104 protein-coding genes, 1 tRNA gene and 2 pseudogenes (2 of these 107 cut by a window edge) are annotated in these 115343 nt (G+C 64.9%); 40 read left to right on the top strand and 67 right to left on the bottom strand.

Annotated features, from left to right (window positions below; translation table 11 throughout):
- Together shn_RS14445 and shn_RS14450 are read left to right on the top strand one after the other, a co-directional pair.
- Positions 1-710: the 3' portion of an ABC transporter permease gene (locus shn_RS14445; protein ID WP_084438027.1), read on the top strand. It extends 85 nt beyond the left edge of the window; only the last 710 of its 795 coding nucleotides appear in the window; the start codon falls outside the window, past its left edge; the stop codon is at positions 708-710.
- A complete protein-coding gene (locus shn_RS14450; protein WP_064331028.1) occupies positions 707-1390 on the top strand; it encodes an ABC transporter ATP-binding protein in 684 nt (227 codons plus the stop codon). Before shn_RS14445 ends, shn_RS14450 begins: the two co-directional genes overlap by 4 nt.
- A gap of 81 nt (positions 1391-1471) precedes the next feature.
- Here the strand turns inward: shn_RS14450 and shn_RS14455 are convergent, their stop codons facing one another.
- From shn_RS14455 to shn_RS14465, 3 genes are all read right to left on the bottom strand, one after another.
- Positions 1472-2884, bottom strand: a complete 1413-nt coding sequence (locus shn_RS14455; RefSeq protein WP_064331029.1) for a capsule biosynthesis protein — start codon at positions 2882-2884, stop codon at positions 1472-1474.
- Between the two features lie 176 nt (positions 2885-3060).
- A complete protein-coding gene (locus shn_RS14460; RefSeq protein ID WP_168168914.1) occupies positions 3061-5088 on the bottom strand; it encodes a capsular polysaccharide biosynthesis protein in 2028 nt (675 codons plus the stop codon).
- A 157-nt stretch (positions 5089-5245) separates the two neighbouring features.
- Positions 5246-6463, bottom strand: coding sequence for a polysaccharide biosynthesis/export family protein (locus shn_RS14465; RefSeq protein WP_084438031.1), 1218 nt, complete (start codon positions 6461-6463; stop codon positions 5246-5248).
- A gap of 174 nt (positions 6464-6637) precedes the next feature.
- Between shn_RS14465 and shn_RS35845 the strand changes: the two genes are divergently transcribed.
- The gene (locus shn_RS35845; protein ID WP_145925939.1) at positions 6638-6880 is read left to right on the top strand and encodes a hypothetical protein; all 243 of its coding nucleotides are present in this window, start codon (positions 6638-6640) and stop codon (positions 6878-6880) included.
- A 51-nt stretch (positions 6881-6931) separates the two neighbouring features.
- Here the strand turns inward: shn_RS35845 and shn_RS14470 are convergent, their stop codons facing one another.
- From shn_RS14470 to shn_RS14485, 4 genes are all read right to left on the bottom strand, one after another.
- Positions 6932-10009, bottom strand: a complete 3078-nt coding sequence (locus shn_RS14470) for an efflux RND transporter permease subunit (RefSeq protein WP_064331030.1) — start codon at positions 10007-10009, stop codon at positions 6932-6934.
- Positions 10006-11079, bottom strand: coding sequence for an efflux RND transporter periplasmic adaptor subunit (locus shn_RS14475; RefSeq protein WP_064331031.1), 1074 nt, complete (start codon positions 11077-11079; stop codon positions 10006-10008). The genes shn_RS14470 and shn_RS14475 overlap by 4 nt, the downstream gene beginning before the upstream one ends.
- The gene (locus tag shn_RS14480; protein ID WP_064331032.1) at positions 11076-12161 is read right to left on the bottom strand and encodes an efflux RND transporter periplasmic adaptor subunit; all 1086 of its coding nucleotides are present in this window, start codon (positions 12159-12161) and stop codon (positions 11076-11078) included. The genes shn_RS14475 and shn_RS14480 overlap by 4 nt, the downstream gene beginning before the upstream one ends.
- A 540-nt stretch (positions 12162-12701) precedes the next feature.
- Entirely contained in the window at positions 12702-15020 is a 2319-nt protein-coding gene (locus shn_RS14485) for a methyl-accepting chemotaxis protein (protein WP_064331033.1), read from the bottom strand.
- 362 nt (positions 15021-15382) lie between these two features.
- Between shn_RS14485 and shn_RS14490 the strand changes: the two genes are divergently transcribed.
- Both shn_RS14490 and shn_RS14495 read left to right on the top strand, forming a co-directional pair.
- Entirely contained in the window at positions 15383-16336 is a 954-nt protein-coding gene (locus shn_RS14490) for a ring-cleaving dioxygenase (protein WP_064331034.1), read from the top strand.
- A gap of 74 nt (positions 16337-16410) precedes the next feature.
- Entirely contained in the window at positions 16411-16968 is a 558-nt protein-coding gene (locus shn_RS14495; RefSeq protein WP_064331035.1) for an NADPH-dependent FMN reductase, read from the top strand.
- A 48-nt stretch (positions 16969-17016) separates the two neighbouring features.
- Here shn_RS14495 and shn_RS14500 read toward each other — a convergent pair whose 3' ends face one another.
- A complete protein-coding gene (locus tag shn_RS14500; protein ID WP_064331036.1) occupies positions 17017-18573 on the bottom strand; it encodes a VOC family protein in 1557 nt (518 codons plus the stop codon).
- A 155-nt stretch (positions 18574-18728) separates the two neighbouring features.
- Positions 18729-18947 carry a hypothetical protein gene (locus tag shn_RS14505; RefSeq protein WP_064331037.1) on the bottom strand — a complete coding sequence of 73 codons (219 nt, stop codon included), beginning with the start codon at positions 18945-18947 and terminating at the stop codon, positions 18729-18731.
- 693 nt (positions 18948-19640) lie between these two features.
- On the opposite strand from shn_RS14505, the gene shn_RS14510 reads away from it, so the two are divergent.
- The gene (locus shn_RS14510; RefSeq protein WP_245337411.1) at positions 19641-21032 is read left to right on the top strand and encodes an efflux transporter outer membrane subunit; all 1392 of its coding nucleotides are present in this window, start codon (positions 19641-19643) and stop codon (positions 21030-21032) included.
- 134 nt (positions 21033-21166) lie between these two features.
- Here shn_RS14510 and shn_RS14515 read toward each other — a convergent pair whose 3' ends face one another.
- Positions 21167-21841 (bottom strand): GntR family transcriptional regulator, encoded by a 675-nt coding sequence (locus shn_RS14515; RefSeq protein WP_064331039.1) that lies wholly within the window; start codon positions 21839-21841, stop codon positions 21167-21169.
- A gap of 112 nt (positions 21842-21953) precedes the next feature.
- Here shn_RS14515 and shn_RS14520 point away from each other — a divergent pair, with 112 nt between their 5' ends.
- Entirely contained in the window at positions 21954-22793 is an 840-nt protein-coding gene (locus tag shn_RS14520) for a fumarylacetoacetate hydrolase family protein (protein WP_064331040.1), read from the top strand.
- 63 nt (positions 22794-22856) lie between these two features.
- On the opposite strand, the gene shn_RS36430 is transcribed toward shn_RS14520, so the two are convergent.
- The 5 genes and pseudogenes from shn_RS36430 to shn_RS14540 form a co-directional block, all read right to left on the bottom strand.
- Positions 22857-23018 (bottom strand): hypothetical protein, encoded by a 162-nt coding sequence (locus tag shn_RS36430; protein WP_162853132.1) that lies wholly within the window; start codon positions 23016-23018, stop codon positions 22857-22859.
- A 109-nt stretch (positions 23019-23127) separates the two neighbouring features.
- Positions 23128-23769 carry a thermonuclease family protein gene (locus tag shn_RS14525; RefSeq protein ID WP_064331041.1) on the bottom strand — a complete coding sequence of 214 codons (642 nt, stop codon included), beginning with the start codon at positions 23767-23769 and terminating at the stop codon, positions 23128-23130.
- Positions 23770-23918: 149 nt separating this feature from the next.
- Entirely contained in the window at positions 23919-25328 is a 1410-nt protein-coding gene (locus shn_RS14530; protein ID WP_064331042.1) for an adenylate/guanylate cyclase domain-containing protein, read from the bottom strand.
- A 247-nt stretch (positions 25329-25575) separates the two neighbouring features.
- A pseudogene (locus shn_RS14535) lies at positions 25576-28025 on the bottom strand (FAD-dependent oxidoreductase).
- A gap of 88 nt (positions 28026-28113) precedes the next feature.
- Complete coding sequence (locus shn_RS14540; protein WP_064332617.1) at positions 28114-28896, bottom strand: DeoR/GlpR family DNA-binding transcription regulator; 783 nt, start codon at positions 28894-28896, stop codon at positions 28114-28116.
- 200 nt (positions 28897-29096) lie between these two features.
- On the opposite strand from shn_RS14540, the gene shn_RS14545 reads away from it, so the two are divergent.
- Positions 29097-30146 carry a GlxA family transcriptional regulator gene (locus tag shn_RS14545; RefSeq protein ID WP_064331043.1) on the top strand — a complete coding sequence of 350 codons (1050 nt, stop codon included), beginning with the start codon at positions 29097-29099 and terminating at the stop codon, positions 30144-30146.
- A 76-nt stretch (positions 30147-30222) separates the two neighbouring features.
- Here shn_RS14545 and shn_RS14550 read toward each other — a convergent pair whose 3' ends face one another.
- From shn_RS14550 to shn_RS14580, 7 genes are all read right to left on the bottom strand, one after another.
- Positions 30223-32238 (bottom strand): putative 2-aminoethylphosphonate ABC transporter permease subunit, encoded by a 2016-nt coding sequence (locus shn_RS14550; RefSeq protein ID WP_245337412.1) that lies wholly within the window; start codon positions 32236-32238, stop codon positions 30223-30225.
- 2 nt (positions 32239-32240) lie between these two features.
- Positions 32241-33416 carry a putative 2-aminoethylphosphonate ABC transporter ATP-binding protein gene (locus tag shn_RS14555; RefSeq protein ID WP_064331044.1) on the bottom strand — a complete coding sequence of 392 codons (1176 nt, stop codon included), beginning with the start codon at positions 33414-33416 and terminating at the stop codon, positions 32241-32243.
- Positions 33417-33493: 77 nt separating this feature from the next.
- Complete coding sequence (locus shn_RS14560; RefSeq protein WP_064331045.1) at positions 33494-34516, bottom strand: putative 2-aminoethylphosphonate ABC transporter substrate-binding protein; 1023 nt, start codon at positions 34514-34516, stop codon at positions 33494-33496.
- Positions 34517-34777: 261 nt separating this feature from the next.
- A complete protein-coding gene (phnY, locus tag shn_RS14565) occupies positions 34778-36232 on the bottom strand; it encodes a phosphonoacetaldehyde dehydrogenase (protein ID WP_064331046.1) in 1455 nt (484 codons plus the stop codon).
- 9 nt (positions 36233-36241) lie between these two features.
- On the bottom strand, positions 36242-37504 hold the full coding sequence (gene phnA / locus shn_RS14570) for a phosphonoacetate hydrolase (protein ID WP_064332619.1): 1263 nt from the start codon (positions 37502-37504) through the stop codon (positions 36242-36244).
- A gap of 20 nt (positions 37505-37524) precedes the next feature.
- Positions 37525-38715 carry a 2-aminoethylphosphonate--pyruvate transaminase gene (locus tag shn_RS14575; RefSeq protein ID WP_064331047.1) on the bottom strand — a complete coding sequence of 397 codons (1191 nt, stop codon included), beginning with the start codon at positions 38713-38715 and terminating at the stop codon, positions 37525-37527.
- Between the two features lie 102 nt (positions 38716-38817).
- The gene (locus shn_RS14580; protein ID WP_064331048.1) at positions 38818-40470 is read right to left on the bottom strand and encodes a Na/Pi cotransporter family protein; all 1653 of its coding nucleotides are present in this window, start codon (positions 40468-40470) and stop codon (positions 38818-38820) included.
- A gap of 115 nt (positions 40471-40585) precedes the next feature.
- On the opposite strand from shn_RS14580, the gene shn_RS14585 reads away from it, so the two are divergent.
- Positions 40586-41461: a LysR substrate-binding domain-containing protein gene (locus tag shn_RS14585; RefSeq protein WP_064331049.1), complete on the top strand. Its 876-nt coding sequence runs from the start codon at positions 40586-40588 to the stop codon at positions 41459-41461.
- A 31-nt stretch (positions 41462-41492) separates the two neighbouring features.
- Here the strand turns inward: shn_RS14585 and shn_RS14590 are convergent, their stop codons facing one another.
- The 11 genes from shn_RS14590 to shn_RS14640 form a co-directional block, all read right to left on the bottom strand.
- Entirely contained in the window at positions 41493-42140 is a 648-nt protein-coding gene (locus shn_RS14590; RefSeq protein WP_245337299.1) for an alpha/beta fold hydrolase, read from the bottom strand.
- Positions 42141-42274: 134 nt separating this feature from the next.
- Positions 42275-42970, bottom strand: a complete 696-nt coding sequence (locus shn_RS14595) for an RraA family protein (protein WP_064331051.1) — start codon at positions 42968-42970, stop codon at positions 42275-42277.
- Positions 42971-43065: 95 nt separating this feature from the next.
- Positions 43066-44037, bottom strand: coding sequence for a cupin domain-containing protein (locus shn_RS14600; RefSeq protein WP_064331052.1), 972 nt, complete (start codon positions 44035-44037; stop codon positions 43066-43068).
- A gap of 72 nt (positions 44038-44109) precedes the next feature.
- Positions 44110-45138 (bottom strand): LacI family DNA-binding transcriptional regulator, encoded by a 1029-nt coding sequence (locus tag shn_RS14605; protein WP_064331053.1) that lies wholly within the window; start codon positions 45136-45138, stop codon positions 44110-44112.
- Positions 45138-45362 carry a hypothetical protein gene (locus shn_RS14610; protein ID WP_064331054.1) on the bottom strand — a complete coding sequence of 75 codons (225 nt, stop codon included), beginning with the start codon at positions 45360-45362 and terminating at the stop codon, positions 45138-45140. Before shn_RS14610 ends, shn_RS14605 begins: the two co-directional genes overlap by 1 nt.
- Before the next feature lie 15 nt (positions 45363-45377).
- Positions 45378-46460, bottom strand: a complete 1083-nt coding sequence (locus tag shn_RS14615) for an ABC transporter ATP-binding protein (protein WP_064331055.1) — start codon at positions 46458-46460, stop codon at positions 45378-45380.
- A 3-nt stretch (positions 46461-46463) separates the two neighbouring features.
- A complete protein-coding gene (locus shn_RS14620; protein WP_084438034.1) occupies positions 46464-47558 on the bottom strand; it encodes an ester cyclase in 1095 nt (364 codons plus the stop codon).
- 8 nt (positions 47559-47566) lie between these two features.
- The gene (locus tag shn_RS14625; protein ID WP_064331057.1) at positions 47567-48394 is read right to left on the bottom strand and encodes a carbohydrate ABC transporter permease; all 828 of its coding nucleotides are present in this window, start codon (positions 48392-48394) and stop codon (positions 47567-47569) included.
- 1 nt (position 48395) lies between these two features.
- On the bottom strand, positions 48396-49475 hold the full coding sequence (locus shn_RS14630; protein ID WP_206362174.1) for a carbohydrate ABC transporter permease: 1080 nt from the start codon (positions 49473-49475) through the stop codon (positions 48396-48398).
- The gene (locus shn_RS14635) at positions 49417-50670 is read right to left on the bottom strand and encodes a sugar ABC transporter substrate-binding protein (protein WP_206362175.1); all 1254 of its coding nucleotides are present in this window, start codon (positions 50668-50670) and stop codon (positions 49417-49419) included. Before shn_RS14635 ends, shn_RS14630 begins: the two co-directional genes overlap by 59 nt.
- Before the next feature lie 169 nt (positions 50671-50839).
- On the bottom strand, positions 50840-51859 hold the full coding sequence (locus shn_RS14640) for a LacI family DNA-binding transcriptional regulator (protein ID WP_245337300.1): 1020 nt from the start codon (positions 51857-51859) through the stop codon (positions 50840-50842).
- A gap of 216 nt (positions 51860-52075) precedes the next feature.
- Between shn_RS14640 and shn_RS14645 the strand changes: the two genes are divergently transcribed.
- Both shn_RS14645 and shn_RS14650 read left to right on the top strand, forming a co-directional pair.
- A complete protein-coding gene (locus shn_RS14645) occupies positions 52076-53281 on the top strand; it encodes an ester cyclase (protein WP_168168916.1) in 1206 nt (401 codons plus the stop codon).
- 54 nt (positions 53282-53335) lie between these two features.
- The gene (locus tag shn_RS14650; RefSeq protein ID WP_064331059.1) at positions 53336-54523 is read left to right on the top strand and encodes a serine hydrolase; all 1188 of its coding nucleotides are present in this window, start codon (positions 53336-53338) and stop codon (positions 54521-54523) included.
- A 45-nt stretch (positions 54524-54568) separates the two neighbouring features.
- On the opposite strand, the gene shn_RS14655 is transcribed toward shn_RS14650, so the two are convergent.
- From shn_RS14655 to hisD, 4 genes are all read right to left on the bottom strand, one after another.
- Positions 54569-56002, bottom strand: coding sequence for an NAD(P)(+) transhydrogenase (Re/Si-specific) subunit beta (locus shn_RS14655; protein ID WP_064331060.1), 1434 nt, complete (start codon positions 56000-56002; stop codon positions 54569-54571).
- A 19-nt stretch (positions 56003-56021) separates the two neighbouring features.
- The gene (locus tag shn_RS14660) at positions 56022-57608 is read right to left on the bottom strand and encodes a Re/Si-specific NAD(P)(+) transhydrogenase subunit alpha (protein ID WP_064331061.1); all 1587 of its coding nucleotides are present in this window, start codon (positions 57606-57608) and stop codon (positions 56022-56024) included.
- Between the two features lie 26 nt (positions 57609-57634).
- Positions 57635-58399, bottom strand: coding sequence for an SDR family NAD(P)-dependent oxidoreductase (locus shn_RS14665; RefSeq protein WP_064331062.1), 765 nt, complete (start codon positions 58397-58399; stop codon positions 57635-57637).
- 108 nt (positions 58400-58507) lie between these two features.
- Positions 58508-59818: a histidinol dehydrogenase gene (gene hisD / locus shn_RS14670; protein WP_064331063.1), complete on the bottom strand. Its 1311-nt coding sequence runs from the start codon at positions 59816-59818 to the stop codon at positions 58508-58510.
- 96 nt (positions 59819-59914) lie between these two features.
- On the opposite strand from hisD, the gene shn_RS37040 reads away from it, so the two are divergent.
- Both shn_RS37040 and shn_RS37045 read left to right on the top strand, forming a co-directional pair.
- Positions 59915-60274: a LacI family DNA-binding transcriptional regulator gene (locus tag shn_RS37040; RefSeq protein ID WP_245337301.1), complete on the top strand. Its 360-nt coding sequence runs from the start codon at positions 59915-59917 to the stop codon at positions 60272-60274.
- Entirely contained in the window at positions 60271-60894 is a 624-nt protein-coding gene (locus tag shn_RS37045) for a substrate-binding domain-containing protein (protein WP_245337302.1), read from the top strand. The genes shn_RS37040 and shn_RS37045 overlap by 4 nt, the downstream gene beginning before the upstream one ends.
- Before the next feature lie 19 nt (positions 60895-60913).
- Here shn_RS37045 and shn_RS14680 read toward each other — a convergent pair whose 3' ends face one another.
- The 6 genes from shn_RS14680 to shn_RS14705 form a co-directional block, all read right to left on the bottom strand.
- Entirely contained in the window at positions 60914-61978 is a 1065-nt protein-coding gene (locus shn_RS14680) for an ABC transporter ATP-binding protein (protein ID WP_064331064.1), read from the bottom strand.
- A gap of 6 nt (positions 61979-61984) precedes the next feature.
- Positions 61985-62866 (bottom strand): carbohydrate ABC transporter permease, encoded by an 882-nt coding sequence (locus shn_RS14685; RefSeq protein ID WP_133033445.1) that lies wholly within the window; start codon positions 62864-62866, stop codon positions 61985-61987.
- 10 nt (positions 62867-62876) lie between these two features.
- On the bottom strand, positions 62877-63905 hold the full coding sequence (locus shn_RS14690) for a carbohydrate ABC transporter permease (protein ID WP_064331065.1): 1029 nt from the start codon (positions 63903-63905) through the stop codon (positions 62877-62879).
- A 106-nt stretch (positions 63906-64011) separates the two neighbouring features.
- A complete protein-coding gene (locus tag shn_RS14695) occupies positions 64012-65259 on the bottom strand; it encodes an ABC transporter substrate-binding protein (RefSeq protein ID WP_064331066.1) in 1248 nt (415 codons plus the stop codon).
- Between the two features lie 125 nt (positions 65260-65384).
- Positions 65385-66590 (bottom strand): ester cyclase, encoded by a 1206-nt coding sequence (locus shn_RS14700; RefSeq protein WP_084438038.1) that lies wholly within the window; start codon positions 66588-66590, stop codon positions 65385-65387.
- Between the two features lie 342 nt (positions 66591-66932).
- Complete coding sequence (locus shn_RS14705) at positions 66933-67703, bottom strand: DeoR/GlpR family DNA-binding transcription regulator (RefSeq protein ID WP_064332625.1); 771 nt, start codon at positions 67701-67703, stop codon at positions 66933-66935.
- Between the two features lie 262 nt (positions 67704-67965).
- On the opposite strand from shn_RS14705, the gene shn_RS14710 reads away from it, so the two are divergent.
- The 5 genes from shn_RS14710 to shn_RS14730 are packed head-to-tail and all read left to right on the top strand — an operon-like array spanning position 67966 to position 73941.
- Positions 67966-69369 carry an NAD(P)/FAD-dependent oxidoreductase gene (locus shn_RS14710; protein WP_245337303.1) on the top strand — a complete coding sequence of 468 codons (1404 nt, stop codon included), beginning with the start codon at positions 67966-67968 and terminating at the stop codon, positions 69367-69369.
- Entirely contained in the window at positions 69366-70586 is a 1221-nt protein-coding gene (locus tag shn_RS14715; protein ID WP_064331067.1) for an NAD(P)/FAD-dependent oxidoreductase, read from the top strand. The genes shn_RS14710 and shn_RS14715 overlap by 4 nt, the downstream gene beginning before the upstream one ends.
- A complete protein-coding gene (locus shn_RS14720; protein ID WP_064332627.1) occupies positions 70586-71980 on the top strand; it encodes an FGGY family carbohydrate kinase in 1395 nt (464 codons plus the stop codon). Before shn_RS14715 ends, shn_RS14720 begins: the two co-directional genes overlap by 1 nt.
- A 38-nt stretch (positions 71981-72018) precedes the next feature.
- A complete protein-coding gene (locus tag shn_RS14725; RefSeq protein WP_064332628.1) occupies positions 72019-72378 on the top strand; it encodes a DUF1937 family protein in 360 nt (119 codons plus the stop codon).
- 36 nt (positions 72379-72414) lie between these two features.
- Positions 72415-73941: an amino acid permease gene (locus shn_RS14730; RefSeq protein WP_064331068.1), complete on the top strand. Its 1527-nt coding sequence runs from the start codon at positions 72415-72417 to the stop codon at positions 73939-73941.
- A 196-nt stretch (positions 73942-74137) separates the two neighbouring features.
- On the opposite strand, the gene shn_RS14735 is transcribed toward shn_RS14730, so the two are convergent.
- The 9 genes from shn_RS14735 to shn_RS14775 form a co-directional block, all read right to left on the bottom strand.
- Positions 74138-74881, bottom strand: coding sequence for an amino acid ABC transporter ATP-binding protein (locus shn_RS14735; RefSeq protein WP_064331069.1), 744 nt, complete (start codon positions 74879-74881; stop codon positions 74138-74140).
- Positions 74878-75852: an amino acid ABC transporter permease gene (locus tag shn_RS14740; RefSeq protein ID WP_064331070.1), complete on the bottom strand. Its 975-nt coding sequence runs from the start codon at positions 75850-75852 to the stop codon at positions 74878-74880. Before shn_RS14740 ends, shn_RS14735 begins: the two co-directional genes overlap by 4 nt.
- A 58-nt stretch (positions 75853-75910) precedes the next feature.
- Positions 75911-76744, bottom strand: coding sequence for a transporter substrate-binding domain-containing protein (locus shn_RS14745; RefSeq protein ID WP_064331071.1), 834 nt, complete (start codon positions 76742-76744; stop codon positions 75911-75913).
- Positions 76745-76893: 149 nt separating this feature from the next.
- Entirely contained in the window at positions 76894-77283 is a 390-nt protein-coding gene (locus shn_RS14750; RefSeq protein WP_064331072.1) for a carboxymuconolactone decarboxylase family protein, read from the bottom strand.
- Positions 77276-78079: an alpha/beta fold hydrolase gene (locus shn_RS14755; protein ID WP_064332629.1), complete on the bottom strand. Its 804-nt coding sequence runs from the start codon at positions 78077-78079 to the stop codon at positions 77276-77278. The genes shn_RS14750 and shn_RS14755 overlap by 8 nt, the downstream gene beginning before the upstream one ends.
- A gap of 11 nt (positions 78080-78090) precedes the next feature.
- Positions 78091-79167, bottom strand: a complete 1077-nt coding sequence (locus shn_RS14760; RefSeq protein WP_064331073.1) for an LLM class flavin-dependent oxidoreductase — start codon at positions 79165-79167, stop codon at positions 78091-78093.
- A gap of 23 nt (positions 79168-79190) precedes the next feature.
- Positions 79191-80705 carry an aldehyde dehydrogenase gene (locus tag shn_RS14765; RefSeq protein ID WP_064331074.1) on the bottom strand — a complete coding sequence of 505 codons (1515 nt, stop codon included), beginning with the start codon at positions 80703-80705 and terminating at the stop codon, positions 79191-79193.
- A 1-nt stretch (position 80706) separates the two neighbouring features.
- Positions 80707-81699, bottom strand: coding sequence for a flavin reductase (locus shn_RS14770; RefSeq protein ID WP_064331075.1), 993 nt, complete (start codon positions 81697-81699; stop codon positions 80707-80709).
- Between the two features lie 130 nt (positions 81700-81829).
- Positions 81830-83635 (bottom strand): helix-turn-helix domain-containing protein, encoded by a 1806-nt coding sequence (locus shn_RS14775; RefSeq protein ID WP_064331076.1) that lies wholly within the window; start codon positions 83633-83635, stop codon positions 81830-81832.
- Positions 83636-83800: 165 nt separating this feature from the next.
- Between shn_RS14775 and shn_RS14780 the strand changes: the two genes are divergently transcribed.
- Positions 83801-84397, top strand: a complete 597-nt coding sequence (locus shn_RS14780) for an amino acid synthesis family protein (protein ID WP_064331077.1) — start codon at positions 83801-83803, stop codon at positions 84395-84397.
- Between the two features lie 45 nt (positions 84398-84442).
- Here the strand turns inward: shn_RS14780 and shn_RS14785 are convergent, their stop codons facing one another.
- From shn_RS14785 to araD, 3 genes are read right to left on the bottom strand one after another with little or no spacing between them, the layout of a single operon-like run.
- Positions 84443-85141 carry a FadR/GntR family transcriptional regulator gene (locus shn_RS14785; RefSeq protein ID WP_064331078.1) on the bottom strand — a complete coding sequence of 233 codons (699 nt, stop codon included), beginning with the start codon at positions 85139-85141 and terminating at the stop codon, positions 84443-84445.
- A 47-nt stretch (positions 85142-85188) separates the two neighbouring features.
- The gene (locus tag shn_RS14790) at positions 85189-86094 is read right to left on the bottom strand and encodes a dihydrodipicolinate synthase family protein (RefSeq protein WP_084438040.1); all 906 of its coding nucleotides are present in this window, start codon (positions 86092-86094) and stop codon (positions 85189-85191) included.
- Between the two features lie 10 nt (positions 86095-86104).
- On the bottom strand, positions 86105-87820 hold the full coding sequence (gene araD / locus shn_RS14795) for an L-arabinonate dehydratase (RefSeq protein ID WP_064331079.1): 1716 nt from the start codon (positions 87818-87820) through the stop codon (positions 86105-86107).
- Positions 87821-88099: 279 nt separating this feature from the next.
- Between araD and shn_RS14800 the strand changes: the two genes are divergently transcribed.
- The 11 genes and pseudogenes from shn_RS14800 to shn_RS37605 all read left to right on the top strand — a co-directional run.
- The gene (locus shn_RS14800) at positions 88100-88300 is read left to right on the top strand and encodes a hypothetical protein (protein WP_064331080.1); all 201 of its coding nucleotides are present in this window, start codon (positions 88100-88102) and stop codon (positions 88298-88300) included.
- Positions 88301-88513: 213 nt separating this feature from the next.
- Positions 88514-89392, top strand: coding sequence for a hypothetical protein (locus tag shn_RS14805; RefSeq protein WP_064331081.1), 879 nt, complete (start codon positions 88514-88516; stop codon positions 89390-89392).
- On the top strand, positions 89389-89700 hold the full coding sequence (locus shn_RS14810) for a hypothetical protein (RefSeq protein WP_064331082.1): 312 nt from the start codon (positions 89389-89391) through the stop codon (positions 89698-89700). The genes shn_RS14805 and shn_RS14810 overlap by 4 nt, the downstream gene beginning before the upstream one ends.
- Positions 89697-90419 (top strand): putative quorum-sensing-regulated virulence factor, encoded by a 723-nt coding sequence (locus shn_RS14815; RefSeq protein ID WP_064331083.1) that lies wholly within the window; start codon positions 89697-89699, stop codon positions 90417-90419. Before shn_RS14810 ends, shn_RS14815 begins: the two co-directional genes overlap by 4 nt.
- On the top strand, positions 90416-90748 hold the full coding sequence (locus shn_RS14820) for a hypothetical protein (protein WP_064331084.1): 333 nt from the start codon (positions 90416-90418) through the stop codon (positions 90746-90748). Before shn_RS14815 ends, shn_RS14820 begins: the two co-directional genes overlap by 4 nt.
- Entirely contained in the window at positions 90738-90986 is a 249-nt protein-coding gene (locus shn_RS14825) for a hypothetical protein (RefSeq protein ID WP_064331085.1), read from the top strand. The genes shn_RS14820 and shn_RS14825 overlap by 11 nt, the downstream gene beginning before the upstream one ends.
- A complete protein-coding gene (locus tag shn_RS14830; protein WP_064331086.1) occupies positions 90968-91222 on the top strand; it encodes a helix-turn-helix domain-containing protein in 255 nt (84 codons plus the stop codon). Before shn_RS14825 ends, shn_RS14830 begins: the two co-directional genes overlap by 19 nt.
- Before the next feature lie 50 nt (positions 91223-91272).
- Positions 91273-91830, top strand: a complete 558-nt coding sequence (locus shn_RS14835) for a hypothetical protein (protein WP_145925941.1) — start codon at positions 91273-91275, stop codon at positions 91828-91830.
- Positions 91831-91965: 135 nt separating this feature from the next.
- Positions 91966-92094 carry a hypothetical protein gene (locus shn_RS37440; protein WP_256388469.1) on the top strand — a complete coding sequence of 43 codons (129 nt, stop codon included), beginning with the start codon at positions 91966-91968 and terminating at the stop codon, positions 92092-92094.
- Positions 92094-92339: a hypothetical protein gene (locus tag shn_RS14840; protein ID WP_064331088.1), complete on the top strand. Its 246-nt coding sequence runs from the start codon at positions 92094-92096 to the stop codon at positions 92337-92339. Before shn_RS37440 ends, shn_RS14840 begins: the two co-directional genes overlap by 1 nt.
- 105 nt (positions 92340-92444) lie before the next feature.
- Positions 92445-93467, top strand: a pseudogene (locus shn_RS37605) (recombinase family protein); the annotation flags it as partial.
- 578 nt (positions 93468-94045) lie between these two features.
- Here the strand turns inward: shn_RS37605 and shn_RS14855 are convergent.
- The 3 genes from shn_RS14855 to shn_RS14865 all read right to left on the bottom strand — a co-directional run bounded on the left by shn_RS14855 (position 94046) and on the right by shn_RS14865 (position 96423).
- Positions 94046-94122: transfer RNA gene (locus tag shn_RS14855), tRNA-Met, on the bottom strand.
- Positions 94123-94254: 132 nt separating this feature from the next.
- Positions 94255-95451, bottom strand: coding sequence for a tRNA 2-thiouridine(34) synthase MnmA (mnmA, locus tag shn_RS14860; protein WP_064331091.1), 1197 nt, complete (start codon positions 95449-95451; stop codon positions 94255-94257).
- Positions 95452-95673: 222 nt separating this feature from the next.
- Positions 95674-96423 carry a LuxR family transcriptional regulator gene (locus shn_RS14865; RefSeq protein WP_064331092.1) on the bottom strand — a complete coding sequence of 250 codons (750 nt, stop codon included), beginning with the start codon at positions 96421-96423 and terminating at the stop codon, positions 95674-95676.
- 434 nt (positions 96424-96857) lie between these two features.
- Between shn_RS14865 and shn_RS14870 the strand changes: the two genes are divergently transcribed.
- The gene (locus shn_RS14870; protein WP_023515011.1) at positions 96858-97133 is read left to right on the top strand and encodes a DUF1153 domain-containing protein; all 276 of its coding nucleotides are present in this window, start codon (positions 96858-96860) and stop codon (positions 97131-97133) included.
- A gap of 74 nt (positions 97134-97207) precedes the next feature.
- Here the strand turns inward: shn_RS14870 and shn_RS14875 are convergent, their stop codons facing one another.
- Entirely contained in the window at positions 97208-97657 is a 450-nt protein-coding gene (locus shn_RS14875; RefSeq protein WP_084438044.1) for a paraquat-inducible protein A, read from the bottom strand.
- 140 nt (positions 97658-97797) lie between these two features.
- Here shn_RS14875 and shn_RS14880 point away from each other — a divergent pair, with 140 nt between their 5' ends.
- The gene (locus shn_RS14880; protein WP_064331094.1) at positions 97798-98079 is read left to right on the top strand and encodes a GNAT family N-acetyltransferase; all 282 of its coding nucleotides are present in this window, start codon (positions 97798-97800) and stop codon (positions 98077-98079) included.
- 79 nt (positions 98080-98158) lie between these two features.
- Here the strand turns inward: shn_RS14880 and shn_RS14885 are convergent, their stop codons facing one another.
- Positions 98159-98509 (bottom strand): hypothetical protein, encoded by a 351-nt coding sequence (locus tag shn_RS14885; RefSeq protein ID WP_064331095.1) that lies wholly within the window; start codon positions 98507-98509, stop codon positions 98159-98161.
- 527 nt (positions 98510-99036) lie between these two features.
- On the opposite strand from shn_RS14885, the gene ctrA reads away from it, so the two are divergent.
- Complete coding sequence (gene ctrA / locus shn_RS14890; RefSeq protein ID WP_064331096.1) at positions 99037-99735, top strand: response regulator transcription factor CtrA; 699 nt, start codon at positions 99037-99039, stop codon at positions 99733-99735.
- Positions 99736-99947: 212 nt separating this feature from the next.
- Here ctrA and shn_RS14895 read toward each other — a convergent pair whose 3' ends face one another.
- Positions 99948-100310, bottom strand: coding sequence for a PleD family two-component system response regulator (locus shn_RS14895; protein WP_024270821.1), 363 nt, complete (start codon positions 100308-100310; stop codon positions 99948-99950).
- A gap of 115 nt (positions 100311-100425) precedes the next feature.
- Positions 100426-101079 (bottom strand): histidine phosphotransferase ChpT, encoded by a 654-nt coding sequence (gene chpT / locus shn_RS14900; RefSeq protein WP_064331097.1) that lies wholly within the window; start codon positions 101077-101079, stop codon positions 100426-100428.
- Positions 101080-101322: 243 nt separating this feature from the next.
- Here chpT and shn_RS14905 point away from each other — a divergent pair, with 243 nt between their 5' ends.
- From shn_RS14905 to shn_RS14915, 3 genes are all read left to right on the top strand, one after another.
- Positions 101323-101877 carry a DUF1134 domain-containing protein gene (locus shn_RS14905; RefSeq protein WP_245337414.1) on the top strand — a complete coding sequence of 185 codons (555 nt, stop codon included), beginning with the start codon at positions 101323-101325 and terminating at the stop codon, positions 101875-101877.
- 137 nt (positions 101878-102014) lie between these two features.
- Entirely contained in the window at positions 102015-103163 is a 1149-nt protein-coding gene (locus tag shn_RS14910; RefSeq protein ID WP_064331098.1) for a hypothetical protein, read from the top strand.
- A gap of 25 nt (positions 103164-103188) precedes the next feature.
- Positions 103189-103572, top strand: a complete 384-nt coding sequence (locus tag shn_RS14915; protein ID WP_064331099.1) for a hypothetical protein — start codon at positions 103189-103191, stop codon at positions 103570-103572.
- Positions 103573-103671: 99 nt separating this feature from the next.
- On the opposite strand, the gene shn_RS14920 is transcribed toward shn_RS14915, so the two are convergent.
- Positions 103672-104502: an RNA methyltransferase gene (locus tag shn_RS14920; RefSeq protein WP_064331100.1), complete on the bottom strand. Its 831-nt coding sequence runs from the start codon at positions 104500-104502 to the stop codon at positions 103672-103674.
- A 6-nt stretch (positions 104503-104508) separates the two neighbouring features.
- Complete coding sequence (locus shn_RS14925; RefSeq protein WP_064331101.1) at positions 104509-104901, bottom strand: hypothetical protein; 393 nt, start codon at positions 104899-104901, stop codon at positions 104509-104511.
- A 35-nt stretch (positions 104902-104936) separates the two neighbouring features.
- Between shn_RS14925 and shn_RS14930 the strand changes: the two genes are divergently transcribed.
- Entirely contained in the window at positions 104937-105962 is a 1026-nt protein-coding gene (locus tag shn_RS14930) for an RluA family pseudouridine synthase (protein ID WP_064331102.1), read from the top strand.
- A gap of 258 nt (positions 105963-106220) precedes the next feature.
- Positions 106221-107126 (top strand): RNA polymerase sigma factor RpoH, encoded by a 906-nt coding sequence (gene rpoH / locus shn_RS14935; protein WP_064331103.1) that lies wholly within the window; start codon positions 106221-106223, stop codon positions 107124-107126.
- 152 nt (positions 107127-107278) lie between these two features.
- On the opposite strand, the gene shn_RS14940 is transcribed toward rpoH, so the two are convergent.
- Together shn_RS14940 and shn_RS14945 are read right to left on the bottom strand one after the other, a co-directional pair.
- Positions 107279-109489 carry a hypothetical protein gene (locus tag shn_RS14940; RefSeq protein WP_064331104.1) on the bottom strand — a complete coding sequence of 737 codons (2211 nt, stop codon included), beginning with the start codon at positions 109487-109489 and terminating at the stop codon, positions 107279-107281.
- A gap of 69 nt (positions 109490-109558) precedes the next feature.
- Positions 109559-110854: an adenylosuccinate synthase gene (locus shn_RS14945; RefSeq protein ID WP_064331105.1), complete on the bottom strand. Its 1296-nt coding sequence runs from the start codon at positions 110852-110854 to the stop codon at positions 109559-109561.
- 223 nt (positions 110855-111077) lie between these two features.
- Between shn_RS14945 and shn_RS14950 the strand changes: the two genes are divergently transcribed.
- A complete protein-coding gene (locus shn_RS14950) occupies positions 111078-111971 on the top strand; it encodes a DMT family transporter (protein WP_064331106.1) in 894 nt (297 codons plus the stop codon).
- Positions 111972-112106: 135 nt separating this feature from the next.
- The gene (locus tag shn_RS14955; RefSeq protein WP_064332632.1) at positions 112107-113918 is read left to right on the top strand and encodes a methyl-accepting chemotaxis protein; all 1812 of its coding nucleotides are present in this window, start codon (positions 112107-112109) and stop codon (positions 113916-113918) included.
- Between the two features lie 79 nt (positions 113919-113997).
- Here the strand turns inward: shn_RS14955 and serA are convergent, their stop codons facing one another.
- Positions 113998-115343, bottom strand: the 3' portion of a protein-coding gene (gene serA, locus shn_RS14960) for a phosphoglycerate dehydrogenase (RefSeq protein ID WP_064331107.1). It continues 250 nt past the right edge of the window; 1346 of the gene's 1596 nt are visible here — the last part of the coding sequence; its start codon lies off the right edge, out of view; the stop codon is at positions 113998-114000.

The following is a 115343-nucleotide window of genomic DNA, read 5'->3' on the forward strand; positions in this document are numbered from 1 at the left end:
TGACGCGTTTCGGGGAAAGCCGGCTGGGCTTCGTCTGGATCCTGATCGAGCCTGCCGCCTATATCGGCATCTTCCTCCTTATCCATACCGCGGCAAAGGCCCAGATTCCCTTTGGCGACAATGCCCTCCTGTTCATGCTGGCCGGGGTCTTCGGTTTCCGCATGACCCGCGGCATCGCGCGCAAGACCGAGAAGGCGATCGCCACCAATCAACCGATGTTGACCTATCCGCTGGTCCGTCCGCTGGATACGCTCATCGCGACCTTCCTGCTGGAAGCAACCATCTGGCTGATCATCTGCGCCTTGTTCATGACGGGTCTGGCGTTCACGCTGGATCGCGACATCATCGTCTATCCCGCGGAATTCGCGGAAGCCATATTCGCCATCCTCTATTTCGCGTTTTCCTTTGCGGCCTTCAACGCCACTGTCGGCTCGCTCGTGCCGCGCTATGATACCTTCTTGAGCATGATGAGCATGCCGCTCATGTTGTTGTCCGGCATCTTCTTCATGCCTGCCCAGATGCCACCGAGCTTCCAGGCTGTTTTGTGGTGGAACCCGTTCATGCATTGCGTCGAATGGTTCCGCACCTCGACCTATCTCGACTACAATGCCTTGCTCAGCAAGCCATACGTTCTCGGGATCGCCACTGCGCTGCTGACATCGGCACTTGTCCTTGAACGCACGTTCCGCCGAAAGATCATTGGCTCATGATCATCTTCGATAATGTCAGCAAGGCGTTCCCGCGCCCCGGCGGCGGCAAGAAGGTGATCCTCGACCGGTTCACGGCCGCCTTTCGTCCGGGCACCAATATCGGCATTCTCGGTCGCAACGGCGCCGGCAAGTCCACCCTGATGAACCTCATCTCCGGCGGCGACATGCCCGATTCGGGGCGCATCCTGCGCGAAGGCAAGATCTCCTGGCCGCTCGGCTTCAACGGCGGCGTGCACGGCAAGCTGACGGGCGCGCAGAACACCCGCTTCATCGCCGACATCTACGGCAAGAACCGCAACAAGGTTCTGGATTTCGTCGCCGATTTTTCAGAGCTCGGCCCCTATCTCGACATGCCGGTGAAGACCTATTCGGCGGGCATGAAGGCACGCCTTTCCTTCGGCATCTGCATGGCGATCGGCTTCGAATATTACCTGATCGACGAGGTGATCGCCGTCGGGGACTCCACCTTCAAGCAGAAGTGCAAGGACGTCTTCGACGAGCGGCGCGAGAACGCCACCCTGCTGCTCGTCTCGCACTCCTCCGGCCTGCTGCGCTCGTTCTGCGACATCGGCGGCGTCATGAACAACGGCCAGCTCACCTTCTACAACGACATCGAGGAAGCGATCGAGGTGCATGAAGAGATCCTTCGCACCTCCGCCAGCCAGCGCCGCTCCGCCTGAATCCCGAAACAGGCAAAAAGCGCCCCGCAACCGTGTCGGGGACCTTGGCCGTGCTGATAGCCGGAAGAGGGGTGCCGCCCCTTACTGCGATTGCGCCAGCAGGGGCATGACGTTGGACGCCTCCGGCAACGCCATCACCCGGCCTGCCGCATCCATGGCCCGCAGCTTTGCAAGCAGCGAATTCGCCGCGACCTCGATGCCCTCATAGGCATAGTAGTCGCCGGGATGCAGGCATTCCTGGGCGATCCAGTTCAGGTAGTCGCGCCGCTGCGCCAGCGGCGCCACATGGCCGGACGACCAGAAACTGTCGAGCTCGATGCCCTTGTTGACGCAGAAGGCGAGCGAAGGATGCCGGTAGAAGGCCTGGCCGAGCACGGCAAGCGGAATGCCGTGCTGGAGCGCCGAGAGGCCGGACGTGCTGTTGATCGTCACCATGCCGGCCGCATGTCGCGTCATCAGACCCAGCGAACCGCTGTCGAGGATGTGGATGCGCTCGGACACATTGTTGAGCACGCCGACCTGGCGAATGAACTGCTTGTCCTGGCTGTGCCCCCGCTCCATCGGATGGATCTTGAACACCAGCTGGTGTGTCGGCGGCGCATTTCGCGCAAAGGAGACGATGGACTTCAGAATGAGCTTCTGGTTGTTCCAGCCGCTTGCCGCCGCGCCGAGCTGGCTGTCATCGTGCACCTGCAGCGGCACGATGTAATATTTCTTATCATGGTGCTCGAGCAGCCGCTCCATGGTGCGGTAGTTGCTGCCGAGATTGCGGAACTTCCGATAATAGTTCTTGATCCAGTAGAAGGCTTCGGGGGCCAGAGACCGCTTGTGCTTGTGGAAGAGCTTTCGTTCGCTCAGCGTCGAGAAGATGCCGCGCACCGAAAAATAGGTGAAGGCATAGGTCGCCATGGCGCCGAAGGAAGACGGGAAATTCGTCCCGCGCATGCGCTCGCGCGGCTTTTCGTCATCCTTGTCGGACGGCAGGAGGCCCGCAATCGGCGAACGCCAGTTGTTGCCGCCGGTCTCCATCGTGACGAAGCCGGGGCGGATATACCCTTCCTCAAGGCTGAGAACGGGAATGTTGAGCGTGGCACATTGCTCGATGGCGATCTTGTGGATCTCGCGTTCGCAACCGAAGAGCACGACATGGTCGAAGCCGTGTTCGCCGACGATCTCGGTGAACCAGTCCCGCCAGACATCGGCCGTGCCGGAAAAATGCAGGATCTTGCCGCCGCGGGCAAACAGCCGGTCGCCGGCGTTGAAACAGATACGCCAGGCATCGAAACCGCTGTCGTTGAGCAGCGCCTGGGCCTTGCGGAAGAAGGGACCGACCGGCCCCTGCAGGAAAAGCACGCGCGGCGCGCTCTTCGAGGGGAAGCGCTTGGAAAGCTTGCGGCGCAACGCCAGATTGATCAGCCGCGATCCACGCGCGCCAATGACGCTTTCGGCGTCGGAGCGACCCGCCTTCAATTCGGTATCATGCTGTACGCTCATGACAGGTCGGCTCAACTCAGATTATGCTGCTGGGTGGAATGGTATTCGCATAAAGGCGCCGTATTAGCAACCATATCTGCCGTACTCCCCGATTTTGTCGCCGATCCCCCGGCACGAACGGGCCTGCTGCGCAAAAGACAGCGACTCGGATATGTTCCCGCTTTTCTGACCGTCTTTTACCGCAACCGCGAGTCGCGAAGCAACACCCCCACGCGGTTGATTTGTTGCGCCGCACACAAAAGGAGCTTCCGCCCGACTCCGGGCGTTTTCATGGCGGCGCCCGAAATTTCTTCAACCAAATCCTCCGGATGGCACGGCAAGCCACTGAGAGGATGGATATAAAGCGGGTAGCGGATGAGGCTTTCGGCCACCAGGGCCTCAAGATCGACGCGGCGCACGCGCCGGGCAATGGGCAGGCGGTCGTCGGTCAGGCCCCAGCCGGCATAGAACGGCGCGCCATGCACGCCCACCGCCTTGCCGCGCAAGAGCGCCTCGAAGCCTGCCAACGAGGTCATCGTCTCTATCCGGTCCGCCCAGCCGATCCATTGCAGGATATCGCCGCTTCGAACGACGAGATCGGCCTCCTGCGGCTCGCCGCCGCCGTCGCGCACGCCGGAAACCACGTCCGGATGCGCCTTGTAGACGATGAAGGCATCGGGAAAGAGCGCCCGCACGGCGCGCACGAGATCGGCATTGGAGCGCACCATGGGAGAACCGTAGCGGATGGACGCATCCTTCTCCACCTGCCCCGGCACCAGGATTTTCACACGCCCTTCGGCAACCGCCGGCAGGTCGGCAGCCGTGCCGAGATTGTACTTGGAGACGCCGCGCTGGACCAGAAGGCGTATGAGATCGCCCGCCCGCCGCCGCAGGTCCTCATCGACCGTGCCGTGCGCGATCAGCGCCTCCAGCCGGCTTTCGCCCCGCGCATCGTAATAGACGTGCTCGCCATCGAGTGCGATGGAGGACGGCATGGCGAGGTCTACGCCAAGCCCGCGGGACCGGATGAACCCGTCTTCGAGCCGCATGGCCGGCACGTCGGCCGGCAACGCCGCATCGCTTCCCCAAAGCGCGACGACGCCATCGGACGCTCTCGCCGCAGCGACCGCCGCTTCGAGCGAACGGGCATGGACCGGATCGCCCGCCATGCCCTTCAGGAAAGGCGTCATGGCCCTGCGCTTCCACGGCGAGAAACCGGCCGTGAAGACCTTGCGCGCAATACGGGCACGCTGATCGCGCACCGTGATCGCCTGTTCGACCGCCCGCTCCGGCGTGCAGGGCTGGCGCGTATGCAGGTCGAGATAGTGCGAATAGTCGATATAGGCCGCGTGGAAAACCTGTTCGAGCGAGGCCGGCGGGCGGGCGGGCGACAGTTGATCGTGATCGACCGTGAGACCACGGCCGGAATAATAGGTTGTGCCGAAACAATGGACGGGCCGCTCAGCCATCAGCGCCTCGAAGCCGAGCTGGCTCGACACCGTATAGACGCAGTCAGCCTCTTCCAGCAGCGGCCAGGGGTTCATGCGCGGGGGCACGACGATCTCGACACCGAGCGCGTTCGCCGCCTGCCGCAGGAGGCTGCGGTCGCCCGCCGCGGGATGGGTGCGCACGACCAGCGTCTTTCCCGGATGATGGCCGACCGCATGCTCCAGCATGGTGCGGAAACTCGCCGCGCTCGCCCCTGCCCCGGCAATGGAGGCATCGCCGGCCACCTGATCGACGAGCAGGACGAAAGGCCGGCCATGCGGCACGCCGGCGGCCGCCGGCGTCAGCACCGGGCTGTTGTTGTATTTCGACAGGCGCGCGTTGCGCAGCCGCGCCATCAACCCGCCGGCGCGCGCGAGCGCGGCGGCGTCGGTTACCGGCTGCGACAGCAGCCGGTCGAGGCCGCTCGGATGGCGCGCATCGAAATAGATACCCTCCCGGTCGATCACATAGGAATGGCTCGGTTCCCCTCGCCCCGCTGCAAAGCCGCGCAGGAAGCCGTCCTCAAGGGTGATGACCTCCTTGCCGGTGCGCGCCGCAAGTCGCACGGCCCGGCGGCCGGACGACCGGCGTCCCCAGCCGATGAACCCGTCGATGCGGCCGGGCAGCGCAAAGGGCCAGGCGACGATCTCGGCATCGAGCAGGCGCGCGACATCGGCCCGCTGCTGCCACAGCCCGAAGGAAAGAAGCGCATAGGTTTTGCGTGCCTGGCCGGCCATGCAGTCCTCGAAAGCCATTCCGGCTGGAGCAATTCCAGCAAAGTGCGAGGCCGTTTTGTGCCCGCAATTGCGCTTAAACAAAAGCGGAAACGCTTTCGTCTGCGCGCCGTCGGCCGCCGCGCAGGCATCGCCGCATCAGCGGGCCGAAGCCCGCCTGTCAGAGCAGGTCAGCCGTGCGCTGGATATTGTAGGCCGCGCTCGAACCGCTGGAAACGATCGTCAGGAACTTCGCAAGATCCGTTGCGACGTGGCGCGCCAGATAGACGACGTCCTTGTTCCGCACGGGGAAGTTCTGCGCGACGATGTAGCTCTGCGTCGCGCCGAGATCGAGGCGATAGACGATCGGATAGCGCCCTTCCGAATCCGCCACCATGCCGCGCGCGATGAGGTCCCGGAACCGGTCGTCGCCGACGACGCTGCGATAGACGTTCTCATCCTCGTAGCGGAAGACGAAATAGCCCTTCGGATCGGCCGTCGCGACATTGCCGCCGCCGGCGAGCGCCGCCGCCTCGACGAGGCTGAGCTTGGCCGCATCGAACCGGATCTTGCCGGGCTTCTTCGTCTGGCCGAGCGCCGCGAAGGTCTGCGGATCATAGGTCAGGTAGATCTGGTCGTCCGGCTTGACGTAGATGTCGTCCTTCGGATTGTCGATGACCGACTGGAGCAGCACGCTGCGCGACTTGCCGCCGCGCTTGAGGCTGACATAGGTGTCGTAGGGCGGCTTGGCGGCACCGCCGGCCATGGCGATCACTTCGCTGAGATGCTGGCCGCTGAGGCCGAGCGGCACGATGCCCGACTTGTTGACGTCGCCCTGGATGGAAACGGTACGCGAGGCATTGCCCGCCATGGAAACGATGACATCCGGCTCGACGGCCTTCGCCTTCAGTGCATCGACGATCGTGGCGCGCGCCGAATCGATCGTCATGCCGGCGAAACGCACGGAACCGACATAGGGAATCTGGCCGTGGCCATCCGGCTGCACGATGACCGGGATCGTCGTCGACTTGCGCTCGGTGGTGGAGAACAGGCCGTCCGGACCCGCTTCGAAGATCGTGACTTCCAGATGATCGCCGACGCCGATGACCGGCGTGCCGCCGCCACCGCCGAAGCCGAAGGCGCTGGACAGGCCATAGCGCTTGGCCGCGCTGACGCTGTTGGCGACGCGCTGGTCGACGTTCACGACGTCGAAAACCAGCTTGGTCTGGGGAATCTCGTAGGACTTGCCGTCCGCGCCGGCCGAAAGGACCTCATGGGTCAGCGGGCCGTCGCTCGGGACCACGCATCCGGCCAGCGTCAACAGGGCACCCGCCGCAAGAATCCGCGCAAATGCGCCCAAAAGCCTGCGCGGCGTGCCCACGTCTTCAATTGCGATCATCACTTAGCATTTCCCTTCGACCGTACCTCACAAGGCACGGGGCAAGAGCCAGCCGCTTGCCACGACAGGGTGCCATAGACATGCAGTTCCAATGTCTCGTCAAGTCCCATGACCAAACCTTAGTCCCACCACACAAATCCATGCGGCCCCCGCCGACACCATGGAGCAAATCCCTTGCACATTCGTTACGTCCTGAAAAGTCGGCTGGCGCTTTGGCGTTGGAAATCAACTTTTTCCACCAGCTTTTTCAGAGGGGGTGCGACAAAAAGAACGCAACTTTTCCTCCGCCCGTCCGACAATGAACGCGCCCCCGATTTCACAGTTTATATCCATGCCTTGCCCGGCTCTGACCTTCCGGAAGCGGCCTGTCGCCCAAAAGCAGTGACGGGGGAGATGGGCAAAAATATGGGGGCCTGATTTTCACGCCTGCGCGGGGTGCAATCGCCGCGCAGGCCCGACCGGATCGCCCTACGCCGCCTCGATGGGCGCGGGCGCCGGCTCCTCCGCCGCCTCCGGCTTGATGCGGAACCAGGCGACGTAGAGCGCCGGCAGGAAGAGCAGGGTCAGCACCGTGCCGACGATGATGCCGCCCATCATGGCATAGGCCATCGGCCCCCAGAACACCTCGCGCGAAATGGGGATGAGCGCGAGGCTGGCGGCCGCCGCCGTCAGCATGATCGGCCGCATGCGGTGTTCCGTCGCCTCGCGCACGGCATTCCAGGCATGCATGCCCTCGCGCCTCAGGTCCTCGATCTGCACGACGAGGATGACCGAGTTGCGGATGAGGATGCCGATCAGCGCCAGCACGCCGAGAATGGCGACGAAGCCGAGCGGCGCCCCGCTGCCGAGCAGCGCGATGACCACCCCGATGAGCGCCAGCGGCGCCACGGCGAAGACGAGGAAGAGCCGCGAGAAACTCTGGAGCTGGAGCATCAGGATCGTCGCCATGGCAAACAGCATGAGCGGCACGACAGCGACGATCGGCGCCTGGCTGTCGGCGCTTTCCTCCACCGTGCCGCCGACCGCGACCTCGTAACCGGAGGGCATCTGCGCCTGGAAGGCGGCAACGTCCTTTTCCATCTGCGAGACGATCGTCGCCGGCTGCACGCCGCCGGTGATGCTGGCCTTGACGGTGATGGTCGGCTGGCGCGAGCGGCGCCAGACGACCGGCTGCTCCATCTCGTAGCGGAAGTTCGCCACCGCGGCGAGCGGCACGGAGGTGCCGTTGGCCGTCGGCAGCTGGAGCTGGCGCAGTGTCTCGATGGATTCGCGCTCGGCGGCCCGCGCCCGGCCGATGACGTCGATCAGGTAGACGTCGTCGCGGATCTGGGTGACGGTCGTGCCGCCGACGACGCCGTTCAGGGCGGAGGCGATGTCCTGCGAGGTGACGCCGAGCTGGCGGGCCTTGTCCTGCAGCACGTCGACCTTCACCACGCGGGCCGGCTCGTTCCAGTCGTAGACGACATCCCCGAGCCGGGTATCCTTGCCGATGAGTTCGCCGAAGGCGAGCGCCTGCTTGCGCACCTCCTGGATATCCGGACCGCTGACGCGGTACTGGATCGGCCGGCCGACCGGCGGGCCGATGTCAAGCAGCTTCACCAGCGCATCCGTGCCGACGAAGGTCTCGCGCAGATAGGCCTGGAGATCGGCCCTGAGGCGGTCGCGTGCCTCCAGGTCCTTGCTGACGATGACCGTCTGGCCGAAGGCGGGCGACGGCGGCTGCACGTCGAAGGACAGGAGGAAGCGCACCGCGCCCTGCCCGACATAGGAGGACCAGCGTTCGATATCCGGGTTGCCCTTGAGCTTTTCCTCCTCCAGCCTGGCGATCTGCGCATTGGTCTCGGCGATCGAGGCATTCTGCGGCAGCGACCAGTCGATGATGAGCTCCGGCCGGTCGGAAGACGGGAAGAACTGTTCCTGCACGAAGCGCATGGCGAAGACCGACACGCCGAAGACCAGCACGGTCGCGACGATGGTCGTCCATTTCCAGTGCATGCAGATATCGAGCAGGCGGGCGAAGCTGCGGGCGAACCAGCCCTTTTCCTCGTGATGCTTCTTCATCGTCTTCGGCAGGATCGTCACGCCGAGCAGCGGCGCGAAGATGACCGCGACGACCCACGAGACGACGAGCGAGATGGCGATGACGACGAAGAGGCTGAAGGTGAACTCGCCAGCCGCGCTGTTGTTGAGGCCGATCGGGATGAAACCCGCCACCGTCACCAGCGTGCCGGTGAGCATGGGGAAGGCGGTGGACGTATAGACATAGGTCGCCGCTTTCCTGAGCGAATCCCCCATTTCCAGCCGCGCCACCATCATCTCGACGGCGATCATCGCATCGTCGACGAGCAGGCCGAGCGCGATGATGAGCGCGCCGAGCGAGATGCGCTGCAGCGATATGCCGTCGTAGTACATGAAGACGAAGGTGATCGCGAGCGTCAGCGGGATCGACAGCGCCACGACGAGGCCGGCGCGGATGCCGAGGCTGACGAAACTGACCGCGAGCACGATGACGACGGCCTCGAACAGCGCCCGCGTGAAGCCCGATACCGCCTCCTCGACCACCTTCGGCTGGTCGGAGACGAGGTGCACGTCGACGCCGACCGGCAGTTCATGGGAAAGCAGCTCGATCTCCCTTTCCACCGCCGCGCCGAATTCGAGAAGGTTCGAGCCCTGCTTCATGCCGATGGCAAGGCCGATGGCCTGTTCGCCGTTGAAGCGGAACAGCGCCGACGGCGGGTCCTCGTAGCCGCGGGTGATCGTGGCGATATCGCTGAGGCGGAAGAAGCGGTTGTTGACGCGCAGGTTGACGTCGCGAAGGCTCGCCTCCGAGCTGAACTGCCCGCCGACACGCACGCTGACGCGCTCGCCGCCGGCCTGCACCACGCCGGAGGGCGCCACGGCATTCTGCGCCTGCAGCGTGGACACCACCTCTTGGGTGGAAATGCCGAGCGCGGCGAGCTGGCGCGTCGAGAATTCGAGATAGATCACCTCGTCCTGCGCGCCGACGAGGTCGACCTTGCCGATATTGGGCACGGTGAGGATGCGCCGGCGGGCATCCTCGACATAATCGCGCAACTGACGCGGCGAGAGGCCATCGGCGGTGAAGGCGTAGATATTGCCGAAGACGTCGCCGAAACGGTCGTTGAAGGCCGGGCCGACGACGCCGGAGGGGAATTCGCCCCTGATGTCGTTGATCATGTTGCGCACGGTCACCCAGGTGGGGGCGACGTCGCGCGCGCGGGTCGTCGGCTTCAAGTTGACGAAGATCAGCGTCTGGCCGGGCGTCGTGATGCTGCGGGTGAAATCGAGCGATTCCAGCTCCTCCAGCTTGCGCTCGATGCGCTCGGTCACCTGCAGCGTCGTCTCCTCCACGGAAGCCCCCGGCCAGGCGGCACTGATCGTCATCGTCTTGATGGTGAAGGAGGGATCCTCCTCGCGGCCGAGATTCTGGTAGGTGAAGAAGCCGAGCAGCGCGAAGACGATCATGAAGTACCAGACGAGCGATGCATGATCGAGCGCCCAGTCCGAAAGATTGAACTTCTTCATAGGCCTGCCTCGTCTTCAACCTTGATTTTCTGGCCTTCTTCGAGGCTGTTCACCCCGGCGGTGGCGATGCGGTCGCCGGCTTTCAGCCCGTCCGCGACCTGAAGGGCGCGCCCGACAGCGGGACCGGTCTCGATCGGCACCAGATGCACCTCGCCCTTCTCCCCGTCAACCAGCCAGACATGCGGCTTGCCGTCCTTCTGAAGCACGGCGGTCTGCGGGATCATGATGGCGGTGAGGTCCGGCCCCTCGAGCTCGGCGGTGATGGTCGTGCCGAGGCGGACCGTATCCGGCGGGTTTTCCAGCGCGATCTTCACCCGCCGCGTGCGCGTGACGGCATCGGCCGACGGCGCGACCTCGCGCACCACGCCCTTCACCGTGACGTCGGGGTTGATCTGCAGGGACACGGTGAAGCGGCTGCCGAGCGCGATGGCCTCCGCCGTCTCCGGAATGTCGACCACGGCATCGCGCTCGTCGGGCCGCGCAACCGTGACGATCGCCTCGCCGGGCGAGACGGTCTGCCCCACCTCGGCACCGGTGGCCACGACGACACCGTCGAATTCGGCGAGGATGCGGGTATAGGAAAGCTGTTCCTCCGCCTTCACGAGCGCCGTCTTCGCCCGCGTCAGGCCGGCATCGGCCGCCTCGCGCGACTGTTCGGCGCTCTCGACGGCGGCCTGGGCCGCGGCGTTCGACTGGAGCAGCGTCTTCTGCCGCTCCTCGGTGGCGATCGCGCTCGAAAGCGTCGCCTCGGCGCTGGAAAGCTCGGCCCGCGCCGAGCGCACGGCCAGCTCATAGGCCGTCGCATCGAGCACGGCGAGCACGTCGCCCTTCTTCACGAGATCGCCGACATGGACGGTGCGCGAGACGAGGCGGCCGGAAACGCGCGAACCGAGCGCGGCCTGCACCTTCGCCTGAACCGTGCCGGCAAAGCGCGTGCCGGGCAGCGCGGTCGGGGCAACCACCATGGACAGGACCGGGCGCGGCGGCGCAGCGGCTTCCTCTTCCTTCTTGCAGCCGGCCAGCGCCGCGGTGGCGATGGCGACCGTTGCGAACAGGACAGATCTCCTCATCGGGCGGTTCCTTCGATCGCGCTGACGGTCTGGCCGGGCCGGAGCAGCTTCGTGCCGTCGGCGACGTAGGTCTCCCCCTCCTCGATGCCGCCCGAAAGCAGCGCGGCGCCCGTCTCGAAGGAGAGCACCTCGACCGGACGCAGGTCCACCGTGCTGTTCGCCTTGTCGACGATCCACAGCGCCGGCTTGCCATCAAGGCCCGCCGACAGCGCCTGCCAGGGCACCACCGCCACCCGGCGCGACGCCAGCGCACCGACGCCGACGACCGAGGAGCCGAGCGTCATTTCCGGCGGCGTGCGGTCCATGGCGATCTTGACGCGCACCGTGCCGGTCTGCGCATCGATCGTCGGCGAGACCTCGCGCACATTGCCGGTCGTGCGCACCCTGTCGTCGCTGAGCAGGGTGACGACCACGCCGTCCTCCGCCGGCTGGGCGAAGAACAGCGATTCGTAGACATCGAAGACCGCGTCGCGCGGGCCGGTATCGGCGATGGTGAACATGGTCTGCGCCGCCTGCGCCACCTGCCCCGTCTCGGCAAGGCGCGCGGTGACGATGCCGTCGGCGGGCGCGCGCAGTTCGGTATAGGACAGCACCTCCTTCGCCGTGTCGCGCTGGGCGATCGCCGCTTCGCGGGCGCTTTCCGCCGTGCGCAGGGCCGTTTCGGCGTCGTCGAAATCGCGGCGGGTGCTGATGCCGTCGCTCAGCAGGGATTTCTGGCGGTCGAAATTGGCGCGGGCGAGCTTGAGCTGCGCTTCCGCCGCGCGCACCCCGGCCTCCGCCGCCTCGACGTCGGCCCGTTGCTCCTCGGGGTCGAGCCGCGCCAGCACCTGACCTTCCTTGACCACGCCGCCGACATCGACGAACCAGCCGGTGATGCGCCCCCCGACGCGGAAGGAAAGATCCGTCTCCACCCGCGCGACCACTTCCCCCGTGACGGTGACGGTCTGCTCACGCTCTTCGAAATGCACGGCGGCGGTGTGCACCGGCCTTGGCGCCCCATCGGCCCATGCCGGCCAGGCGGCGGCGCAAAACGCCAACGCCGCCAGCAGCACCCTGCCCGCCCTGTTTCCCGCTGAGCTCATCGCCGTCTCCACCGTTGCAGAAAACCCATTTAATGTGGGTCCTCATTATATCGCGAAGATCTGACTGGCAAGCCACGGCCTGTGCGAGGCGCGATCTTGCCGCAGGCGAGTGTGGCGGAGTCCGCCCGAAAAGCCAACCGGGAAGATCATTCGATAGAGGAATATAATAAGTCATATTTTTCAGTGCGCTAACGGCAGCCGCATGCCGCGCGGACAAGAAAGCCGCCGGCGGCCGCGGAACCTTTCCGGTTCCCACTGGGCTGCACGGCGGCTTTATCGGAGCGTCATTCGTTGGACGCTTCTCTTCTGGCCCCCTCTGGACCTGCAGAAGAGGAAGCAGAAAGCGTGCCAGATTGAAGGCGCGCTAAATACAAAAATGATTTCATATTACTAAAGACACGTCTAATGAAAAGCTGGACCGGGCAGTCGCTTCACCTGGCCAATTTGTGTGCAACGCACAAACGTTGTGCGCCTTTTTCATCCAGCAAAAAGGCGGCCCATTTCACCGGGCCGCCTTTCGGGATGGTCCATCGGGAAGGCTCAGAACTCTTGCCAGTCCTGCGCCGCCGCATTGGCCGAAGCCGCCTGTCCGCCGCCGAAGGCGCGGGCCAGCGTGTTGCCGAGCGCCCGCGCGCCGGAGGCGGCCGGACGATGCTCGGCAGCCGAGGCGACCACCGGGCGGGCGATCGTGCCGGTGCCGAGGCGGAACTGCGCGATCAGGCTGTTGAGCGCGGCGGCCTCGGTCGCCAGCGCATGGCTTGCCGCCGTCTGCTCCTCCACCATGGCTGCGTTCTTCTGCGTGCCCTGGTCGATGGAATTCACCGCCGCGCTGATCTCGTTGAGGCCCGTCGACTGTTCACGCGCCGAACGCACGATCGCCGCGACGTTCTGGTCGATCTCCTGCACCTGATCGACGATCTCCGTCAACGCCGAGCCCGTCTCGCCGACCAGCGCCACGCCGAGATGCACCTGCTCGCCCGACTTGGTGATGAGCGCCTTGATCTCCTTGGCGGCATTGGCCGAGCGCTGCGCCAGTTCGCGCACTTCCTGCGCGACGACCGCAAAGCCCTTGCCCGCCTCGCCCGCCCGGGCCGCCTCGACGCCGGCATTCAGCGCCAGAAGGTTCGTCTGGAAGGCGATCTCGTCGATCACGCCGATGATGTTGGAGATTTCCCGCGAGGAATTCTCGATGCCGCTCATCGCGCTCACGGCGCGCCGCACCACTTCACCCGATTTTTCGGCGCCGAGGCGGGTGCGCTCGACGAGCTGGCCGGCATCCTCCGCCCGTTTCGTGGCATCCTTGAGCGAGGTCGTGATCTCCTCCAGCGCCGCCGCGGTTTCCTCGACGGAAGCCGCCTGCTGCTCGGTGCGCTTGGCAAGGTCGTCGGAGGCCGAGCGGATTTCCGCGGAACCGGCCTGGATGGCATTGGCGTTGCTGCCGACGGAGCGCAGCGCCGATTGCAGCTTTTCCACCGAGGCGTTGAAATCGTGGCGGACCTGGTCGAGCGAGCCGGCAAAGGCATGCTCGATGCGATGCGTCATGTCGCCGTCGGCCAGCTTCTGGAGGCCTTCGGCGAGCGCCTCGACGGCGATGCGCGTCTGGCGCTCGCGCTCGGCGGCCTCTTCGGCACGCTGGCGGCGCTCGTCTTCCGAAAGCGCACGGTTCTGCTCCGCCTCGCTCTCAAGCCGCACCTTGGCGAGCGTCGCATCCCGCAGCACGGCAAGCGAACGGGCCATCTCGCCGATCTCATCCTTGCGCTCGGATTCGCTGAGATCCACATCCGTCCGACCCTGCGCGATCTCGCTCGTCGCGACGATGACGGTTTCGAGGCGCTTGCGGAAGCGGGCGGCGAGCAGCCAGCCGATGGCGATCATCAGGCCCGTCGCAATGGCGATCACGATGATCGAGGTGACGGCAAGCGCCGACAGATTGGCAAAAAGCACCGATTTCGGCACCGCGACCACCGTGTACCAGGTGGTGCCCGGCACGAGCGGCACGGGCACCGCGACCGCCACGGAGGTGAGGCCGTTGGCATCGGTGATTTCCATGGCCTTTTCCGGATTGGCGATCAGCGCCTGCCAGGCAGCCGTGTCGAGGCCGGAATCAGTGAGCGTCTTGCCGAGCACGGCCGCATCCGGATAGCTGACGATGCTGCCGCCCTGGCTGAGCAGCGCGACATAGCCCTCGCCGAGCGGCTTCAGCTTCGCCATGTCGGTGGCGAGCGCATCGAGCGCGATATCCACGCCGGTGACGCCCTTGAACGCACCGTCGAAGGCGAGCGGCACCATGAAGGAGGTCATCAGCACGTTCTTGCCACCGATGACATAGCTGTAGGGCTCCGTCAGCAGGTCCTTGCCCGTGGCCTTCGGCACCTGGTAGTAGTCGCCGGGACCGGGCTTGTCGTAATCGACGAGCGCGACCATCTCGACCTTGCCCTCGTTGCGGACGAAATAGGGAATGTAGCGGCCCGTGGCGTCGTGTCCCGGCTGGTTCACATAGTGCGCATCCTTGCCGTCGAAGGCATCCGGCTCCCAGCCGGTGCTGACGCCGAGCGCGAAGGGATTGTCGGCCATCAGACGGTCGAAGATGCCGTTCATCGTCTCGCGGCTCGGGGCGTCCGTCGCCTTCATCGCATAGAGCGCCGAGCGCATGTTCCAGCTCAACGCCTTGACCTGCGCGAAATAGGTCTCCACCTTCCCGGCGCTCGCCTCTGCCGCGTTGACCATTTCGGAAATGGAGCGCTCCTCCACGGCACGATAGGACAGAAAGAGCAGAACGCCCGCCGTCGCAACGGTCGTGGCAACGCCGGCCGCCACGATGGCGAGCATGTTTCGGGCAGTCGCAGTCTTCGGCAGCATGACGTCTCCTCCCATCCGCGCGGGAAAGTCCGCAGCGGCAGTCATCACTAATGGCGGAACATGCCGGCGGACGCGGCGAAACAGAGACGAAGTCATTTCGCAGGCCGGCAGCGTAAGCGAATGCTGGTTTATGAAACGATAAAATTTGAGCCATCCCGCCATGGAACAGAACGGGCGGAAAATTCTTCCTGCCGGAGGCCGCCGGTGCGGCGAAAGGATCTGCCGTTCAGGATAAGTGAACGATCCGTTCGTCCGCGCCGATCTTCCGGCGGTACCTGCGAAGGGCGATATTCACCTCAACGCAAGGCCCCGAAACGGGGCAGCACAGATATCCCGGACTGTCCGGGGAGAGGAGCTTCATCATGACCCTGCAGCTCACAGGCATCCACCACCTGACGGCGATCACCGCGAACGCGCCGGAGAACCTGCGCTTCTACACGCAGGTCCTTGGCCTTCGCCTCGTCAAGAAGACCGTCAACCAGGACGACACCAGCGCCTACCACCTCTTCTACGCCGACGGTCTCGCCTCGCCCGGCACGGACCTCACCTTCTTCGACTGGCCGGTCGGCCACGAGCGGCGCGGCACGCACAGCGTCTCGCGCACCGGCCTGCGCGTCGCCAGCCTTGCGACGCTCGAATGGTGGAAGGCCCGCTTCGGCGAGCTGAAGGTCAAGGCCGGCGAGATTCGTGATGTCGGCGGCCGCGCCAGCCTCGATTTCGAGGATGGCGAGGGGCAGCGTTTCCGCCTTGTCGCCGACGATGCCGGCACGCCTGCCAATCCCTGGGCAAGAAGCCCGGTTCCGGCCGAGCACCAGATCAAGGGCCTCGGCCCCATCACGCTCAGCGTGCCGGATATCCGCAACACCGAAGCCGTGCTGGTCCAGGTGATGAACATGCAGGAGACCGCGACCTATCCCAATCCGGACGGCGCGGGCGACGTGCATGTCTTCTCGATGGGCGAAGGCGGCCCGGCGGCCGAACTGCATGTCGCCGTCGAACCGGACCTTCCGGTCGCCCACCAGGGTGCCGGCGCCGTGCACCACGTCGCCTTCCGCGCGCCGGACGAGGAAGCGCTGCATGCCTGGACGGAGCGCCTGCGCGGCTTCCGCCTGCCTTCCAGCGGCGAGGTCGAGCGCTTCTACTTCCGCTCGCTCTATTTCCGCGAGCCGAACGGCATCCTGTTCGAGATCGCCACGGACGGCCCCGGTTTCGCCGTGGACGAGCCGCTTGAAACGCTGGGCGAGAGCCTGTCGCTGCCGCCCTTCCTCGAACCGCGCCGCGCGCAGATCGAGGCCCGGCTGAAGCCCCTCGTCTAAAACAGAGGAAACCCCGGCGTGACAAACCGTCCGCCGGGGTTTTTTATGCCCATGTTTTGGAAAGGAGAGTCGGGATGACGAAACTGGTGGCAATCTCGGGGAGCCTGCGCAAGGGTTCCTACAACACGGCGCTGCTGCGCGCCGCCCTCGCCATGGCGCCCGAAGGTGTGACGATCACCGAAGGCTCGATCCACGGCATTCCCCTTTATGACGCCGACGTGGAGGCAGAAGCGGGCCTTCCCGAAGCGGTCACACGCCTGAAGGACCTCGTGGCGGCGGCGGACGGCGTCGTTCTCTTCACGCCGGAATACAACAACGGCATTCCCGGCGTCTTCAAGAACGCCATCGACTGGATGAGCCGTCCCTCCTCCGACATCGCCCGCGTCTTCGGCGGCAAGCCCTTCGCCATCACCGGCGCCTCGCCCGGCAATTTCGGCACGCTTCTGTCGCAGGAGGCCTGGCTGCCCGTCATGCGCACGCTCGGCACCGTGCCCTGGTTCGGCGCCAAGCTTCTGGTCTCGCGCGCCGGCAGCGTCATCGAGGACGGCCGGATCGCCGACGAGGCGACGGAAAGGAAGCTCAGTGATTTCATCGCCGGCTTCTCGGCTTTCGTGACGGAATACAAGCGATAGAAAGAAGGGGCGCGTCCTGCAACGCGCTCCTTTTCGGTTGCCCCGGCCTCAGCCGAGGATGAGTTCCCGATAGGCCCTGGCGACTTCCAGGTCCGCCGGGCCGATGTCGTGACCGGCGGCAAGCAGCCGGTTCTCGACCGATGCGCCGGCCGCCTTCAGATGCGTCTCAAGTTCGCCGGCATAGGCCCCGTAGGGATCCGACTGACCGGTAAGCATCAGCACGTTCGCCCCCGAAAGGTCCGCCTCCGGCACGGTTTCCAGCACGTTCATGCCGCGCAGCAGCACCGCGTTGCGGATGATGCCGGGATACAGCAGCATGATCGCGCCGATAATGTTCGCGCCGTTCGAATAGCCGACGAACAGCGTCCTGTCCGGATCGAGCCCATAGGCCGCATTCGCCCCTTCCATGAAGGCCGCGAAGGCTTCCGCCTCGCCTGCAATGTCCTTCTGGTCGAAGGTGACGGCGGTCAGCCGGCGGAAGAAGCGCGGATAGCCCTCGTCGAGACTGCGGCCGCGCGGGCTGAGCAGCACGGCATTGGGCGCGAGCTTCGTCCCGAAAGGCAGAAGGCTCGCCTCATTGCCGCCGGTGCCGTGCAGGAGCACGACGGCGGTGCCATCAGGGGTTTCCGGCCGGTGCACCCGGTGGATGAAGGGCAGGTCCCGTTCGGTCATGCGCTCTTCTCCCGGCAGGGAGAACTGCGGAAGCCGCGCCCGGACATCTTCCGGGTCGGCGCGAAAATGCCTGGGCACGAACAGCTTCTCGCCAAGCGCCTCCAAGGGTTCGTCGACCGTCATGCCGGGACCGTCCGTCGCATATTCGAGCAGCGCCCCGCCGGGTTCGCGCACATAGAGCGAATAGAAGTACTTCCGGTCGTGCATGTTGGTCTCGCCCGCCCCTTCGGTGGAAAGCCGGGCGGCGAGCGCTTCCACGGCAGAGCGGTCCGGTGCGCGCAGAGCGATATGGTCGATCGTGCCGGTGCCCGGCGCGGACGTCCAGAAGCCGCTCGCATCGCGGATGTCGAGCACGTCGGCCGATTCGCCGGCAAGCCGGGTGATGCCGTTCGCCGCCGCCACCGTCCGATAGCCGAAATGATCGGCGATGAAGGCCGCCGTCTCGGCCGGCTTCTCGGAGAATATCGTCGCGCCGCGGATGCGCTGGATGGCGTCGGCTGCCGCGATGTCCTTGGTGACATGGGGTGCCGGGCCGTCCACATCCGCCTCACCGACGAGCTTGACGATGATGCCGTCCGGATCCTTCAGCCGGAGCACGGGTTCGCCGAACTCCTGCGCCGGACCGCTCGTCGCGATGTTCTGCGTCAGCGCGCGCGTCAGCCAGAAGCCGATCGCCTCCGGCTTGATGGCAAGGGCGATCTCCGCGGGCTGGCCGAGACCGACGCGGCCGGGCGACCCATCCTCCCAGGCAAGGAAGGTGATCAGCGAGCCGGGGCTGGCCGCCGCATCGCCATAGAGAAGGTGAAGCTGGTCGGCGTCCTCGTAACCCGCCGTGCGCTTGACGAGGCGCAGGCCGAGAAAGCCCACGTAGAAATCGACGTTCGCCTGGATCTTCCGGGTGATCGCCGTGATGTGATGGATGCCGCTGACCATGGGGCACCTCCTTTCGCGGGCTACACAATCAGCATTCGGCACCGCGCACCAGCCACCGCCCGGTAGATGCACTGTCCACAAAACGGAACCGGCCCCGCTGACGGGCGGGGCCGGTGGATCCCGGTGCCAGGGACACCGGATCGTCTGGATTGGGTTCAGGCGGCCGCGATACGGGCCGGCGACATCGCCCGCGTCGAGGCGGACGGATCGTTGAGGAGACGCCGGATCGCCACGCGTACCTCGTCAGCCGAGGAAAAACGCTGGGAATCCAGATCCCACACGGAATATTTGACGGCCACGAATTTCAGCCGATCCTCATCGGGAACGACAACACCGACGGCCTCACCACCGATTTCGATAACCTGCTTTTGCATAACAACTCCTGCCGCACCGAAAGCACAGCTCATTCAAATCTTGCGCTAAAATCGAAGAGGGAAGTCAGATCACATTCGGCAAAGGGCCGTATGCGCTTTCCCTGTAATCGTTTCACGACAGGAGCACGCCACACGCACGGAGGCGATGCAGTTGATATCGTACATGACACACTCCCTCTTGTTGGCGCTGACGCTCTGAAATGGACGCGTCAGAGGCGGACCGGAATAAAACGCATGCGGCCCTCATGCGATGCTCCAACACATAGGCGCCCCTCCTTTTCTTGTCAATGGAATCCGCAGAATTTTGGAATAAATTACTGCCGAATTTGTGTGACAATTCGAATCGCAAAATAATGTTCGCGCTTGCAGCATTTTTCAGGAAAATATGTCGCGAAGACGAACATTCCGGGGAAAAGCCATGACGCAACCAGATCGCGCAGCCGCAATCGCGCGCTTGCGCATGGCGGGCAAAACCGGAAGCCGTGGGCAAATGCTCCAGTTGCCCTGCGGACACACCCTCCGAATGAAGCGGGGAAAAAACGCTGTGGGACCATTCTTTTTTTGGAGGGAGGCTCGATCTTCCCTCCAAACATGAATAAAGAGTGAATCGCGATTTTGTTCTGTTAATAAGTACGCCACGACCGCTGGCAGGGTAGGCCCATGAATTTCACCAGGACGCTTTTTCCGTTGAGCATGCTTCTCCTGTCCGGCTGCGTCGTCGGCCCCGACTACCAGAAGCCCGAGACCGCCCTTCCCGCGAAGTTTTCCGAAAGCAAGGCCACGAGCGGCGAGAACGTGACGCTCAATCCGTGGTGGGAATCCTTCCGCGACAAGCGCCTCAACGATCTCGTCCACCAGGGCATGGCCGAAAATCTCACCGTGCTGCAGGCCTTGGAGCGCATCACGGCGGCCGAGGCGAATGTCATCGTCGCCGGCGCCGGCGCACTGCCGAGCATCGGCGCTTCGGCGGAAGCCTCGGCAAGCGGCCAGGACGGCGACTACCTGCGCCGCACCTCGGGCCGCGACTCGTCCTCCTCGAAGTCGCTGACCGCGGGCGCGAGCGCCTCCTGGCTGCTCGACTTCTTCGGCCAGTACCGCCGCTCGAAGGAAGCCGCCAACGCCTCGCTCGACGCCGCCTATGACGACGTCAACGTCGCGCGCCTTGCCTATCTCTCCGACCTCGTGTCGAGCTATGTCAACGCACGCTACTATCAGGAAGCGCTGGCGCTCAGCCGCAAGAACCTGGAATCGCGCCGCGAGACACTGAAGCTGACCAACGAGATCAAGGAAGCGGGCGCCGCCTCCAGCCTCGACGTGCTGCAGGCCGAAGGTCTCGTCAACCAGACGCTGGCCGATCTGCCCGGCCTTGAGACCGGCTTCCACCAGTCGGCGAACCACATCGCGACCCTGCTCGGCCTGCCGGCCAGCACGATCACCTCCAGCCTGACCAAGGGCGCCGCGCAGCCGATGCCGCGGTATGCGACGCGCACGGGCATCCCGGCGGACCTCATCCGCAACCGTCCGGACATCCGCGCGGCCGAGCGCCGCCTGCAGGCGGCGACGGCGCAGATCGGCGTGGCCGAGGCTGATCTCTATCCGAGCATCGAGCTCGGCGGCTCGATCGGCGCGACGCGCAACTTCACCAGCGCCGCCACCGGCAACCTGACAAGCTGGTCCTTCGGCCCGTCGCTGACGCTGCCGATCTTCAACGGCGGTGCGCTGAAGGCACGGGTCAAGATCGCCCGCTCGGAAGCCGAGCAGCAGTATCTGACCTGGAAGTCCACCGTGCTGAACGCCGTGGAAGAGGTCGAGAATGCACAGGCCGCGCTGATCCGCGACGGCCAGACCGTCGCCGCCCAGCGCAGGGTCGTGAACTCCTACGAGCAGACGCTGAACCTTGCCCGCGAAAGCTATCGCGGCGGCGCCAGCACCATCCTCGACGTGCTCGATGCCGAACGCAACGTCGCAACGGCCCGCCTGCAGCTCGCTTCCGCGATCCGCCAGCTTGCCCGCGACTTCGTCGCCCTCAATGTGGCGATCGGCGGCGGCGCGGAAATCGGCTCGGCGACCGTCGCAAGCAAGTAAGCGGAAGCGCGTCATCCGGGTGGCTCACCCGGTATCGAACAGAACACGGGGGAGCGGCAGGCACAGGTCTGCCGCTCCCTTTTTTGTTCCGCTGCCTTGAAGGCAGAACGTTCCGGCCGGCGCCGCAATGGGCTCTAGGTCGTGAAAAAGCCTTCAAGCGCCGCCGCCGTCCTGCCATAGTGGTCGCGCAGCGCCGCGGCGGCGCCCTCGGCGTCCCGCGCGAGGGCAAGCTCCATCAGTCGCCGATGCTCTCCGGTCACATCCCGCGTGGCACCGACGAGGCTGACGGAGAGGCGTCTGTACCGGTCGGCACGCGAAAACAGCTTGTCGCAGATCTCCAGGAGGCTCGGCGAGCCGCAGGCCGAGATGAGCGCGGCGTGAAAAACCGCATGGCGGGCCTCCCAGTCCTCGCGCATCGCCGAGGGGATGTCCTCGCGCGCCTGCGGGATGCGCGCCATCAGGTGGTGGGCGGCGATCACCCTTCCCTCCCAGTCGGCATCCCCCCGCAACACCGAAAGCCGCAGCGCCTCGCCCTCGCAGAGCTGCCGCGTTGCCGTGATGTCGCGCAGCTCCGCAAGCGAGAGGCTTGCGACGCTGTAGCCGCGGTGATCGTCCAGCACCGTGAACCCCTCCGCCGTCAGCCGGGCCAGCGCCTCGCGCACCGGCGTCACGCTCATGCCGCACAGCGCCTGGAGATCGGCAAAGCGCAGCCGGTCGCCGGGCTTGACCGCGCCCGTGCGGATCGCCTGCCGGATCGCCTCATAGGCATCGCCCGCCAGGGTGCGCCCGCCTGCCTTCTTCTGCTCCATCACGCCCCGCCGAATTTATAAAATTGGAGGATTTTCGAAAATCGTTGACTTGATGTAAAACCAAGGGAATGGTGCGCGCAACCGAAATCGGTGACACCCAACGGAGGTTCTCATGAAGCTGGTGCGCTTTGGCGCGGCGGGCGCGGAAAAGCCCGGACTGATCGACGCGGACGGCAAGGTCCGCGACCTTTCCGGCGTGGTGCCGGATATTGCCGGCGACGTTCTCGGCCGCGAGGGCCTGAAGCGCCTTGCCGCCATCGATCCGAAGAGCCTGCCGCTCGCGCCGGAAGGCAGCCGCTTCGGCGCCTGCGTCGGCCGCGTCGGCAATTTCATCGCCGTCGGCCTCAACTATGCGGACCATGCGGCCGAAAGCGGCATGGCCGTGCCGAGCGAGCCGGTGCTCTTCAACAAGGCCCCCTCCTGCATCGTCGGCCCCGACGACACGATCCTCATCCCGCGCGGCTCGGAAAAGACCGACTGGGAAGTGGAGCTTGCCGTCGTCATCGGCGAGCGCGCTTCCTACGTCTCGGAGGCCGATGCCCTCAACTATGTCGCCGGCTATTGCGTCTGCAACGACATTTCCGAACGCGCCTACCAGATCGAACGCGGCGGCCAGTGGACCAAGGGCAAGGGATGCCCGACCTTCGGCCCGATCGGCCCCTGGCTGGTGACGACCGACGAGGTGGATACCGCCGATCTCGCCATGACGCTCAGCGTCAACGGCGAACTGGTGCAGAACGGTTCGTCGAGCACCATGGTCTTCAAGGTGCCCTTCCTCGTGCACTACATCTCGCAGTTCATGGCGCTGGAGCCCGGCGACGTCATCACCACGGGCACGCCCCCCGGCGTCGGCATGGGCATGAAGCCGCCGCGCTACCTGAAGCCCGGCGACCGCATGGAAGTCTCCATCGCAGGCCTCGGCGTGCAGCGCCAGGTCGTCGCGGCAGGGTAAGTCATTTTCCGGAGAGCCTGAAAAGCGAGAGGGGCCTCAAGGGCCCCTCTTTCGTGTCGGCGATCAGTGCACCGTCGCGGGCGGGGCTTCGTCGCCGAGAATGCGGAAGGCTTCGTCCAGCGCGGCCACGAGGATATCCGTCAGCTCGTCCATGTCGTTTTCAAGGAGGAAGAGCGCGACCGTTGCATTGTCCGGATCGCTGTAACGCTCGAGGTCGTTCGACATGTCATTGTCCCTTTCCAGCCGGCACCATCCCGGTTAACGGAAAGCATAGGAACGCAGGCTTGCGTCTGGCTTGTGCCGGAAAGGCACAGGTTGCGCAAGGACGAATCCGTCAACCGCACCAGGATTGGTGCTTGCCCGTCCAGGGCCTCGCAAGCCCTTCCTTGACCAGTTGCTGGCCGACCGACTGGCCGCCGCGCAGCACGAGATGCGGCGCCGCCCCGGCCTTTCCGGACACTCCGCCCTTCGCCACCAGCGTGACGTCGCCCTCGTTGAGAATCTCGCGCAGCCGGAGCTTCGCATCCCCCCCGCGCAGACGTTCCGCATCGCAGCGCGCCTCCGCGATCGCCGGCGTGTCGACATCGGCGAGCCGCACCTTGCGGCCGGCATAGAGGATGGTGCTGCCGTCGAGCACGCAGTAGTCGGTCTGCGTCGTGCAGATGAACCATTTGCCCGAAAATGCCGGCAGCTTTTCCGGCATCGGCAGCGCCTGCTCCACGGCCTTTTCGGCCGGCCGCTGCTTCGGCCGCGCCAGCACGGCCTCGCGCTCGACCGTCTTCTCCTTGCGTTCGATCGAGGCGGTCCTGATCGCCGTCGCCGGCGTTTCAGGTCCCGGCAGGCGATTGTCCAGATAGAGAATGCCGCCGACCACCGCCGCGCCCAGCACATACCAGTGCGCCATGCCGCCGCGCCGCGCCGGCGCCGCCCGCTTGGATCCTGCCCGTTTCTTCCGCCTGCCCGCCGTCTTCGCCATCACCTGTCTCCTGCGCGAGACAGTGCGACGATCTCTTGAAGATATGGTTACCAGATCGCCTCGCCCAACGCCTTTCGGCATGGGGGCGGCGTTCACCGATCCGGATCCGGGAAAGGCGGAGAAAAACGAGTGGCGGCAATCCGTTGGCGTCAGGGAATGGCGAAAATGCTGATCTCGCTGGCAATGCCGCGAAGGGTGACATTGTGCGCGACGGGGCTCACGCCCCGGTGCGACAGCAGGTCGGAGGCGCGGGGGTCCTGCAGCACCGAGCCGGTGGCGAAGATCTCCAGCGAGGTCGCGAGATGCTGGACACGAGAGGCGATGTTGACCGTCTGGCCGAAATAATCCTGCCGCTCGTTGAGATTGACCGCGATGCAGGGCCCTTCGTGAATGCCGATCTTCAGCAACAGGTCCTCGCTGCCGCGCGTATCGTTCAAGGCGCGCATGGCGTCGCGGATGCGCATGGCCGCCGCCACTGCCCGGTCCGGCGTGGGAAAGGTCGCCATGACCGCATCGCCGATGGTCTTGACGACCGCACCGGCCTCGGCGGCGACGATCTCGCTGAGAACCTTGAAATGCGTCCTGACCAGATCGAAGGCCGCGAGATCGCCGACCCGCTCGTAGAGTTCCGTCGAGCCGCGCAGGTCGGTGAACAGGAAGGTGAGGCTGGTGATCTTCAGCCGCTGGTCGATGTCGAGCGTGTCGGTACGGTAGAGATCGCGAAACGTCTGGTTGGAGAGCAGGCGCTTGGCCGTGAGGAAAGGACGGCGGCGGCCGAGCAAGGCATGCAGCGCCTCGTTGGCGACGCAGACCGATGGCAGCGTGCGCACATCGACATGGTTTTCCATCTGGATGCGCAAGGGCCCCGGTTGCAGCACCAGCGTCTCGTTGTGGCGATGCGTGCGGTCGAAGACCAGGGTCAGGTTGCGCCGCTCCTTCGTCGGCTCCCCGCGCACGTCGAGAAATTGCGCCGCATGCGTCACGGGCTCGAAGACGATGACGAATTCCGCAGGCAGTTGCAGCGCGATGACCGCCTTCTCGCCGGGCGGCAGCTCCAGCGCTTCGAGCACGAACTCGTCGACCTTCTCGTCATAGCCCTCCTCCGGCAGGTCGAGGCCGGAACCCCAATAGACCTGGCGGAAATATTCGCTCGGCGGCAATTCGTGCGGATTGTGCGCAGCGATATGGCGCACGCGCGGGCTGATCGTGAACGTCACCTCGACCATCTCGTCGAGCGTCGGCTCATACCCGGCGGCACAGAGCGCGCAGGTATATTCCGTGCTCTGCACGCTCTTCAGCGACGTGCCGGCATCGAGCACCCCGCCGCATCCCGGGCACAGCACGTTCCAGAACAGGTCGAAAATGCCGAGCCGGGTGGCCTGCATGAAGCCCGCGATCACCTCTTCCTCGCCAAGCCCCTCGGCCGCGGCGAAGGCGAGCGCGTTTATGCGGCAAAGCTTGCGATCCGGTGCATCCCGAACAAGCCGTTCGAACGCATCGACAACCCCAGGCGTCACCGACTGGCGCAGAACTTCGAATAAAGTCCGAGCTTCACTCATGCCCCATCCTACACCCATATCGTCGCAAGAGATATCCACGAGAAGGGCTCTCCTGCGGTCATTCCCAGCGAACGGGAGCGGGATGATTTTCAGCGGCCACGAACGGCACGCATCACCAAGATGACCTACGGCAATCGCCAAGGCCTGCGGCGGAAGAAGACAGGATCGTCGACACCATCCTTCACGGCGATGAGGGCCGCATCCCTCCTCCATCGAGGGATGCGGCCTGACGGCAATTTCACGCGCGTCATGCCTTCACTCTCAGGCTTCCGGGATCGTAGGCCGGCGAAAGATGCGCCGCGACAGGCAAGCGCTCGCCGGCAAGCTCGACCTCGAAGCGGCCAGTTTCCAGAAAGGCGCGGTCCACTCCGGCCGGACTTTCGACAAGCGCGAGGGCGACGGAGCGGCCCAGCGTGTGGCCATAAGCCGCCGAGCGGATCTCGCCGACCGGCTGTCCATCGCGCAGGATCAGCTCGCCGCCCCAGAGCATGGGCCCGGCATCCTCCACGGTGAACTGCACGATGCGCCGGTTGAGCACACCTTTCGCCTTCGCGGCGACGAGGGCGTCGCGGCCGATGAAGCCGCCGGGCTTGTCGAGGGCGACCGCGAAGGCAAGGCCCGCCTCGTAAGGCGTTATGTCCGGCGTCAGCTCGCGGCTCCAGGCCCGATAGCCTTTCTCCAGGCGCAGCGCTTCCAGCGCATAGTAGCCGCAATCGACAAGCCCGAGATCGGCCCCCGCCGCATGCAGCGCCTCATAGACGCCGACCGCGAATTCCGTCGGCACGATCAGCTCCCAGCCAAGTTCGCCCACATAGGTCATGCGGTTGGCATAGGCGGTGGCATAACCGATGTCGATCTCGCGGTTGGTGGCGAAGGGAAAGCTTTCGCTGGAAAGATCGACAGAGGTAAGCCGACCGAGGATATCACGCGATCTCGGCCCCATCAGCGCCAGCACGGCATAGGAAGACGTGACGTCGGTCAGCGTGACATGGGCATCGGCAGGGATGTTCTTGCGAATCCAGTCCGCATCGTGGACGGCCTGCGCCGAGCCGGTGATGATGAGGAAACGATCGGTGGCAAGCCGCATCAACGTCAGGTCGCTTTCATAACCGCCGCGCTCGTTCAACATGCCGGTATAGATGGAGCGACCGACCTCCACATCGATCCTTGCGGCGCAGATACGGTCCAGCGCCATCGCGGCATCGCGGCCCTGCACGAGCAGCTTGGCAAAGGAGGTCTGGTCGAAGAGGCCTGCCGCCTCGCGTGTCGCCTTCATTTCGCGTTTCACCGCTTCGTGCCAGTTCTGTCGGCCGAAGGCGTACTCGGTCACCGGCCGCTCCCCCTCCGCGGCAAACCAGTTGGCGCGCTCCCAGCCCATTTTCGAACCGAAGCAGGCGCGTTTGGCAGCCAGCCGGTCATAAAGCGGAGACCGACGGAAAGGCCGCGCCGTATCCAGCTCGCGGTTCGGCCAGGGCATCGCATAGTGCAAGCCGAGCGTTTCCTTGACGCGGTCGTGCAGCCATCGCGGATTGTTGTTGAAGCCTGCAAAGCGCCGGATGTCGACGGGCCAGAGGTCCATGGTCGGCGCGCCGTTGACGATCCATTCCGCAAGCGCCCGCCCGGCACCACCGGCACTCGCAATCCCCATGGAGTTGAAGCCGGCGCCGACATAGAAGTTCTTCAGCTCCGGCGCCTCGCCGAGGATGAAGTTGTTGTCCGGCGTGAAACTCTCCGGACCGTTGTAGAACTTCTTGACCTCCGAGGTGGCGAGCTGCGGGACGCGCTGAAGCGCGCTCTGCATGAGGATCTCGAACTGGTCCCAGTCGTCGGGCAGAAGGGCGAACTCGAAATCATCGGGAATGCCCGTCATGCCCCATGGCTTGGCCTCCGGCTCGAAACCGCCCATGACGAGACCGCCGACCTCTTCCTTGAAGTAGATGTAGCCGTCGGGGTCGCGCATCACCGGCAGGTCGGGATGCACACCCTCGATACGCCCGGTGACGATATACATATGCTCGGCCGAGTGAAGCGGCACCGAGACGCCGCACATCTGGCCCACCTTGCGCGCCCATTGCCCGGCGCAATTGACCACGACCTGGGCGGAAATCGCGCCGCGGTCCGTCTCCACGCCCGTGACCGGGCCGTTGGCGACGGAAATGCCGGTGACCCGCACACGTTCGAAGATGCGCGCCCCCGGCTGCGTGCGCCCTTGGCGAGCGACTGCGTGAGGTCCGTGGGGTTGGCCTTGCCGTCTCCGGGCAGCCACACGGCGCCGACGAGATCGTCGATCGCCATGACCGGCCAGAGGTCCTGCGCCTCCTTCGGCGATATCACCTCGATCGCGACGCCCTGGGCGCGCGCGGAAGCGGCCGTGCGCTTCAGCACCGTCATACGCTCGGCCGTGCGCGCGACGGAAAGCGAGCCGCAATTCTTCCAACCGGTGGCAAGATCCGTCTCGGCCTCCAGCTCACTGTAGAGCTGGGTCGAGTATTTGATGAGGCTGGTCATGTTGGCATGGCTGCGAAGCTGGCCGACGAGACCGGCGGCATGCCAGGTGGTTCCGCCGCTGAGCTGCCCCTGCTCCAAGAGGACCACGTCCTGCCAGCCGAGCTTCGTCAGATGATAGGCCACCGAGCAGCCGATGATGCCGCCGCCGACGATGACGACCTGTGCCTGTGTTGGAAATTCCTGCGCCATGAAACGACCTCCCGAAACCATGGAAGGCCGCACGGTAACAAAACGCCACCAAAGAACAAGACAAAAAGTTACAAAAAATTACATTTCATCACGTCGCGACGATCACGACCGGTCCTCTCCGTTCCAGCGCCTCGCAGATCGCCTCCGGTGGACGCCGGTCGACGATCACGCCGGCAGCCTGTTCGAAGCGCGGGATGCGAAGGGGCGTCAGCCGGCCGAACTTCGAGCTGTCGAGCACGAAATAGGCCTTCGCGGCCGTGCCCGCCATGCGGGAGCGCTGTTCCGCGCCGCTGCGCGTGAAGTCCGTCACCTCCCCGTCCGGCGAGAGCCCGCCGCCGCCGAGAAAGGCGACATCGACCCGGAAATGACGGATCGCCTCCAGCGCATCGATGCCGACGGCCGCCTCTTCATCCGGGTCGATCTCACCGCCCAGCATATGCACCCGCACCTGGGGCTGCCGGCACATGAGAAGCGCAATAGAAAGGGAAGTGGTGCAAATCGTGAGGTTTTTCCGTTCGGACAGGGCCTGCGCCACCGCGAGAGTCGTGGTGCCGGAATCGAGAAAGACCACCATGCCGTCGCGCACGAGCCCCGCGGCCGCGCGGCCGATCGCCGCCTTCGCCCCCGCATTTTCTTCGCGCCGCTCGGTGAAGGCGGCCTCGATGGGTTCGAAGAGTGTTGCCCCGCCATGCACGAGATCGAGCTGGCCGCGCTCGGCGAGGAGCTTCAGGTCGCGCCGGATCGTCTGCCGCGATACGTCGAAAAAATCGGCGAGTTCGGTAATGCCGACCGTGCCGTCCGCAGCGAGGCGGCGCAGGATTTCAGCATGGCGGCGGGGAGCAAGGGCGCGGGCGTTCTGAGAGTCTGACATGGCGATATCTGCGATCATTTTTGTCGCTTTGACAAGCTGGGCGTGAAATTCGCTACTCAGCGCGGCTGACGCCGAGGCACGTCGTGGATTTTGAAGATCAAGTTCCACAAAGTGTGCCTCACAATGTCCTTTAATGTTGCATTATGTAATTATTTTTTCCATTCTGCCCAAAGACGGCTTTTCAAGATCAGGAGGAGACAATGCAACAGGCGTACACGGACGGCAGCCGTTTCACCTTCTATCTGCTCGACGGCTTCGCGCTGCACGCCTTCTCCGCGGCGCTCGAAGCCCTGCGCGTGGCCAATCAGGTTGCCGGCCGCACGGTCTATGACTGGTACATCGTGACGGGCGACGGCCGGGCGGCGCGGTCCTCGTGCGGAATGCGCCTTGCCGCCGACCACGCGCTTGCCGAGGAACGGGACCGGCTGTACCGGTCGGGAACGCGGCGCTTCGTCGCCATCTGCGGCGGAAGCGGCATACCCGCGCCGGACCGGGCGCTGGAGGCCTGGCTGCGGCTGTGCCAGCGCAGCCGGATCGCCCTGGCCGGCCTTGCCGGCGGCCTCTATCCGCTCGCCCGGGCGGGGCTCCTCGACGGCAGGCGCTGCGCCGTGCACTGGGAACATTTCCCGGATTTTTCCGAACGCTTCTTCGCGGCGAGGGCCAATCAGACGGCATTCGAGATCGACGCGGGCCTTCATACCTGCGCCGGCGGCAACGCGTCCTTCGACATGATCCTGCATATCGTTGAAAGGGAGCTGGGCAGGGATATCGCCAACCGCATCTGCGAGATCACGCTCTGCGAGCGTCGCCGGGAGGCCGGCGAACGCCAGCGCCTGCCGCTTCAGGCCCGTCTCGGCATCGACAATGCCACGCTGATCCGCATCGTGCAGCAGATGGAAGCCAATCTCTCCGAACCGCTCCGGCTCGCCGACATGTCGCCGGCAAGCGGGCTCTCCCGCCGCCAGATGGAGCGCCTGTTCCGCCGGGAGATGGGGCGCACGCCCGCGCGCTACTATCTCGACCTGAGGCTGGAGCGGGCGCACCTGCTGCTCGTTACCTCGTCCCTTCCCGTCATCGAAATCGCCATGGCCTGCGGCTTCTCGACCGCCTCGCACTTTTCCCGCACCTACCGCGAGCGCTATGGCTGCACGCCGCAGCGTACGCGCCTGGCCGAAGCGGAGCGGCGGTCCCTTTCCCAGCGCCGCCGTGACGGCGAACCGCTTGCAACGGACGCGCGGCACGTCGCATGAGACGTCTCGTTCCCAAGGGAAAGGCCCCTTCTCCGCAGCGGAGAAGGGGCCTTTTCTGCCTTATCGAGAACGCGCGTCAGCGCCAGGCCTGGGTCCGCGCGAGCAGGCTGCGGGCGATCGCCGCGTGGATGAGCTTGGCGGCGACATTCGTGTAGAAGATCATCATGCCCATGGCCGCGGCCGGCGCGATGTCGCCCGCATCGTCCATGTTGAGCACCGCGACAGAGGCGAGCTTTGTATCGGTGGAGTAGAGGAAGACCACAGCCGAGACCGTCGTCATCGCATTGACGAAGAGATAGATCGCGATGTTGAGGATCGCCGGCAGGCAGACCGGCACCGTGACCCGGAAGAACAGCCGGTGGAAGGGCTGCTTCAGCGAGGCGGCGACGGATTCGAATTCCGGATCCATCTGCTTGAGGGCGGTCAGCGCCGTCAGATGCGCGACCGTGTAGAAATGCGTCACCGTGGAGACGACGAGGATCGTCATCGTGCCGTAGATGGCGTTGAGCGGATTGGCCGGGTTGTTGAAGAAGAAGATATAGGCAAGACCGAGCACCATGCCGGGCACCGCCATGGGCATCATCGCGAGAAAATGGAAGATGCCGCGGCCGACGCGGAAGCCATCCGCCTTCTCCACCATGTAGGCGCCGGCGAAGACGACGAGCGAGCCGAACAGTGCCGTCAGGAGGGCCAGCCGGATCGAATTGCCATAGGCCGCCCAGCCGCCGCCGTCCATCAGGTCGAAGGCGAAGTTCTTCGTCGTCAGCGTCAGGTCATAGGGCCAGAACTTCACCACGGCCGCGATCTGGCACATGGCGATCATGCCGAGGATGAATAGGCTGACGAGGCAGGCGAAGGAAAAGCAGATCGCATCCATGCGGGCGTTCGGCTTCGGCGCATAGGGCACGGCGCGGGCGGAAAGCAGCGCCACCTGCCGCTTCTGCATGCGCCGGTCGACGACGAAGGCGAGAATGGCCGGCACGAGCAGGATGACGGAAACGACCGCGCCCATCTCGAAGTTCTGCTGGCCGATCACCTGCTTGTAGATGTCGACGGCGAGCATGCCGTATTGCCCGCCGATCACCTTCGGCAGGCCGAAATCGGTGATGACCAGCGTGAAGACGACGAAGGCGGCGGAGACGAGACCGAAGCGGGCGCCAGGCACCGTGACGGTCTTGAAGGTGCGCCACTTGCTGGCCTTCAGCGAGGCGGCGGCCTCGTAGTGCCGCGCATCGGCGACGGAAAGCGCCGTCAGGATGATCAGGAAGGCATGCGGCAGGGTGAAGAAGATCGAGCCGATGACGATACCGATCGGACCATAGATGGAATAGCCCATCAGCCAGTCCTTGAAGACGCCCTGGTTGCCGAAGAGATAGACGAGCGCGATGCCGGGCAGCAGCGAGGGCACGAGGATGGGGATCGTCAGGATACCGCGGAAGAGCCCCTTCAGCGGCATGCAACTGCGCGTCAGCCCATAGGCGAGCGCGAAGGCGATGGCGACGGTGAAGACCGTGCTGATCGACGCCATCAGCACCGAATTGTAGATCGACTGGGCGAGCGCCGGCGTGGAGAAGTAGGTCGCGAAATTCTCGACGCCGAGGCTGCGCGCCGGGCGCAGCACGACACGCCGGAAGGTGCCGGAATCGTAGTCGCGCCATTCCGTTCCCTTTTCCAGCGTCGAGCCGACGAGGAAGGCCGCGTCGTCCGTCGTGCCGCGGATGCGATAGTGCACGGGACTGCGGAAGCTGAATTCCGGGAAGAACTTCGTCGCCGCAAGCCGCCCGTCGGAATTGGTCGACAGCTCCCCGTCCATCACGGCGCGAAGTTCCCGGTTCAGGGCTTCTGCGCTGAGGACCGGCCCCCAATTCGCGCCCGTCTCGTCGCTGACCTGGAACTCGAAGGCGGCAAGGTCGAACCGGTAGATCGACAGCGACTTCGACAACATGACGAAGAGCGGCGCACCGAGCGCGATAATCAGGTAGAGGCCGATGACGGCCATGAAGCCGAGCTTGATGCGGTCGTCGCGAGAGGATTCCTGCCGCAGCCGCTTGCCGGTAAGGGGAAGATGGGGCGCTTCGAGGACCATGTTCATCGTCATGCGCTCCTCGGATAGAGCAGCAGGCGCTCGCGCGGGATCTCGACCTGGATGACGCCTCCCGTCTGGATGCTGAGGCGACGCACGGCATTGACCGAGAAGTCGGCGACGAGCGTGCGCTCGCCGAGACGCGGCGCAGCCAGCCGCGTGCGCCAGAACATGCCGAGGAATTCCATCTCCCGGACCTCGGCGTCGATCAGGTTCTGCGGCGTGGCGGGCCGATCGACGGCGTTGACCGCGTGGGCATCGGCACCGTGCGGAATGATATCGACGGGGCGTACGACGGCGGTGGCGGCATGGCCGGCGGAAAAATCCTCCGTCGAGCAGCGGAAGGCGGAATGGCCGATCTCGACCTCGCCGTCGGCGATGACCTTCGCCGGGAACTGGTTGGTCTCGCCGATGAAGTCGGCGACGAAGAGGGTTTCGGGATGCCGGTAGATTTCCGTGGGTGAGCCCACCTGCTCGATGACGCCGTGGTTCATCACCACGATGCGGTCTGCCATGGCGAGCGCTTCCTCCTGGTCATGCGTCACCATGATGGTGGTGACGCCGAGCTGGCGTTGCAGCGCCTTGATCTCGTGGCGAAGATGCACGCGCACCTTGGCGTCGAGCGCGGAAAGCGGCTCGTCGAGCAGGAGCAGGCCCGGCGATATGGCGATGGCGCGGGCGAGCGCGATGCGCTGCTGCTGGCCGCCGGAAAGCTGGGCGGGGTACTTCTTCCCGTGCGCCGAAAGACCGACCATTGCCAGAAGCTCGTCGACGCGCGCCTTCACGCCCTCTTTCGAGCGGCCGGTGTTTTCAAGGCCGAAGGCGATGTTCTGCTCGATGGTGAGGTTCGGGAAGAGCGCGTAGGACTGGAAGACGATGCCGTAATCGCGGCTCGACGCCGGCAGAGTGGAAATGTTCCGCCCGTCCTGCAGGATGGTGCCCTGCGTCTGGAGGTCGAGGCCGGCGATGGCACGAAGCAGCGTCGTTTTTCCGCAGCCGGAAGGGCCGAGGAAACAGATGAACTCCCCTCTGGCGATGCTCAGCGAGATATCCCGCAGCGCGACGAAATCTCCGTAGGCTTTCCACAGGTCGGTGATCTTCAGATAGGGAGCCGGCTCGGCACCGGCAGGTGCGGCAGCCCTGGAAAGGGTCGTTGGCGTCGGTTCGATCGACAGGGCATGTCTCATCGGCAAGCTCCGCTGGCAGGGATTTCAGGGGAATGCGATGGGCGGAGCGCAAAGGCACCCCGCCCGGCCGATCAATATCAGCTCTTCGGCTCCGACTTGGCGTCGTAGCGCTTCTGCCATTCCTTCAGGATCGCGGTGCGATTGTTGGCGGCCCATTCGAAGTCGTTGTCGATCATCTTGGAGGCGATGTCCGTCGGCAGGTGCTCGACCTGCTTGGCGACGCCCGGATACGCGACCACGGCATAACCGGCATTGTACATCTCGTTGGCCTCCCTGGTGATCGACCAGTCGACCAGCGTCTTGGCTGCCTCCAGGTTCGCCGTGCCGGCGATGATCGCCGTCGCCTCGGCTTCCCAGCCCGAGCCTTCCGAGGGGAAGATGATGTCGATCGGCGCGCCGGCGCTCTTGGCCTTGGCGCCGGGGAATTCGAAGGAGACCCCGATCACCGCCTCGCCTGCGCCTGCCATCTTGCAGGGCTTCGAGCCGGAATGGGTATAGGCCGAGATGTTCTCGTGGAGCTTGTCCATGAAGCCCCAGGCCTTCTCCTCGCCCCACATCTGCATCCAGCCGGAGACATCGAGGAAGCCCGTGCCCGACGAGGCCGGGTTCGGCATCACGATATGGCCCTTGTATTCCGGCTTGGTGAGGTCTTCCCAGCTCGTGGGCGGCGTCAGGCCGAGCTTTTCGCCCTCCACGGTGTTGTAGCAGAGCGCGGCGACATAGGCGTCCATGCCCACCCAGCTCGGCGGGTTGTCCTTGTCGACGAACTTCGTGTCGAGCGCCTCGACGCCCTTCGGCCGGTAAGGTTCCAGCATGCCCTCGGTCTTGAGCAAGAGCAGCGAGGTCGCGGCAAGGCCCCAGACGACGTCGGCCTGCGGGTTGTCCTTCTCGGCGAGCAGTTTTGCGGTCATGACGCCGGTGGAATCGCGCACCCAGTTGATCTTGATGTCGGGGTGCGCCTTCTCGAAGGTCGCCTTGTAGCGGTCGAGGTCGACGGCTTCCACGGCGGTGTAGACCGTGAGCTGGGTTTCAGCGAAAGCAATGGCGGGGATCACGGCGGACATGGCGCCGGCAAGCAAAAAAAGCATGCGTTTGTTCATGATTGAAATTCTCCTCTGAAGGCCTGGAAAAATCCGGGAAGCACGGTGGGCGATCTCGTCGTCGCCCTTGTATGGTCGGCTTCAAGAGGCATTCTGGCAGGGGTTTTCAGTAAGTAAAATTTATTATTCTTATCATTCAGAAAGAAAAAACGATAGAAAATCTGCTTCATTTGCAGGCACTTGCCCATAGGGCAGGCGACAAAAAAGGGAGCCGTGCGAAACGGCTCCCAGGAAAGGCGATCCTGCAGGGGTTTGCTCAGATCACCATGGCAGGGAGAAGGTCTTGACGTTGGTAAAGCTCTTCATGGCCTCGATGACGCCTTCCTTGTAGCCGTTGCCCGAATCCTTGATGCCGCCGAAGGGGCTCATCTCGATTCGGTATCCCGGCACTTCCCAGATGTTCACCGTCCCGACCTTGAGACCCGCTATATACTTCTGCATGCGGCGGAAGTCGTTGGTGCACACACCGGAGGAAAGGCCGAAGGCGGTGGAGTTGGAGAGCGCGATCAGCGCGTCGTCGTCGTCGGGCGCGCGCACGATCGGGATGATCGGCGCGAAGGTTTCCTCCATGACCAGTTCGCTTGCATGGGAAACCCGGTCGACGACGATCGGCGGCAGGAGGGCGCCCCTGCGGCCGGGATCGTAGAGCACCTCCGCCCCCTCTTCCGCCGCCCTGTGCACGCGGCGCTCGAAGACTTCCGCCGCCTTGGCATGGACGACCGTGCCGAGTTCCGTCGCGCGGTCCATGGGATCGCCGAACTTCAGCTTCTTCGCCCGCTCCAGCACCAGGGGCACGAAGCGGTCGGCGACGCGCTCCTGGCAGAGGATGCGCTTGACCGCCGTGCAGCGCTGGCCGGAATTCTTGGTCGCGCCGGCAACCGCCAAATCAGCCGCTCTCGCGAGATCGTCGTCGGAGAGGTCGTTGAGGATGATCAGCGGGTCGTTGCCGCCGAGTTCCAGCACCTGGCGCTTGTACTGGGCATGGGCGGCGATCAGCTTTCCGACCGGCACGGAGCCGGTGAAGGTGATGAGGTCGAAGTTCGGATTGGTGATCATCTCCATGCCGATATCACCCGGCCAGCCGGTGACGACAGAGAGCATTTCCGGCGGCAGGCCGGCCTCGTAGAGGATGTCGGCGAAGACGAGCGCCGTCATCGGCGTCAGCTCCGTCGGCTTCAAGACGACGCAGTTGTTCGTCGCGATCGCCGGGGCGACCTTGTGCGCCACCATGTTGAGCGGGTGGTTGAAGGGCGTGATCGCCGAAATGGCGGTCAGCGGCTCGCGGGTGGTGAAGATCTTGCGCGCCTTGCCGTGCGGGGTGAGGTCGCAGGAGAAGATCTCCCCGTCATCATGGATGCACATCTGGCCCGAAAGCGTCAGCACGTCGAAGGCGCGGCCCACCTCGTAGAGCGAGTCCTGCTTGGAAATGCCGAGTTCCAGCGTGATGAGGTCGGAGACCTCCTCCTTGCGGGCGACCAGCAGCTCGGCCGCCTTGAGGAGGATGCGCTGGCGCTCGTAGCGCGTCAGCTTCGGCTGGTAGCTTGCCGCGATCTCGAAGGCCTTGCGGGCGTGCTCGGCATTGCCGGCCGGAACGGTGCCGATGACGGCATCGTTCCAGGGATAGTGCACCTCGATCCGCCCTTCGGTATCGACCGCCTTGCCGGCGATCCGCATGGGCTCGTGGCGGATCGCGAATGTCGTTTCAACCTTGGTCATCGCTCCCTCCTAATGCGCCGGCTGGGCGGCCGCGACGAGCGCGTAGAAGAAGGCGTCGAAATTGCGCAGCGTGCCGGCCGAAGAGAGTTCCGGAAGGACGCGGTTGGCAATGAAGGGCACCTCCTGCTCGGTAAGGCCGCCATGGGAGCGCAGCGGCTCGTTCAGCGCGGCAAGGTCGTGCCGGTGCTCGCTGGTGCCGAGCGTCTTGTTTTCCGAGGACACGAGCACGATGTCGCCGATGCGGTCGTCCGGCAGCTCGAAGCGCACGCAGGCCTCCGGGCGCGACAGCACGACGTCGATGCCGTCGATCGCCTTCAGCCGCTCGATGATCTCCTCCTTGTCGCTCCCTTCCGGCAGGTAGGCCGTGGCGAAGGAGCCGAGCGCACCGTGGTGCACGACGTAGGGGTCGGTGATCGGCAGGATGACGCGGGCGGCGTCCTTGCCGAGCCATTCGTCGAGCAGGTCCTGCACGTAGATGACGTCGGGCGTGCCGTCAGCCTTGTGCTTCGGCTTCATGCCGTGGTCGGCCGTGACGATGATCGCCGCACCGAGCGCGTCGAGTTCCGTCAGGTACTTGTCGAACATCTCGTAGAAGGAATTGGCCTCCGGCACGCCCGGCGCATATTTGTGCTGCACGTAGTCCGTCGTCGTCAGATACATGACGTCGGGGCGGAATTCCCTGAGCAGCTTCACGCCGGCGGCGAAGACGAATTCCGAGAGGTCGGCGGAATAGACTTCCGGCACGGGCCGGCCGAGCCAGGCCGAGGCATTGTCGATGCCGTGCTCCGCCTTGGTCGACGTGTCGGATTTTTCCGAGGAGAAGCAGATCGCGCGGCCATCGTCGAATGCCAGGCCGTGGCCGAGCAGCGCGCGCAGCTTGTCCTTCGCCGTCACCACGGCGACCTTGGCGCCGGCATCGTAGAAGGCCTTGAAGATGGTCGGCGCGCGCAGGAACCGCGGGTCGTTCATCATCACTTCCTTGCCGGTCGCGGGCTCGTAGAGATAGTTGCCGCAGATGCCGTGGATCGCCGGCGGGCGGCCGGTGGCGATGGAGAGGTTGTTCGGGTTGGTGAAGCTCGGGATGACGCTGAGCGCAGTGCGCTCCGTGCCGGTCCTGCGGATGCGCTCCAGGGTCGGCATCAGGCCGGCCTTGATGGCCTCGTCGAGATAGGCCGGCTCGCAGCCGTCGAGGCAGATGGCGATGGCCGGGACATTCGGCCAGGGATAGGTGCGCCGGTTGGCGGTGACGGTGATCTTGGACATCTGGTTCATCGAAGGCTCCATTCTCTTCGTTAAGCCGCGAGACGGCTGCGTTCTTCAAGGGCGATGGCCGGCGGGGCGGCGCTGTCGACGCCCATTTCGGCAAGGGAGGAGCGGGCGGCGTCCACCACTCGGCGCATGACATGCTCGTCCATGCGACCGATGCAGCCGACGCGGAAACTGTCCACCACCGTCAGCTTGCCGGGATAGATGATGAAGCCCTTGTCCTTCATGAGATCGTAGAAACGGTCGAAGGCGAAGGCCGGATGGGCCGGGCTGAAGAAGGTGACGATGATCGGCGAGAGCCACTGGTCGGCCAGCAGCGTCTCGAAGCCGGCCTCGCGCATGCCCGCCACCATGACGTCGCGGTTGCGGGCATAGCGTGCGCCGCGGGCGGCGACGCCGCCCTCCTCGCGATGGATGCGCAGGGCCTCCAGGAAGGCGGCGACAACATGGGTCGGCGGCGTGAAGCGCCACTGGCCGGTCTTGTTCATGTAATCCCACTGGGCGTGGATATCGAGGCTGAGCGAATGGCTGCGGCCCCTGGCGGCCTCCAGCTCGCTCTTGCGGGCGATGACGAAGCCGAAGCCCGGCACGCCCTCGATGCACTTGTTGGCCGAGGAGACGATCGCCTCGTAGCGGAAGTCGTTGACGCCGGCCGGCACCGCGCCGAAGGCGCTCATGGAATCGACCAGCAGCTTGCGGCCGCGCGAATAGACGGTCTCGGAGATTTCCTTCAGCGGGTTGAGGATGCCGGAGCTGGTCTCGCAATGGACGACGACGACGTGGCTGATATCGGGATCGGCATCGAGCGCGGCGGCGACTTCGGCCCCGCGCGGCGGCATGTAGTCGCCCTTGTCGATGACCACGTGGTCGCGGCCGAGATAGGACAGCGTCTGGGCGATGCGCTTGCCATAGGCACCATTGCTCAGCACCAGCACCTTGCCGTCCTTCGGCACGAAGCTGCCGAGCATGGCCTCCACCGAGAAGGACCCGCTGCCCTGCATGGGCACGCAGTCGAAATCGCCCGCCATGTCGCCGGCGATGTCGAGGAGCTCACGGCGCAGTTCCGCCGTCATGGCGCGGAAGTCGCCATCCCAGGACCCCCAGTCCCGCAGCATGGCCTCCTTGACCTCGTAGGCCGTCGTCAACGGGCCCGGCGTCAGGAGATAGGGCTCGCCGAGCCTTGGCGTTTCAAGCGGGGCAGAAGCGGTGTTTGGCATGGTCCGTCCTCACGTTTGGCTTATCCGGAAACGACAATGCGGCGGAAAGACATATCTGTAAAATCGTTCTTTTGTATCAATCTATCGATCAAACTTATGCATTCACGCGGCGGGCACGAGACGGCTTTCCAGCAGGTCGCCGGTTTCCCGCAGGCGCGGATAGGCCATGGTGGTGACCAGCGAATTGACCTCCTTCAGCGCACGTACGATCTCCAGATGCATGTCGCTGGACTGGATGCTGGCGGCCACACCCTGCCGCAGGCGCTCCAGATGGTTCTTGCTGCTCGTTTCCACCAGGCTGCGCACATGCTCCTTTTGCCGCACCATCTCACGGGCGATGAGGGGATCGGGCGAAACGAGGAGGTTGGCCGCGAGCCGGACATTGGAAAACACCGCGCCATGCAGCAGCATCAGTTCCCGCCAGCCTTCCTGCGAAAAGGCGCCCGCACCGTCGAGACGCTCCTGCGCCATCTGCAGCAGGCTCTTCGCGACGACGTCGCCGGCATATTCGAGGTGGATCGCCGCCTCGGTGAGCTCGATGCCCCGTCGCGACTGCTCCTCGGTAAGCACCCCGCGATTGACGGCCGCGATATAGAGCTTGATCTCGCTGTGGGCCCTGTGGATGTCGCCGTCTATCCGCCGCAACGCCGCGACCGTTTCCGGTGTCGGCGACTGGATGACCGTCATGACCGGCTCCAGCATCCGGGTAATCAGGTTGCCCATGTGCAGCACCTCCCGCGCCGCGGCGGCAAGCGCCTGTGCCGGCTTTTCGATCAACGACCGGTCGAGCGCGCTGACATGGGCCGTCAGGTCGCCCTCGCCGGCCGCCTCCGGCGTGAGAAGCCGGACGAGACGTCCCATCAGGCCGCAGCCGACGAGCCCGAGCAGAACCAGCGCGGCATTGAAGAGCACATGCAAGTTGACGAGCTTGGCGGCCACCGTCGCGCCGGGCAGCCAGTCGAACGGCGCATGCAGCGCAAACAGCGCGAAGAGCGCGGCGCTGAACAGCGCGCGGAACAGGAGGTTGCCCAGCGGCAGGCGCCGTCCCTCGACCGGCAGGCCGCGGGTCAGCCAGAGGGCGATCAGTCCCCCGCCGAGATTGACGCCGAGAACGAGGGGAATGCCGACATCGAGCGGCACGATCCCCTTCGCCGCGAAGGTCACGATGAGCAGGATCGCCGCCACGCTGGAATGCAGCGCCCAGGTAAAGATGCCCGCGAGGATCATCACCGTCAGCGCATCCTTGCCGAGAAAGGCGATGGCGGAAGGCAGAAGCGGGCTCTGCGCCAGCGGCAGCGTCGCATGGCCGATCATCTGCAGCGACAGCAGCAGAAGGCCGATGCCCAGCACCGCGCGCCCCGCTTCCACCGCCTTGCGCGAGCGCGCCTTCAGGTGGAGCAGGCCGCCGCCGGCGATCAGCAGGGGCGCCAGCCAGTGCAGGTCGAAGGAAAGGATCTTGACCACCAGCGCCGAGCCGAGATCGGCGCCGAGCAGCACCGCCAGCCCCGCATCGAGCGCCAGCGCGCCGCTGATGGCAAAACCGGCCGCCAGCATGGCCACCGCCGTCGAACTCTGCAGGGCGATCGCCACGAGACAGCCGTAGAGCGCGGCCCGCAGCCTTCCGCCCCCGCCGCCGACCGTGCGCGCCACCATATCGCCCGAGGCCGATTCGACGCCCTTCTTCACCAGGCTGACGGCGTAGAGCAGGAGGACGGTGGCGGCGGCAAGCTCGAGGACGACGGCCGGAAGGTTCATGAGGCGCGCTCCGCAAAGAGAGTGGAAATCCCCGAACTATCCTTTCCCGCTTTACATAAATCAAATCGTTCGTTTTAATAAATGCATAGATTCAAGCTATCGAAGGCCGACCGTCATGCGCTATGTGCAACTCCGCGCCTTTCACAACGTGGCCATCCATGGCGGCTTTTCGCGCGCCGCCGAGGCCCTGTTCCTCACCCAGCCGGCCGTGTCGGACCAGGTGCGCAAGCTGGAAGAGGAATACGACGTCCTGCTCTTCAACCGCAACAAGAAGCAGGTGACGCTGACCCAGGCCGGCCAGCAGCTCCTTGAAATCACCCGCCGCATGTTCGACGTCGAGCAGCAGGCACTCGACCTCCTGTCGGAATCGCGGGCGCTGCGGGCGGGAAAGCTGCGCATCGTCGCCGACGCCGCCCACCATCTCCTCCACATCCTCGCCGCCTTTCGCCGCGCCTATCCCTCGGTGCAGGTCTCGATCGACGCGGGCAACACGGAGACGGTCATCACCAGCCTTCATGCCTACGAGGCCGATATCGGCGTGCTGGGCGAGATCCCGCAGTCCAGCGACTTCGAAATTCTCAAGCTGAATTCGACGCCGATCATCGCCTTTGCAAGCCGCGACTATCTCCTCGCGGGCCAGGAGACGGTGACCTTCCGGGAATTGGCAAACCACCCCCTCGTCATGCGCGAGCGCGGCTCCAAGACCCGCCAGAAGCTGGAGGCCATGTCGGAACAGTGCGGCGTGCCGCTGACGCCGCTCATCGAGGCCGAAGGCCGCGAGGCCGTTCGCGAGATCGTCGCGGCGGGCGGCGGTGTCGGTTTCGTCTCCTCAGCCGAATTCGGCCAGGACAGCCGCCTCGTCCCCATCCGCATCGACGCCCCGGAAATGCTAATGGACGAGGCTCTCATCTGCCTGCGCGAGCGCAGCAACGGCAAGCTCGTGAATGCCTTCTTCGACGTTGCGCGCCAGCTCGTGCCTTCTCCGGCATGACGGGAAGACCGCAGCCTCGACACGGCCCAGTTCAGTTGGGCGACACGATGCTCGCCAGCCAGCGCTGCACATGAAGCGCCATCGCGTCGGGCTGCTCGAGCGGGGCGAAGTGGCCGGCATCCGCGATGAAATGAAGTTCGGCGACGGCGATGGCCTCCGCCATCTCTTTTTGGATATCGGGCGGGCACACCGCCTCATGCATGCCGGCAACGACAAGTGTCGGCTGCGTGATGGCGGAGAGCCGCGGGCGGCTGTCGGCGCGATGGATTGCGACTTCCGCCTGCTCTTCGAGCCGGCCGGGGCCGCAATCGCGCGCCATGGCGACGATCGTGTCGCGCAAGGCTTCGTCCCCGACATTGGCCGCAGACACCAGCCGCGGCCAGGCATCGAGGATGAAGCCGTCCATACCTTTCTCGTACGCATCCGCCACGGCCTTGCGCCGGACTGCCGCATTGGCCGGCGGATCGGGGCGCGCCGTCGTGTCAATCAGAGCGAGCCCTCCGATCCGCTGCGGTTGTCGGGCGACCATCTCAAGCGCGCAGATTCCGCCCAGCGAGAAGCCGGCGAGCAGGAAATATGGCGGCGCATTCGCAAGAATGATCTCGGCCAGGTCCGGCATCGTCCGCGCGCCAGCCATGTCGCCGATCAGGATCGGATAATCGCCGAGCCTTTCGATCAAGGGCGCGAAGACCCGTCGGTCGCAGGCCGTGCCCGGCAGCAGCAGGAGCGGCGGCCGCAGGTCACCGGTCGTCGGGGTATCATCCATCGTGTCGAATGCCTTTTCCATTACCAAAACAGGCCGCGCAAAGGGAATCAGGTTCGGGCTGCCTCGAAATTTGCCCAGGCCTCCTCGAACTTTGCGAGATCGAAACCTTCCTGTCGAGCAGGTTCCAGGATCAGCCGCTCGGTCGCCTGCAGTTTCTCGATCGATGCGGCAAGCACGGGAATGACCTCGGGCGGGACCACGACGGCGCCGTGACGATCCGCATGGACGAGATCGCCCGGCGCGACCGTCATGCCGAAAACCGTGACCGGCACACCGATCGCTTCCACATGCACGAAGGCATGGCTCGGTCCGATCGAGCCGGCAATCATCGGGAAATCATCGGGCACGTCGCCGAGATCACGCATCACGCCATTGGTCAGGACACCCGAAAGGCCGAGGCCGCGATGGACGGTGGCGTTGATCTCGCCCCAGAAGGCGCCGACGCAATGGGGGAAATCCAGATCCTCGATCACGGCGATCGATGGCGAGCTGCCATCCGCCATGTGCCGGTAATAATCGCGGCGGCGCGTCTTGATGGCAGCCGCGTCCTCGTTTGAAGGAACGGCGGCGGCGATCTTCGCCGTGCGGGCATAGCCGACAACCGATGGCGCCGTCGGGGCCGAGGAGATCACCGTGCCGCGGGTGAAGGCGTTGAAGCCGCGCCTGCCCTGCGCCACCTCGATCGCGTTGCAGACGGTGGGCGTGTCGACCTTGCGCAGCAGGGTGAGAAGAGCGTCGTCCAAATCCTGTCCTCCGATGTGTCAGGCTCCCGCCGGAGGGCTGGAGCCTGTTGAATGATTGAAAACGCGGCGGCATGTTCGCCGCCGCATTGGACGCTTCAGCCACGCCAGGTGAAGCCGGCCTTGTCGCCGGTCGCGACGACGCGGTAGAGGCTCGCCTCACCGGTCATCGAGGGCGTCAAGCCGTGCTTCAGGCCCGGCGGTACGGCGCAGGTATCGCCGGGGGCGAGGACGGATTCGCCGCCATCCCAGGTAAGCTTCCAATGGCCGCGCATGACCATCAGCACCTCGTGACGCGCGTTCACATAAGCCGTTTCCGGAATGGAGCCGCGGGTCAGAAGCTCGACCTCGAAGCCCGGCTTGTCGCGCAGCAGCGCGTTTTCGCCGATCACCTTGGCCGGAGCCTTCTGCGCCAGCGCCATCAGGTCCCAGTAGCGGGCGACGTAATCGCGCACCACCTCGGTCACCGGCGTTTCCGGGAAGGCCTTCAGCTCCTCTTCCGTCAGAAGCGGCATCGGCTTGATGCCATCCGGCAGGGTCTGCCCCTTCTTGCTGTCATAGAGCTTGCCGTTCTCGCCGAGCACGAGGCCGTGATCCTTGGCGTCCTCGATCACCTGCGGCGCCCAGATCACGCCGCCGCCGGCATCGTCGCCGCCGAGGATCGCCATGATCATTCCATAGTCGGTGCCGATGTTCTCGAAGCCGCGGAAGATGCCGGTCGGGATGTTGAAGATGTCACCCTCTTCCAGCACGACCTCGCCGGCATTGCCCCAGCGGCCCCAGAAGAAGCGCCACCGGCCCTTGAGCACGAAGAACACTTCGGCCGTGCGGTGCGAATGCAGTGAGTTGCGGCATTTCGGCGGCTGGCCCGCCGCGCCGATGTTGAAGCCGGGCGTGTCCTTGATATGGACATGCTGGTCGGCGCTTTCCGAAACGCCGCCGCCGATGATCGTGAAGTTTTCCTTCTGGTTCGAACCCGGCGTATGGGCGTCGATGAACGCGGTGCGGCAGGGCCTCAGTTCACCATAGCGAACGATGCGTTTTTCCATTTCCGTCTGGGAAATTTGCATTCTCTCATCCTTTCATACGTATGCAAAATGGATTGCAGGCACGGCTTGTCCGTCCCCTCCGGGGCGTTTTGGTTAGCGTGTCTCTTCTGTTGGAGCTTTTGTGCGGGTCGAACCGCGCACCACGAGAGTGCCGTCGAGGGTGACGCGGCGCGCAGTCCCGTCGCCCTGCTTGATGCTTTGCATGAGCATCGCCACCGTCTCGGCGACCATGTCATCGACGCTCTGGCGGATCGTCGTCAGGTTGTAGGCCGGCCAGCGCGCCGGCGGCACGTCGTCGAAACCGACGACGGAGACATCCTCGGGAATGCGCAGGCCGAGTTCGAAACGCAGGACATCCATCACGGCAAAAGCCATATGATCGTTGCAGACGAAGACGGCATCCGGCCGTTCCGCGCCGGCGAACATGCGTCGTGCCGCCGCCTGGGCTTCTTCATAACGGAAGTTTCCGACCTCGCGGGCGAAGAGCGGCAGCCCCGCAGCCTCCAGCCCGTCACGAAAACCCTGTTCCCGATCGCGCTGCGTCGAGGCGCCCTCGAAGCCGGCAATATAGCCGCAACGGGTGTGTCCGAGCGACACGAGCAGATCGGCGAGCTGCCGGCCCCCGCCACGATTGTCGGAGGTGACGGCCGAAAGCCTGACATCGTCTTGAAGACGGTTAAAGAGCACGATCGGCACGCCGGACGCATGGCAGCGGGCCGCAAGCTCGGAGGACATGGTTGCGGAGGCAAGCACGATGCCGTCGACCTGATAGTCGAGAATCTCCTGCGTGATCTGATCGACCCCTTCCGAGGCGATGGAGGAGATGAAGACCAGCACATGATAGCCCTGGTCCTGCAGCGCCTTCGACAGGCGCTCGACCACTTCCGGATAGAAATAGTTTTCGAGATAGGCGACGACGAGGCCGATGATGCGGCTGCGGCCGGTGATCAGCGAGCGGGCCAGCACGTTCGGACGATAACCGAGCTCTTCGGCCGCCGCCTTGATCTTGTCAGCCGTTTTCTTCGAGACCGAGGTTCCCGGCGTGAAGTATCGCGACACCGCCGACTGGCTTACCCCCGCAAGCCGCGCAACATCGTTCGACGTGACCTTCTCGTTTGCCATCAGTTCCCCGCCCCGCTCACATCCGTCATCTGCCGGGATTTCCCCGCGATCACAAAGACATCCCGCGCACGATAGGGGACGAAAACCGCAATGTCCCCTCCCCGTGACGGATGCCCAAGCTTCTTTTTCACCTTCCCCGAAACGCTGAAGATCAGGCTGGCGCATGTCGCCTCCGGCAGCCGGCAGGCCCCGGTCTTCGCACGTTCGGGAAAGGTAAGAGCCATGGCCGTGTTTCCTTGTCAGTGATTGCCGGCGCCCGGCACACGCCGGGGTTCGATACGCAAGCCGGTTTGCTGATCAAAGAGATGTATCCGTGCCGGATCGGGCCGCAGACCGACCTTGTCGCCGATCTTGCCGTCCCAGGCCCTGGACGCGCGGGCGATCACGCGGCTCGTGCCGGTCAGGACCGTGACGAGATTGGCTTCGCCGGTGAGTTCGACCGCATAGACGCTGCCGACGATGCCTGCCACCTGCGGATCGACGACCTCGATATCCTCGGGCCGTATCCCCAGAATGCCGGCGCCGTCGGCACCGAAATCCGGATGGGTGACGGAGACATCCGTCGCCTTGAACGTGCCGCCGGAAACCGCACCGGGGATCAGGTTCATCGGCGGGGAGCCGATGAAGCCGGCAACGAAAAGATTGGCCGGCGTGTCGTAGATTTCCGCGGGCGTGCCCAATTGCTGGATGCGGCCCTCGTTCATCACCGCAACCCGGTCGGCAAGCGTCATCGCCTCGATCTGGTCGTGCGTCACGTAGATCGTGGTCACGCCCAGCTCATGCTGCAGGTGCTTGATCTCGGCCCGCATGGTCACGCGCAGCTTGGCGTCGAGGTTGGACAGCGGCTCGTCCATCAGGAACACCTGCGGCGTGCGCACGATGGCGCGCGCCAGGGCAACGCGCTGGCGCTGGCCGCCCGAAAGCTCCCGCGGCTTGCGGGCCAGCAACGGCCCGAGCTCCACCTTGTCGGCCGCCGCCCTTACCCTTGCCGCGCGATCGGTCTTCCCGATGCCCCGGACCTTCAGCGGATAGGCGATGTTCTGCTCGACACTCATATGCGGATAGAGGCCGTAGTTCTGGAAGACCATCGCGACGTCGCGCTCTTTCGGCTGCACCTCGTTGACGAGGCGATCCCCGATCCGGATCTCGCCGCTCGACGGGTATTCCAGGCCCGCGACCATGCGCATCGTGGTCGTCTTGCCGCAGCCGGAGGGGCCAAGCAGGACGAGGAACTCGCCATCGCCGATGGAAAGGTCCAGTTGCTCGAGCGCCGTGAAATGACCAAAGCGCTTGGCCACGTTTTTCAGTGTTACAGATGCCAAAGGTTATTCCTCCCCGTCGGCCGTTGCCGGCTCGGCATAAATCTGTCGCAGGATCGAAAGCTCGTCATAGAGCGTCCACTCCTCGACCACGTTCTCTCCCTCGAACCGGAAATGGGACATTCCCAGCACATAGACCGGCTTGCCGCTCGGCGCGCCGAACAGGCCGTCGCCCCTGTGATGCCCCGTGATCGACCAGCGGACCGCCGCAAGCACGCCATCCGTTTCGACGACATCGCAGTAATGGTCGAACGAGAATTCCGCATCCGGAATGGCGGCGAGCAGTTGCACATAGTGGTAGATCAGCCCGTCCTTGCCGGCGATTTCACGCCCGCCGGCAAGATGCCCGACGACATCAGGATCGTAGAAATCATGCAGCACGTTCAGGAGACGCCGGTTCCAGGCATCGTGCAACGTGTGCCGCAGACGGTCTTCCAGGTTCTTTTTCGGACGGTCCAGCGGGGCCGGCTGGCGCGGGCTGCGCACGGCCGGCAAGCTCTCCAGCGTGTCGGCAAACCAGGGTTTCCTGCCCTGCCGGGCATCGTCCTGCGCAAGCCTTCTTGCCAATTCGTGGATATCGACACCGAGCTGCTTTGCGACCGCGCCGTTGTCGCGGATCAGCCATTCCAGGAAAATCTGGTTGTCGCGCGAGACGCAGTCCGCGATCGTGAAGAAACGCGAGGCTCTTCCGGTCGTCGGACCATAGGACGAAGGACCGAGATTGGTCATGCGCGAGAAGCCGAGATGGCTGGTGTAATATCCCTCCTTCGGATCGCCGCTCCATGCGACGTTGATGAAATCCATCTCGCGATCGGGGAACGACTGCAGCATGGAGAGCGTGCCGGTGACGACATCCTCCACGGAACGGGTGACGTCGAAGCCGGTATAGACCGTGCAGTTCTCGGCATAATAGTCATAGATCTGCCCAACGGCCCGGTCGGCCCAGATCCAGTGGGTGATCTTGAAGATGTAGTCGACGATATCGCCGAAGTCGTCGTCGAAACCGTCCATCGGGAACGAACCGCGCTCGACCGGCTTCAGCAGCTTCTCGATGGGGACGTGCCGAACCTGGCTTATCCTTGGTGATACGGGCGTAGGCATGTTGCGTCCTATCTGACCGAGCCTGACATCAGGCCCTTGGTGAAATATTTCTGAACGAAGCGGGAGAGGACCAGCATCGGCAGGATGATGACAAGGCCCATCGCAGCCATGATCTCCCAGACGTCGCCGCGTTCCGTGCGTGCGCTCATCAGACCGACCTGCATCGTGGTCGCATCCTGCTGCGTCAGCACGAGCGCATAGAAGAACTCGTTCCAGGAGACGACGAAACAGAAGATCGCCGCCGTCGCGATGCCCGGGAGGGCGACGGGAACGACGACGTCCCAGATCGCCCTGAGGCGGGACGCGCCGTCGATCTGGGCGGCTTCCTCCATGTCCATCGGTATGCTGTCGATGAAGCCTTTGATCATCCAGATCGCATAGGGCACGACGAAGGACATGTTGGCGATGACCAGCGCCGTCCTGGTGTCCAGCAGGTTGACCTGCCGGAAGACGATGAAGAGCGGGATGATGACGACGACCGGCGGGATGAACTGCGTTGCCAGCACGCCGATCGGCCAGATGCTGCCGCCCGGAAAGCGGAAGCGGGAGAAGGCATAGGCTGCAGCCGTCGCGATCGGCAGCGAGAAGACGAGCGTGCAGAACGTCACGACGATGCTGTTCCAGGTTCTTTCGCCGACGAGGAACGGGGTGGCGAAGGAATCGCGGATGTTCTGGAGGGTCGGCGTGAAGAAGATCTTCAGCGAGTACACGTCCGGCGCACTCTTGAACGCCGTCGCGAGGATCCAGGCGATCGGCCCGAAGAAAATCAGCACGACGACTGCAAGGGCGACGTAGCGCGCAGCCTTGGCAAGCCTGTGTTTTGACCGAACGTTCATATCACGCGCGCTCCATAACGAACCGGGTGTAGAGAAGGGCCAGGACCCCCATGACCGCGGCCAGCAGGTAGGCGATCGCGGCGGAATAGCCGAGGTCGTAGAACCGGAAAGCCGTAAGGTACACGAGATGCGCAAGCGTTTCGGTCGCCGTGCCGGGGCCACCCGCCGTCAGCGTGACCACCTGATCGAGCACCTTGAGCGAGAAGATCGCCTTGAGCAGGATCGCGATCGTCAGCACCGGCCGCAACTGCGGCAGCATGATTTCCCAGAACACGCGGAACCGCGAGGCGCCATCGACCTGGGCCGCTTCGATCGTCTCCTGCGGCAGGGCGGCAAGAGCGCCCACGAACAGCAGCATGAAATAGGGCGACCAGTGCCAGACGTCCGAGGCGATGAGCGCCGCCATCGCCAGGGTCGGATCGGCAAGGATGGGAACACCTTTCAACGCAGGGATGATAGCCCCGAGCCCGGCGGAAATGGCGCCGAATTCCGGATTGAGCAGAAAGCGCCAGGATATGCCGAGCAGCGCCGGCGACATGGAGAACGGCAGCACCAGCAGTGTGCGGACATTGACGGTAAGACCGTCATTGCCCACCAGCAGCAGCGCCAGCGCCATCGCCAGCACCAGGGTGATCACCACGGAAAAGACGGTGAAGATGCCGGTCACCCGAACGCTGCCCCAGAAGTCGGGGTCATCGGTGAGAATGAGCCGATAATTGTCCAGCCCGACAAAGGGACCGAGCGTCGCTTCCTGGGCGATGTTCCAGTTGTGCAGCGAGAACCAGAACCCGGCAACGAGCGGGTAAAGCAGCGTCATCGCCATGATGATCAGGGCGGGCGCCACAAGCCAATATTTCAGATGTTTGTCCACCAAGTGAACAGCTCCTCTTTGCGGTTCCATCGTCGGCCCGTCGCCACCGGTTGCAGAGCAATCGACGCCTCCAGTCGGGCCTTCCGCGACATTATCGACCTGCGGCGGCGACAGGTTCCCGGCCCGCCGCAGGAAGAGAGCGCAACGGGCCTCAGCCCTTGCGGTAACCGGCGCGGCGCAGGATGCGGTCGATGTCGCGCGCGGCTTCATCGAGCCCGTCCTTGACGGGTTTCGCCCCCGTCGCCAGATCCGAGATGGTGTTTTCGAGCGTCGTGCCGATCTGCGGCCATTCCTTCAGCTGCGGCATGATGCGGGAGCCTTCGAGGCTCTGTGCCGCGACCCGGTGCAGGCCGAAATTGGCGTCGTTGACCTTCGGATCCAGGAAGCTGGCCGTATGCGTGACGACGATATCCGACGTATCGGGATTGGACTTGTCGATGACGCAGGCCTGCTCCAGCTCCGGCCGGGAAACCCACTTCATGAACTCCCAGGCCGCATCCTTCTGCTTCGACAGGGCGCTGACGGCAAACGGCAGGGAAAGCGCATAGGAAACCGGGCTGCCGCCGGCAAATTTCGGCATGGGCGCAAAGCCGATCTGGTCGGCCTTCAACGTCGACTTGTCGCTGGTGAGCACCGAATAGACCCACCACCAGACCATGACCATCGCGGACTTGCCCTGGGCGACGGAATTGACCGCATCGTCCTCGGCGAACTGCACCGAGCCGGGCGCCGCGACCTTGTGCTTCAGCAGAAGGTCGAGATACATCTGCGTCGCTTCGATCGCGACCGGCTCGGTGAAGCGCGTCTCCGTGAAATCCGGCGTGAAGAGATCGCCGCCCTTGCCCCAGAGATAGTTCAGCCAGAGGAAGAGGTTCTGCTGTCCGTTGCCCTTGCCGTAGTACATGGCGAGGCCGGAGACACCGGACTTGTCCTGAACCGCCTTAGCGGCCGTTACGAGGTCTTCCCAGGTCGTCGGCGGCTCGACGCCGGCTTCGGCGAGCAGGTCCTTGCGGTAGAAAAGCATCTGCGGATGGCCGCGGATCGGCAGGCCGAAGACCTTGCCGCCGATCTCGCTGCCGAGCTTGTAGGCCTGCGGATAGCTGTTCATGTCGACGCCGTCGCGCGCCAGCCAGGCGTCGATCGGCTCCAGATAGAGCGAAAGCGACGGCCCCCAGCTATCCTGGTAACAGACGACATCATAGTTGGAGCTGCCGGCCACGGCTTCCGCGGCGATCTTGTCGCGCACCTGCGCGTAAGGAACATAATTGTAGACGGCCTTGATACCGGTCAGCTCCTCGAATTCGGCAAAGCGCTTTTCATGGGCGCGGAACTGAGAGGCATGGGGCAGGAGAATATTGACGACGGAGCCCGCAAACGGCTTGCCGGGGAGGATTTGTGCGGACACTCCGCGAGGTATTCCAAATGTCATGGCGGCAGCAGCACCAACGCCACCCTGCAGCATCTGCCTTCTCGTGATCATGCTCAAACTCCCTCTGAAGAATTGGAATGCTCCTCGCATTCGTATGCAAGATACCTTTTTTGCATACGAATGCAATATCCGTTCGAAGAAAAATTCAAGGGGAGGATTTGCGGCGAACCGAATGGCGCTCTACCAGTTGGGCGCCAAGCATCACATGCTCGGGCTGAGCAGCGGAATCCTCGATCTGCTCGAAAAGCAGGCGCAGGCTGGCCTCGACCATCCGGTTGATCGGCTGGCGCACGGTGGTCAACCCATAGGTCGGCTGCGCCGCCGTCGAGATGTCGTCGAAGCCGACGACGCTGACATCCTCGGGAATGCGCAGGCCCAGCTCGTTGCGGATCACGTCCATCGCCCGGATCGCCATATAGTCGTTGATCACGAACAGGGCGTCGGGTCGCTCCGCCGGGTCCCGATCCTTGAAAAAGGCTCGCGTCGCCTGCGCGGTGTCTTCAAGATTGAAGTTGCCGTTTGCCCGCTCGAAAAGCTCCGCACCCCGCGCGTGCAGTTCCGCCCGGAAACCGAACTCCCGATCGCGGCTTGTCGAGGCGCCCTCCCATCCCGCCAGCACCGCGAGCCGCTCGCAGCCGGCATCGAGAAGAGCCTTCGCAGCCAGTCGTCCGCCACCGATATTGTCGGTGGTCACGGCCGACAAGCCCGGGTCGTCCTGGGTTCGGTTGAACATCACGACGGGGATTCCCCGCTCGGTACACTCGATGCACAGCTTGGAAGAAAGCTCGACGGAAGCGGTCAGAAGCCCATCGACCTGATATTGCAGGATATCGGATACGGTGGAATCGATATCCTGCAGCGTGTCCGACATCATGAAGACGAGAGCGTGGTAGCCCCTTGCCTGCAGGCCGTGGCACAGCAGCTCCAGGGCCCGCGCGTAGAACGGATTGTCGAGATAACTGAACAGCACGCCGACGATCCTGGATCGTTGGGTTATAAGCGACCTCGCAATCGCATTCGGCTGGTAGCCAAGCTCCTTTGCGGCCCGCAGAACTTTTTCCCTGATCTCTGCAGACACGCCGGACTGCGTCGGCCAAGGCGAAAACGTGCGACTGACGGCCGACTGCGACACACCCGCCTTCCGGGCCACATCGGTGGACGTCACACGCCTTTTCTTCATATCGATCAACCCTTCGCGGCATTTCCCTGCAGGAAGACATAGGACCCACGGTCCCCTTTAGGCAAGCGGATCTGATCGGCCGTGTCCGCCTGCCCCGGCAAAAAGCTCCAGGCCAGGGCTCACGGCGGAAAAAGAATTCGCGACCCCGCCATTGCCAACATTCGCATTCGTGCTAGCATACGTATGCGAATGGAGGTTCACATGACAGCAACAACCCAAGACCGCCTGCCTGCCGAAGCGACCGCGGGCAACAAGCCGAAATCGAATCCCGCACCGGACCGCGCGCAGGAATCATCGCGCGTCCAGTTCGAAGCGCTCGCCAGGGAGCACATGCCGAAAGACTTCTCGATCTCGCTCGATGCCTATCGCCGGGGCGGGACGGACAACTTCATCGGCAAGGCCCCGCAGGGGCTCGCTTCCCATCCGATGCGGGGCTTCGATCCCACCTATGTCAACATCGTCGACTACATCGTGCGGATCACCCACCGCATCTGGGAAGAGAAGGACATCGGCTACATCTACGACACCTACAGCCACGACTGCACCGTGTGGGACGACATCGGGCTGCAATACGGCCGCGACAAGATCGTCGCCGATACGGTGCATACCAACAACGCCTTCCCCGATATCCGCCTCGTGGCCGACGAGGTCGTCTGGGCGGGCAACGAGGATGTCGGTTTCCATACCTCGCACCGCACGAAGATCCTCGGCACGAACACCGGCTACAGCCGCTTCGGCGCGCCGACGGGCAGGCGCGTACAGCTCTGGTGCATGGCCAATTGCGTGGCGCGGGCGAACGAGATCTTTCACGAGCATGTCATCTACGACACCGCGGGCCTGCTGCAACAGCTCGGCATCGATGTCGTCGAGACCGCCAGGCGCTTTGCCGCCGCAAGGGCAGGCGCCGCTTTGCCGTCGAATTTCCTGGCGGGCGAACCGAAGCGGCTTCCCGGCCAAGGAAAACCGGCCGAGATGACGCTTCCCCCGGTCGAGGACGATCTGGAAGGCTTCGTCAGGGCCGCCTTCCACACGGTCTGGAACCGGCGCAACTTCGGCGCCATCGACAATATCTACGGGCCGAACGTCGTCATGCAGGGCTCGACCGGGCGCGTCTATCGCGGCGCGGGCCAGATCCGGTCCTTCCTGCTGTCGATCGTCGCCATGTTCCCCGATCTCGCCATGAATGTCGACGACGTCTACTGGATGGGCAATGCCCGGGAGGGCTATGTCGTCTCGATCCGCTGGAGCGCCGTCGGAACCCATCGCGGCTTCGGCCCCTATGGCGAGCCGACCGGCAAGCAGGTGAACCTCTGGGGCATCAGCCAGTGGGCGATCGACAAGGGCAGGATCCAGAAGGAGTGGACCGTCTTCAACGAGTTCGGCGTCCTGACCCAGCTCTTTTCCTGAAACCAACGGTCCGGCTCGCTGGAAAGCGGGCCGGCATCCCTGTCGAATAGTGCCATGGCATCGCTCACCGCCCTCGATAGAGCCCTTGAAGGCGCGCTCGCGGCCGGCCGGATCGTCGGCGCGGTCGTTCTCGTCAGCCGCGCCGGACAGCCCGTCTACGCGCGCGCCGCGGGTTTCGCCGACCGCGAGGCCCGCATACCAATGCGGGACGATGCCGTCTTCCGCCTTGCGTCCGTCTCCAAGTCCATCGTCACGGCGGCGGCCCTGCGCCTCGTCGAAAAAGGCGCACTCGGCCTTCATGACGCCGTAAGCCGCTGGCTGCCGGAATTCCGTCCGCCCTGCCCTGACGGCAGCCGGCCGGACATCTCCATCCATCAGCTTCTGACCCATACGAGCGGCCTGTCGCATTCCTATCTGGAGCCGACGGGCAGTCCCTGGCACACGGCCGGTGTTTCGGATGGTCTCGACGGGCTGGAGCTGACCCTTGCGGAGAACGTCGACCGGCTGGCGCAACTGCCGCTTGCCTTCAAGCCCGGCACATCGTGGCGATACTCGCTGGGCATCGATGTCCTTGGTGCCGTGCTCTGCCGGGTAACGGGCGACAGCTTGCCCGATATCGTCGCCGAACTGGTGACGCAGCCGCTCGGAATGCTTCAGACCCGCTTCACCGCCGCGGCCGGCCAGAGGCTCGTCACGCCCTATGCAGGCGGTCCTGCCGAACCGGTCCGCATGCATGACGGCATCGCGCTTGCCCTCACGCAAGAGCAGATTGCCGTTTTGGGCGGGCCTGCCATTCGTGCCATGGGACATCCGGGAAGGATCGACGGGGTCGTCCGTTTCTCTCCCTCGCGCGCCTTTTCTGCCAAAGCCTTCCCCTCCGGCGGCGCGGGCATGATCGGCACGGCCCATGACATTCTCCGGTTCATGGAGGCGATCCGCACGGGTGGAAGACCGATCCTGCGGGACGAGACGATCCGGATGATGATGCGCGACCATGTCGGGCCCGGGGTCGGGACGCAAGGGCCGGGCTGGGGCTTTGGTTACGGCTGGGCAGTGCTCTCCGACCCGCTTGCCGACACACCGCAACGACCGGGCACCGTTCAATGGGGCGGGGCCTACGGCCACAGCTTCTTCCTGGATCCGACGGAACGACTGACCGTCGTCGCGCTGACCAACACCGCCTTCGAAGGCACCAGCGGTCGATTTCCCGGTGCGATACGGGATGCGGCCTACCGAGGCTAGCAACGAAGCCAGACCGCGCCCGTCCACATCGCCCCATTCACCGATTCACGCCAGTGCCGGGAGCAACTGATCGATGCTCTTCTTTGCATCTCCATAGAACATGCGTGTATTGTCCTTGTAGAAGAGCGGGTTCTCGATGCCGGAATATCCGGTGCCCTGGCCGCGCTTGGAGACGAACACCTGCCTGGCCTTCCACACTTCGAGGACGGGCATGCCCGAGATCGGCGAGTTCGGGTCTTCCTGCGCGGCCGGGTTGACGATGTCGTTCGAGCCGATGACGATGACGACGTCGGTGTTCGGGAAGTCCTCGTTGATCTCGTCCATTTCCAGGACGATGTCGTAGGGGACCTTGGCTTCGGCAAGCAGCACGTTCATGTGGCCCGGCAGGCGGCCGGCGACGGGGTGGATGGCGAAGCGTACGGTCTTGCCGGCCGCCCGCAGTTTTCGCGTGAGTTCCGAGACCGATTGCTGGGCCTGCGCCACCGCCATGCCGTAGCCCGGCACGATGACGATGCTGTCGGCCTCGTTGAGCGCGGCAACGACGCCCTCCGCGTCGATCGCGATCTGCTCGCCCGTGATCTCCATCTGCGGGCCGGCCGCGGCGCCGAAGCCGCCGAGGATGACCGAGACGAAGGAGCGGTTCATCGCCTTGCACATGATGTAGGAGAGGATCGCACCCGAGGAGCCGACCAGCGCGCCGGTGACGATCAGGAGATCGTTGCCGAGCGTGAAGCCGATGGCCGCTGCCGCCCAGCCGGAATAGCTGTTCAGCATCGACACGACGACCGGCATGTCGGCGCCGCCGATGCCCATGATCAGGTGATAGCCGATGAAGAAGGCGGCGAGCGTCATGAGAACAAGCGTCCAGGCCCCGGCGCCGTTGACGTAGAGGATGAGCAGGACGAGCGACAGCAGCGCCGCGCCGGCATTGAGGGCATGGCCGCCCGGCAGCTTCCTCGCCTTGCCGTCGACCTTGCCGGCGAGCTTGCCGAAGGCGACGACCGAGCCGGTGAAGGTGACCGCGCCGATGAAGACGCCGAGGAACACCTCGACCTTCAGGATCGTGAGCTCGACCGGCTCCTTGTGGGCGAGGAGCGCGGCAAAGCCGGTCAGCGCGGAGCGGCCGGCCTCGTCGAGCCCGGCGACATGGGCCGCCTCGATATGGGCGTTGAAGCCGATGAAGACGGCGGCAAGGCCGACGAAGGAGTGCAGCGCCGCGACGAGCTGCGGCATCTCCGTCATCTGCACGCGTGAGGCGACGTAAGCCCCGAGCACCGCGCCGCCCGATATCATCAGCACGATGACGAACCCGTTGCCGACATCGGGCCCGAAGACCGTGGCGATGACGGCAAGGCCCATGCCCACCATGCCGTACCAGACGGCGCGCTTGGCGCTTTCCTGGCCGGACAGGCCACCGAGCGAGAGGATGAAGAGGATGGCTGCCGCGATATAGGCGGCCGAAACGATACCGATCGTCATGTTGATGAGCCCTACCCGATCAGGATTTCTGGAACATGGCGAGCATGCGCCGGGTGACGAGGAAGCCGCCGACGATGTTGATCGTGGCGATCAGCACCGAGAGCGCCGACAGCACCACCACCAGCCCGTTGCTTGATCCGATCTGCAGCAGCGCGCCGAGGATGACGATGCCGGAGACCGCATTGGTGACGGCCATCAGCGGCGTGTGCAGCGAATGCGAGACGTTCCAGATGACCTGGAAGCCGACGAAGCAGGCGAGCACGAAGACGATGAAGTGGCTCATGAAGGCGGCGGGCGCGAAGGCCCCGACGATCAGGAGAGCCGCCGTGCCGACGGCCAGCAGCGCCAGCTGGTTCTTCGTCCCGGCCTTGAAGGCGGCGGCCTCGGCGGCGCGCTTTTCCTCCGGCGTCGGTTCCTTGACCTTCTCCTTGGGTTTCTGTGCGGCGATGGCCGCGATCTTCGGCGGCGGCGGCGGCCAGGTGATCGCGCCTTCGAAGGTGACCGTCGCCCCACGGATGACGTCGTCCTCCATATTGTGCACGATCCGGCCGTCCTTGCCGGGCGTCAGGTCCGTCAGCATGTGGCGGATGTTGGTGGCGTAGAGCGCCGAGGACTGGGCGGCCATGCGGCTCGGGAAGTCCGTATAGCCGATGATGGTGACGCCGTTGTCCGAGACGATCTTCTGGTCGGCCACCGTCAGGTCGCAATTGCCGCCGCGCTCGGCGGCAAGGTCGACGACGACGGAGCCCGGCTTCATCGCCGCCACCATGTCGGCGAGCCACAGTTTTGGCGCGTCACGGCCGGGGATCAGCGCCGTGGTGATGACGATGTCCATCTGCGGGGCAAGCTCACGGAACTTCGCAAGCTGCGTCTCGCGGAACTCGGGCGAGGACGGGGCGGCATAGCCGCCGGTCGCCGCGCCATCCTGCTGGCCGCCCCCCTGACCATCGGCAAAGTCGAGATAGACGAACTCCGCGCCCATCGACTCGATCTGCTCGGCGACCTCGGGACGCACGTCGAAGGCATAGGTCTGCGCGCCGAGCGAGGTGGCGACGCCGATGGCGGCAAGGCCGGCCACACCGGCACCGATGACCAGCACCCTGGCCGGCGGCACCTTGCCGGCGGCGGTGATCTGTCCGGTGAAGAAGCGGCCGAAATGGTTGCCCGCCTCGATCACCGCCCGGTAGCCGGCGATATTGGCCATCGACGACAGCGCGTCCATCTTCTGGGCGCGCGAGATGCGCGGCACCATGTCCATCGCGATGACGGTCGCGCCCTTCGAACGGGCCTGCTCCAGCAGTTCGGCATTCTGGCCGGGGTAGAAGAACGAGACCAGCGTCTTGCCGGGCGACAGGAGGCCGACCTCTGCCGTCGTCGGCGGGCGGACCTTGACGATCACGTCCGATGCCGAGACCAGTGCAGCCGCATCCTCCACCACCGTCACCCCGGCCGCACGGTAGGCATCGTCCGATATGCCCGAACCCTCCCCGGCGCCTGCCTCCACAAGACATGCGTGGCCGAGTTTCTGCAACTGCATGGCGGATTCGGGCGTCAGCGCGACACGCGCCTCGCCGGCAAACCGCTCCTTCGGCGCTCCAATGCGCATTGTAGGCTTCTCCATGATATGCGGGATCAGTCGGCGGTCCAGCCGCCATCGACCATCAGTGCGGTTCCGGTCACCATCGACGACGCATCCGATGCGAGATAGGTGACGGCGGCCATGATATCCTCGACGCGGCCGATGCGGCCGAGCTTGATCTTTTCCTCTATCCACCGGACCCGTTCGGGATTGGAAAAGGTCTGCTCGGTCAGGGGCGTGCGGATGAAGGTCGGGCAGATCGTGTTGACCCGGATGTTCTTCGGCCCCCATTCGATCGCCATCGACTTGGTAAAACCCTCGACGGCATGTTTCGTGGCGCTGTAGACGGCGCGGTCGATGCCGCCGACATGGGCCATCTGCGAGGAAACATTGATGAGCGACCCCGCCTCGCCGGCCGCAAGCAACCCTCTGGCGACGGCGCGTGTCAGGAAATAGGCGCCCCTTACATTGAGCGCGAAGACCGCATCGAAGTCGGCCGGGCTCGTCTCGACGGCCGGGCCGTGACGGGCGACGCCGGCGCTGTTGACCAGAACCTGGAACGGCGGCTGCGCGGCGATCGCCGCTTCCGTTGCCTCGACATCGGCGATGTCGAGCACCAGTGCCTCGGCCGAAAACCCTTCGGCGCGGATCGCGTCCACCGCCTCGGCAAGCTTGCCCGCCGAGCGCGCCGACAGCACCACATGGGCGCCGGCCTCCGCGAGCGCCGCGGCGCAGCCGAAGCCGATGCCGGACGAGGCGCCGGCCACCAGGGCACGCTTGCCGTCGAGGCGGAAGGAAGGGGTGCGCGGCAGGCTCATGATGCATGGCTCCATGCTGTAACAGGGGCACCGCCATCCGGCTCGAGGCACCTGACGATGTAAAGCGATCTATCCAAGCAAGCCCCCTCCAATCCGATCGACTGCGGCTTACGCCGCAGCCTCTCCATAACCGACATTGCGGCCGCCATAGCGGCGAACGCGGATATTGGCCTGTTCCGCGTGACCGACAAAACCTTCCAGCATGCAGAGCCGCGAGCAATAGGCGCCGATCTCTGCGGCCGCCTGGTCGGTCGTGACCTTCTGGTAGGAGTGGGTCTTCAGGAACTTGCCGACCCAGAGCCCACCGGTATAGCGGCCGGCCTTCTTCGTCGGCAGAGTATGGTTGGTGCCGATCACCTTGTCACCATTGGCGACATTGGTGCGGGGCCCGAGGAACAGCGCGCCGTAGGAATGCATGTTCTCCAGGAACCAGTCGTCGCGGTCGGTCATCACCTGCACATGCTCGGAGGCGATCTCGTTGGCGACCTCCAGCATCTCCTCATAGGTATCGCAGACAATGACCTCGCCATAATCGCGCCAGGAGGCGGTGGCCGTTTCCGTCGTCGGGATGATCGAGAGGATGCGGTCGATCTCATCCATCGTCTGCCGCGCCAGCTTTTCCGAATTGGTCAGCAGAACGGACGGCGAATTGTAACCGTGCTCGGCCTGGCCGATCAGGTCGGTGGCGCACATTTCGGCGTCCACCGTCTCGTCGGCGATCACCATCGTCTCGGTCGGGCCGGCGAAGAGGTCGATGCCGACGCGGCCGTAGAGCTGGCGCTTGGCTTCCGCGACAAAGGCATTGCCGGGGCCGACCAGCATGTCGACCGGCTTGATCGTCTCGGTGCCGAGCGCCATGGCGCCGACGGCCTGCATGCCGCCGAGCACGTAGATCTCGTGGGCGCCCGCCTTGTGCATGGCGGCGACGATCGCCGGATGCGGCTCGCCCTTCTGCGGCGGGGCGGAGGCGACGATGCGCGGTACGCCGGCAACCGAGGCCGTCAGCACCGACATATGGGCCGACGCCACCATCGGGAACTTGCCTCCCGGCACGTAGCAGCCGACCGATTGCACCGGAATGTTGCGGTGGCCGAGGATCACACCCGGCATCGTCTCGACCTCGATATCCGTCATCGAGGCGCGCTGGGCTTCCGCGAAACGGCGGATCTGCGCCTGGGCGAAATCGATATCGGCCATGTCGCGGGCCGAGACCTTGGAGATGGCGGCTTCGATCTCCGACGGGCTCAACCTGAACGACGGCGGCGAGAACTTGTCGAACTTTTCCGAAAGATCGCGCACGGCGGCATCGCCGCGCGTCTCGATGTCCTTCAGCGTCGCTTCAACGATGGCCCGGACCTTCGCATCGTCTTCCGACCGCTGGGCCTCGGGCTTGCCGCGCTTGAGATAGGTAACAGTCATGGATCAGATCTCCCTTTCGCCCCGAAGGATATGATGCTATGCGGGAAGCGCAAGTTTTCATATAAAAACTGAAAAATTTTCACACACGGTCACCCGATGAAGCCCACCGCAAAGCAGGTCGCCCACGCCGCAGGCGTTTCCCTCGCCGCCGTATCGCGTGCATTCACGCCGGGCGCGCCGCTTGATGCGGCCAAGCGGAAACGCATCCTGGCGGCAGCCGAGTCCCTGGGTTACATCAGCCCGGCCAGGCGCACGGCCAATGCCATCGCAGCCGGAACCATCACGCTGGTCGCAGGCGATCTTCTCAACCCGTTCTATCCGACGGTGCTGGATACGCTGGCCAGGCAACTGCAGGCGAGCGACCGGCAGCTGCTCGTCTACACGATGGCGGCCAATGCCGATGTCGATGCGATCATCCCCAGATCCTCGCCGCGCGGCCGTCCGCCATCATCGTGACGTCCACCTTCCTGACCTCCAACATGGCGCGCGCCTGCCGGCAGCATCAGATCAAGGTCGTGCTGCTCAACCGGATACAGCGGGATGCCCGCATCAATGCCGTTGCCTGCGACAACTACCAGGGGGGCCGGGACATCGGCCGCCGGCTTCTGGAGCGGGGCTACCGCAAGATCGGCTTCATCGGCGGTGTCGCCAACACCTCGACGCATGCCGAGCGCACCCGCGGCTTCCAGGACATCCTGGCGGAGGCAGGCCGGTCCATCCATGTGCGCGCTGCCGGCGACTTCAACTACCATGATGCCTATGCGGCCGGCATGGCGGTGCTGTCCGGCGGCGATCCGCCGGACGCGCTGTTCTGCTGCAACGACATCATGGCGCTTGCCGTCATGGATGCGGCAAGGGAGCGCGGGTTGAGAATTCCGGACGATCTGGCGGTCGCCGGCTTCGACGACATCCCGATGGCAGGCTGGAACGCCTACCGGCTGACGACCATCCGGCAGCCGGTCGAGCGCATGGTGCAGGAAGCCCTCAATCTCATCGACGACCCGACGATCAAGCCTTCCGACGACGGCGTCACCCGCACCCTGCCGGGCACGCTGATGGCGAGGGAGAGCGCCTGACGGCCGCCGGCCGACCATATCAGCCGCCGGGTATGCGTGCGATCCGCACGCCGGTCCTGGCATCGAACAGATGACAGATCGAAGCCGGGATCGCCGCATGCACGACATCGCCGATTTCGGCGCGGTATTCCTTGCCGGACTTGATCGAGACGAGCTGGTCGCCGAGCCTGAAGCTCGCCATGGTCGCCTCGCCGAGAAGCTCCATCGAATAGATCGCGGCGCCAAGCTCGCCGCCTTCTGAAATGAGCGAAGCATCCTCGGCGCGAAAGCCGAGCGTGACCGGCCCCTTCACATCGGCCTGCAGACCGGGGATGGTGATGCCCGGGCCGCGGAACGTGCCGTTCTCGATATCGCCGGAAACAAGGTTCATCGCCGGCGAGCCGATGAAGGAGGCGACGAAGGTGTTGGCCGGGTTGTCGTAGATCTCCGTCGGCGTGCCGACCTGCTGGATGACGCCCTTGTTCATCACCACCACACGGTCGGCCAGCGTCATCGCCTCGATCTGGTCGTGGGTGACGTAGATCGTCGTGACCTTCAGCGTGTGCTGCAGGTTCTTGATCTGGGCGCGGGTGGAGACGCGCAGCTTCGCGTCGAGGTTGGAGAGCGGTTCGTCCATCAGGAACACCGAGGGCTGGCGCACGATGGCGCGGCCAAGCGCCACGCGCTGGCGCTGTCCGCCCGATAGCGCTGCCGGCCGGCGTTCGAGGAAATCGGTAAGCTCCACCATGCGCGCGGCCTGCATGACCTTCTCGTGATGCAGCGCCTTCGGCACCTTTCGCACGCGCAGCGGGAAGCGGATGTTCTCGTAGACGGTCATGTTCGGGTAGAGGCCGTAGCTCTGGAACACCATCGAGATGTCGCGGTCCTTCGGCTCCAGCCTGTTGACCATGCGGTCGCCGAGCCAGATCTCGCCCTCGCTGATGTCTTCCAGCCCGGCGATCATGCGCATCGTCGTCGTCTTGCCGCAACCCGAGGGACCGAGCAGAACGAGGAACTCCTGGTCGGCGATATCGAGGTTGAAATTGTCGACCCCGACGAAATTGTGCCAACGCTTCGATACGTTCTTGAGGCGGATTTCAGCCATTTGCGATTATCCCTTCACGGCGCCGGCGGTGAGCCCGCTGACGATCTGACGTTGGAAGAACAGGACCAGCACGAAGAGCGGCGCGGTCGCCGAGACGACGGCGGCAACGGCGAACATGACATTGCCCTCCTGCTGGACCGTCCCGAGGAAGCTCGCGATCTTCGGCACCATGGTCTGGTTGGGCTGGGAGAGTAGCATCGCGGTCACGGCGAAGTCGTTATAGGCAAGCAGGAACGAGAACAGCCCCGTGGTGATCACGCCCGGCCACATGACCGGGATCACCACGAGGCGGAAGGCCTGGAAACGCGAGCAGCCGTCGACCATCGCGCTCTCGTCGAGGTCCTTGGGGATCGACAGGAAGAACGAATGCAGCATCCACAGCGTGAACGGCTGGTTGATGGCGACCAGCACGATGATGGCGGTCGGCATGTAGCCCCAGATGTTCATCTCGAAGAACGGCAGCAGGTAGCCGGAGACCAGCGTGATATGCGGCATGGCACGGAAGACGAGCGCCAGCATCAGCAGCCAGAACGTATAGCGATAACCGGAGCGCGCCAGCGCATAGCCGCCGAGCGTACCGAAGGTCAGCGACACGACGACCACCGACACGGTGACGATCACCGTGTTGATCACCGAGGAGAAGAAGTCGCGCAGCACCCAGGCGCCGTAATAGCCGTCGCCGGTGAAGGCCGAGCCGGTCCGGGCGATCGTGCGCGTGCCCTCGATGGCGAACCACCAGCTATCGCGCGAGAAGAAATCCTGCTCGACCTTGAACGATCCCCAGACCGTCCAGATGAAGGGGAAGGCGGCCATGAACACCCAGAGGAGCACGAAGCCTGTGGAAAGCACTGCCAGCGGCAGGGGCTGTCTGCGTTTTGTCACCATCATCACGGCGCCCTCATCGACGGTTGAAGTCTCGCCAGGTGCGCACCAGCACCGGCGAAAGCAGGATGATCACGCCGACGATGGTCAGCATCGACGTGGCGGCGGCCGAGCCGAAGAGCTGGTCGACCTGGCCGCGCAGGTCGTTGAAGATCGACCAGGACAGCGACGTGGCATTGGCTTCGGCGCTGAAGCCGACGATCGGCTCGAAGACCCGGAAATTGTCCATCAGTTGCACCAGCCCGACGAAGGTGGCGAGCGGCATGAGATGCGGGATCACCACGAAGCGGATGCGCTCCCAGCGGCTGGCGCCGTCGATCATCGCGGATTCCAGCGTATCGTGCGGCACGGTCTGCAGGCCGGCATAGAAGACGACGAAGGAAAACGGCGCGTTGTGCCAGATGCCGTAGACGAGGAGCGTGATCCAGGTGAGCACGGTCGACGACTTCAGCGACAGCGTCGGATCGTTGACCAGCACTTGCAGCGTCGCACCGAGAATGCCCTGCGATGACGCCATCCAGTAGACGATGAGCGCGCCCACCAGCGGCGTCACGATCATCGGCAGCAGCGAGAAGAAGATGACCGGCCCCTTGTAGAAGGGCGGAATGGCGTTCACCCCGAGCGCGATGCAGAAGCCGAGCAGCATGGCGAAGGGCGTGACCACGAACGTATAGGTCAGGGTAAAGGCAAGCGCCCTGTAGAATGGCAGGTTGTAGATGCGCGCGACGGTATCCTTGAAACCGGCATTGTCGGAGAGGATCGCGCCGATCTCGGTGACGGCCAGATGGTTGCGGTCGAGATAGGTGCCGAAGCCGTTGAAACGGCCGAGCGGTTCGTCGTTGCGCAGCTTTTCGGTCGCTTCCGCATCGACGCGCGTTTCCTTGCTGCAACCGGAAAAGGGCGTACAGGTCTCGACCTCGGTCACGACCCGCTCGTGCTGGACATAGAGCGACTGCACCGCGACCGAGACGATCGGCAAGGCGATGAAGAGCAGCATCGCCGCAAGCGACGGCATGATGAAGGCAAAGAAAGCCCTGTGCGGCATGCGCCTTCTCCTTGCTCAGGATTGAATGTTGCGTTCGTCCCGCCTCGGGCAGGACATCTCGATCGAAGCCTGCGGGACGCGCCGGCTGGGCCGGCGCGCCCGAGGATCACTTCAGGAAACCGCCTTCGCGGGCAGCCGCGGTATAGGCCGCCTCGACATCCTTCAGCGCCTCCTCGGCACTCTCACGTCCCTGCATGAATTCGGCCAGTTCCGCGCCGAGCGCGGTGTGCAGCAGCCCCATATAGGGCAGCATCGGATAGGGTTTCGCACCGCCATTGGCGGTTTCGAGCACGCCGACGGCGACGCGGCCGGGCTTGTAATCCTTCGTCAGCCAGGTCGCGAGGTCGGGATTGTTCTGGCCGACCTCCGGACGGATGCCGTAGACCATCGCACGGAAGGAGGCTTCCGCATCCTCGTCGGAAATGTTCCTGGCGATGGAGAACCCGTCCCACCACAGGGCTGCCGCGGGGACCGAGCCGCCACCGACGGTCGGCGCACCGGCCAGAACCGTGTTGTCACCCACCCCGTCTGCGGCCTTGGCCGGATCGATCGCGCCGTTGGCAAGCGACCCCCAGCCATTGATGATGGCGGTCTTGCCGGCCGCATAGACCTTGATGATCTCGTCGGCATTGTAGGTCATGTAGTCCGGGTTCATGTATTCGGTCATCGCCTTCATCGTGGCGAGCGCGGCCAGGCCCTTTTCGTTTCTGATGGCGGGAACAGCCGAACCCGCTTCAAAAAGTTCGCCGCCATAGCCGAGATACATATTGACGAATTCGGCAGCCAGGTCCCAGCCGGCCTTGTCCGAGGCGGACAGCGGGTAGTCCATCAGGCCCTTTTCCCTGATCGCCTTGGCGGCGGCCAGGATATCCTCATAGGATTTCGGCTGCGCCAGGCCGGCCTTCTCCAGAATGTCCTTGCGCAGGAAGAGGTGCTGCGAATTGCCCATGAAGGCGACCGCCATGACCTTGCCGTCGAGCTTGATCAACTGCGTCGGCAGAAGGTCCTGCCCATATTTGGCGACGAGGTCGTCGAGCGGGCGCAGCAGGCCTTCATTCAGCAGCGGCACGATCGAATTGTTGGCGATGACGGCGACGGTGTATTCGGCCGGACTGATCTTGAGCGCCGGCACCTGCAGGTTCTTGTGCTCGGTCGTCTGGTTCGTGGTGACCTTGACCGTGTCGGAGGCGCATTTTTCGGCTTCCGACAGGACGAGACGCAGCCCGTCGAAGTCGTTGGCAAGGATGCGCACCGAGCCTTTCTCGATGCCACAGTCCGCCCGGGCGGGCAGTGCCGCCGCAAGACTTGCCAGCACCAGGGCCGCGGTCGATGCGAAGAATGTCGATTTTCTCATGTTCCCACCTTCTTTGTTGGCGGCGCCCCGTTTTCGGGGTCGCCGCATTCCTCGGTCAGGCACCCTTGACGGGCGCTGATGCCGGATCGTTCGAGATGTCCACAGGCGCCTTGGATATTCTCCGCCTAGCGCAGAACCTGGATGAGCACGCCGAACTCGTTGAAGGTCGTCCACTCCTTGGTGACGCGGTTGCCTTCGATCAGCCAGTGCGTGATGCCCCAGATATTGACCTCGCGGCCGGTCGGCTCGCCATAGCGGCCAAGCCCGCGATGCGTGCCGGTCATCGACCAGCGGATGGCCACGACGAAACCTTCCTGGGCATTGCCCATCCAGTAGAGGTCGTCCACCGAATAGAGCACGTCCGGGAACATGGCGAGCTGCGAGAGCATGAAGGAGCGCAACTGCCCCGTACCGCGGAAGATGCGGCTACCGGTCTGCTGCGAGACGATGCCGGGATGATACACCTGATCGAGCGCGCCGAGATTGCGTCGGTTCCACATCGTGTGCAGCGCCGCGCGCACGAACTCTTCCGGATTGTCGCGAATCTCCGTCGGCACCGCCATCTTCTCCGGCTTGCCCTGCCCCACCGTGCGCTTCGGCTCGCCGCCCAGGAAATCGCGCGGCAGCCCCGTGGTCGCGCCGGACGACGCCGCACGCTTCGCCGTCTCGACAACATCGAAGCCGAGCTGCCTGACCACCTCCGCCGTGTCATAGACGACGTGCTCGTAGAAGATCTCATTGTCGCGGGCGACACAGTTCGCCATGCAGAGGAACTGCACGCGGCGACCGGTCGGCGCGCCGTAGCGGCTGAAGCCGGTATTGGTGCCGATGATCTGCGAACGGTGCGACGTGTGGAAGCCGATCGCGTCGTCGCCGGCCCAGACCACGTCTTCCGCGACGATGCGGATATCGGGAAAGGCGTTGTTCAGCGAGGTCGTGTCGGCGACGATCTTGTCGCGGCCGACCTGCAGCGCCAGGTCGTCCCACACCAGGCAGTCATGGCTATAGGTGTCGTAGATATAGCCGATATCCTTCTCTTCCCAGATCTGGTGGGTGATGCGGATGATGTAGTCGATGATATTGACATATTGCGGCTCGAAGCCGGTCAGGCGCTGCTTGACCAGATGGTCCGGCGAGCGGCCGATGAAGGCATCCGTGCCGCCACGCCGATAGGCGTCGAGCGAGATCGTGTAATCGCGGGGCATGTGCTCGGGCGACAGCGGCCGGAACCGCGAGCGCCCCTGTTTCGTCTCTGCCCGCCCCCTGCCGGCAGGCATCTCCTCATGGACCACGGCCTGCTTGCCGACGACCTTTCCCGACTGCTCGCTCATCACTTTCCCTCATTTTTTGCATTCGTATGCAGAAGGAAACATGAAATGCTCGATCGGTCAATAGTAAATGACTGCTCGGTCACATTTCTCCTGATCCCACATCCTCACCCACGCACCAGGCGGCAAGGAAGAGCGCAAATCGGGCATCGACAGAACCACCGTCTGGCGCTCCGCAATGCGTGCGCCCACAGCACCACGACGCCCAGAGGGTCGAGGTCTGACTTGTGCCGGGCCAGTCGGCTGGAGCAATTCCAGCAAGAGTGCGACGCGGCCTTGCGTCCGGAATTTTGTTAAAACAACGAGTTAGAGTGCTTCCACGATTCGAGGAAAAGCGGAAATACTCTAGGCGACGACGGTCTTCGTGCCCGCCCTCTCCAGCGCCTCGGCGATCGCGGGCGGCGGTGGCGCATCGGTGACGAGCCGATCGATGCTCGACCAGGGCGCCACTTCGAAAATGCCGCGCTTGCCGAATTTCGAGGCATCGGCGAGCACGGTGACGATGTCGACGCGCTCGATCATGCTCTGCGCGACTTCGGTCACCTGGGCATCGAAATCCATCACCGCGTGCTCATCCACCGAGCCAACCGTCAGGAAGGCATGGCGGGCGCGGAACCTGCGGATCTGCTCCACCGCGAACTGGCCAAGCGATTCCCCGGCATCGGCACCATAGGCGCCGCCGATCAGGAAGACCTTGTGGTCCGGGTTGGCGGAAAGCGTGGCGGCGATGCGCCAGGAATTCGTCACGACGACCAGCATCGGCAGGTCGACCAGGGCTTCGGCGAGGATCAGCGTCGTCGTGCCGGTGTCGATGAAGACGGCGTCGCCCGGTGCCAAAAGGCTTGCCGCCGCATGTGCGATCCGGCGTTTGGCCGGCAGGTTTTCCGCCATGCGCAGGGCAAAAGGCCCCTCCACCGCCGGCTCCACCTGGGTGTTGGAGCGCACGCGGGCGCCGCCGTGGAATTTCTTCAGCCGCCCCATGGCATCGAGATTGGCAAGGTCGCGCCGGATCGTCTCGCGCGAGGCGCCGAGCGTCTGCGCCAGGTCGTCGACGCTTATTTCGCCCGCCTTGTGCACGAGCTTCACAATTTTTTCGTGGCGATCGGCAGGCCGCATCGGCGCTTCCTTCAGGTGGCGATTCGCGCAGAAATCCACGCGATTTGCAGCATTTCTCCCGTTGTATCGTTGAATTCGGTCAAGTCAACGACTGAATTACGACCGTTCAGTCATCTCGCCGCAATGTTTCTTGCCGGGAGATACGGGTGGAGGAGCATCGTGCTCGCGGCGCTCTGGCATTTTCAGCGCTTCAGCACGCTTTACATTCGGTCATCAAGATTATACCGTTCAGTCACATAATGACCGAACGGGAGATAATGCCGTGCCGCTCCATCCACCGATCGCGGAAACTTTCGACGTCGCCATCATCGGCGCCGGCGTCGTCGGCTGCGCGGTGGCCCGCCGGTTCGCGCTGGCCGGCGCGAAGGTGCTCCTGATCGAGAAGGGCGCCGACATCCTGTCGGGCGCCTCCAAAGCCAACAGCGCCATCCTGCATACCGGCTTCGACGCCCCGCCCGGCAGCCTGGAACTGGAACTGGTGCGGGCCGGCCGGCAGGAATATCTGGAGATCAAGGACAGCCTCGACCTCCCCCTGGTGGCGACGGGCGCCTATGTCTGCGCCTGGAACGCGCTGGAAGCCGAGAAGCTCGCCGGCATCGAGCAGCAGGCTCGCGACAACGGCACGATGGATGTCGTGCTGCGCTCCGGCGCACAGGCGCGCGCGTCCATGCCGGCGCTCTCCGATCGCCTCGTCGCGGCGCTGGAGGTGCCGGGCGAGCACATCATCGATCCCTGGACGGCGCCGCTCGCCTATCTCAACCAAGCCGTGGCGCTCGGTGCGCGGTTCCTGCGCGGGACGGAACTCCTCAAGGGCACGTTCGACGGCGCCTGGCGCCTGGAGACGACGGCCGGTGAGATCAAAGCCGACAGCGTCATCAATACGGCCGGGCTTTACGGCGACATTGTCGATACCCGTCTCGGCTTCGAGGCCGCCTTCCGCATCAGGCCGCGCAAGGGCCAGTTCGTCGTGCTCGACAAGGCGGCCGTACGCTATGTGCCGCGCATCATCCTGCCCGTTCCCACCGAAGTGACGAAGGGCATCGTGGTCTGCCCGACGGCCTTCGGCAACGTGCTCGTCGGCCCCACGGCGGAGGAGCAGGAGGACCGGGTGCGTGCCACCGTCGAGACCCAGACGCTGGAAGCCCTCCTCGCCCGCGCTGCAGAGATCGTGCCGGCGCTCGCCGGCATGCCCGTCACCGCGCTTTATGCGGGACTCAGGCCCGCCAGCGAGGAGAAGGGCTACAGGGTCTTCGTACGACCGGACCAGCGCGCCATCACGCTCGGCGGTATCCGCTCGACAGGCCTCAGCTCCGCCCTCGGCCTCGCCCAGCATGCGCTGAAGCTTCATGCGGGCTTTGCCGGCCCCTTCACGCCCCCCGCGGACGTGCCTGACATCGCCATGCCCAACCTTGCCGAATGCCGCGAACGCGACTGGCAGCGCCCCGGCCATGGCGAGATCGTCTGTCACTGCGAACTGGTGACCCGCCGGGAGATCGAAGCGACGTTTGAAAGCCCGGTGCCGCCCGGCGATTTCGGCGGACTTCGCCGCCGTACCCGCGCCGGCATGGGCCGCTGCCAGGGATTTTATTGCAATGCGCGGCTGGCCGAGATGACCAAGGGCCGGCTCGCCGCCCCGCTCGCCATCGAGACGGAGGGCGGCCGATGAGCGCGGCGGATGCGGATGTGCTGGTCGTCGGCGGCGGCCCCTCCGGCGTGGCGGCGGCCATCGAGCTCCGCCGGCAGGGCCGGCGCGTCATCCTGCTCGACCGCGAGCCGGCGCTTGGCGGCGCGACGCGCCATTGCAGCCATTCCCCCTTTGGAATGCTGGAATTCGGCCGCGTCTATTTCGGCGCCGCCTACGGCCGCAAGCTGACGCGGGAAGCGCAAAAGGCCGGCATCGATATCCGCACCGGCCATTCCGTCGTTGAGCTTGCCGAAAACGGCACGCTCTTCGTCACCGCCGGCCCCGGCGTCGAACGGCTGACGGCCGAACGCATCCTCGTGACGACCGGCGCGCGCGAAAAACCGCGCTCCGCGCGACTGATCTCCGGCGACCGGCCGATCGGCGTGGTCACCACGGGCACTCTGCAATCCTATCTCGCCTTTCACGGGCTCCTGCCTTTCCGGCGGCCGCTGATCGTCGGTTCCGAGCTCGTCTCGCTTTCGGCGGTGCTGACCTGCCTCAGCCATGGCGCAAGGCCCGTCGCGATGATCGAGCCACGCCCCCACGCCCTCGCCCGGGCGCCGCTGAGCTGGTTTCCGACGCTGGCCGGCGTGCCGTTCCATCGTGGTGCCCAAATCGTCGACATCATTGGACGGGATCGCGTCGAGGCGGTCACAATCCGCCGCGGCGAAAAACTCGAAACGCTCGACTGCGACGGCGTACTGCTGACGGGACAGTTCACCCCGGAATCCGCACTGTTCCTGCAGTCGGCCATGGGCATAGACCAGGGCAGCGCAGGACCGGCCGTCGACCAGCACGGCCGCTCGCTCAACCCGCGATATTTCGCCGCCGGCAATGTCCTGCGCGCGGTGGAGACGGGCGGCTGGGCTTTTCGCGAGGGCCGTGCCATCGGAAGGACCATTGCCGAGGACCTTCGGCACGAGGCGGAGGACGGCAGGCCCGTATCCGTCACCTTCGATGCGCCGGTCAAGCTCGTCGTTCCGAACATCCTGCGCCGCGCATCGTCGCCGGCGGCGTTCCGGGACTTCCAGCTCCGCTTCCTGCGCCGCGCGAAGGGCCGCCTGTCGCTCGAACTGGAGGGGCGCGAGATGTGGCACGCTCGCGGCACCTGGATGCCCGAACGGCGCATCCTCGTTCCCATTCCCGCGGAGGCGCCACGGGCGCAGCACGTCCATTTTCGTTTCAGGGAGGAAACATGATGCGGGTCGCCGCGATAGATCAGGGTACGACATCCACGCGCTGCCTCGTGATCGAGGATGGCGGGGCATGGACGGTCGCCGGCACGCGCCGCCATGCGCAGCACCATCCCGCGCCCGGCTGGGTGGAGCACGATCCGGAGGAGTTGCTGCGCAATATCGAGGCGGTGCTGGAAGGCGCAGGCCCGGTGGATGCCATCGCCATCTCCAACCAGGGTGAAAGCTGCCTTGCCTGGGACAGCGAGACCGGCAAGCCCCTGTCACCCGTCATCGTCTGGCAGGATTCGCGCACCGCGGCCGATCTCGCCGCCCTGCCGCCCGAGGCCGAGGCGCGCTCCAAGGCGGTCTGCGGCCTGCCGCTCGATCCCTATTTTTCTGCAAGCAAGCTCGCCTGGCTCGTGAAGAACGCGCCGGCCGTATCCTCAGCGCTTCATGCCGGCCGCCTGCGGCTCGGCACGACCGACGCCTTCTTCCTCGACCGGCTGTGCGGCACCTTCCGCACCGATCTCGCAACCGCATCGCGCACCGGCCTCATTGACCTTGCGACCGGCACCTGGAGCGAGGAAATGTGCACCCTGCACGGCGTGCCGCGCCAGTGCCTGCCCACCATCGGCGCGGTCGATGCAGGCTTCGGCGCGATCGGCGGAACGCCGGTAAAAGTGTCTATCGTCGACCAGCAGGCGGCCCTCTTCGGGCACGATTGCCGCAAGCCCGGCGATTGCAAGATCACCTTCGGCACCGGCGCCTTCCTGCTGGCGATCGCCGGCGACCGGCGCCCGCCCGCCTCCGACCTCCTGCCCACCATCGCCTGGCAGCGTGCCGGCGAAACCGCGACCTTCGCCATCGAAGGCGGCGTCTACGATGCCGGCTCGGCACTCGAATGGGCGCGCAGCATCGGCCTCTTCTCGGCGATGGAGGAGCTCGGCAGCTTCGAGGGACCGTCGGCGCTCAGCCGCGGCATCGTCTTCGTGCCGGCGCTGTCAGGCCTTGCCGCGCCCTATTGGGACCGCCAGGCCGCGCCCCTCTTCATCGGCATGGACCATGCGACGGACCGGCGGGACATGGTCCGCGCGGTGCTGGAAGGCATCGCCATGCTGACGGTCGGTCTCATCGAGGCGGCAGCCAAGGTGGGCGAGCTCGGACCGAGCATCTCCATTGACGGCGGCGTCTCGCAGAGCGCCTATTTCGCCCAGTTCCTTGCGTCCGCGAGCGGCCGGTCGATCACCGTGGCGCCGATGCACGAGCTGACGGCGCTCGGCCTTGCGGAACTGGCCGGCCTCGACGTCAGCGGCGCACGCACCGCTGCCCGGACCTTCAAACCGGACGGCATGGTTGCGGCCGCCGACCATGCCCGCTTCGCCAAAGCCATCGAAAGGGCGCGCGCCTGGCGGCAATGACGCCGCCGGCCACATCCTCAAATCCCACGGAGCCAAACATGCGAAAGATCTTCCTCGCATGCCCCTACGGGCATGCGGACAAAGCCGTCGTGGAACGGCGCTTCGACATCTCGAACGCGGTCGCCGCCCGCATCGTGCGAAACGGCGCGGCCGTTTTCAGCCAGGTCTCCATGTCGCACCCGATCAACGGCCAGCTCGTCGGTCTCGACAAGGCGGCGATCGGCAGCCTCTGGGCGCCGGTCGATGCCTTCTTCATGGCGGCGATGGAGGAACTGATCGTCATCGACGAACCCGGCTGGAAGGAAAGCGCCGGCGTCGCCCGGGAGATCGACTTCTTCAAGGAGCGCGGCCGCCGGGTGAGCTTGTGGAGCGAGGTGGAGAGCGACTTTCCGGCATGAACTGAACTTCGAAAAACCCGAAACAGGAGGGGAACCATGAACAGCAACATCCAGGCGCGGCCCGCATCCGGGCCGTCATCCCACCATGGCAGCGAGCATGACCGGCTGAAACGCGACGTCACCGCCTTCCAGTCCTTCGCCGTCGCCTTCGGCTTCGTCTCGATCGCGACCGGCATCTTCACCGCCTACGGCGCCATGCTCTCGACCTCCGGGCCGATGGGCATCTGGACCTGGCCCGTCGTCGTCGTCGGCCAGTTGATGGTCGCCCTCGTCCTCGGCTCGCTTGCCGCGCGCATTCCGGTGACCGGCTATGTCTACCAGTGGACCTCGCGCATCTCCAATCCGGTCTTCGGCTGGATCATGGGCTGGATCAGCTTCACCTTCCTTGCCATCGTGCTCTGCGCGGTGGATTACACCATCGCCTCCACCGTTCTGCCCGTCCTGTTCGGTTACGAGGGTACGGCCATGAATGCCTGGTGGATCACCAGCCTCGTCATCGTCGCCCAGGCCGTGATGATCGCCTTCTCGACGAAGTTCACCCAGCGCTTCAACGCGGTCGCCGTCACCATCCAGCTCGTCGGCATGATCGGGCTCGTGGTGCTGCTCTTTGCGGTCGGCGCCATCAACAACGAGCTGGACTTCGCCAACCTGACGAGCACCGGCGCGATCGGCGAAGAAGGATATTATGCCTTCGGCGAGCTGACCAAGGCCGGCCCGTGGATCATGGGCACGCTGCTCGGCGCCTTCACCATCGTCGGCTTCGAATCGGCGGCGAACCTTGCCGAGGAAACCCGCGAGCCGGCCCGCGTCGTGCCGAGGGCCATGTGGCAGGCGGTTCTCAGCCTCGGCGTCATCGGCATGCTGTTCCTCATCGCCGTGACCGCCCTTCTCGGCGATCCGACGGCGCTCGGCGCCTCGGCAACGCCGATCGCGGACGTCATCTCGCGCGTGCTCGGCCCCATCGTCGGCAATTTCCTGCTGGTCCTGGTGGTCATCTCCATCTTCTCCTGCGGCCTCGTCATCCTTCTCAGCGGCACGCGCCTCGTCTGGGCCATGTCGCGCGACGAGCGCTTCCCGGGATGGCAGCTCTGGCACAAGATCAGCCCCACCCTGCACACGCCGGTCAACGCGACGATCTTCGTCGCCGTCATCGGTCAGGTCATCCTCGCCCTGTTCTCGCAGCAGACGGATGCGCTGTTCTCGCTGTTCTCCGCCGCCACGCTGCTGCCGGCGATCATCTATGCGGTGACCGTGCTGATGTATGCGGCCAAGCGCCACCAGCTGCCGCCGAGCCAGGGCTTCACGCTCGGCGCCTGGGAAGTGCCGGTGCTCGTGCTGGCCATCGCCTGGCTCGCCTTCGAACTGGCGATCTTCCGTGACGCCTCCTTCGCAAAGCCCTGGTCCTATGTCGCCGTCATGTTCGGCCTCGGCGCCCTCTATCTCGGCTACCTGCTCGTCTCGCGCGGCGGGCCGGGCGGCCTGAAGATGCCCGAGCTCATCGCCATCGACAGCATCCTCGATGCCGACCGCGGCGCCGACTTCAACGCGATGCCCGCCGAATAGGCCATGCGCTCGACCGGTCGGTGCCGACTTCCATCGGCCGGTCAGACATCAGAGTGAGACGTCGTCTGCCGGCAAGGCGGCAGACGCAATGATCCGCAGGCAGGAAACCTGCCGTCAGCCGTGGGCACGCGCGAAACCGTTGGGCGGAGTGCCCACCCGGTCTGCCAGTATCTCGCGGTCCAGCGTCAGGTCCGCCTCAGTGTTTAAGGATCTGGCTGAGGAACAGCCTTGTGCGTTCATGTTGCGGATTGCCGAAGAATTCATCCGGCTTGCCCTGCTCGACGACCTGCCCTGCATTCATGAAGATAACCCGGTCGGCGACCGCGCGGGCAAAGGCCATTTCGTGCGTGACGCAGACCATGGTCATGCCCTCGCGGGCAAGGCCGGTCATGGTCTCCAGCACCTCGGATACCATTTCCGGATCGAGCGCCGAGGTCGGCTCGTCAAACAGCATCACCGCCGGCTGCATGCAGAGCGACCGGGCGATCGCCACGCGCTGCTGCTGGCCCCCCGAGAGCTGCACGGGATATTTGTTCGCCTGTTCGGGGATGCGCACACGCTCCAGGAACTGCAGCGCCGTCCTGCGGGCTTCCGCCTCCGACACGCCCTTGATCCACATCGGCCCGACCATGCAGTTCATCAGCACCGTCATGTGCGGAAAGAGATTGAAGTGCTGGAACACCATGCCGACGTTCTTCCGCACCTCGCCGACGTTGCGCATCTTGTCGTGCAGGGTGATGCCGTTGACGACGATGTCGCCCTGCTGGTGGGCCTCCAGCCGGTTGAAGCAGCGGATCAGCGTCGACTTGCCGGAACCCGAGGGGCCGCAGATGACGATGCGCTCGCCCTTCTCCACCGTCAGGTTCACGTCGGTCAGCACACGGAAGGCGCCATACCACTTGGAGACGTTGCGCACGTCGATGATCTTTTCCGCGCTCATCGGATCTTGCTCCTGGCGTAATGGCGCTCGATACGAGCCTGGACGAGTTCGAGGCAGATCGACAGGCCCCAGTAGAGCATGGCGGCCGAGATCAGCATTTCCATGTGCTGGAAGGTCTTCTGGCCGAGCGTGCGCGCCAGGAACATCAGCTCCCAGACGCCGATGACCGAGACGAGCGAACTGTCCTTCAGCATCGAGATGAACTGGTTGCCGGTCGGCGGGATGATGACGGGCAGCGCCTGCGGCAGGATGATCTTGCGCATGGTGAGCCCGAAGCCGAAGCCGATCGAGCGGGAGGCCTCCCACTGGCCGCGGTCGATGCTCTGGATGCCCGAGCGGAAGATCTCGGTCATGTAGGCGCCGTAGCACAGCGAAAGCGCCAGGATGCCGGCCGGCACCGCATCGATGATGAAGCCGAGCTGCGGCAGGCCGAGATAGATGAGATAGACCTGCATCAGGAGCGGCAGGCCGCGGAAGAACGAGGTGTAGAAGCTCGCCACCGCATAGGCGAAGCCGTTGGTCGAGAGCTTCGCCACCGCGCCCAGGATCGCAATGGCCGAAGCGATGACGATGGAGATCGCCGAGACGTAGATCGTCGTGAAAAGCCCCTGCGTGATGAGGAAGGGCAGCTTCTCGGCCATGAACGGCAGGCTGAGATTGAACGTCTTGAAGAAGGCGAGGAAGAGCAGCAGAAGCTCCAGCCAGACGATGGCGATCTGCACTCTGAGCGTAGCAAAGCCGATCAGCACGACATTCATGCAGAACAGCACGGCAATGACGAAGGCGATGGCGAAGCGGCCGTAGAGGCCGCTTTCGGCCGGCTCGCCGATGACGGGGCGCATGAATTCGCCCATCGACGTGCCGGTGAGGTCGATGGCCAGGAAGACGGCAAGGATCGCCGTAAACGTGGCCATGACGAACCATGGCTTGTGGACGAGCACTTCCGATTCGACGGTATCCGGATACAGCATCTGCGCTCCCTGTGCCTGGGCGCGGCCCGCCCATCCGGGCCGCGCGAACCGATACGTCTTACTGGGTGACCGTATAGTCGACGCCGTACCACTTGAGCGACAGCTTGCTCAGCGTGCCGTCCGCCTGCATGGCCTTGACGGCCTCGGCGATCTTTTCGCTGAGCTCCTTGTCGCCGTGCTCGATGGCCACGGCCAGCGGCTCGAAGAAGACCGGCTTGCCGAGCTGCCGGATCGGGTAACCGGCCTTTTCCGCATCGAGAATGCTCGGAAGCGACGAGACGACGGCGTCGAGGCGCGTGCCGTCGCCGAGCCGCAGGTCGTCGAAGGCGGTCGTGGAATTGGCGTAGGATTTGACCTCGCCCGGCTTGAACTCATAGGTGAAGGCCGGCGCGCCGGCGGCATCCAGCGTCAGATCCTGGTTGGCATAGGCCTCGAAGGTCGAGGTCGCCGTCACGCCGACCCTCTTGCCGTCCAGATCGCCGAGCGCCTCAGCCTTGCTGTCCTTGTGCACGGCGACGGCGGCGGGCGTGTAATAGTAGACGGCCGGGAAGTCGAAGAGTTCGGCGCGCGCCTTCGTCGGCGTCATCGAGCCGACATGCATGTCCCAGCGGCCCTGCCAGTTGCCGGCCGTGATGATGTCCCAGCCGGGCGTGATGAATTCCACGGAGACGCCGAGATGCCGGCCGATCTCCTTGGCGATATCGACGTCGAAGCCGTCCATCTCGTTCTGGTTGTTCATGAAGGACTGCGGCGCCCAGCTCGCGTCGGTCGCGACCTTCAGCGTCTTGGCGGCGAGTACCCGGTCCAGCACCGCGCCGGCCCTGGCGGGCATGGCGGCAAGCGAAAGGGCGAGAGAGGCGGCGAGCGCCGCGACCATCGAGGTTCTGATCATGCGTTTGTTCCCTCTGTCTGTTGTCGTTTCGTCGACGGCGCGGGTTTCCTCTCCCTGCCGTTGCTGGCGATCTTGGGGCCTGCCGCCCCATTCGTCTTCCGGCGTTCCCAAGCAGCGTCCGCCGCCCGGCTCCATCGAAATGACGGAAATCAAGTCGTGCCCTCCCCGGCCATCTCCGCCCGCACCGCGCGGGCCACGCGGAAGGCCTCGACGCCGGCCGGTACGCCGCAATAGACGGCGATCTGCACGAGCGCGGCCTGCAGCTCTTTTTCCGTCAGGCCGTTGCGGACCGCGCCGCGGTAATGGAGGCCGAATTCGTGCATGCGGTTGCTGGCCGCCAGCATACCGAGGTTCAGCAGGCTGCGTTGTTTCAGGTCGAGCCCGTCGTCCGTCCAGGCCATGCCCCAGCAATATTCGTTGAGCATGTCCTGCAAGGGCGCCGAGAAGGCGTCGCCGCCACCCATGGCGCGGTCCACATAGTCGTCGCCGAGCACGCGCCGCCGCACATCCTCACCCTTTTTCCGCAAGGTCTCATCCATGGGCTGCCTCCGTATAGGCCAGGAAATCGCCGATGGCATCGGCCACGACATCCGGCGCTTCGATGAGGATGGAATGACGCAGGCCCGGGAAGATGGCGAGCCGCGATCCGGGAATGCGCTCGTGCATATAGCGGGCCATGCGCGGGTTGGAGCCCACGTCGTCCTCGCCGGTGGCGATCAGCGTCGGGCAGCGGATCTGGTCGAGGAACCCGCCGAAATCCGTTTCGGCGAGCACCCGATAGGCGGAGGCGTAGCAACCCGGGTCGTTTTCCGCATCGCGCGCCCTCAGCCAGGCGATGGTGTCGGGGTGCTTCTCCTGGAAATCCTCCGTCAGCCAACGCGAGAGCGAGGCATTGTGGTGGTCGGCCGGGGTTCCGGCCTGGAGCGCGGCGAGCCGCGCCAGCACCCGCTCGCGCTCGTCCGGCGTGCGCCCTGCCACGGTGGACAGCAGCACCAGCCGCCGCAACCGCGGAAGATGCGTCAGCGCAAGGCGCTGGGCGATGAGGCCGCCGAGCGAGAAGCCGGCAAGGTTGAAGGTCGCAAAACCGGCCCTGTCGGCAAGCGCCAGCGTCTCGGCCACGAAATCGTCGATCTCGTAGCGGCCCTTGACGCGGCTCGATTTCCCGTGGCCCCTCAGGTCGAAGGTGAGGATGGTGAAGCGGTCCTTCAGCCGCGCCACCACGCCGGACCAGGCTTCCAGGTAGGAGCCGACGCCGTGGACGCAGACGAGCGGTTCGCCGCCGTCGCCGTCGATGCGATAGTTGAGCGTGACCTCGCCGACCGTGTGTTCCGCCATGCCCTCCATGCTCAGCGCCCCGCCATCGCCCGCTTGCGCTCGCTCTCGCGCGCGGCGAAGACGGGCATGACCTCCTTGACGAAAAGCTCGATCGTGCGCTTCTGCAGTTCGAAGGGCAGGTTGAAGATGAGGCCGAGGCAATACTGGTCGACGCCCGCCGCCTCGTAGACCATGAGCTTCTCGATCACCTCGTCCGGCGTGCCGAACATCAGGTTCTTGCGGATGCTTTCCGGATTGTAGTTCTCCTTGCCCCTCACCGCCTCGAAGGGCACAGCCTCGGGGAAGCCGTCCTTCACCGTGCCGATGTTCTGCATCAGGTTCTCGAAGGCGCGGCCGTAGTCCATGCTGTGCCGCACGGCACGCTCCCAGCCGTCCGGCCGGTCGTAGACGCAGGTGCGCCGCTGCATCATGAAGCGCGGGCGCGGCACCTCCGGATGGTCGGCCACCGCCTTGTGGAATTTATCGGAGAGGACCTGGATCTCCGCGGCCGGCGCCGAGAGCGGCGTCGACAGGATGCTGGCGCCGTTGGCGACCGCCCAGTCGAAGGTGCCGGGATCGCGGGCGGCGACCCAGATGCGCGGATGCGGCTGCTGCAACGGTTTCGGCACGGCGGCCGTGACCGGAAATTTCCAATAGTGCCCGTCATGGGCATAATCGCCGGCCCACAGCTTCTTCACCGCCGGCACGAGTTCCTTCAGGTAGGCGACGCCCTCCTGCTGCGGCATGCCGCCCGCCATGCGGTCGAACTCGTACTGGTAGGAGCCGCGCGCGATGCCGAATTCCAGACGCCCGTTCGTCAGATGGTCGCATAGGGCGGATTCGCCGGCGAGCCGGATCGGGTTCCAGTAGGGTGCGACCAGCGTCGAGGTTCCGAGCCGGATGTTTTGCGTATGCTGCGCGAGCCAGACCAGCGTCTGGAACGGGTTCGGCGAGATCGTGCATTCGAGCGTGTGGTGCTCCGCCGTCCAGAGCATCTCGAAACCGCCCTCGTCCGCCATGCGGGCCAGCGTCAGGAGGTTGTTCTTCACCGTCGCCATCGGCACGTCCGGTGAGAAGCGTTCCATCGTGAGCGAGACTGCGAACTTCATGGATTCTGCCTTTCGAGGTCTGGTTACTTGAGGCGGATGACGAAGGGGTCCTGCATGGCGCCGGAATAGTCGATGATCACGTTCTTCAGCCGCGAGAATTCGTGCATGACCTCGAAACCGCCGCGCCGGCCATAGCCGCTTTCCTTGAAGCCGCCGTTCGCGGACATGAAGGAGGCGGAGCGGTACGTGTTGATCCAGACCGTGCCCGCGTCGATGCGGCTGGCAAAGCGCAGCGCCCGGTCGATGTCCTTCGTCCAGATGCCGGAGGCGAGGCCGTAGCGCGTGTCGTTGGCGAGCGCGATCATCTCCTCCTCGTCGCGGAAGGGCATGACGCCCACCACCGGACCGAAGAGTTCGTCGCGCATGAAGGTCATGTCGTTCTGGGCGTCGACCATGACGGTCGGCTCGAAATACCAGCCGCCCGGTGCAAGCTCCGCCTTCTGCGGCCGCCCGCCGCCGGCGGCGACCTTCGCGCCTTCCCTGACGCCCGAAGCGACATAGGATTCGACCTTGGAAAGCTGGTCGGCGAGCGCCAGCGGGCCGATATCCGTGTGATCGACGGTCGGCAGGCCGACGCGGATGCGCTGCGTGCGGGCGACGAGCGCATCGAGGAACCTGTCGTAGACGCCCGCTTCCACGAAGCAGCGCGAGCCGGCGACGCAGGTCTGGCCCGCCGCGGCGAAGACGCCCGAGACGACGCCGTTCACTGCATGCTCGATATCGACGTCGCCGAAGACGACGTGGGGCGACTTGCCGCCAAGCTCCATCGAGCAGGGAACGAGGTTCTCAGCCGCATTGCCGGCGATGCGGCGGCCGGTCGCCGTGCTGCCGGTGAAGACGTATTTCGCCACGCCGGGATGACGGGTCAGGGCCTCCCCGGCGCTCTTGCCGGTACCCGTGACGACGTTGACGACGCCCGCCGGAAAGCCCGCCTCGTGGACCAGCTCGGCAAGCGCCAGCGTGGAGGCCGTGGCATGCTCGGACGGCTTGATGACGACGGTGTTGCCGATGGCAAGGCACGGCGCGAGCGTGCCGGTGAGCAGCATCAGCGGCGAGTTCCACGGCGTGATCATGCCGACGACGCCGAGCGGTTCGCGCAGGTTGAGGTTCAGCGTATCGAGCCGGTTGATGGGGATCGTGTCGCCCTGCAGCTTGTCGGCCATGCCGGCGAAATAGTGGTAGCTGTCCGGCATGGCGCGCATCTGCGCCCGCGTCTCCTTCAGGAGCTTGCCGTTGTCGCGCGTCTCGATCTCGGCGAGCGCATCGGCATTGGCGCGGACGAGTTCGGCAAGGCGGCGCACCAGCGCGCCGCGGTCGGTCTGCGTCATGCGGCGCCATTCGGGATTGCGGAAGGCGGCGGTGGCGGCGGCGACGGCGGCTTCCACGTCATCCGCATCGGCCTCGGCGAATTCGTACCAGGGCTCGCCGGTCGTCGGGTCGAAACTGCGGATGTAGTTGCCGTTCTTCGGCGCGACGAATTCGCCGCCGATGAACAGGTGCTGGCGCGAGCCTTCGAGGGTGCTGACGGTCGTCTTCATGTCATTGTCCTTGGTCTGGGGCGGCCTGGGGCCAGGCACGGGCCTGGCCGTCGATCATCGCGACGCGGCCGCCGTCGTCGGAATCCATGTAGATGCCGAAGCGGCCCGCCTGCCGTTCCTGCACGTAGCGGCGCAGCATGGCGCGCAGTTCATGGGTGGCGATCGCTTCATAGGGCAGGTCGTCGATGGGGAAGAAGCGGAGGCCTTCGGGCAGGCTGACCGCCGCCCCCTCGCCCGCCAGCCGGGCGCGGTAGACGAGGTGGCCGGGATCGCTGTCGGCGACGTCGAAGACGGAATAGAGGAAGGTTTCCTCCGGCACGAGGCGGAGTGCGTCGCCTCCGTCGAGCACCAGCTGGCTATCGGCCTTGCGACGGCGGGCGGAGGGCAGCACCCAGCCGCCCTTGCCGTCCGAACACAGGAGCAGCCCGTCGCCGGCCTCCACGAGGTAACCGATGATCATGCCCTGCGCGGCGAGCCAGCCTGCCGGCAGCGGATCCTTCACGCTGGCATAGCGGCCGCGGCAGAAGCCGAGCGGGGCGGTCGGACTGGTGCCGAAGGCGCGCACCTCGCCGATCAGGATCGCGTGGTCGCCGGCATCGATCGAATCGTGCAGGCTGCAATCGAACCAGGTGAGGCTGTCCGTCAGCACGGGCGCGCCGGTATGCACCCGGTCGTGGTTGACCGACTGGAACTTGTCCGGTGCCTTGGAGGCGAAGGTCGCCGATACGTCGACCTGGCCTTCGTGCAGGATGTTGACGGCAAAGCAACTGGCCGCGGTGAATGCCGCATAGCTGGAGGCCGACTTGGCGACGCAGACGAGCAGGAGCGGCGGATCGAGCGAGACGGAGGTGAAGGAATTCGCCGTCATGCCGCGCGGCGTGCCGTCGGCTTCGCGCGTGGTAATGACCGTGACGCCCGTGACGAAGGTGCCGAAGGCGCGGCGCAGCGCGATGGGGTCAATCGGTGCGTCCTTCGTTGCCGCCTGCTCCACCATGCCGTCGACCTCCTCCTCGGTTCGTTGGGAAGAAGCTATCCGCCACGAGCGGCGGCGGCTTCCTGCCGAACGGAGGATGCGGAGAAAGAGTTCTGCTGCGGTTCGAAGGAAGGCCGGGCCTGCCGCGTGGTCAGCGTTCGCCGAAGGCGCGGTTGTCGATAACGCTGTAGAGGCGCAGGGCAAGTTCCACGGAAAAGCGTCGCTCCGGCGTTTCCACGTCGATGCCGAAGAGTTCCTGGATGCGTGCCAGCCGGTAGCGCAGCGTCGTGACATGCAGGCCGAGGCGATCCGCGCAGGCCTGGCTGCGGCACCCCTCCTCCAGATAGGCGGACAGCGTCTCCAGATAGGGCGTGCCGTTCTCCCGGTCGTGCTCGGCGACCGCCCCGACGCTGTCGCGCACGAAGCTGCGCACGTCGCCGACATCGGCGGCGGACACGAGCATCGGCAGCGGCCCGAAATCCTGCCTGGAAAGCGCACCCGTCAGGCCGAAGGAGCGGCCGATGCGGATCATCCGGCTGCACTGCTCCCAAGCCGTGGCGTAGTCGTCGAGGCCCGCGCAGCGGCTTCCGACGACCACGATCGGCGCCTCGTCGAAATAGCGGCCGAGCTCGTCGGCGATACGGCGCATGAGCTTCGTCGTGCGCTCCTGCCGGTGTCCCGCCTCATGCGGCATCAGGCAGACGACGCCGCCTTCGATGGCCACGAGCCCGGCCTCGATCGAAGCCTGCTGCATGATGCGGGACAGTGTGTGCTCGACGTCGACGGAGCCGCCGCCGAAAGCCTTGGCGCGCTCCGGGAAGTCGACCACGATCATCTGCTGCGGCAGCGACAAATCGAGGCCGAGCCGCGCGGCGCGCTGGCCGACATCGGCAGCGTCACGCCAGCGCCGCTCGACGATCTCGAAGAACAGTTCGCTCTGCGTGCGCGTCTCGAAGCGGAAGCGCAGGAAGCTGCGCATCATCTGGACGCTGAGCGCGAATTTCGCACTGTCGAGCATGAGCTGGTCCAGTTCGCCCTCATCGGCCGCGGACGGAAAGATGACGAGCGCGCCGACAAGCTGGCGGTCTACCGTCAGGGGTTCCACGCGGGCGGAGACGCGCAGCCGCCGCGCGCCGTCCTCAAGGAAGATCGGCGCCGTTTGCGTGTTGCCGCGCTCCACGGCTTCCCGCGCAGCCCGGACGAGCAGGCGCGCAAAAACCGTCGGCGCCGCCGCCTGCCAGGCCGCATCCGTAAAATCCACGGGCAAGGGCGAGCGCCCGGCGATCACCTGGTTGACGGTGAAGTCGACGACGACGAGCGGATTGGGCAGGAGCCGCCCCACCATCGCGGCGAGCGAGGCGACGGAACCGTCGCTGAGCACATGCTCCAGCAGCGAGGTATGGGCCGCCAGCGCCCGGTCGAGCCGCTCGGCGGCGCGCTTTTCCGCCGCAAGGCGGTGCTGCTTTTCCACCGCGATGGCACCGAGATGGATGATCGTTCCAAGGAAGGCGAGGTCGTCCTCCGTCACCTCCGTTACCGTACGGGCGATCACGCTCAGGACCATCGGCCGGCCCTCTGCGTCCGCACAATCCATCGGCATGACGAGCACGGTGCGGTAATCGCGCTCGAAGGCCTCCTTGCGGTAGCCGGGAAATTCCGTGCTTTCCCGCGCATCGCGGATATAGACAGGCTCGTTGCGCTGGAGCGCGATGAGCGACGGGCTGGTGGCCAGTTCCCAGCGGTCGGGCAGGTCGCGGTGGATGAGCGCCGGATCGTGCCGCACGATGACATGCGCATAGCCGTGGGCCGCATCGATGCCCATGATCGAGCCGAGCGCCCAGTTGGCATGCCGGCAGGCAGCCGCGATAAGGTGCTGCAGCACCGTCGCGAGGTCCCCGCCGCTGTTGATCTGGCTCGCCACGTCGCGCAGCGAAAGTATCCGTGATTTCTGGCCCAACGCGCCGCGCACTCCCGTCGTAGGGCCACGATAATGCGGCGCACCGCGCGCGAAAGCTACTGGTTTTCGAAGGAGTCGATGCTGCCATTTTCCTCCGGATACGAGGAAGACCGCACAAGGCCACACGCTAGGTTGGCGGCGAATTCAACAGACGGGGGAAACGACATGGCGCTCGGCATCAGAAAGATCTGCACCTTCCTCGAGGAGACCCATGTCGAAGGCGGCAGGGCCGCGCCGCAGCCCTTCAACATCGTCGTCGTCGCTGCCATCCTGCAGAACCCCTGGGCCGGCAGGGGCTTCGTCGAGGACCTGCGGCCGGAGATCATCCGCATCGCCGGGCCGCTGAGCGAGGAGATGACGCGCCGCCTGCTCGCGCAGATGCCCGCGGAGAGGATCGAGGCCTGCGGCAAGGCAGCGGCCGTGGGCATCAACGGCGAGGTCGAACATGCCTCGGCGATGATCCATACCCTGCGCTTCGGCAATCCTTTCCGCAACGCGATCGGCGGCACGAATTACCTGGAATTCGCCAACACCCGCAACGCGCCCGGCGCGCTGCTCTCGCTGCCGATGATGCACAAGAGCGAGACGGGCAAACGTTCCCACTTCCTGACCGCCAATTTCCAGATCGCCGATGCACCGCATCCGGACGAGATCATCGTGGCCATTGCCGCCGCCGACGGCGGGCGTCCGCATGCCCGCATCGCCGACCGCTTCCAGGATATCGCGGAGATGGAGGCGGAGATCGCCGCAAATGCCGGCTAGCCGTGGACCACATCGCCAAGCCGGATGTGGGTTTTCATAGCGATTCTAGCCGAAATTGCGTTTGTAGGTAGAGGCGATGAGGGTGGTTGCGGCGGCAAGGGCGGCTTCTCCGTCGCGCCGTTCGATCGCCGTCAGGATGGCCTCGTGCTGGGCGAGCGAAGGGCCGAAGCCGCCGGAGGCGGCCATCGTCTTGGGAATGCTGATCGACAGCGCGGCCCGGACGACCGAGGAGATCGGCAGCAGGAAGCGGTTGTGCGCGGCCTGCAGGATCTGGAGATGGAAGTCGATGTCGGCCTCGATCGCCTCTTCCAGCCCGGCCTGCGCCTGCGACATGCGGACGAAGGCAGCCCGGATGGCGGCATGATCGGCCGCCGAACCGCGCCGGGCGGCAAGGCGCGCGGCCAGCGGCTCGATGGAGAGGCGGATTTCGAAAAGCTCCTCGGCCAGCGCATCCTGGTCTTCGGCATCGCCCTGCCAGGACAGCACGACCGGATCGAGCGTGTTCCAGTGCTCGGCCGCCCGCACGCGCGTGCCGAGCCGGGGCTTTGCCTCGATGAAGCCTTTCGTCGACAGGATCTTCAGGGCCTCCCGAAGCGTCGTGCGGCTGACGCCGAGCGTTGCCAGCATGTCGGCTTCCCTCGGCAGCGTTTCGCCGGCCTTCAGCTCGCCGAGCGTGATGCGCCGGCCGATATCGCCTGCAATACGGGCCGGCAGGCCGCGATCCTCCCGAGCGATGACCTTCATGCACGCCCTCTCCCTTGTGTCTTTCCCCCGTACATAGACGCTCCGCCCTATTCGGGAAAGCCACCCAGGGCGGCGGCATAACGGCGGACCATCGCGATGCCGACTTCGGTCGGCCGCAGCGCCGGGCCGCGGTCGTGGATCGCCATGCCCGCCCGTTCGCCGAAGAGACGCTTGCCGTAACACAGGAGGGTCTCGATACCCTGCATGGTGAAGACGACGCCCGGCAGCATGCGGCGATACTCCTCCTCGGCATGTTCATCCCAGCCGTCGCAGAAGAATTCGTAGGCCCGCACCGCATAGTCGATGGAATCAGGCGCGAGGATGAGGCCGCGGCAGCCGATGCGCAGATTTTCCAGCAGTTCCAGCCCCGCCCGGCCGTTGAAGACCGGCAGTCGCCCCTCGGTGACCTCGATCAGGTGGGCGATATCGACGACCGGCCCCTCGCCCTTCACCAGGCGGATATTCGAATGCTGGCGCACGAGATCGTGGACGTCGGCCGCCGTCAGGCCGCGTCCCATCAGCGCCGGCGCGTTCTGGATGGCCAGCGGCAGGTCCGTCTTCTCCGCGACGCGGCCGAAGAAGCGGATATATTCGGCGGCGGAATACTGGCCGACCATCGGCGGCTGCAGGATCAGCCAGTCGGCGCCGGCGGTCGCGGCATGACGCACCTGGCGCACCTGCTCCTCGACGGACGCGCCGAAGATCGTCAGGGCGACGGGCACGCGGCCGGCGGTATCCTCGATCACCCAGTCCATCACCGCCATGCGCTCGGCCTCATCAAGCTTGGAGGCCTCGGTGGCAAGGCCGAGCGCCGCCATGCCGTGCACGCCGCTTTCAAGGCAGATCTCCACCTGCCGGCGCATCGCGGCCCGATCGAGCTTTTCCCGCTCGTCGAAGAGGGCGTAGAGGATGGCATGGATGCCGTGGAGGTCGTCGATCCGAAAATCCTTCACCGGCGCCTCCTCAATGGCTCTCGCGGGGAACCGCATGGCCGCTGCCGCCGACGAGGAAGTCGAGGTCCGCCCCCGTATCCGCCTGCATGACGCGTTCGACATAGAGCCCCTGGTATCCGCGGGTCATGTCCGGCACGGGTGCTGTCCAGTCCGCGCGGCGGCGGGCAAGTTCGGCCTCGTCGACATCGAGATGCAGCCGGCGGCCGGCGACGTCGAGCTCGATCCAGTCCCCCTCGCGCACCAGCGCGAGCGGGCCGCCCACCGCCGCTTCCGGCGCGGTATGGAGAACCACCGTGCCGAAGGCCGTGCCGGACATGCGGGCATCGGAGATGCGCACCATGTCGCGCACGCCCTTCTTCAGGAGCTTCTGCGGCAACGCCATGTTGCCGACCTCCGCCATGCCCGGATAGCCCCTCGGACCGCAATTCTTCAGCACCATGATCGAGGTCTCGTCGATATCGAGGTCCGGATCGTCGATGCGCGCCTTGTAGTGATCGATCGTCTCGAAGACGACGGCCCGCCCGCGATGCTGCATCAGCGCGGGCGTGGCGGCCGAAGGTTTTATGATCGCACCATCAGGGGCGAGATTGCCGCGCAGCACGGCGATGCCGCCGCTGGCCGTCAGGGCTTTTCCGCGCGGCAGGATGACGTCGTCGTTGAAGTTTTCCGCATCCGCGACGTTCGCACCGACGCTGCGCCCCGTCACCGTGAGGGTATCGAGATGGAGAAGATCGGCGATCTCCTTCATCACGGCCGGCAGGCCGCCGGCATAATAGAAATCCTCCATCAGGTAGCGGCCCGACGGCATCAGGTTGAGGATCGTCGGCACGTCGCGACCGAGCCTGTCCCAGTCGTCGAGCGACAGCGCCGTGCGGATACGGCCGGCAATGGCAAGCAGGTGCACCACCGCATTGGTGGAACCACCGATCGCGCCGTTGACGCGGATGGCGTTGGCGAAGGCCTCGCGGGTGAGGATTTTCGAGAGGCGAAGGTCCTCGGCGACCATCTCGACGATCCGGCGGCCGGTGAGGCGGGCAAGCCGCGCGCGCGCCGCGTCGACGGCCGGGATGGCGGCATTGCCCGGAAGGGCGATGCCAAGCGCCTCGACCATCGACGCCATGGTCGAGGCCGTGCCCATGGTCATACAGTGCCCCGGCGAGCGTGACATGGCGCTTTCGGCCGCCATGAAATCCTTCTGCGACATCACGCCGGCACGCACGTCCTCGGAGAACTTCCAGACATCCGTGCCCGAGCCGATGGCTTGCCCGCGGAAGCGGCCGTTCAGCATCGGCCCGCCGGAAATGACGATGGAGGGCAGGTCGCAGGAGGCCGCGCCCATGACGAGCGAGGGCGTGGTCTTGTCGCAACCCGCCATCAGGATGACCCCATCCATCGGATTGCCGCGGATGGCCTCCTCCACGTCCATCGAGGCGAGGTTGCGGAAGAGCATGGCCGTCGGACGCAGGTTCGATTCACCGCAGGAGAAGACCGGAAACTCCAGCGGCAACCCGCCCGCCTCCAGCACGCCCGCCTTGATATGCTCGATCAGCCCGCGGAAATGCGCGTTGCAGGGCGTGAATTCGGAGAAGGTGTTGCAGATGCCGATGACCGGCCGGCCATCGAAAGCATCGTCCGGCAACCCGTTGTTCTTCATCCAGCTCCGGTGGATGAACGCATCCTTGTCCAGCCCGCCGAACCAGTGCTGCGACCTCAATTTCCGCGACATCTTTCCCTCCAATCGACCGATACCAGCATGCTGGTTCATATTCTCATATAATCGGAGTTATTATTGGTCAATGAAAACGCTGCCGCAGGCAAAGAAAAACCTCCGGGGCGAAGCGCCGGAGGCTGAAGGTGCCTGGACGAGATCCGCTGCCTCGATCCCAAGGGCGGTTGCGACATGCACGCCATCGCTGCGATCCATGCCGACCCCGCCATAGCCCCTCCCCTTCATCATTCGGCACCGGGGATGGCGAATGTGCGACCACCAACAAAGGAGACGCACATGACCGAAAAGAACGCAGCCATCACCCAGATCATCAAAGCCATGCAGAGGGACGCCGAGGACGTCATGAACCAAATAGACCTCGCGGCGGGCGACATCGGTGAGGGACGGCGGAACGGAGCGGTCGGAGCGTTGGCGGCGCTCGACATGTCGCTGGAGAGGAGATCGATCTATCGAAGGACAATCGCATCCTCGATCTGATCGCGCAGCGCCATGAGCTGCGAGCAAAAGCCAAGCAGGCGAGCGAAGAACTCGCCGCTGTCGATGCGGAGATCAAACACAAGATGGCCGGGGCTTCCCTCGCCCACCTTGCCGGCGGGGCAAAGATCACCTGGCGCCAACAGCGCCGGGCGGCCTTCTCCTCCCCTGCGCAGATGATCCGCGTCCTTCGCGTACCTTGATCAGGGCCGCGAGGTGGACGCCTTCTTCAATCCCCTCATCGACCGCCTCGACCGGATCGCCGACACCTTCGAGGAAATCTCCACCGCCTACCAGCGCGAGAAGATCGCGGCCGAGCGCCGGGCGCGCGCGGCCGAGGCGAAAGAGCTGCGCGAGGCCGAGGAGAAGAAGCGCGCCGAGGCCGAAGCGGCGAAGCGGGAGACGACCGCCGAGCGCAAGCACGACGAGGCCGATGAAATCGCGCTGCGCGCCGCCCAGGCGGAGAGCAAGGCGAAAGCCGTCTGGCGCAAGGCATATGACGCCGCCCTCGCCACGCTCAAGGGCGACGTGAAGACGCTGAGGGAGCGCCGCGACGGCGTTATCAAGGCGTTCGCCGCTTTCGGCGTCAAACCCGAGCAGCTCTTCGCCGCGCTGTCGATCGGCGGCATGGACGATATCACGCTCGAAACGATGCCGGTGCTGATCGGCATGCACAATGCGCTCAAGAGCGGCGAGGCCACCGTCGAGGAGATGTTCGGCGGGGCGGCGGCGGCCGGCGGCGGCGAGCGGAAGAACCTGCGAGGCAAGCTCGAAGACGTAGCCAGCGGCGGCAAAGCGAAGGAGGTGGATAAGCCGAAAAGCGAAAAGCCGAAGGAGGAAGCCGAAGGCAAGGCGGATAAAGCAGCCGAGCAGGAGCGGGAGAGCAAGTCGGCCGATGACGACTTCCCCGGCGACACCCCGGCGCCGAGCAATGACGAGATCGAGGCCGCGAAGGATCGCGGCGGCGAAGCCTACCATCGCGGTATGAGCAGCAAGGCAATCCCGCAGGAATACCGTGGGGTGCCCGCTCTCGCTGATGCTTGGCTCGGCGCCTACGCCACCGCAGCCGCCGAAGATAAAGGCGGTGAAGCATGAGCGCCGACCGCAGCAAATTCGAGCGCTTGCTCGCCGAGTGGCGCAATGCCGAGACCCGCGCCGAAGCTCTCCGGCAATTCCAGACGAACGGCGGCGCATTCCGCCTCCGCGTCGTCTCGGATGGGGAGGAGGCGATCCCGACCAACATCCTCGACGAACTGCTCCGGCATGAGGGATACCGGGTCTTGCTGGCTACCGCCATCAAGCGCGCAGACGGCATCGCAGCCGATGCAAAGCAGGCTTTCCTCTCCGAGGCTGTTGGCGACAGCATCGGCATCGACGCCTCCCAGGCGGGAGGTGTCGCATGATGATCGTCAAGGTTTTCGATGTCGAGACGACGGGGATGCCGAACGACGACGGCAAGCCGGTCGGCCTCCTCGAAGTCGGGTGGACCGATGTCGCTCTCGATCCCGATGGCCGGGAGGTCTTGCGGATCAGCGAGCCCACCTCGCATTTCTGCAATCCCTTCCGTGCAGCGCCTGGCTTGGAGATCGAGCCCGGCGCTGCGGCAGCCCATCACATCACCCGCGAGGATGTCGCCGACGCCCCCTCGCCCGAATTCGTGCTCCGCTCTCTCATGAGCGGGGCCGATGCCTTCGCCTGCCACAACAAGGAATTCGACGGCCGGTTCTTTACCGGCGGAGAGAAGCCCTTCGCGTGCACCCTGCGCGCCGCCAGGGCGATCTATCCCGACGCGGAGCGGCACAACAACCAGTTCCTCCGCTATCACCTCGGCCTGCCGGTTGACCGGCAGATTGCAGAGGTGGCGCACCGCGCCGGCCCTGACAGCCATGTGACCGCGCATTTGCTCGCCCACATGATCGGAGAAGGCCATTCCTTCGCGGAGCTTCTGCGCATCACGGACGGTCCGATCCGCATCAAGCGGATGCCGTTCGGGGAGCATCGGGGAAAGCCGATCGACGAAATCCCCGAAGGATATCTCCGCTGGATGAACGGTCGGAAGCTCGATCGCGATCTCCGCTTCACCCTCAACCGTGTCCTGAAAGAGCGGGGTATCCGCGTATGAATATCACCGACAAACAGCGGGAATTGCTCGAAGACATCGCCATGCAGCGGGCGACGAGCGACGACCCCATCACGCGCTGCATCGGGCGCCTGACCGCTTCCAACGTCGTTGAAGCGTGGGGCGAGTTTTTCCAGAAGGAGCAGGCCGCCGGCACGAAGCCGACCGAGATGATCGCGGCGACGAGCTGGTTTGCGGCGACGATTTATCTGACCTTCGCCGACTGCCTCCCTCGCGAGGAGCGGCCCGGCTTCCTCCTCGACATGGCGGCAAAGCTCCTCGCCATGACGCTGGAGATGACGGCAGACAGGGAGGCTGGCGATGGAAAATAGGCTCCCCGACCGCTTCTGGCTCGTCGTGGACGGCCACACCCGCAGCACGATCTCCGACCACGAGGATATCACCGCCGCGAATGACGCCGCGAGGGCCTACGCAAAAGAGCACATCGGCGCCGTGACGGTCGTGATGGAGGTCCACGAAGCCTTCATCTCCCGCGCGACGGTGGAGCGCGCCTTTCTTCAATTCCCGATCCGAGCAGAGGAGCCGAGCGAATGCCCGACTTCGACCTGATCAACGAAACCATCGGCCTGCGGGTGCGTGCGATGCGCATCTCGAAGGGCCTCACCAAGCGGGAAGTGGGCGAGGCAATCGGCACAAAGGAGCACAGCGTCACGCGCATCGAGAACGGGCGCTCCAGCCTCTCGGCCGCGCAGCTCGTCAGCCTCGCCAAGCTCTTCGGCGTGCTGGTCTCCGCCCTTATCGGCGAAATCCCGGCCAGCGAGGAAATGGAAGGTGGTGCACGATGACCATCATTTCGGGGAGGCTCGAATATCTTGGCTGGAAACGGCCCTGGAAGGTGGATGGCGGCAGCAATGCCGCCGACCTCTCGCGCGAATTCTGGCAATTCGCCGAGCAACGTCGCGGGAAGCCCATCAAGCATGTCTACGACCGCGATAACTACATGCTCAAGGCCGACGACGCCTCCGAGTTCGACCTCAATTACATCGAGGCCGGCGAGGGCATCATCGCGCAGAAGCGCGAGGGCTTCGGCATGTTCAACGTCGCGGCCTACCTCGAATGGGCTCTGCTCGCGCTCAATGGGCGGCAGATCATCGCCACGATCACGCCCGGCGGCTTCTGGCTTACCAACGCACCGAACGAGGACGTGCCGGGCGTCGTCTTTCAGCGGGAGGGCAACATGGGCGTCGTCCCGCCCGGTATGGAGCGAGCGATCTGCAAGGTGGGCCAAGGCGCCGAGTGCTGCATTTTCCTCTGCGGCGGAAGCACCGGCCTCGAATGCGCGAAGTTCGACCCGGCGTTCGCCCGGCAAATCCTCGATCGCAAAGCCAGAGGCCAGATGAATGCGGATCGCATCGGCGATTGCCGCCTCCTCGGCCGCCAGGGGGCGCAATGATGCGCCCCTCCCTCACCACCAGCATTCTCGGAGACTGCCGATGCCCGGCATGAACAGTGTCCATTTGACCGGCCGCGTCGGCGGCGATCCCGATTATCGCCGCTTCCAGTCCGGCGGCGAGCTGATCGAGTTACCGTGGATTTGATCACCACTGCCGCCTACCGGCTCCAGCAGATCAAAGGCCCATGCAATGCCGCCGTGCCCGCATCGATCAGAGCGCGCGTCGAAGCCTTCATCGCCATGGTCAACGGGGAGGAGCTTTGATGCCGGCAAAGATCAGCGCAAACGGCACGGTCTCTTGGCACGAATGGGAGACGCCGCAGGAGGAGAAGGACTTCCAGCTTCTCTACGCCGGAGTGCTTGAGCGGGAAGCGGCGGCGCGCGAGGCGCGCTCGCCCGCATTCGCTGCCGATCTCCGCGCATGGGCAGCGAAAGCCCGAGAGAAGGCGGCCTCGATCGATACCTCGCCTCCCCAGGGCGATCTTTTTGGAGGAACCGATGCCGACTAGCCGTTCCGACATATGCCCCGTTCTGCTTAACATCCTAAAGGCCCTCGCAAGAATGCCTGAGGAACGAAGCAACCACGCCCCCGAAGCCAAGAATGATGATCTGCCATGCTCCAGCGACACCAGCCAAAAGGAAAGCGAGCCGTCTTCTACGCCCGCTACTCGACGGACCTACAAAAAGACCGATCGATTGACGATCAGGTGGCATTATGCCGGGAATACGCCGCCCGGAACGGAATGACGCCAGGCAGGGTCTATTCCGACCGCGCGCAAACCAGCTCCTCGCTCATCGGCCGCGACGGCATCATGCAGCTCATGGCCGACGCCCGCAGTGGCGATTTTGACGTTGTGGTCGTCGAGGCGCTCGATCGCATCTCCCGAGATCAGGAAGACCTTGCCGGCATCTTCAAGCGCCTTTCCTTCGGAGGCATCGAGATCGTCGCCGTGCACGAAGGCGTTGCCGATGCCATGCAAATCGGCATCCGGGGGCTGCTCGGGTCGATGTTCCTCGCCGACCTCAAGCACAAGGTGCGGCGGGGCATGGCCGGCGTCGTTGCCGATGGTCGAGCAGCCGGCGGCGTCTCCTACGGCTATGATCTCGTCCTCGGCCGGCCCGGCGAGCGCACGATCAACGAAGAGCAGGCCGAGGTGGTGCGCCGTATCTTCCGCATGTACCTCGGCGGGATGTCGCCGCGCGATATTGCCAAGCAGCTCAACGATGAGGGCATTCTCCCCCCGCGTGGCTCGAAATGGAATGCCAGCACCATCAACGGCAACAAGGGCCGGAACTACGGCATCCTGCAAAATGCGATGTACGAGGGGAAAATCATCTGGAACCGCGTGCAGATGGTGCGCGATCCCGATACCGGCAAGCGCGTCAGCCGGGAAAACCCGGAGAGCGAATGGAAGGTCTCCGAGGTGCCGGAATTGCGGATCGTGCCCGCTGACCTTTTCGACGCAGTTCAGAAGCGGAAGGCCGAGCGCAGCCACGACACAGCGGAGGGGGCATTCACCCGCCGGCCGAAGCGCATCTTTTCCGGCCTCCTGCGTTGCCGCTACTGCGGCGGCGGGATGGCATCGAAGGGTGTCCATGGCGGTGCAGTGCGCGTGCGGTGCTCGCGCTACACTGAAAGCGGCTCATGCACCAACAACAGGAGCTATCGGCTTGATCGGATCGAAGTCGGTGTTGTTGGCGGGATGCTCGATCTCTTACAGAGACCGGAGGCGACGCAAGCCTATCTCGATCTCCACTTCTCCGAGCGTCGGCAGCGGATTGACGGAGCCGCGAGACGAGCCGGCGAGATCGAGCGCCGGTTGATAAAAATGACGAGCGAGCAAGATCGCCTGATCAAGCTCTATGGTGACGGCACGCTGCCCATGGATCGGGTCGAGGCGCGCTTGAAGGAACTGCAAGGGGAAAGAGAAAGGCTTTCAGCGGAGCTGGCCGAAGCGAAAGTCGAAGTGCCGGTGATCGAGGTTCACCCCACCGCCCTGCGTCACTTCTCGCGCAATCTGGAGCGCGTCCGGCAATCGATCGAAAACGAGGGCACGATCCACGATCGCGAGACCTTCGAGGCTTTCAGGGCCGCCGTTTCGCACATCATCGTTGGCGACGGGCCGATAGACGGAGACTATGAGGTCGATGTCGTGACCTACATCGCCGCCTTGACCGGCGAAGAAGCCTTCATCGGGAAAATGGGGGGGACGGCTGGTAGCGGAGGAGGGATTCGAACCCCCGACACAAGGATTATGATTCCTCTGCTCTAACCTACTGAGCTACTCCGCCGCCCGAAAAGAGGAACAGAACGATGTCTGTTTCCGTCCGGTGCGCGGCTTATAAGGTGCTGTTCCCGCGGGTGTCAAGCGACGTTCGCACAAAAATCACTTTGTTCGCGAAGGCCTTGGCGAATGCGGGCTTTCAGGCCGCGGCCGGGGTGGACAGAATGCGCTTGAGGGCGTCCTCGGCGGCAGGTTCCCGCTCGGAACGCAGGATGAAGCCGCCGCCGTGGATGCGGGCGTCCTCGCCTTCGCCGGAATAGAGCGCGCAGGCCTGGCCGGGCGCAACACCCGGTTCGCCTTCGGCAAGTTCGACATAGAGGCCGCCGGGGCCGGACATGAGGCGGGCGGGGCGCGGCGGGCGCGTCGAGCGCACCTTGGCATAACAATCAAAGCCGGCGGCTGCCACGGCCTCAAGGTCACCGTCACCGAGCCAGTTGATGTCGCGCAGGTAGAGGCGGCGCGTTTCCAGCGCTTCCTTGGGGCCGACGATGACGCGGCGCGAGCGGGCGTCGAGATAGACGACATAGAGCGGCTCGCCCGTGGCGATGCCGATGCCGCGGCGCTGGCCGATCGTATAGTGCAGGATGCCGTCGTGGCGGCCGAGCACGCGGCCGTCGATATGCACGATGTCGCCGGCAAGCGCCGCATTGGGCTTCAGCTTGTTGACGATGTCGGAATATTTGCCCTGCGGCACGAAACAGATGTCCTGGCTGTCGGCCTTCTTGGCAACGACGAGGCCCATCTCCTCGGCAAGCGCCCGCGTTTCGGCCTTCGAAAGATGGCCGAGGGGGAAGCGCAGATAGTCGATCTGCTCCTGGGTCGTGGCGAAGAGGAAATAGCTCTGGTCGCGCTCGGCATCGACCGGCCGATAGAGCGCTCGGCGCTGCGGCGCCTCCGGCGTCGGGTTCGGCCGGGAGCGGATGTAATGGCCGGTGGCGAGCGCATCGGCGCCGAGTTCCTTGGCGGTGGCCAAAAGGTCGGCGAACTTGACGGTCTGGTTGCAGGCGACACAGGGGATCGGCGTTTCGCCGGCAATGTAGCTTTCGGCGAAGGGATTGATCACCGTTTCGCGGAACCGCTTTTCATAATCGAGCACGTAATGCGGGATGCCGAGCGTTTCGCAGACCCGGCGTGCATCGTCGATATCCTGGCCCGCGCAGCAGGATCCCGCGCGGTGCACGGCGGCACCGTGATCGTAGAGCTGCAGCGTGATACCGAGCACGTCGTAGCCTTCGCGTTTCAGGATGCCGGCCACGACGGAACTGTCCACGCCGCCCGACATGGCGACGACGACACGGGTATCTTCCGGCTTGCGATCGAAATCGAGACTGTTCACGCGAGGTCCGTTCCGGTGCTGCGGCGCTTGAAGGCCTGCCGCGGGGCACCTTTCCCTGGGGTTTGCTTGGCGCAAGGACGGCGCCGCGCAATCGGCGCGGCGTCTTTCGGGCGACATATAGAAACTTGCCGCACCGAGGGCAAGAGAAGGCCGGAAACCTCGTCTTTCCGGCCGCGCACCGCATCCTGCCTTCCCGGTCCGCCGGCAGGGCGGTGCGGAAAATCAGATGAGGCGCAGGCGCAGTGCGATGGCGATCGCCTGCATGCGGTTGACCGCCTTGAGCTTGCGGGTCGCGCTCTTGAAATAGCTGCTCACCGTATAGGCCGAGATACCGAGGATGATGGCGATCTCGTCGCTGCTCTTGCCGGCCGCCGCCCAGCGCAGGCACTCGACCTCGCGGCTCGACAGCTTCTCCCGGCTCGCCGTCGCCGCCACGAAGGTCTTTTCGAGGCATTCGAAAAGCTGGAGGGCGGCGAAATGCAGGTCCGTCAGCTCCCGCCGGGCAAGCGGGGCCTGCATGCCGGAAAAGACCATCAGATAGGGATCGGATGTCGTGGAATGCAGAAGGAAGGCCGTCGAGGCGGCAAGGCCATGGCTTTCGGCGAGCGCGATCGCTTCGCCGACATGGCCGTTCTCCCAGTCGGACGGGGCGAGAAGCGAGCTGTCGCCCTGCACGGGCAGCTTCGTCATGCCCGTCTCGATCGCCAGCCGGCTCAGATGGAAGAGGTTCATCGCATCGTATTTGCGCACGAGATCGGCCGGCCAGTTGCTGACGAGCAGCCGCTCGGCGAAGCGCTGCTGCTCGTTGGCGGGAAAGCGCGACACCAGGAAGTGGCTGAAGCCGAAATGGTTGGCGCACTGGCGCATGAGGTGCAGCACCTCATATTCGGTCTGCACGGCTTCGAGATTGGCCGTGGACAAGAATTCAGGCGACCAGCCCTGCTGCAGGAGCATGTTGTCTGGGTCTTTCATTTTCCGTTTCCAACAGCCGGCGCGAAGGCCGGGCGCGTGTGCATTCCCGGTCCGGAAAAATTCAGGCGCACCCCTTTAGAAAGCGGCGACGAAAAACGCCGCAGAAGCCATATCCCCACGGGGAACAGCTTGCGGAGTGAATTCATGATGATGCAGCCCAGGGCTTCCGGTGGCATCCATCGACGCCGCCCTTAAATTTGAGGGCGTATTAGCAGCATTTGAATAAAAGGGAAATGAAATATTTGCATGGCTCCCATGCGGACATCGCGCAGGGCAGACCTGGCAAACGTAAGGGAAGCCAGTGCTTCCAGCCTTGGGCACGACGGGCGAAGCCGCTCAAAAGATTAGAAAATTGTTAGCATGCGTTTAGGCAAATCTTAAATGTGGCGGGCTACAGTCCCGGCATATGGTCTTGAGTTTATGTAGAGAGTCCAATGACCGATCTGATACGACCCCGCGTTAAATACGTCATCGGCCCCGATGGCAGCCCCCTGACGATCGCCGATCTGCCGCCGGCCAACACGCGGCGCTGGGTGATTCGCCGGAAGGCAGAAGTCGTCGCCGCCGTGCGTGGCGGGCTTTTGAGCCTCGAGGAAGCCTGTGAGCGTTATACGCTGACCGTCGAAGAATTCCTGTCCTGGCAGTCCTCCATCAACGATCACGGCCTTGCCGGCCTGCGCACCACGCGCATCCAGCAGTACCGCCACTAACCGTTTCATTTTCGATCAAGACCCTACGGCTGCGCCCCGCGCGGCCGTAGTTTCGTTTGAGGGGTCGAGGCGCCTCAGTGCGGGCGCAGCTTCATCTGCAGAAGACCGGTCATGATCGCCGAGGTGGCGTAGAACCAGAGGCCCGGCTGGGTGAAGGCCGAGGCCATGCCGCTCGTCTTCGCCGCGACGATGACGAGCGCCACCAGCATCACATCCATCATCGACCATTTGCCGAGGATCGGCAGCAACCGGGCAAGCCAGTTCGCCTTGCCCGCGGGCGGCGTCGGCGCGGTCGCCTCCAGCGCGATCGCGAAAAGCTTGATCACCGGGAAAACGATGGAGAAGAGCGCGACGAGCACCGCAAGGCCTCCGCTCCCCTGCCCCCAGAGCGAGACGACGATATCGATCAGCGAGGGCGTCTCGTCGAAGAAATAGAGTTTTTCGAAACGCACGAGCGGCAGGACGAGGCCGAAGGCGAGGAACAGAGCGGAAAGCACGAGAAGGGCGGGAACGACGAGGATCATGGCAGGCCAGCGCTGGTTTCGATGCCCCTGCATAGCACCGCGGCGACGCGGACGCAGCACGCTCTGTTCACATCCGGTGCGCTTGCGGGACGGCGCCAGACAGGAAAGGATGGCGCACAGCAACGACAGCGAGGACCACCATGGATATCACAAGTGCAGAAACCGGCTCGAAGGGGCGCTATTCCACCATCGTCGAGGGCCATGAGGCGGAGGTGACCTATTCGCGCGCCTCGCCGCAGCTCGTCATCGTCGACCATACCGGCGTGCCGGATGCGCTGCGCGGCAAGGGCGTCGGGCAGGCCCTGGCGGTCCATGCGGTGGAAGAGGCGCGCAAGGGCGGCTGGAAGATCATGCCGCTCTGCCCCTTCTTCCGCGCCCAGGCCATGCGCCACAAGGAATGGCACGACGTCGTCAATCTCTGACAGGGCCGCAAAAAACGCGAAGAGCCCTCGTGAGCGGTCTTGCGGCCGCTCGCGAGGGTTCTTCAGAACCCGGATCGGGTCAGGCGCGCAGCCGGACCGCGTTGTCGCGCTCTTCGAGCGCCGAAGCCTTGGCGAACTCCGCCTCCGCCTCTTCCAGCGCCAGTTCGGCCGCATCCTGCTGCACCTTCAGTTCCCGGATGGAGACCTGGAGGTTGTCGGAACGCTGGCGCGCCGCCTTGGCGAAGGTGGGATAGGCGAAGTGGTTGGGATCGTTGATCCCGGATTTCTTTTCCTCGATGGCGATCTGGCTTTCCAGTTCCTTCGACATCCGTTCGAATTCGGACATCATCAACTGAAGCTGGGCCAGCTGCCGTCTCTTGTCTTTCACCTGAAATTCCTTCAGGCGAACTAGGCTCTCACGCGACTTCATACGCAATACTCCCGTGGATAGCGAGACCCCGGCATTGGAGCGAACGGCCGTCAAAACGCGACAGTCGTTCACCCGGCATTCCAAATCAGTGCCCGAAGCGCGGCGTTTGACCGCACGCCGGAGACCGGCACTTCGCCCGAAACCCGGAAAAACGCGCCGGGCCTTAAAAAAAATTCAGCGATATTAATAAAACCCTACCGCTGGTAACCTTTCGTTTACGGGCATCGTTAATCATAGGTGCGATGATTTAAGGCTCAGTAAATGCGGTTCGCTAAAAAACAGGTTCGCCACATTGATGAGTCGAAAGAGTCAGTTAGCTGTGGTTCTTAATGAGACAGTTTAAGAGTCACATTTCTGATTCATCCATGAAATCAGGGAGCTGCCTAAAATAATTAACAGATCGATACACCTTGCCAAAGGGAATCAGGATTTGTTAACCAATTCGTGGCAGCCTCCAAATCAGGCAACGACTGGATCCGTATCGCGTAGGGGGCCAGGTACCTTGAGCGGCGGAAAAGGGGACAGATATGCGGGTTCTACTCATTGAGGACGACAGCGCGACGGCGCAGAGCATCGAATTGATGCTGAAGTCCGAAAGTTTTAATGTGTATACCACCGACCTCGGCGAGGAAGGTGTCGATCTGGGCAAGTTGTATGATTACGACATCATCCTGCTCGATCTGAACCTGCCCGACATGTCGGGTTATGAGGTTCTGCGCACGCTGCGCCTGTCCAAGGTCAAGACGCCGATCCTCATCCTCTCCGGCATGGCCGGCATCGAGGACAAGGTGCGCGGCCTCGGCTTCGGCGCCGACGACTACATGACCAAGCCGTTCCACAAGGACGAGCTCGTCGCCCGTATCCACGCCATCGTGCGCCGTTCCAAGGGTCACGCCCAGTCGGTCATCTCGACCGGCGAGCTCATCGTCAATCTCGACGCCAAGACGGTCGAGGTCGGCGGCCAGCGCGTCCACCTGACGGGCAAGGAATACCAGATGCTCGAGCTGCTCTCGCTGCGCAAGGGCACGACGCTCACCAAGGAAATGTTCCTGAACCACCTTTATGGCGGCATGGACGAACCGGAACTGAAGATCATCGACGTCTTCATCTGCAAGCTGCGCAAGAAGCTGGCGAATGCCGCCGGCGGTGCGAACTATATCGAGACGGTCTGGGGCCGCGGCTATGTGCTGCGCGAGCCCGACGGCGACTATCTCGAAAGCGCCTGACGCTCTCCCTCACCGCCTGAGATTTCAACCCGCCGCTTGCCGGCGGGTTTTCTTTTCCGACAAAGGATCTCCAACCGCTCCTCCGTCATGGTCATGGTCGGGCCTGACCATCGACACAGCCGCGGGTGCCGCGTGGGTCCTCGGGCTACAAACGAAAAACGCGGCCCGCTCCTCACGAGCGGCCGCGTTCATACATTCGGGCTGAAGTCGTTTCAGGCGGCGGCCGAGAGGCTGCCGAAAACCTGGGTCAGGATCTTGCGGTCGAAGGGCTTGAGCAGGAAATCGTCCGCACCGGCACGCTTGCCCATCATCATCTTCTTGAGATCCGCCTCGACGACGCAGTAATAGATGCGCACCGACTTGCCCTGCGGCAGGTTGCGGATATTGCCGATGAGTTCGAGCGCACCGTCCATCGTCGAATCGACGATGAGGATATTGGGCAGTTCCGCCTCGCAACGCACCAGGGCCTCCAGCGAGCTCGACGCTTCCAGCACGAGGAAATCGAAGCCCGAGAGAATACGCTTGCCGACCTTACGGACGACGTCGGAACCATCGGCGATCATCAACCGCTGCATTCGCTGCTCCTAGGTCTCCCGCCCGTCAGACGGGAACAATACAGGGTGCAACTCTACCGGCGACTGGCAAACAAAGCGTTAGCGGCCATGGTTAACAAACCATGGCCGCCATCGATTATTCCGAGGCCGGAACGACCCGCGCCGAGAAGACGATCTCTTCCGGGCTCACGGCGACATCCAGCTCCATGCCCGCCTCGTCGGCGAGCAGCACCGTGTAATAGGGCTGGATGGAATGGGCATCGACCGCCTCTTCCGGTGTGCCGGAGAGGATTTCGGTGAATTTCGGCGGCACGCGCAGCATGCGGCCCTTGGCGACGAGCTTGAAGGTCGCGTCGAATTCCGGATTGTCGAGCGTCACGTCGATCGAGCCGCCACGCGGAATGGCGCCGTAGGCGACGAGGAACAGGTTGAGCAGCAGCTTGACTCGGTTCTTCGCGACGATGGCGCGCGGCCCGGTCCAGGTGATCTCGGTCTTCTTCTCGGCGGCGGCGAAATCACGCGCGGCCTTTTCCGCCTCGCCCGTATCGATCGACGCGCCGACCGAACCGGAGGCGCCGAAGGCGAGCCGTGCGAACTTCAGCCGCACGGAGGCATTGAGCGCGCTGGTGCGGATGAGGTCCATCGCATCGGCATCGGCGCCGCCCTCGTCGAGCAGTTCCAGCCCGTTGTTGATCGCGCCGACGGGCGAGATGACATCGTGGCAGACACGGCTGCACAAAAGTGCTGCCAGGTCGGGACCGGTCAGCGTAAGGTTCGGATTTTTCGCCATAAATTTCTCCCAGATCCACGCATCACTTCACGCGGACGGCCTTAGCATGGGCACATTCGCGGGCATCCTGCGCGACGCATAGCACGCCGGAATTGCGCGAGGCGTGCCCGATTTGAAGACAGCCATAATGACACCACATTTGGTAAACCGATTGTTAAGACGATCGGATCAAATTGCAGCATGGAACGGGGCCGATACATGAAGAAAGGCGAACGGGACATGGGTGTTTCAAATCTGGTCAGGATGGCGTTCGGGATCGTGACGGCATCGATCCTGGCGCTGCTCACGGTTCTGCCGGCGCAGGCCCAGCAGAACGGCCAATATTCCATGCAGGAAATCGTCGATGCCGGCCACGGCTTCTTCGGCTCGACCTCGGGCGGCCTTGCCAAGGTGGTCGAGCGCGCCTTCGAGGCGCACGGCCTGCCGAACGGCTACATCCTCGGCCAGGAAGGCTCCGGCGCCTTCGTCGCGGGTCTGACCTATGGCGAGGGCACGCTCAACACCAAGAATGCCGGTCAGCATCCAGTGTTCTGGCAGGGCCCGTCGCTCGGCCTCGACTGGGGCGGCCAGGGCAGCCGCACGATGATGCTCGTCTACAATCTGCCCGACGTCAACTCGCTCTATGAACGCTACGGCGGCGTCTCCGGCTCGGCCTATGTGATCGCCGGCGTCGGCATGCAGGTCAATGTCAACCGAGACGTCGTGCTCGTGCCGATCCGCACCGGCGTCGGCGCCCGCCTCGGCATCAATGCCGGCTACCTGAAGCTGACCCGCGAACCGACCTGGAATCCCTTCTGAGAATGAAAGAGCGCCCTCGTCCGTCAGGTTAACCGAGAGTTGATTTCTGAAGGACAGCCCCTCCCGCAAGGTCGGACGAGCCGCTATGGTGGGCTCGTTCGAACCCGTTTTGGGCCAGTTTTGAAACGAGTGGACCCGTGATCGAGTATGCCCTCCTCTTCGCGCTCGGCTTTCTCGCCGCCACGCTGACCGGCCTTCTCGTCGCGCCGGCCATCCAGAAACGCATCGTCAAGTTCACCGAAGACCGCATGCGCGCCACCATGCCGCTGAGCCCGCAGGAAGTGCGCGCGCAGAAGGACATGGCCCGCGCCGCCTATGCCGCGGAAAACGCCCGCCTGTCGGAAGGGGTGCGCCGCGAACGGGAAAAACACACGCTGGAAATGGTGCGCAACGAGAAGCTGCTGGCGCAGGCCGCGGCGATCGGCACGGAAAATGCCGAACTGCACGCCCAGATCGCCGACATGAACATCGAGGCCGGCGACATGCGCTCGGCGCTGCGGCGCGAGGAAATGAAGACCGAACAGCTGAAATCGGCGCTCGCGGCGGCCGACCGCGAAATCCGCGGCAAGGTTGCCGACATCGAGACGCTGCACAGCCGCATCAACCATCTCGAAGCCGATCTCGACACGATGAAGATCGATCTCGCCACCCGCGACACGACGATGGAGAACCTGAAAAGCCGCATCGGCAATCTCAAGGACGAGCGCGACACGCTGCGCGAGGATATCAAGACGGCGCGCCAGAGCGCCAAGGCGCTGGAAGTGCGCCTGTCGCGCGAGGAAGGCCGCGTGCGCCAGCTCGAGGCGCGGCTGACGCGCGAGCTTGCCGGCAGCGCCGACAAGGACAATGCGATCGAACGGCGCATCGCGGAAATCAGCCGCCTGCGCGACAAGGTGAAGACGTTGACAGCGGAAAACAAGGAAGCGGTGAAGGCCGTGCGTTCCACCGGGCTTGCCCGCACCATCGCCACAAGCCGGCTCTCCCCCCGCCGCACCGACAAGGTGGCACCGCCGCCGATCGACATCGCCGCGCTGGAAGAGGACGTGCGCAATCAGGGCACGGCCCTTTCCGAACGGCTGATGGCCGCGAAGACCGGCGAGAACGACGCGGCGCTGCGCGAGGAAATGGCCGATCTCGCCAGCAAGATGATCGTGCTGACCGCCACGCGCGAAGGCGCCGGTTCGCCGGTGCATGACCTCATCGCCACGATCGATCCCGCCCTCGACGGCGACGATCGCAGCCTCGCCCGGCGCGTGCGCGAACGGATCGGCAACGACGAGACCTGACGTCGCCGTACCGGAGGAGTGCGAGATGAAGGCAGCGATCCTGGCCTTGCTCATGAGCGTCACCGGCGCGACAGCCCCCTCGCCCCAGCAGGCTGCCAGCATCGACGGACGCTATTGCGGCCGGCTGTGGAGCAACGGCGTGCTGGTCGAGGCGATCACGGTGCTGAAGCTTGCCGGCGACGGCCGGCTGACCGGCAGCTACACATTCATCGACGGCGATACCAGAACCCCGGGGACCCTGACCGAGGATCCGCCCGGCAAGGGGCTTGCCCGCACGCTCGACTGGCAGGACATGTATGGCAGCGGCAAGCTCTCCATCACCCTCCAGCCGGATTTCAGCAACTTCACCGGCACATGGCAGGACCAGACCGGCGGGCCGAACGAACTGTGGGACGGCGTGCGCTGCTGAGGGCCACCCTGCGCAACACGGTGACGGCCGAAAGCGCCTGGAGCAATTCCAGCAGAATTGCGTTGAGCGTTTTCACGACTCGAAGAAAGCGGAAAGGCTTTAGGCGACACGCCCCATGGCGAGCGCGATCTGGTAGAGCGCGATGCCGCTCGCTGTCGCGACGTTCAGGCTGTCGAGCCCCGGCCGCTGCGGAATGCGCGCGGTGTGAAAGGACGAGAGAATGCTTTCGGGCAACCCCTCGCCCTCCGTGCCGAGCACGAGCGCGATGCGCCGCGCGGCCGGGATCTCCGCCACCGGCACCGCGCCGCGCGGCGAAAGCCCCCAGATCTCGAACCCCGCTTCCGCAAGACCGGCAAGCATGACCTCGGCGCCGGAACCGCGGGAAAACGGAACGCTCAGCACGGAGCCGACGGAGACGCGGATCGCCTTTCGATAAAGCGGATCGCAGGAGGTCTCGTCGAGGAACACCGCATCCGCGCCGAAGGCGGCGGCATTGCGGAAGATCGCGCCGACATTGTCGTGGTTGGAAAGGCCGCACCCGGCAAGCACGAGGCTCGTTTCCGGTAGCCGACCGAGAAGCGCGACCCCCCGCTCCGGCGGGGGCTTGCGACCGAGGGCCAGCACGCCGCGATGCATGTTGAAACCGGCGATCGCATCGAAGACCGCGGCCGGGGCGACATAGACCGGCACCGTCTCCGGGAAGGAAGCCAGCACATCGGCAATGCCCGCAAGGCGGTTTTCGAGCAGCAGGATGGCTTCGGCGGCAAACCCATTCTTGCGGGCCGAAACCCCGCCGAGCATGCGCAGCACCACCGTGCCCTCGGCGATGAACAGCCCGTCGCGGCCCGTCAGGTCGCGCTCGCGGATCGAGACGAAGCCCGCGATGCGCGGATCGGCGGGATCGTCGATCGGGACGGGTTCCGCCGCCATGCCGGATCAGTTGCCCGCAATCGCGACCTCGGCAACGATGCGCCCGGCCGTAATGTCGAAGAGGAACGCCTTGCGCGCGCCATCGGCCATCACGCCGTAGAACAGGATCTGGCCGCCGGAACTGGAGACCGCCGAGACGGCAAAGCCATCGGGCAACGTCGCGGTCGCCGTGACCGGCGCATCGCTCGGCACGGCGAGGGCGCCGCCGGACGAGGCGACGGCTTCCGGCTTGCCATCGCGCGTGTTGATCTTATAGACAATGGCCGCAAGCACCGCCATGAACATCAGGAGCATGATGCCGCCCGAGACCAGTTGCAGGCGCATCATCTTGCGACGAACATTTTCCATGACAGGGTCGAGCGGCTTGTCTTCCTGATCGTCGTTTTCGATGTTGGACATGGCAGGCGCCCTTCCGGCAATGAGTATAGTGAACGATGACCGACCCCTTTAAAGAAGCCGACGCCACAAGAAAAGTCCTGACGGTGCCGGAAGACGCCGAAGGACGCATCGACGCCTGGCTCGCCGCCACGCTTGCCGGCGATTTCTCGCGCAGCCGCATCAAGGCGCTGATCGAGGAAGGGGCCGTGCGCGTCAACGGCGCGGCCATCGGCGAGCCGAAGCGCAAGATCCACCCCGGCGACCGCATCGAGATCGCCCTGCCGGAGCCGCGCGACCCCGAGCCGAAGGCCGAGGACATCCCGCTCGACGTGCTCTACGAGGACGACGACCTGATCGTCATCTGCAAGCCGGCGGGCCTCGTCGTCCATCCCGGCGCCGGCAACTGGACCGGCACGCTGGTCAATGCGCTCATCCACCATTGCGGGACGAGCCTTTCCGGCATCGGCGGCGTGCGGCGCCCGGGCATCGTGCACCGGCTCGACAAGGAGACGAGCGGCGTCATGGTCGCCGCCAAGAACGACGCCGCGCACCGCCACCTCTCCGACCAGTTCGCCGACCACGGCCGCACCGGCCCGCTGGAACGCGCCTACCAGGCCGTCGTCTGGGGTCGCCCCCGCCAGCTCAGGGGCACGATCGACGCCCCGCTCGGCCGCAGCACAGACCGCACCAAGCGCGCGGTGAAGCGCGAGGACGCCGACGACGCCCGCGAGGCGATCACCCATTACGAAGTGGTCGAGCGCTATGGCGAGACCGAGGAGGGTACCAGCCTTGCCTCCTTGGTCGAGTGCCACCTCGAAACCGGCCGCACGCACCAGATCCGCGTGCACATGGCCCATATCGGCCATCCCCTGATCGGCGATCCGGAATATGGCGGCGCCTTCAAGACCAAGGCCAACCGCCTGCCGGACGAGGCGCGCGCCGTGGTGAACGGGTTCCACCGCCAGGCGCTGCATGCCTTCCTGCTGCAGTTCGAGCATCCCTCCACGGGCGAGACCCTGCATTTCGAGGCCCCGCCACCGGCGGATTTGGAACGGCTGCTCACGGCACTGCGCGCCGTCTAGAAAGACGCTACCCCTTGATTCTCAGGCGAAACACCCCACTTTGGGGATGTGTCGCAAAATCCGTTCCGCCCGTCCCGCCTTCACGCAGCCGTGAAGCTTGCGGAGCCTTGAAACATTGTTTCGCCACACCTATCTGTAGGATCAGTGGGGTCGCCATGACCCACGGGGAGCATGGTTGCTGACGGGGATCCGGTTTCCAGGATCAGGCTCCGTACCAAGGCTTGCCGGAATGGAAGCCGTCTCAGAAAGGGGTGCTGAATGGCCCGCAATACGCTGCCGTCTATTACAGCCGGAGAAGGTGGTCTCAACCGCTATCTCGATGAAATCCGCAAATTTCCGATGCTTGAGCCGCAGCAGGAATACATGCTCGCCAAGCGTTACCAGGAGCACGGCGACCGCAACGCCGCCCATCAGCTCGTGACGAGCCACCTTCGTCTCGTGGCGAAGATCGCCATGGGCTATCGCGGCTACGGCCTGCCGATCGGCGAAGTCGTCTCCGAGGGCAATGTCGGCCTCATGCAGGCCGTGAAGAAATTCGACCCGGAACGCGGCTTCCGCCTTGCCACCTATGCCATGTGGTGGATCAAGGCCTCGATCCAGGAATATATCCTGCGCTCGTGGTCGCTGGTAAAGATGGGCACGACCGCCAACCAGAAACGGCTGTTCTTCAACCTGCGCCGCATGAAGGGCAAGATCCAGGCGATCGACGACGGTGACCTGAAGCCCGACCAGGTGAAGGAAATCGCCACCAAGCTGAAGGTCTCGGAAGAGGAAGTCGTTTCGATGAACCGTCGCCTCACCGGCGACGCCTCGCTCAACGCGCCGATCAAGGCCGGCGAGGGCGAATCCGGCCAGTGGCAGGATTGGCTCGTCGACGACCACGACAGCCAGGAACAGACGCTGATCGAGCAGGACGAGCTGGACACCCGCCGGGCCATGCTGGCGCGCGCCATGGGCGTCCTCAACGAGCGCGAGCGCCGCATCTTCGAGGCCCGTCGCCTCGCGGAAGACCCGGTGACGCTGGAAGAGCTCTCCGCAGAGTTCGACATCAGCCGCGAGCGCGTCCGCCAGATCGAGGTCCGCGCCTTCGAGAAGGTGCAGGAAGCCGTGCAGAAATACGCGGCCGAACAGGCCCGCGCGGTGCGCGTCATCGAAGACGCCTGATAGCAGGCGACGGAGGCTGGCAGAACGGCCAGCTCCATTCACGCCGGATGGAGCTTCGGCTCAAGGCCGAAGACGACGTCGAGGGTTTGGAAAAGGTTTGTCGATAAACAAAGGCCCGGCAGCGATGCCGGGCCTTTGTTTTGCGGAGCTTTTTACTGGCCCGGCGTGCCGAGCGTTGCCCAGGCCTTCATCACCGTGTCGAAGGCTTCCGCGCCGGCGGTGCCCTTGTCGAGGGTGATCAGCGCACGGCGGCCGTTGCGGTAGGTGATCGGGATGTCGATCCAGCTGCGCGTGCGCAGGAGGTCGGTGTTCTTGGCGATCGCTTCCGGGAAGTCGTTGAGGGCGATCATGTGGAAGTCGTCGGTGATCTTTGCCGGCACGGCGATCAGCGCCTCCCCGCGATCCTGTTCGGTGCGCTTCATGGCCACGCGCTGCACGCTTTCGATGCCGCCGCCCTCGAAATTCTCCGGCAGCGAGAAGACGAGCTCCACCAGATGGCTTGCCGGCAGCGAGCGGTCGCCGTTGCGGCGGAAGGTGATCAGCGCCGTCAGGCCCTTGGAGGGCACGTTGACCTGCGCGCGCACCACCGGCTCGTCCTTGGCATCGCCGCCCGGCGATTCTTCCGCGCTCGACCAGGCCACCGTGCCTTCGATCGCCGTCGGTGCGGTCTGGCCGAGACGCTCCTCGTAGAGGAACATCTTCTGCGTCACCCCGATCGCCGGCTGCTCGCCGGTTGCAGCGGGCGTGCCGCCCTCGGTCGTCGTGGCCTCGCCCGTGCCGGCGGGGGTCCCCGCCGTGCCGTCCGGGGTCGCCTCGCCCGTCGTCGTGCCGGCAGCGCCGTCTTCCGTCGTGCCGCCAGCCGTTTCCGGCGTCTGGGCGGCGACCGACTTGCCCTCCTCCGGCGCTGTACCGTCGAGCGCGGCAGCCGGGCCCTCGTCCACTTCGGTGCCGTCCGTCAGGAGCCGCTGCGTGAACTTGCCGTTGCCGCTCGGGGTCGCCACCGCAACCTCGGTATTCGCCGTCGTGCCGCCGGCAGCGTCCGGCGTCTGGGCGGTCTCGCCCGACGTGGTGCTCGCCGGCAGATTGCGGCCGCCTTCGGCGGTTTCGTTCGTCTGCCGGGTTTCGGCCGGCGTTTCGGTGGAGGGCGCGGTGAACGCGGCGATGCGTTCGTTGACCCAGCCGTTCACCGTCTCGCGGTTGAGCCAGTAGGCGGCGCCCGCGCCGCCGACGATGGCGACCAGCGCCACCACGGCCGCAAGCGCCGCGACATTGATGCGCGACTTGCGCGGCTCGGCGCGGAAGGAGCGTTGCGGCGCGCGGGCCGTTTCCACGACGGGCGTAGACGGCGTCGCATCGGCCAGTCCCGCTTCCGCCATGGCGGCCGCGCCGGCCGGCGCCGCGTCCGTCTTCGGGCTGTGACCGAGAAGTTCGTCGAGATCGCCCCAGTCGCGGGAGGAGGACGTCGCCTGCTCCGGCGTCACCGCCGGCTGCGCGGCCTTCTCCTCCGGCCAGTCCCAGGCGAGCGGCTCGGCGGCGGTCTCTTCCGGCTGGGCGCGGTTTTCCGCGATCACGTCGGCAGGGCTTGCCTCGTTCCAGTTCCACTGGGCTTCGGCCGAAGGCATGCGGGCATCGGCCACCGGCTCGGCTTCGGGCGCCTGCTCGTCATGCACCGGATAGGTCTGCGCCTGCGGCTCGACGGCCGCAACCGCCTCTTCCGTTGTAGCAACCGCCTCTTCCGCTTCGGCCTGAGGCTCGGCTTCCCGCGCCGGCTCCTGCCAGGAGGGAACGTATTCGTCGGCCGGTGCGGCCTCGACATGCCAGGAGGGCTCGTTATGTGCCTCGGCGACGGACGGCTGCTCGTCCTCCTGGACGGGCGCCTCGGCGACGGGGTCGGGATGCTCGGCGGCGACATAGGCCGGCTCGGCCTCTTCCACCGGCGTTTCGGCGACCGGCTGCTCTTCCTCGGCCGGCCGGACCTCCTCGTAGGACTCTTCCACGGGCTCGGCGACCGGCTCCTCATGATGCGCCGGCTCGGCCTCCGGCTCAGCGGCCGCCGCCTCGGGCTCGGAAACGGCAGCGGGTTCCTCCGCCACCGGCTCCGGCTGCAACACCTCTTCGACGGGTTCCGGCGCGATATCCTCGGCGGGCAGCGCCTCGGCATGGTCGGTCTCGACGCTGTTGATCGCCGCCTCGAGCTTGTCGAGCTGGCGCTTCACAAGGTCATCGGAAGGGCGCGGGTTCATGGATTCGAGCTGCCGGCGGACGGCGCCGCGGGCTTTCTCGTAAACCTTCTGCCGCATCTCGGCATTGTTGTCCGAGAGGCCATCCACGGCCCTTCGAATGACTGCTACAAAATCCGCCATCAGAACTTTCCGTCGTGTCCGCTCGCTATCTCATTGGAATACGTCACGGAACTGGTGTTGAGCTTGAGATTAGTCCTCAAACGGGTCGGTCACAAGTATGGTGTCGTCCCGCTCCGGACTGGTCGAAAGCAGGGCGACCGGGGCGCCGATCAGCTCTTCGACCTGACGTACATATTTGATCGCCTGGGCCGGCAGATCCGCCCAGCTACGCGCGCCGACCGTCGACTGCTTCCAGCCTTCGAGCGTGATGTAGACCGGCTCGACACGCGCCTGGTCTGCCTGATTGGCCGGGAGATAATCGATTTCCCGGCCGTCGAGCTTGTAGGCGACGCAGATCTTCAGCTCATCCAGACCATCGAGAACATCCAGCTTGGTGAGCGCGATGCCGGTGATGCCCGAGGTCTTCACGGTCTGGCGGACCAGAACCGAATCGAACCAGCCACAGCGGCGCGGACGGCCGGTATTGACGCCGACTTCGCGGCCGACGGTCGACAGATGCCTGCCGATCTCGTCATCGAGCTCGCACGGGAACGGCCCCTCGCCGACGCGGGTCGTGTAGGCCTTGGTGATGCCGAGAACGTAACCGATCGCCGTCGGGCCGAGGCCGGACCCGGCAGCAGCCTGGCCGGCGACCGTGTTCGACGACGTCACGAAGGGATAGGTGCCGTGGTCATTGTCGAGCAACGCGCCCTGCGCCCCTTCGAAGAGGATGCGGGCACCGGCCTTGCGCTGGTCGTCGAGGATGCGCCAGACCTGATCGACATAGGGCAGCACCCGGTCGGCGACGTCCATGAGTTCCTTTTCGACCGATTCCACCGAGATTTCCGGCAGGTCGAGGCCGCGCCGCAGCGCATTGTGATGGGTCAGCAGCCGGTCGATCTTTGCCGGCAGCGCCTCCTTGTCGGCAAGGTCGATGACGCGGATGGCGCGACGGCCGACCTTGTCTTCATAGGCGGGGCCGATGCCGCGCCGTGTCGTGCCGATCTTCGTGCCGCTGTTGGAGGCGGCATCTTCCCGGAACCCGTCGAGGTCACGGTGGAGGGACAGGATGAGCGGCGCATTGTCGGCGATGCGCAGGATCTCCGGCGTCACGTTCACGCCCTGGCCGCGCAGCTTCTCGATTTCGGCAACGAAATGGTGGGGATCGACGACGACACCGTTGCCGATGACGCTGAGCTTGCCGCGCACGAGGCCGGACGGAAGCAGAGCCAGCTTGTAGCTGACGCCATCGATAACCAGCGTATGACCTGCATTGTGGCCGCCCTGATAGCGGACGATGACGTCCGCGCGTTCGGAAAGCCAGTCGACAATCTTGCCCTTGCCTTCGTCACCCCATTGAGATCCGACCACCACGACGTTCGTCATTTCATCTTTCCCGTTTTCGCGCGCGAGCGCCTTGCTGTTACGCGCACATGCGCGCGCGCCTGACACAAACCCGCGCATCTATACTGTGTTGTCTTTGGGAATGCGACCCTGTTATGACGGCCGCAATCCGCTTTTTGCATGACATCTCGCGCTTTTTCGCCTTATGTGAGCCACCTGCCGGCGCACCCCGCGCGCACCCTTCCACCCACCGGACCCAGCCGCCTTGAACAGCAGAGCCTATTTCTACCTGTGCGTCACCTCGCTTTTCTGGGGCGCGAACTCGGTGGCCGGCAAACTTGCCGTCGGCCATGTCAGCCCGATGGTGCTGACCACCTTCCGCTGGATCGTCGCGCTCAGCATCATCCTGATCCTCATGCTGCCGCAGGTGAAGCGCGACTGGCCGATGATCCGCCGGCACTGGCTGCAGTTGCTGCTCTACGGCGTCTTCGGCTTCACCGCCTTCAACGCCCTGCTCTATACGGCGCTCGGCTACACCAGCGCCATCAACGCCGTCATCGAGCAGGCCGGCATCCCCATGCTGATCTTCGTCTTCAACTTCCTGCTGTTCCGCATCCAGGCCTCGGCCGCACAGGTTCTCGGCTTCACCGTCACACTGATCGGCGTTCTTGTAACAGCCGCTCATGGCGAATTCTCGGCATTGGCCGAGCTCGAGTTCAACGTCGGCGACGCGCTGATGCTCGGCGCCTGCATCGTCTATGCCGCCTATACGGTCTCGCTGCGCTGGAAGCCGGAAATGCACTGGCAGAGCTTCATCGCGGCCCCGGCCTTCGGCGCGCTCCTCAGCGCTATCCCCCTGTTCTTCTGGGAACTGTCGCGCGGCGCCGCCATCTTTCCGGATACGACCGGCTGGGCCGTCGTGCTTTATGCCGGCATCTTCCCTTCCCTGCTTTCGCAGGTGCTCTATGTGCGCGGCGTTGAGATGATCGGCGCCAACCGGGCCGGCCTCTTCATCAATGCCATCCCGGTCTTCGGCACCATCCTGTCCGTGGTGCTGGTCGGCGAAACCATGCATGTGTTCCACATCTTCGCGCTTCTTCTCGTGCTCGGCGGCATCGCGATTGCCGAATGGGGACGGCCGAAAGAGAAAAACACCTGACAGACACAAGAAATCACCCGCAAGAACCTGTATTTGCAGAAGGTTAACCCCTAAAACTCGGATGGACGCTTAAGTCTTGTTTAGATTTTTGATGTTGCAGTCACTGGCAACATGGGTCTTTTCGAGTTTCAAATCGTGAAAAACATTCGTATTTCCACCCGCATCTATCTGCTCACCGCCATGGCGCTGTTCTTCATGGCCGCCGCCATGATCTACAAGACACAGGCCGCCAACGAGGAGGTGAACGACGAGCGCCGCCAGATGCTGCGCAACGTCACGGAATCCGCCATCTCCGTCATCGCCTCCTACGAGAAGCTCGCCAGGGACGGCGCGCTTTCCGAGGAGGAAGCCAAGACGCGGGCCATCGCCGACGTCATGGCCATGCGCTTCGGTGAAGGCGGCTACTTCTTCATCAATTCCTTCGACGGCATGATGGTCGCCCATCCGCTGAACGCCAAGCTGATCGGCACGGATGTGCGCGGCCTGAAGGACACGCACGGCAAGGCCTTCAACATCGAGCTGATCCAGCTCTCCCAGAACCCCGGCAGCGGCTTCGTCGACTATTACTGGGACAAGCCGGGCCAGAGCAAGCCGGTCGAGAAGTTCTCCTATATCCAGGGCTTCAAACCCTGGGGCTGGGGCATCGGCACCGGCGTCTATGCCGACGACCTTGCCGCCAAGTATTACGCCTCGCTGACGACGACGATCGCCATCACGCTGCTTGCCGGCATCGCGACGCTTCTTGCCGCGCTCGCCATCGGCCGCTCGATCAGCCGCCCGATCAACCGGCTGAAGGACGTGATGCTGGAAGTCTCGCGCAACGAAACACACTCGACCGTGCCGGATACCGATCGCAAGGATGAGATCGGCAACATGGCCGATGCGCTCGTCCTGCTGCGCAATTCCGTCATCGAGCGCAACGAACTGGAAATCCGCCAGCGCGAGCAGCAGGGCCTGCTCGACGGCGAGCGCAGCGCCAACGGGGAGCGCCAGGCCGCCGTTGCCCGCAGCCAGTCGCGCGTCGTCGAAACCATCGGCTCGGCACTGGAACGCCTTGCCCAGGGCGACCTCACCGTCGAGGTGCCGGATCTCGGCCGCGATTATGAAAAGCTCCGCCGCGATTTCAACGGCGCCGTGGATGCCCTGAAGTCCACCATTGCGGCCATCGCGGAATCGACCGCCGTCGTCAACGGCAGCGCCGGCGAGATCAGCCGCGCGGCCAACGACCTCTCGCAGCGCACCGAGCAGCAGGCCGCCTCGCTGGAGGAGACCGCCGCCGCACTCGACGAGATCACCGCCGCCGTACAGAACTCTACCTCGCGTGCAGAAGAGGCCAAGCGCATGGTTTCCGAAGCCCGCGCCGGCGCCGCCAGGTCGAGCGAAGTCGTGCGCAACGCGATCGACGCGATGGGCCGCATCGAGCACTCCTCCTCCAAGATCGGCGAGATCATCGGCGTCATCGACGACATCGCCTTCCAGACGAACCTCCTGGCCCTCAACGCCGGCGTGGAAGCGGCCCGCGCAGGCGAAGCCGGCAAGGGGTTTGCCGTCGTCGCCCAGGAAGTGCGTGAGCTCGCCCAGCGTTCGGCCAATGCCGCCAAGGAGATCAAGGCACTGATCAATGCCTCCACGACGGAGGTTTCGGCCGGCGTCAACCTCGTCGAGGAAACCGGCAGCTCGCTCAGCGATATCGAACGCCGCGTCAACGATATCAACGAGCGCATCGTCGCCATCGCCACCGCCGCGCAGGAACAGGCCGTCGGGCTTCGGGAAATCAACACGGCCGTCAACCAGATGGACCAGATGACCCAGCAGAACGCCGCCATGGTGGAAGAAACCTCGGCCGCCAGCCAGACGCTGGCGCAGGAAAGCGGCCAGCTCGCCGGCCGCATCGCCCACTTCCAGTTGACCGGCTCGGGCCGCGGCGAGATGCGCCGCGCCGCCTGATCCCCAACGGCACACACCAACGAAAAGGCCCGCCGGAGCGATCCGGCGGGCCTTTCTGTTCGTCTTGGGAGGACGACGATCAGTCGACGTTGAAGACCAGCGACTTCACCTGGCGGATCGCCGGGTTGGTGCGCAGCTTGTTCAAGACGTCTTCCGACACGGCGGCATCGACATAGAGCAGCGCGATGGCGTCACCGCCCTGCTTGTCGCGGCCGAGCTGGAAGTTGGCGATGTTGACGCCGCCCTCGCCCAGCGTCGTGCCGATGAAGCCGATCATGCCGGGAACGTCGGTATTGGTGATGTAGACCATGTGGCTGCCGACATCGGCGTCGAGGTTGATGCCCTTGATCTGGATGAAGCGCGGCTTGCCGTCGGAGAACACCGTGCCGGCGATCGAGCGGGTCTGGTTGGCGGTCGTCACCGTCAGGCGGATATAGCCGTCGAAGACGCCCGACTTGTCGCGCTTGACCTCGGAGAGGATGATGCCCTTTTCCTTGATCATGATCGGCGCCGAGACCATGTTGACGTCGGCGACCTGCGTGCGGATGAGGCCGGCGAGCGCGGCGCTGGTCAGCGCCTTGGTGTTCATCGTCGCGGTCACGCCGTCATAAAGGATCTCGATTTCCTTGATCGCGCTTTCCGTGACCTGGCCGACGAAGGCGCCGAGCACGTCCGCAAGGCGGATGAACGGCTTCAGGATCGGCGCTTCCTCAGCGGTGATCGACGGCATGTTGATGGCGTTCGAGACGGCACCCTTGACGAGGTAGTCCGACATCTGCTCGGCGACCTGAAGGGCGACGTTCTCCTGCGCTTCCGTGGTCGAGGCGCCGAGATGCGGCGTGCAGACGACGTTCGGCAGGCCGAAGAGCGGGCTTTCCTTGGCGGGCTCGACCTCGAAGACGTCGAAGCCGGCGCCGGCGACCTTGCCGGACTTCAGCGCTTCGGCAAGATCGGCCTCGACGACGAGGCCGCCGCGGGCGCAGTTCACGATGCGCACGCCGTCCTTCATCTTGGCGATCGCCGCCGCATCGATGATGTTGCGGGTCTTGTCCGTCAGCGGCACATGCATGGTGATGAAATCGGCTTCGGCGAACAGTTCGTCGAGTTCGACCTTCTTCACGCCCATCTCCTCGGCGCGCTCCTTAGAGAGGAACGGATCGTAGGCGACGACATGCATCTTCAGGCCGATGGCGCGCGAGCAGACGATCGAGCCGATATTGCCGGCGCCGATGACGCCGAGCGTCTTGCCGGTGATCTCGACGCCCATGAACTTCGACTTCTCCCACTTGCCGGCCTGCGTGGAGGTATCGGCGGCCGGAAGCTGGCGGGCGACGGCGAACATCAGCGCGATGGCGTGTTCGGCCGTGGTGATCGAGTTGCCGAACGGCGTGTTCATGACGATGATGCCGCGGCGCGAGGCGGCCG

It is taken from the genome of Shinella sp. HZN7, assembly GCF_001652565.1.
Lineage (GTDB): Bacteria > Pseudomonadota > Alphaproteobacteria > Rhizobiales > Rhizobiaceae > Shinella > Shinella granuli.

What these genes read in the sequence shown, in the direction of transcription:
- shn_RS14450 (WP_064331028.1), top strand. Translation starts at nt 707, where the DNA reads ATGATCATCTTCGATAATGTCAGCAAGGCGTTCCCGCGCCCCGGCGGC.
- shn_RS14455 (WP_064331029.1), bottom strand. Translation starts at nt 2,884, where the DNA reads ATGAGCGTACAGCATGATACCGAATTGAAGGCGGGTCGCTCCGACGCC.
- shn_RS14460 (WP_168168914.1), bottom strand. Translation starts at nt 5,088, where the DNA reads ATGGCCGGCCAGGCACGCAAAACCTATGCGCTTCTTTCCTTCGGGCTG.
- shn_RS14465 (WP_084438031.1), bottom strand. Translation starts at nt 6,463, where the DNA reads ATGATCGCAATTGAAGACGTGGGCACGCCGCGCAGGCTTTTGGGCGCA.
- shn_RS14470 (WP_064331030.1), bottom strand. Translation starts at nt 10,009, where the DNA reads ATGAAGAAGTTCAATCTTTCGGACTGGGCGCTCGATCATGCATCGCTC.
- shn_RS14475 (WP_064331031.1), bottom strand. Translation starts at nt 11,079, where the DNA reads ATGAGGAGATCTGTCCTGTTCGCAACGGTCGCCATCGCCACCGCGGCG.
- shn_RS14480 (WP_064331032.1), bottom strand. Translation starts at nt 12,161, where the DNA reads ATGAGCTCAGCGGGAAACAGGGCGGGCAGGGTGCTGCTGGCGGCGTTG.
- shn_RS14485 (WP_064331033.1), bottom strand. Translation starts at nt 15,020, where the DNA reads ATGCTGCCGAAGACTGCGACTGCCCGAAACATGCTCGCCATCGTGGCG.
- shn_RS14490 (WP_064331034.1), top strand. Translation starts at nt 15,383, where the DNA reads ATGACCCTGCAGCTCACAGGCATCCACCACCTGACGGCGATCACCGCG.
- shn_RS14495 (WP_064331035.1), top strand. Translation starts at nt 16,411, where the DNA reads ATGACGAAACTGGTGGCAATCTCGGGGAGCCTGCGCAAGGGTTCCTAC.
- shn_RS14500 (WP_064331036.1), bottom strand. Translation starts at nt 18,573, where the DNA reads ATGGTCAGCGGCATCCATCACATCACGGCGATCACCCGGAAGATCCAG.
- shn_RS14505 (WP_064331037.1), bottom strand. Translation starts at nt 18,947, where the DNA reads ATGCAAAAGCAGGTTATCGAAATCGGTGGTGAGGCCGTCGGTGTTGTC.
- shn_RS14510 (WP_245337411.1), top strand. Translation starts at nt 19,641, where the DNA reads ATGCTTCTCCTGTCCGGCTGCGTCGTCGGCCCCGACTACCAGAAGCCC.
- shn_RS14515 (WP_064331039.1), bottom strand. Translation starts at nt 21,841, where the DNA reads ATGGAGCAGAAGAAGGCAGGCGGGCGCACCCTGGCGGGCGATGCCTAT.
- shn_RS14520 (WP_064331040.1), top strand. Translation starts at nt 21,954, where the DNA reads ATGAAGCTGGTGCGCTTTGGCGCGGCGGGCGCGGAAAAGCCCGGACTG.
- shn_RS36430 (WP_162853132.1), bottom strand. Translation starts at nt 23,018, where the DNA reads ATGTCGAACGACCTCGAGCGTTACAGCGATCCGGACAATGCAACGGTC.
- shn_RS14525 (WP_064331041.1), bottom strand. Translation starts at nt 23,769, where the DNA reads ATGGCGAAGACGGCGGGCAGGCGGAAGAAACGGGCAGGATCCAAGCGG.
- shn_RS14530 (WP_064331042.1), bottom strand. Translation starts at nt 25,328, where the DNA reads ATGAGTGAAGCTCGGACTTTATTCGAAGTTCTGCGCCAGTCGGTGACG.
- shn_RS14540 (WP_064332617.1), bottom strand. Translation starts at nt 28,896, where the DNA reads ATGTCAGACTCTCAGAACGCCCGCGCCCTTGCTCCCCGCCGCCATGCT.
- shn_RS14545 (WP_064331043.1), top strand. Translation starts at nt 29,097, where the DNA reads ATGCAACAGGCGTACACGGACGGCAGCCGTTTCACCTTCTATCTGCTC.
- shn_RS14550 (WP_245337412.1), bottom strand. Translation starts at nt 32,238, where the DNA reads ATGAACATGGTCCTCGAAGCGCCCCATCTTCCCCTTACCGGCAAGCGG.
- shn_RS14555 (WP_064331044.1), bottom strand. Translation starts at nt 33,416, where the DNA reads ATGAGACATGCCCTGTCGATCGAACCGACGCCAACGACCCTTTCCAGG.
- shn_RS14560 (WP_064331045.1), bottom strand. Translation starts at nt 34,516, where the DNA reads ATGAACAAACGCATGCTTTTTTTGCTTGCCGGCGCCATGTCCGCCGTG.
- phnY (WP_064331046.1), bottom strand. Translation starts at nt 36,232, where the DNA reads ATGACCAAGGTTGAAACGACATTCGCGATCCGCCACGAGCCCATGCGG.
- phnA (WP_064332619.1), bottom strand. Translation starts at nt 37,504, where the DNA reads ATGAACCAGATGTCCAAGATCACCGTCACCGCCAACCGGCGCACCTAT.
- shn_RS14575 (WP_064331047.1), bottom strand. Translation starts at nt 38,715, where the DNA reads ATGCCAAACACCGCTTCTGCCCCGCTTGAAACGCCAAGGCTCGGCGAG.
- shn_RS14580 (WP_064331048.1), bottom strand. Translation starts at nt 40,470, where the DNA reads ATGAACCTTCCGGCCGTCGTCCTCGAGCTTGCCGCCGCCACCGTCCTC.
- shn_RS14585 (WP_064331049.1), top strand. Translation starts at nt 40,586, where the DNA reads ATGCGCTATGTGCAACTCCGCGCCTTTCACAACGTGGCCATCCATGGC.
- shn_RS14600 (WP_064331052.1), bottom strand. Translation starts at nt 44,037, where the DNA reads ATGCAAATTTCCCAGACGGAAATGGAAAAACGCATCGTTCGCTATGGT.
- shn_RS14605 (WP_064331053.1), bottom strand. Translation starts at nt 45,138, where the DNA reads ATGGCAAACGAGAAGGTCACGTCGAACGATGTTGCGCGGCTTGCGGGG.
- shn_RS14610 (WP_064331054.1), bottom strand. Translation starts at nt 45,362, where the DNA reads ATGGCTCTTACCTTTCCCGAACGTGCGAAGACCGGGGCCTGCCGGCTG.
- shn_RS14620 (WP_084438034.1), bottom strand. Translation starts at nt 47,558, where the DNA reads ATGCCTACGCCCGTATCACCAAGGATAAGCCAGGTTCGGCACGTCCCC.
- shn_RS14625 (WP_064331057.1), bottom strand. Translation starts at nt 48,394, where the DNA reads ATGAACGTTCGGTCAAAACACAGGCTTGCCAAGGCTGCGCGCTACGTC.
- shn_RS14630 (WP_206362174.1), bottom strand. Translation starts at nt 49,475, where the DNA reads ATGAAGCCGCGCGCGACATCGACCGCATCCTGCGCCGCGCCGGTTACC.
- shn_RS14645 (WP_168168916.1), top strand. Translation starts at nt 52,076, where the DNA reads ATGACAGCAACAACCCAAGACCGCCTGCCTGCCGAAGCGACCGCGGGC.
- shn_RS14650 (WP_064331059.1), top strand. Translation starts at nt 53,336, where the DNA reads ATGGCATCGCTCACCGCCCTCGATAGAGCCCTTGAAGGCGCGCTCGCG.
- shn_RS14655 (WP_064331060.1), bottom strand. Translation starts at nt 56,002, where the DNA reads ATGACGATCGGTATCGTTTCGGCCGCCTATATCGCGGCAGCCATCCTC.
- shn_RS14660 (WP_064331061.1), bottom strand. Translation starts at nt 57,608, where the DNA reads ATGCGCATTGGAGCGCCGAAGGAGCGGTTTGCCGGCGAGGCGCGTGTC.
- shn_RS14665 (WP_064331062.1), bottom strand. Translation starts at nt 58,399, where the DNA reads ATGAGCCTGCCGCGCACCCCTTCCTTCCGCCTCGACGGCAAGCGTGCC.
- hisD (WP_064331063.1), bottom strand. Translation starts at nt 59,818, where the DNA reads ATGACTGTTACCTATCTCAAGCGCGGCAAGCCCGAGGCCCAGCGGTCG.
- shn_RS37040 (WP_245337301.1), top strand. Translation starts at nt 59,915, where the DNA reads ATGAAGCCCACCGCAAAGCAGGTCGCCCACGCCGCAGGCGTTTCCCTC.
- shn_RS14680 (WP_064331064.1), bottom strand. Translation starts at nt 61,978, where the DNA reads ATGGCTGAAATCCGCCTCAAGAACGTATCGAAGCGTTGGCACAATTTC.
- shn_RS14685 (WP_133033445.1), bottom strand. Translation starts at nt 62,866, where the DNA reads ATGATGGTGACAAAACGCAGACAGCCCCTGCCGCTGGCAGTGCTTTCC.
- shn_RS14690 (WP_064331065.1), bottom strand. Translation starts at nt 63,905, where the DNA reads ATGCCGCACAGGGCTTTCTTTGCCTTCATCATGCCGTCGCTTGCGGCG.
- shn_RS14695 (WP_064331066.1), bottom strand. Translation starts at nt 65,259, where the DNA reads ATGAGAAAATCGACATTCTTCGCATCGACCGCGGCCCTGGTGCTGGCA.
- shn_RS14700 (WP_084438038.1), bottom strand. Translation starts at nt 66,590, where the DNA reads ATGAGCGAGCAGTCGGGAAAGGTCGTCGGCAAGCAGGCCGTGGTCCAT.
- shn_RS14705 (WP_064332625.1), bottom strand. Translation starts at nt 67,703, where the DNA reads ATGCGGCCTGCCGATCGCCACGAAAAAATTGTGAAGCTCGTGCACAAG.
- shn_RS14715 (WP_064331067.1), top strand. Translation starts at nt 69,366, where the DNA reads ATGAGCGCGGCGGATGCGGATGTGCTGGTCGTCGGCGGCGGCCCCTCC.
- shn_RS14720 (WP_064332627.1), top strand. Translation starts at nt 70,586, where the DNA reads ATGCGGGTCGCCGCGATAGATCAGGGTACGACATCCACGCGCTGCCTC.
- shn_RS14725 (WP_064332628.1), top strand. Translation starts at nt 72,019, where the DNA reads ATGCGAAAGATCTTCCTCGCATGCCCCTACGGGCATGCGGACAAAGCC.
- shn_RS14730 (WP_064331068.1), top strand. Translation starts at nt 72,415, where the DNA reads ATGAACAGCAACATCCAGGCGCGGCCCGCATCCGGGCCGTCATCCCAC.
- shn_RS14735 (WP_064331069.1), bottom strand. Translation starts at nt 74,881, where the DNA reads ATGAGCGCGGAAAAGATCATCGACGTGCGCAACGTCTCCAAGTGGTAT.
- shn_RS14740 (WP_064331070.1), bottom strand. Translation starts at nt 75,852, where the DNA reads ATGCTGTATCCGGATACCGTCGAATCGGAAGTGCTCGTCCACAAGCCA.
- shn_RS14745 (WP_064331071.1), bottom strand. Translation starts at nt 76,744, where the DNA reads ATGATCAGAACCTCGATGGTCGCGGCGCTCGCCGCCTCTCTCGCCCTT.
- shn_RS14750 (WP_064331072.1), bottom strand. Translation starts at nt 77,283, where the DNA reads ATGGATGAGACCTTGCGGAAAAAGGGTGAGGATGTGCGGCGGCGCGTG.
- shn_RS14755 (WP_064332629.1), bottom strand. Translation starts at nt 78,079, where the DNA reads ATGGCGGAACACACGGTCGGCGAGGTCACGCTCAACTATCGCATCGAC.
- shn_RS14760 (WP_064331073.1), bottom strand. Translation starts at nt 79,167, where the DNA reads ATGAAGTTCGCAGTCTCGCTCACGATGGAACGCTTCTCACCGGACGTG.
- shn_RS14765 (WP_064331074.1), bottom strand. Translation starts at nt 80,705, where the DNA reads ATGAAGACGACCGTCAGCACCCTCGAAGGCTCGCGCCAGCACCTGTTC.
- shn_RS14770 (WP_064331075.1), bottom strand. Translation starts at nt 81,699, where the DNA reads ATGGTGGAGCAGGCGGCAACGAAGGACGCACCGATTGACCCCATCGCG.
- shn_RS14780 (WP_064331077.1), top strand. Translation starts at nt 83,801, where the DNA reads ATGGCGCTCGGCATCAGAAAGATCTGCACCTTCCTCGAGGAGACCCAT.
- shn_RS14785 (WP_064331078.1), bottom strand. Translation starts at nt 85,141, where the DNA reads ATGAAGGTCATCGCTCGGGAGGATCGCGGCCTGCCGGCCCGTATTGCA.
- araD (WP_064331079.1), bottom strand. Translation starts at nt 87,820, where the DNA reads ATGTCGCGGAAATTGAGGTCGCAGCACTGGTTCGGCGGGCTGGACAAG.
- shn_RS14800 (WP_064331080.1), top strand. Translation starts at nt 88,100, where the DNA reads ATGACCGAAAAGAACGCAGCCATCACCCAGATCATCAAAGCCATGCAG.
- shn_RS14810 (WP_064331082.1), top strand. Translation starts at nt 89,389, where the DNA reads ATGAGCGCCGACCGCAGCAAATTCGAGCGCTTGCTCGCCGAGTGGCGC.
- shn_RS14815 (WP_064331083.1), top strand. Translation starts at nt 89,697, where the DNA reads ATGATGATCGTCAAGGTTTTCGATGTCGAGACGACGGGGATGCCGAAC.
- shn_RS14820 (WP_064331084.1), top strand. Translation starts at nt 90,416, where the DNA reads ATGAATATCACCGACAAACAGCGGGAATTGCTCGAAGACATCGCCATG.
- shn_RS14825 (WP_064331085.1), top strand. Translation starts at nt 90,738, where the DNA reads ATGGAAAATAGGCTCCCCGACCGCTTCTGGCTCGTCGTGGACGGCCAC.
- shn_RS14830 (WP_064331086.1), top strand. Translation starts at nt 90,968, where the DNA reads ATGCCCGACTTCGACCTGATCAACGAAACCATCGGCCTGCGGGTGCGT.
- shn_RS14840 (WP_064331088.1), top strand. Translation starts at nt 92,094, where the DNA reads ATGCCGGCAAAGATCAGCGCAAACGGCACGGTCTCTTGGCACGAATGG.
- shn_RS14865 (WP_064331092.1), bottom strand. Translation starts at nt 96,423, where the DNA reads ATGAAAGACCCAGACAACATGCTCCTGCAGCAGGGCTGGTCGCCTGAA.
- shn_RS14870 (WP_023515011.1), top strand. Translation starts at nt 96,858, where the DNA reads ATGACCGATCTGATACGACCCCGCGTTAAATACGTCATCGGCCCCGAT.
- shn_RS14875 (WP_084438044.1), bottom strand. Translation starts at nt 97,657, where the DNA reads ATGATCCTCGTCGTTCCCGCCCTTCTCGTGCTTTCCGCTCTGTTCCTC.
- shn_RS14880 (WP_064331094.1), top strand. Translation starts at nt 97,798, where the DNA reads ATGGATATCACAAGTGCAGAAACCGGCTCGAAGGGGCGCTATTCCACC.
- shn_RS14885 (WP_064331095.1), bottom strand. Translation starts at nt 98,509, where the DNA reads ATGAAGTCGCGTGAGAGCCTAGTTCGCCTGAAGGAATTTCAGGTGAAA.
- ctrA (WP_064331096.1), top strand. Translation starts at nt 99,037, where the DNA reads ATGCGGGTTCTACTCATTGAGGACGACAGCGCGACGGCGCAGAGCATC.
- shn_RS14895 (WP_024270821.1), bottom strand. Translation starts at nt 100,310, where the DNA reads ATGCAGCGGTTGATGATCGCCGATGGTTCCGACGTCGTCCGTAAGGTC.
- chpT (WP_064331097.1), bottom strand. Translation starts at nt 101,079, where the DNA reads ATGGCGAAAAATCCGAACCTTACGCTGACCGGTCCCGACCTGGCAGCA.
- shn_RS14905 (WP_245337414.1), top strand. Translation starts at nt 101,323, where the DNA reads ATGGCGTTCGGGATCGTGACGGCATCGATCCTGGCGCTGCTCACGGTT.
- shn_RS14915 (WP_064331099.1), top strand. Translation starts at nt 103,189, where the DNA reads ATGAAGGCAGCGATCCTGGCCTTGCTCATGAGCGTCACCGGCGCGACA.
- shn_RS14920 (WP_064331100.1), bottom strand. Translation starts at nt 104,502, where the DNA reads ATGGCGGCGGAACCCGTCCCGATCGACGATCCCGCCGATCCGCGCATC.
- shn_RS14925 (WP_064331101.1), bottom strand. Translation starts at nt 104,901, where the DNA reads ATGTCCAACATCGAAAACGACGATCAGGAAGACAAGCCGCTCGACCCT.
- shn_RS14930 (WP_064331102.1), top strand. Translation starts at nt 104,937, where the DNA reads ATGACCGACCCCTTTAAAGAAGCCGACGCCACAAGAAAAGTCCTGACG.
- rpoH (WP_064331103.1), top strand. Translation starts at nt 106,221, where the DNA reads ATGGCCCGCAATACGCTGCCGTCTATTACAGCCGGAGAAGGTGGTCTC.
- shn_RS14940 (WP_064331104.1), bottom strand. Translation starts at nt 109,489, where the DNA reads ATGGCGGATTTTGTAGCAGTCATTCGAAGGGCCGTGGATGGCCTCTCG.
- shn_RS14945 (WP_064331105.1), bottom strand. Translation starts at nt 110,854, where the DNA reads ATGACGAACGTCGTGGTGGTCGGATCTCAATGGGGTGACGAAGGCAAG.